The sequence below is a fragment of the Lysobacter sp. 1R34A genome, from assembly GCF_051217035.1.
Classification (GTDB): domain Bacteria; phylum Pseudomonadota; class Gammaproteobacteria; order Xanthomonadales; family Xanthomonadaceae; genus Lysobacter.
In genome coordinates this window covers 228,975-320,292 of sequence record NZ_JBPKJP010000001.1, presented here as the reverse complement: position 1 = coordinate 320,292, position 91,318 = coordinate 228,975, and the positions used below count along the sequence as shown (strand labels likewise).

Annotated in this window: 92 protein-coding genes and 1 pseudogene (1 of these 93 running past the window's edge); 52 read left to right on the top strand and 41 right to left on the bottom strand. The window is 68.0% G+C overall.

Going from position 1 to position 91,318, the window contains the following annotated elements; translation table 11 throughout:
• The 5 genes from ACSAMQ_RS01185 to asnS all read right to left on the bottom strand — a co-directional run.
• Positions 1 to 152, bottom strand: a 152-nt coding sequence (locus ACSAMQ_RS01185) for an SDR family NAD(P)-dependent oxidoreductase (protein WP_435393891.1), incomplete at its 3' end; no start/stop codon positions are given.
• A gap of 1 nt (position 153) precedes the next feature.
• A complete protein-coding gene (locus ACSAMQ_RS01180; protein ID WP_435393877.1) occupies positions 154 to 789 on the bottom strand; it encodes an FMN-binding negative transcriptional regulator in 636 nt (211 codons plus the stop codon).
• Between the two features lie 10 nt (positions 790 to 799).
• On the bottom strand, positions 800 to 1,108 hold the full coding sequence (locus tag ACSAMQ_RS01175; protein ID WP_435393890.1) for a hypothetical protein: 309 nt from the start codon (positions 1,106 to 1,108) through the stop codon (positions 800 to 802).
• 29 nt (positions 1,109 to 1,137) lie between these two features.
• Positions 1,138 to 1,443: a hypothetical protein gene (locus ACSAMQ_RS01170; protein ID WP_435393876.1), complete on the bottom strand. Its 306-nt coding sequence runs from the start codon at positions 1,441 to 1,443 to the stop codon at positions 1,138 to 1,140.
• Between the two features lie 182 nt (positions 1,444 to 1,625).
• Positions 1,626 to 3,026 (bottom strand): asparagine--tRNA ligase, encoded by a 1,401-nt coding sequence (gene asnS, locus ACSAMQ_RS01165; RefSeq protein ID WP_435393875.1) that lies wholly within the window; start codon positions 3,024 to 3,026, stop codon positions 1,626 to 1,628.
• A gap of 204 nt (positions 3,027 to 3,230) precedes the next feature.
• Here asnS and ACSAMQ_RS01160 point away from each other — a divergent pair, with 204 nt between their 5' ends.
• The 7 genes from ACSAMQ_RS01160 to ACSAMQ_RS01130 all read left to right on the top strand — a co-directional run bounded on the left by ACSAMQ_RS01160 (position 3,231) and on the right by ACSAMQ_RS01130 (position 10,252).
• Entirely contained in the window at positions 3,231 to 4,352 is a 1,122-nt protein-coding gene (locus ACSAMQ_RS01160) for a DUF2891 domain-containing protein (RefSeq protein WP_435393874.1), read from the top strand.
• A gap of 178 nt (positions 4,353 to 4,530) precedes the next feature.
• Positions 4,531 to 4,869, top strand: coding sequence for a HesB/IscA family protein (locus tag ACSAMQ_RS01155; protein WP_435393873.1), 339 nt, complete (start codon positions 4,531 to 4,533; stop codon positions 4,867 to 4,869).
• Between the two features lie 164 nt (positions 4,870 to 5,033).
• Positions 5,034 to 6,863, top strand: a complete 1,830-nt coding sequence (locus tag ACSAMQ_RS01150; protein WP_435393872.1) for a DUF885 domain-containing protein — start codon at positions 5,034 to 5,036, stop codon at positions 6,861 to 6,863.
• A gap of 351 nt (positions 6,864 to 7,214) precedes the next feature.
• Complete coding sequence (gene rpsF, locus ACSAMQ_RS01145) at positions 7,215 to 7,652, top strand: 30S ribosomal protein S6 (RefSeq protein WP_435393871.1); 438 nt, start codon at positions 7,215 to 7,217, stop codon at positions 7,650 to 7,652.
• 11 nt (positions 7,653 to 7,663) lie between these two features.
• A complete protein-coding gene (gene rpsR / locus ACSAMQ_RS01140; RefSeq protein WP_031372470.1) occupies positions 7,664 to 7,894 on the top strand; it encodes a 30S ribosomal protein S18 in 231 nt (76 codons plus the stop codon).
• Between the two features lie 148 nt (positions 7,895 to 8,042).
• Positions 8,043 to 8,495 (top strand): 50S ribosomal protein L9, encoded by a 453-nt coding sequence (gene rplI / locus ACSAMQ_RS01135; protein ID WP_435393870.1) that lies wholly within the window; start codon positions 8,043 to 8,045, stop codon positions 8,493 to 8,495.
• A 344-nt stretch (positions 8,496 to 8,839) separates the two neighbouring features.
• The gene (locus ACSAMQ_RS01130; protein ID WP_031372468.1) at positions 8,840 to 10,252 is read left to right on the top strand and encodes a replicative DNA helicase; all 1,413 of its coding nucleotides are present in this window, start codon (positions 8,840 to 8,842) and stop codon (positions 10,250 to 10,252) included.
• Positions 10,253 to 10,349: 97 nt separating this feature from the next.
• On the opposite strand, the gene ACSAMQ_RS01125 is transcribed toward ACSAMQ_RS01130, so the two are convergent.
• The 3 genes from ACSAMQ_RS01125 to ACSAMQ_RS01115 all read right to left on the bottom strand — a co-directional run bounded on the left by ACSAMQ_RS01125 (position 10,350) and on the right by ACSAMQ_RS01115 (position 14,690).
• Positions 10,350 to 12,554, bottom strand: coding sequence for a TonB-dependent receptor plug domain-containing protein (locus ACSAMQ_RS01125; RefSeq protein ID WP_435393869.1), 2,205 nt, complete (start codon positions 12,552 to 12,554; stop codon positions 10,350 to 10,352).
• A gap of 223 nt (positions 12,555 to 12,777) precedes the next feature.
• Entirely contained in the window at positions 12,778 to 14,316 is a 1,539-nt protein-coding gene (locus ACSAMQ_RS01120; protein WP_435393868.1) for a M23/M56 family metallopeptidase, read from the bottom strand.
• Complete coding sequence (locus ACSAMQ_RS01115; RefSeq protein WP_435393867.1) at positions 14,313 to 14,690, bottom strand: BlaI/MecI/CopY family transcriptional regulator; 378 nt, start codon at positions 14,688 to 14,690, stop codon at positions 14,313 to 14,315. The genes ACSAMQ_RS01120 and ACSAMQ_RS01115 overlap by 4 nt, the downstream gene beginning before the upstream one ends.
• Before the next feature lie 486 nt (positions 14,691 to 15,176).
• Between ACSAMQ_RS01115 and ACSAMQ_RS01110 the strand changes: the two genes are divergently transcribed.
• From ACSAMQ_RS01110 to ACSAMQ_RS01085, 6 genes are all read left to right on the top strand, one after another.
• The gene (locus ACSAMQ_RS01110) at positions 15,177 to 15,515 is read left to right on the top strand and encodes a glycine zipper 2TM domain-containing protein (protein WP_435393866.1); all 339 of its coding nucleotides are present in this window, start codon (positions 15,177 to 15,179) and stop codon (positions 15,513 to 15,515) included.
• Between the two features lie 199 nt (positions 15,516 to 15,714).
• The gene (gene alr, locus ACSAMQ_RS01105; protein WP_435393865.1) at positions 15,715 to 16,791 is read left to right on the top strand and encodes an alanine racemase; all 1,077 of its coding nucleotides are present in this window, start codon (positions 15,715 to 15,717) and stop codon (positions 16,789 to 16,791) included.
• A gap of 382 nt (positions 16,792 to 17,173) precedes the next feature.
• Positions 17,174 to 18,808 carry a S8 family serine peptidase gene (locus ACSAMQ_RS01100; RefSeq protein ID WP_435393864.1) on the top strand — a complete coding sequence of 545 codons (1,635 nt, stop codon included), beginning with the start codon at positions 17,174 to 17,176 and terminating at the stop codon, positions 18,806 to 18,808.
• Between the two features lie 99 nt (positions 18,809 to 18,907).
• The gene (locus ACSAMQ_RS01095) at positions 18,908 to 20,338 is read left to right on the top strand and encodes a cryptochrome/photolyase family protein (RefSeq protein WP_435393863.1); all 1,431 of its coding nucleotides are present in this window, start codon (positions 18,908 to 18,910) and stop codon (positions 20,336 to 20,338) included.
• Between the two features lie 147 nt (positions 20,339 to 20,485).
• Positions 20,486 to 21,952, top strand: coding sequence for a WS/DGAT/MGAT family O-acyltransferase (locus ACSAMQ_RS01090; protein ID WP_435393862.1), 1,467 nt, complete (start codon positions 20,486 to 20,488; stop codon positions 21,950 to 21,952).
• A gap of 198 nt (positions 21,953 to 22,150) precedes the next feature.
• Entirely contained in the window at positions 22,151 to 22,870 is a 720-nt protein-coding gene (locus ACSAMQ_RS01085) for an OmpA family protein (RefSeq protein WP_435393861.1), read from the top strand.
• 106 nt (positions 22,871 to 22,976) lie between these two features.
• Here the strand turns inward: ACSAMQ_RS01085 and ACSAMQ_RS01080 are convergent, their stop codons facing one another.
• The 6 genes from ACSAMQ_RS01080 to ACSAMQ_RS01055 form a co-directional block, all read right to left on the bottom strand.
• The gene (locus ACSAMQ_RS01080; RefSeq protein WP_435393860.1) at positions 22,977 to 24,188 is read right to left on the bottom strand and encodes an NAD(P)/FAD-dependent oxidoreductase; all 1,212 of its coding nucleotides are present in this window, start codon (positions 24,186 to 24,188) and stop codon (positions 22,977 to 22,979) included.
• Between the two features lie 134 nt (positions 24,189 to 24,322).
• Complete coding sequence (locus ACSAMQ_RS01075; RefSeq protein ID WP_435393859.1) at positions 24,323 to 24,751, bottom strand: hypothetical protein; 429 nt, start codon at positions 24,749 to 24,751, stop codon at positions 24,323 to 24,325.
• Between the two features lie 230 nt (positions 24,752 to 24,981).
• A complete protein-coding gene (locus tag ACSAMQ_RS01070) occupies positions 24,982 to 26,040 on the bottom strand; it encodes a copper resistance protein B (RefSeq protein ID WP_435393889.1) in 1,059 nt (352 codons plus the stop codon).
• A gap of 14 nt (positions 26,041 to 26,054) precedes the next feature.
• A complete protein-coding gene (locus tag ACSAMQ_RS01065) occupies positions 26,055 to 27,848 on the bottom strand; it encodes a copper resistance system multicopper oxidase (RefSeq protein WP_435393858.1) in 1,794 nt (597 codons plus the stop codon).
• A 157-nt stretch (positions 27,849 to 28,005) separates the two neighbouring features.
• On the bottom strand, positions 28,006 to 28,467 hold the full coding sequence (locus ACSAMQ_RS01060; protein ID WP_435393857.1) for a CopL family metal-binding regulatory protein: 462 nt from the start codon (positions 28,465 to 28,467) through the stop codon (positions 28,006 to 28,008).
• 138 nt (positions 28,468 to 28,605) lie between these two features.
• On the bottom strand, positions 28,606 to 30,105 hold the full coding sequence (locus tag ACSAMQ_RS01055) for an MBL fold metallo-hydrolase (RefSeq protein WP_435393856.1): 1,500 nt from the start codon (positions 30,103 to 30,105) through the stop codon (positions 28,606 to 28,608).
• A gap of 351 nt (positions 30,106 to 30,456) precedes the next feature.
• Here ACSAMQ_RS01055 and ACSAMQ_RS01050 point away from each other — a divergent pair, with 351 nt between their 5' ends.
• The 9 genes from ACSAMQ_RS01050 (at position 30,457) to ACSAMQ_RS01010 (ending at position 40,432) form a co-directional block, all read left to right on the top strand.
• Complete coding sequence (locus tag ACSAMQ_RS01050) at positions 30,457 to 30,621, top strand: hypothetical protein (protein WP_435393855.1); 165 nt, start codon at positions 30,457 to 30,459, stop codon at positions 30,619 to 30,621.
• Between the two features lie 342 nt (positions 30,622 to 30,963).
• Positions 30,964 to 32,208 carry an isochorismate synthase gene (locus ACSAMQ_RS01045; RefSeq protein WP_435393854.1) on the top strand — a complete coding sequence of 415 codons (1,245 nt, stop codon included), beginning with the start codon at positions 30,964 to 30,966 and terminating at the stop codon, positions 32,206 to 32,208.
• Positions 32,205 to 33,866: a (2,3-dihydroxybenzoyl)adenylate synthase gene (locus tag ACSAMQ_RS01040; RefSeq protein WP_435393853.1), complete on the top strand. Its 1,662-nt coding sequence runs from the start codon at positions 32,205 to 32,207 to the stop codon at positions 33,864 to 33,866. Before ACSAMQ_RS01045 ends, ACSAMQ_RS01040 begins: the two co-directional genes overlap by 4 nt.
• Positions 33,863 to 34,741, top strand: coding sequence for an isochorismatase family protein (locus ACSAMQ_RS01035; RefSeq protein WP_435393852.1), 879 nt, complete (start codon positions 33,863 to 33,865; stop codon positions 34,739 to 34,741). Before ACSAMQ_RS01040 ends, ACSAMQ_RS01035 begins: the two co-directional genes overlap by 4 nt.
• Entirely contained in the window at positions 34,741 to 36,069 is a 1,329-nt protein-coding gene (locus tag ACSAMQ_RS01030; RefSeq protein ID WP_435393851.1) for a condensation domain-containing protein, read from the top strand. Before ACSAMQ_RS01035 ends, ACSAMQ_RS01030 begins: the two co-directional genes overlap by 1 nt.
• Complete coding sequence (locus tag ACSAMQ_RS01025) at positions 36,066 to 36,896, top strand: siderophore-interacting protein (RefSeq protein WP_435393850.1); 831 nt, start codon at positions 36,066 to 36,068, stop codon at positions 36,894 to 36,896. Before ACSAMQ_RS01030 ends, ACSAMQ_RS01025 begins: the two co-directional genes overlap by 4 nt.
• The gene (locus tag ACSAMQ_RS01020; protein WP_435393849.1) at positions 36,893 to 37,693 is read left to right on the top strand and encodes a 2,3-dihydro-2,3-dihydroxybenzoate dehydrogenase; all 801 of its coding nucleotides are present in this window, start codon (positions 36,893 to 36,895) and stop codon (positions 37,691 to 37,693) included. Before ACSAMQ_RS01025 ends, ACSAMQ_RS01020 begins: the two co-directional genes overlap by 4 nt.
• A gap of 139 nt (positions 37,694 to 37,832) precedes the next feature.
• The gene (locus ACSAMQ_RS01015; protein WP_435393848.1) at positions 37,833 to 38,843 is read left to right on the top strand and encodes a ligase-associated DNA damage response exonuclease; all 1,011 of its coding nucleotides are present in this window, start codon (positions 37,833 to 37,835) and stop codon (positions 38,841 to 38,843) included.
• Positions 38,840 to 40,432: an ATP-dependent DNA ligase gene (locus ACSAMQ_RS01010; protein ID WP_435393847.1), complete on the top strand. Its 1,593-nt coding sequence runs from the start codon at positions 38,840 to 38,842 to the stop codon at positions 40,430 to 40,432. The genes ACSAMQ_RS01015 and ACSAMQ_RS01010 overlap by 4 nt, the downstream gene beginning before the upstream one ends.
• On the opposite strand, the gene ACSAMQ_RS01005 is transcribed toward ACSAMQ_RS01010, so the two are convergent.
• Together ACSAMQ_RS01005 and ACSAMQ_RS01000 are read right to left on the bottom strand one after the other, a co-directional pair.
• The gene (locus ACSAMQ_RS01005) at positions 40,413 to 41,177 is read right to left on the bottom strand and encodes a DNA-formamidopyrimidine glycosylase family protein (protein ID WP_435393846.1); all 765 of its coding nucleotides are present in this window, start codon (positions 41,175 to 41,177) and stop codon (positions 40,413 to 40,415) included. The two genes, ACSAMQ_RS01010 and ACSAMQ_RS01005, sit on opposite strands and share 20 nt — an antisense overlap.
• Complete coding sequence (locus ACSAMQ_RS01000; RefSeq protein ID WP_435393845.1) at positions 41,170 to 41,928, bottom strand: DUF72 domain-containing protein; 759 nt, start codon at positions 41,926 to 41,928, stop codon at positions 41,170 to 41,172. Before ACSAMQ_RS01000 ends, ACSAMQ_RS01005 begins: the two co-directional genes overlap by 8 nt.
• Before the next feature lie 184 nt (positions 41,929 to 42,112).
• On the opposite strand from ACSAMQ_RS01000, the gene ACSAMQ_RS00995 reads away from it, so the two are divergent.
• On the top strand, positions 42,113 to 42,454 hold the full coding sequence (locus tag ACSAMQ_RS00995) for a cupin domain-containing protein (protein WP_435393888.1): 342 nt from the start codon (positions 42,113 to 42,115) through the stop codon (positions 42,452 to 42,454).
• Between the two features lie 83 nt (positions 42,455 to 42,537).
• Here ACSAMQ_RS00995 and ACSAMQ_RS00990 read toward each other — a convergent pair whose 3' ends face one another.
• The 4 genes from ACSAMQ_RS00990 to ACSAMQ_RS00975 all read right to left on the bottom strand — a co-directional run bounded on the left by ACSAMQ_RS00990 (position 42,538) and on the right by ACSAMQ_RS00975 (position 45,451).
• Positions 42,538 to 43,194 carry a hypothetical protein gene (locus tag ACSAMQ_RS00990; RefSeq protein ID WP_435393844.1) on the bottom strand — a complete coding sequence of 219 codons (657 nt, stop codon included), beginning with the start codon at positions 43,192 to 43,194 and terminating at the stop codon, positions 42,538 to 42,540.
• Positions 43,195 to 43,320: 126 nt separating this feature from the next.
• Complete coding sequence (locus tag ACSAMQ_RS00985; protein ID WP_435393843.1) at positions 43,321 to 44,109, bottom strand: alpha/beta fold hydrolase; 789 nt, start codon at positions 44,107 to 44,109, stop codon at positions 43,321 to 43,323.
• A gap of 233 nt (positions 44,110 to 44,342) precedes the next feature.
• Entirely contained in the window at positions 44,343 to 45,125 is a 783-nt protein-coding gene (locus ACSAMQ_RS00980; RefSeq protein ID WP_435393842.1) for an SDR family oxidoreductase, read from the bottom strand.
• Entirely contained in the window at positions 45,122 to 45,451 is a 330-nt protein-coding gene (locus tag ACSAMQ_RS00975) for a nuclear transport factor 2 family protein (RefSeq protein ID WP_435393841.1), read from the bottom strand. Before ACSAMQ_RS00975 ends, ACSAMQ_RS00980 begins: the two co-directional genes overlap by 4 nt.
• A 99-nt stretch (positions 45,452 to 45,550) precedes the next feature.
• Here ACSAMQ_RS00975 and ACSAMQ_RS00970 point away from each other — a divergent pair, with 99 nt between their 5' ends.
• A complete protein-coding gene (locus ACSAMQ_RS00970; protein ID WP_435393840.1) occupies positions 45,551 to 46,486 on the top strand; it encodes a LysR family transcriptional regulator in 936 nt (311 codons plus the stop codon).
• Between the two features lie 418 nt (positions 46,487 to 46,904).
• Here ACSAMQ_RS00970 and ACSAMQ_RS00965 read toward each other — a convergent pair whose 3' ends face one another.
• Positions 46,905 to 47,360 carry a DUF3693 domain-containing protein gene (locus tag ACSAMQ_RS00965; protein ID WP_435393839.1) on the bottom strand — a complete coding sequence of 152 codons (456 nt, stop codon included), beginning with the start codon at positions 47,358 to 47,360 and terminating at the stop codon, positions 46,905 to 46,907.
• A gap of 209 nt (positions 47,361 to 47,569) precedes the next feature.
• Here ACSAMQ_RS00965 and ACSAMQ_RS00960 point away from each other — a divergent pair, with 209 nt between their 5' ends.
• The 11 genes from ACSAMQ_RS00960 (at position 47,570) to ACSAMQ_RS00910 (ending at position 53,325) form a co-directional block, all read left to right on the top strand.
• Positions 47,570 to 47,761 (top strand): hypothetical protein, encoded by a 192-nt coding sequence (locus tag ACSAMQ_RS00960; protein ID WP_435393838.1) that lies wholly within the window; start codon positions 47,570 to 47,572, stop codon positions 47,759 to 47,761.
• Positions 47,761 to 48,180 carry a hypothetical protein gene (locus tag ACSAMQ_RS00955; protein WP_435393837.1) on the top strand — a complete coding sequence of 140 codons (420 nt, stop codon included), beginning with the start codon at positions 47,761 to 47,763 and terminating at the stop codon, positions 48,178 to 48,180. The genes ACSAMQ_RS00960 and ACSAMQ_RS00955 overlap by 1 nt, the downstream gene beginning before the upstream one ends.
• A gap of 109 nt (positions 48,181 to 48,289) precedes the next feature.
• On the top strand, positions 48,290 to 48,877 hold the full coding sequence (locus ACSAMQ_RS00950) for a rolling circle replication-associated protein (RefSeq protein ID WP_435393836.1): 588 nt from the start codon (positions 48,290 to 48,292) through the stop codon (positions 48,875 to 48,877).
• Positions 48,878 to 48,951: 74 nt separating this feature from the next.
• Positions 48,952 to 49,266 (top strand): hypothetical protein, encoded by a 315-nt coding sequence (locus tag ACSAMQ_RS00945; protein WP_435393835.1) that lies wholly within the window; start codon positions 48,952 to 48,954, stop codon positions 49,264 to 49,266.
• A 3-nt stretch (positions 49,267 to 49,269) separates the two neighbouring features.
• Positions 49,270 to 49,470 (top strand): hypothetical protein, encoded by a 201-nt coding sequence (locus ACSAMQ_RS00940; RefSeq protein ID WP_435393834.1) that lies wholly within the window; start codon positions 49,270 to 49,272, stop codon positions 49,468 to 49,470.
• A 9-nt stretch (positions 49,471 to 49,479) separates the two neighbouring features.
• The gene (locus tag ACSAMQ_RS00935; protein WP_435393833.1) at positions 49,480 to 49,710 is read left to right on the top strand and encodes a hypothetical protein; all 231 of its coding nucleotides are present in this window, start codon (positions 49,480 to 49,482) and stop codon (positions 49,708 to 49,710) included.
• A gap of 160 nt (positions 49,711 to 49,870) precedes the next feature.
• Positions 49,871 to 51,256 (top strand): hypothetical protein, encoded by a 1,386-nt coding sequence (locus ACSAMQ_RS00930; RefSeq protein ID WP_435393832.1) that lies wholly within the window; start codon positions 49,871 to 49,873, stop codon positions 51,254 to 51,256.
• Positions 51,257 to 51,258: 2 nt separating this feature from the next.
• Positions 51,259 to 51,555, top strand: coding sequence for a hypothetical protein (locus ACSAMQ_RS00925; RefSeq protein ID WP_435393831.1), 297 nt, complete (start codon positions 51,259 to 51,261; stop codon positions 51,553 to 51,555).
• A gap of 2 nt (positions 51,556 to 51,557) precedes the next feature.
• The gene (locus ACSAMQ_RS00920) at positions 51,558 to 52,754 is read left to right on the top strand and encodes a zonular occludens toxin domain-containing protein (RefSeq protein ID WP_435393830.1); all 1,197 of its coding nucleotides are present in this window, start codon (positions 51,558 to 51,560) and stop codon (positions 52,752 to 52,754) included.
• A gap of 79 nt (positions 52,755 to 52,833) precedes the next feature.
• Complete coding sequence (locus ACSAMQ_RS00915) at positions 52,834 to 53,127, top strand: hypothetical protein (protein ID WP_435393829.1); 294 nt, start codon at positions 52,834 to 52,836, stop codon at positions 53,125 to 53,127.
• 21 nt (positions 53,128 to 53,148) lie between these two features.
• Positions 53,149 to 53,325, top strand: coding sequence for a hypothetical protein (locus tag ACSAMQ_RS00910; RefSeq protein ID WP_435393828.1), 177 nt, complete (start codon positions 53,149 to 53,151; stop codon positions 53,323 to 53,325).
• 93 nt (positions 53,326 to 53,418) lie between these two features.
• Here ACSAMQ_RS00910 and ACSAMQ_RS00905 read toward each other — a convergent pair whose 3' ends face one another.
• Together ACSAMQ_RS00905 and ACSAMQ_RS00900 are read right to left on the bottom strand one after the other, a co-directional pair.
• Positions 53,419 to 53,700: a hypothetical protein gene (locus ACSAMQ_RS00905; RefSeq protein WP_435393827.1), complete on the bottom strand. Its 282-nt coding sequence runs from the start codon at positions 53,698 to 53,700 to the stop codon at positions 53,419 to 53,421.
• Between the two features lie 133 nt (positions 53,701 to 53,833).
• Positions 53,834 to 54,091 carry a hypothetical protein gene (locus ACSAMQ_RS00900; RefSeq protein WP_435393826.1) on the bottom strand — a complete coding sequence of 86 codons (258 nt, stop codon included), beginning with the start codon at positions 54,089 to 54,091 and terminating at the stop codon, positions 53,834 to 53,836.
• A 141-nt stretch (positions 54,092 to 54,232) separates the two neighbouring features.
• On the opposite strand from ACSAMQ_RS00900, the gene ACSAMQ_RS00895 reads away from it, so the two are divergent.
• On the top strand, positions 54,233 to 54,613 hold the full coding sequence (locus ACSAMQ_RS00895) for a DUF3653 domain-containing protein (RefSeq protein WP_435393825.1): 381 nt from the start codon (positions 54,233 to 54,235) through the stop codon (positions 54,611 to 54,613).
• 29 nt (positions 54,614 to 54,642) lie between these two features.
• Here the strand turns inward: ACSAMQ_RS00895 and ACSAMQ_RS00890 are convergent, their stop codons facing one another.
• Together ACSAMQ_RS00890 and ACSAMQ_RS00885 are read right to left on the bottom strand one after the other, a co-directional pair.
• Positions 54,643 to 55,035, bottom strand: a complete 393-nt coding sequence (locus ACSAMQ_RS00890) for a hypothetical protein (RefSeq protein ID WP_435393824.1) — start codon at positions 55,033 to 55,035, stop codon at positions 54,643 to 54,645.
• 139 nt (positions 55,036 to 55,174) lie between these two features.
• Positions 55,175 to 57,070, bottom strand: a complete 1,896-nt coding sequence (locus tag ACSAMQ_RS00885; RefSeq protein ID WP_435393823.1) for a glycoside hydrolase family 9 protein — start codon at positions 57,068 to 57,070, stop codon at positions 55,175 to 55,177.
• Positions 57,071 to 57,202: 132 nt separating this feature from the next.
• Between ACSAMQ_RS00885 and ACSAMQ_RS00880 the strand changes: the two genes are divergently transcribed.
• From ACSAMQ_RS00880 to ACSAMQ_RS00865, 4 genes are all read left to right on the top strand, one after another.
• On the top strand, positions 57,203 to 58,450 hold the full coding sequence (locus ACSAMQ_RS00880) for an ROK family transcriptional regulator (protein ID WP_435393822.1): 1,248 nt from the start codon (positions 57,203 to 57,205) through the stop codon (positions 58,448 to 58,450).
• Positions 58,451 to 58,511: 61 nt separating this feature from the next.
• Positions 58,512 to 59,687 (top strand): carbohydrate kinase family protein, encoded by a 1,176-nt coding sequence (locus tag ACSAMQ_RS00875; protein ID WP_435393821.1) that lies wholly within the window; start codon positions 58,512 to 58,514, stop codon positions 59,685 to 59,687.
• Between the two features lie 15 nt (positions 59,688 to 59,702).
• Positions 59,703 to 60,950: an MFS transporter gene (locus tag ACSAMQ_RS00870; RefSeq protein WP_435393820.1), complete on the top strand. Its 1,248-nt coding sequence runs from the start codon at positions 59,703 to 59,705 to the stop codon at positions 60,948 to 60,950.
• 69 nt (positions 60,951 to 61,019) lie between these two features.
• Complete coding sequence (locus tag ACSAMQ_RS00865; RefSeq protein WP_435393819.1) at positions 61,020 to 63,749, top strand: TonB-dependent receptor; 2,730 nt, start codon at positions 61,020 to 61,022, stop codon at positions 63,747 to 63,749.
• An 86-nt stretch (positions 63,750 to 63,835) separates the two neighbouring features.
• Here the strand turns inward: ACSAMQ_RS00865 and ACSAMQ_RS00860 are convergent, their stop codons facing one another.
• On the bottom strand, positions 63,836 to 64,288 hold the full coding sequence (locus ACSAMQ_RS00860; RefSeq protein WP_435393818.1) for a VOC family protein: 453 nt from the start codon (positions 64,286 to 64,288) through the stop codon (positions 63,836 to 63,838).
• Between the two features lie 221 nt (positions 64,289 to 64,509).
• On the opposite strand from ACSAMQ_RS00860, the gene ACSAMQ_RS00855 reads away from it, so the two are divergent.
• Together ACSAMQ_RS00855 and ACSAMQ_RS00850 are read left to right on the top strand one after the other, a co-directional pair.
• On the top strand, positions 64,510 to 65,163 hold the full coding sequence (locus tag ACSAMQ_RS00855) for a glutathione S-transferase family protein (RefSeq protein ID WP_435393817.1): 654 nt from the start codon (positions 64,510 to 64,512) through the stop codon (positions 65,161 to 65,163).
• Positions 65,164 to 65,467: 304 nt separating this feature from the next.
• The gene (locus ACSAMQ_RS00850) at positions 65,468 to 66,028 is read left to right on the top strand and encodes a flavin reductase family protein (protein ID WP_435393816.1); all 561 of its coding nucleotides are present in this window, start codon (positions 65,468 to 65,470) and stop codon (positions 66,026 to 66,028) included.
• Positions 66,029 to 66,144: 116 nt separating this feature from the next.
• On the opposite strand, the gene ACSAMQ_RS00845 is transcribed toward ACSAMQ_RS00850, so the two are convergent.
• On the bottom strand, positions 66,145 to 66,984 hold the full coding sequence (locus ACSAMQ_RS00845; RefSeq protein ID WP_435393815.1) for a type 1 glutamine amidotransferase domain-containing protein: 840 nt from the start codon (positions 66,982 to 66,984) through the stop codon (positions 66,145 to 66,147).
• A gap of 55 nt (positions 66,985 to 67,039) precedes the next feature.
• The gene (locus ACSAMQ_RS00840; RefSeq protein ID WP_435393814.1) at positions 67,040 to 67,741 is read right to left on the bottom strand and encodes a type 1 glutamine amidotransferase domain-containing protein; all 702 of its coding nucleotides are present in this window, start codon (positions 67,739 to 67,741) and stop codon (positions 67,040 to 67,042) included.
• A gap of 98 nt (positions 67,742 to 67,839) precedes the next feature.
• Here ACSAMQ_RS00840 and ACSAMQ_RS00835 point away from each other — a divergent pair, with 98 nt between their 5' ends.
• A complete protein-coding gene (locus ACSAMQ_RS00835) occupies positions 67,840 to 68,760 on the top strand; it encodes a LysR family transcriptional regulator (RefSeq protein WP_435393813.1) in 921 nt (306 codons plus the stop codon).
• Positions 68,761 to 68,909: 149 nt separating this feature from the next.
• Complete coding sequence (locus ACSAMQ_RS00830; RefSeq protein ID WP_435393812.1) at positions 68,910 to 69,836, top strand: alpha/beta fold hydrolase; 927 nt, start codon at positions 68,910 to 68,912, stop codon at positions 69,834 to 69,836.
• A 280-nt stretch (positions 69,837 to 70,116) separates the two neighbouring features.
• Here the strand turns inward: ACSAMQ_RS00830 and ACSAMQ_RS00825 are convergent, their stop codons facing one another.
• The 9 genes from ACSAMQ_RS00825 to ACSAMQ_RS00785 form a co-directional block, all read right to left on the bottom strand.
• Positions 70,117 to 71,076, bottom strand: coding sequence for an alpha/beta fold hydrolase (locus tag ACSAMQ_RS00825; RefSeq protein ID WP_435393811.1), 960 nt, complete (start codon positions 71,074 to 71,076; stop codon positions 70,117 to 70,119).
• 173 nt (positions 71,077 to 71,249) lie between these two features.
• Positions 71,250 to 73,664 carry a penicillin acylase family protein gene (locus ACSAMQ_RS00820; protein ID WP_435393810.1) on the bottom strand — a complete coding sequence of 805 codons (2,415 nt, stop codon included), beginning with the start codon at positions 73,662 to 73,664 and terminating at the stop codon, positions 71,250 to 71,252.
• Between the two features lie 138 nt (positions 73,665 to 73,802).
• On the bottom strand, positions 73,803 to 74,687 hold the full coding sequence (locus tag ACSAMQ_RS00815) for a helix-turn-helix domain-containing protein (protein ID WP_435393809.1): 885 nt from the start codon (positions 74,685 to 74,687) through the stop codon (positions 73,803 to 73,805).
• Between the two features lie 314 nt (positions 74,688 to 75,001).
• The gene (locus ACSAMQ_RS00810) at positions 75,002 to 75,214 is read right to left on the bottom strand and encodes a DUF6289 family protein (RefSeq protein ID WP_435393808.1); all 213 of its coding nucleotides are present in this window, start codon (positions 75,212 to 75,214) and stop codon (positions 75,002 to 75,004) included.
• Positions 75,215 to 75,502: 288 nt separating this feature from the next.
• On the bottom strand, positions 75,503 to 75,805 hold the full coding sequence (locus ACSAMQ_RS00805; protein WP_435393807.1) for a DUF6958 family protein: 303 nt from the start codon (positions 75,803 to 75,805) through the stop codon (positions 75,503 to 75,505).
• Positions 75,798 to 76,349, bottom strand: coding sequence for a GFA family protein (locus ACSAMQ_RS00800; protein ID WP_435393806.1), 552 nt, complete (start codon positions 76,347 to 76,349; stop codon positions 75,798 to 75,800). The genes ACSAMQ_RS00805 and ACSAMQ_RS00800 overlap by 8 nt, the downstream gene beginning before the upstream one ends.
• The gene (locus ACSAMQ_RS00795; protein WP_435393805.1) at positions 76,346 to 76,981 is read right to left on the bottom strand and encodes a TetR/AcrR family transcriptional regulator; all 636 of its coding nucleotides are present in this window, start codon (positions 76,979 to 76,981) and stop codon (positions 76,346 to 76,348) included. Before ACSAMQ_RS00795 ends, ACSAMQ_RS00800 begins: the two co-directional genes overlap by 4 nt.
• 63 nt (positions 76,982 to 77,044) lie before the next feature.
• On the bottom strand, positions 77,045 to 77,959 hold the full coding sequence (locus tag ACSAMQ_RS00790) for a mechanosensitive ion channel family protein (protein ID WP_435393804.1): 915 nt from the start codon (positions 77,957 to 77,959) through the stop codon (positions 77,045 to 77,047).
• Positions 77,960 to 78,050: 91 nt separating this feature from the next.
• On the bottom strand, positions 78,051 to 78,506 hold the full coding sequence (locus tag ACSAMQ_RS00785) for a hypothetical protein (protein ID WP_435393803.1): 456 nt from the start codon (positions 78,504 to 78,506) through the stop codon (positions 78,051 to 78,053).
• 323 nt (positions 78,507 to 78,829) lie between these two features.
• Between ACSAMQ_RS00785 and ACSAMQ_RS00780 the strand changes: the two genes are divergently transcribed.
• Genes ACSAMQ_RS00780 through ACSAMQ_RS00770 form a run of 3 tightly spaced genes read left to right on the top strand, consistent with a single transcriptional unit; the run spans position 78,830 to position 82,912 of the window.
• A complete protein-coding gene (locus ACSAMQ_RS00780; RefSeq protein ID WP_435393802.1) occupies positions 78,830 to 80,191 on the top strand; it encodes a sigma-54-dependent transcriptional regulator in 1,362 nt (453 codons plus the stop codon).
• 2 nt (positions 80,192 to 80,193) lie between these two features.
• Positions 80,194 to 80,556, top strand: coding sequence for a hypothetical protein (locus ACSAMQ_RS00775; protein ID WP_435393801.1), 363 nt, complete (start codon positions 80,194 to 80,196; stop codon positions 80,554 to 80,556).
• 55 nt (positions 80,557 to 80,611) lie between these two features.
• Entirely contained in the window at positions 80,612 to 82,912 is a 2,301-nt protein-coding gene (locus tag ACSAMQ_RS00770) for a PAS domain S-box protein (RefSeq protein WP_435393800.1), read from the top strand.
• 30 nt (positions 82,913 to 82,942) lie between these two features.
• Here ACSAMQ_RS00770 and ACSAMQ_RS00765 read toward each other — a convergent pair whose 3' ends face one another.
• Together ACSAMQ_RS00765 and ACSAMQ_RS00760 are read right to left on the bottom strand one after the other, a co-directional pair.
• Positions 82,943 to 84,169: a BON domain-containing protein gene (locus tag ACSAMQ_RS00765; RefSeq protein ID WP_435393799.1), complete on the bottom strand. Its 1,227-nt coding sequence runs from the start codon at positions 84,167 to 84,169 to the stop codon at positions 82,943 to 82,945.
• A gap of 142 nt (positions 84,170 to 84,311) precedes the next feature.
• Positions 84,312 to 85,172, bottom strand: a complete 861-nt coding sequence (locus tag ACSAMQ_RS00760) for an SDR family oxidoreductase (protein WP_435393798.1) — start codon at positions 85,170 to 85,172, stop codon at positions 84,312 to 84,314.
• On the opposite strand from ACSAMQ_RS00760, the gene ACSAMQ_RS00755 reads away from it, so the two are divergent.
• On the top strand, positions 85,171 to 86,100 hold the full coding sequence (locus tag ACSAMQ_RS00755) for an RES domain-containing protein (RefSeq protein ID WP_435393797.1): 930 nt from the start codon (positions 85,171 to 85,173) through the stop codon (positions 86,098 to 86,100). The genes ACSAMQ_RS00760 and ACSAMQ_RS00755 overlap by 2 nt on opposite strands.
• On the opposite strand, the gene ACSAMQ_RS00750 is transcribed toward ACSAMQ_RS00755, so the two are convergent.
• Entirely contained in the window at positions 86,061 to 86,882 is an 822-nt protein-coding gene (locus ACSAMQ_RS00750) for a UdgX family uracil-DNA binding protein (protein WP_435393796.1), read from the bottom strand. The genes ACSAMQ_RS00755 and ACSAMQ_RS00750 overlap by 40 nt on opposite strands.
• On the bottom strand, positions 86,873 to 87,253 hold the full coding sequence (locus tag ACSAMQ_RS00745; protein ID WP_435393795.1) for a VOC family protein: 381 nt from the start codon (positions 87,251 to 87,253) through the stop codon (positions 86,873 to 86,875). The genes ACSAMQ_RS00750 and ACSAMQ_RS00745 overlap by 10 nt, the downstream gene beginning before the upstream one ends.
• Before the next feature lie 241 nt (positions 87,254 to 87,494).
• Here ACSAMQ_RS00745 and otsB point away from each other — a divergent pair, with 241 nt between their 5' ends.
• From otsB to ACSAMQ_RS00725, 4 genes and pseudogenes are all read left to right on the top strand, one after another.
• The gene (gene otsB / locus ACSAMQ_RS00740) at positions 87,495 to 88,250 is read left to right on the top strand and encodes a trehalose-phosphatase (protein ID WP_435393794.1); all 756 of its coding nucleotides are present in this window, start codon (positions 87,495 to 87,497) and stop codon (positions 88,248 to 88,250) included.
• A 1-nt stretch (position 88,251) separates the two neighbouring features.
• Positions 88,252 to 89,607, top strand: a pseudogene (locus tag ACSAMQ_RS00735) (alpha,alpha-trehalose-phosphate synthase (UDP-forming)); the annotation flags it as partial.
• A gap of 125 nt (positions 89,608 to 89,732) precedes the next feature.
• A complete protein-coding gene (locus tag ACSAMQ_RS00730; RefSeq protein ID WP_435393793.1) occupies positions 89,733 to 90,791 on the top strand; it encodes a glycosyltransferase family 4 protein in 1,059 nt (352 codons plus the stop codon).
• A 1-nt stretch (position 90,792) separates the two neighbouring features.
• On the top strand, positions 90,793 to 91,318 hold the 5' end (the start) of the coding sequence (locus ACSAMQ_RS00725) for an amylo-alpha-1,6-glucosidase (RefSeq protein ID WP_435393792.1). It continues 1,595 nt past the right edge of the window; 526 of the gene's 2,121 nt are visible here — the first part of the coding sequence; the start codon lies at positions 90,793 to 90,795; its stop codon lies beyond the right edge, outside the window.

Below are 91,318 nucleotides of genomic sequence, written 5' to 3'. Positions count from 1 at the left end.
AAGGCCTGTGCGACCGCGGCCAGGGCATCGGCGCGGCGCGCCAGCACGGTCACGTCGCAGCCGAGCAGGGCCAGCTCGTGCGCGGCGGCGCGGCCGATGCCTTCGGAGGCGCCGCAGACCAGGGCGTGCTTGCCGTTGAGATTCAGATCCATGTCAGTCTCCGCTGCCCGGCAGGGCCATGCGCTCGCGCATCAGCGCCGCGACCGCGCGGCTGTCGTCGCGGTCCTGCGCCTGCAATTGGGTCGCGACGTTTTCGCGATTGGCCAGGGGATGGTTCTGGCTGAGTTTGAACTTCAGGGTGATGCGCTCGACCCGGAAGCGGAAGCCGACGATGCCGCGCAGTTGCCGGCGCAGTTCCTCGCGTTCGGCTTCGAAGCGCCAGTCGCTGCCGATGCGGCGTTCGTGGCGGACGCTGAGGTCGTCGACGAGTTGGGCCAGGCCGGCCTCGTCCTCGAAGGTCTGCAGTTCGCCGTGCAGATGGGCGATCGCGTAGTTCCAGGTCGGCACCCGCGCCGCGCTTTCCTTGTCGCTGTACCAGCCCGGAGACACGTAGGCATGCGGGCCTTGCAGGATCGCCAAGGCCGGGCCGGCGTGGCGCGCCTGCGGATTCGGGCGCGCCCAATGGCCGCGCAGTTCGACCTGCTCCCCGTCGCGCCGGTACAGCAGCGGCAGGTGGCTGACGGTCGGCGCGTCGTCGCGCACGGTGATCAGGGTGGCGAAGTCGTAGGCGTCGGCCAGGCGGTCGAGCGCGCCCAGGTCGGTTTCGGCGAAGGCGCGGGGCAGGTACATGACGTCGGGCTCAGTGGCGCTGCGGCAGTTTCTGGATCATCAGGGTGCCCAGGGTTTCGTCGTCCTGGGCCTGCGGCGGCACCAGTTCGTCGAGGGCGAAGCCGCGCGCTTGCGCGTCGTCCTCGTCCAGGCCTTCGAGCTCGACGAATTCGGCGTCCATCAGCGCGGCGCGGGCGGTGTCTTCGCTGTCGTAGGACAAGGTGTTGGCGTCGCTGTCGAAGACTTCGGCGGTGCCGGCCTCGCGCACGCGCAGGCGCGCCCAGATCACGGTGCGGCCGAGCGTGGCCAGCCACCACCGGCCGTCGCCGGAGGCCGGCATGGAAGAGGTCTCGTATTCGTTTTCGGTCATCAGGACACCATCATGGAAAGCAGCCAGAGCAGGCCCGAGCAGGCCAGCGAGGCGAACACGATCAGCAAAGAGACCCGCGCCGGCGTGGCCAGGCCGTCGAGATTGCGGTCGCCGGCGACGCGATAGCGCTGGCGCAGCAGCCAGCGCCAGGCGGAGGGATCGACGAAGGCGGCCTCGCCGAGTTCGCCGCGCAGGGCGGGGTGGCGGTCGCGCAGGTGGACCAGGGCCAGCGGCCAGAAGATCGCGAACGCGCACAACGCGGAGATCGCGATACCGACGAAGGTCAGGGCCAGGAACAGGATCACGTAGGTCTTACCTCTGCGGCCCGGAGGCCTGAATCGACGCCGGCCGCCATCATGTGCCGCGACCGTGGCGGGGTAAAGCGGCGCGAGGTCGCGGCGGTTGCGCCTGTTTAGCCACTTTCATCCCCTCATCCCCGCCTGCGCGGGGACGAGGGGCAAAGCAAAGCCGCAGCATTCGATGCGGATCAGAACTCGGCGCTGCCCGGCGCGCGCGGGTAGGCGATCGCGTCGCGGATGTTGCTCAGGCCGCAGACGTAGACCACCAGGCGCTCGAAGCCGAGCCCGAAACCGGCGTGCGGCACGGTGCCGTAGCGGCGGAAATCGCGGTACCAGTCGTAGTGCGCCGGATCCAGGCCGAACTGGGCCATGCGCGTGTCGAGCACGTCGAGGCGCTCTTCGCGCTGGCTGCCGCCGATGATCTCGCCGATGCCGGGCGCCAGCACGTCCATCGCCGCGACGGTCTTGCCGTCGTCGTTGAGGCGCATGTAGAAGGCCTTGAAATGCTCGGGGTAATTCAGCACCACCACCGGGCGGCCGACGTGCTGCTCGGTCAGCCAGCGCTCGTGCTCGGTCTGCAGGTCCAGGCCCCATTCGACCGGGAACTCGAACTTCTGCCCGGACTTCTGCAACAGCGAGATCGCATCGGTGTAGTCGATGCGCTCGAACGGCGAGTTGACGAAGGTCTCCAGGCGGGTGATCGCATCGGGCTGGACGCGCTCTGCGATGAAGGCCATGTCGTCGCCGCGCTCGTCGAGCACGGCGCGGAACAGGTACTTGAGGAAATCCTCGGCGACCCGCGCGTTCTCCATCAGGTCGGCGAAGGCGATTTCCGGCTCGATCATCCAGAACTCGGCCAGATGGCGCGTGGTGTTGCTGTTCTCGGCGCGGAAGGTCGGGCCGAAGGTGTAGACCTTGCTCAGTGCCAGGCAGTAGGCCTCGACGTTGAGCTGGCCGGACACGGTCAGGAAAGTTTCCTTGCCGAAGAAGTCGCGCGAGAAATCGATCGCGCCGTCCTTCTCGCGCGGCAGGTTGGCCAGGTCCAGGGTCGAGACCCGGAACATCTGGCCGGCGCCTTCTGCGTCGGAGGTGGTGATGATCGGCGTGCTGATCCAGTAGTAGCCGTTCTCGTGGAAATACCGGTGCACGGCCTGCGACAGGCAGTGGCGGATGCGGGTCACCGCGCCGAACAGGTTGGTGCGCGGGCGCAGGTGGGCGAACTCGCGCAGGTACTCCAGGGTGTGCGCCTTGGGCTGCATCGGGTAGGTCAGCGGGTTCTCGACCCAGCCGACGACCTGCAGGCTGGAGGCCTGGATCTCGAAGTTCTGGCCCTGGCCCTGCGAGGCGACCAGGGTGCCGGTGGCGATCACCGAGCAACCGGCGGTGAGGTGCTTGACCTCCTCGTCGTAGTTGCCCAGCGTATTCGGCGCCACGACCTGGATCGGTGCGAAGCAGGAGCCGTCGCTGACGTTGACGAAGCTCAGTCCGGCCTTGGAATCGCGACGGGTACGCACCCAGCCGCGTACCGTGACTTCGCCGCCCGCCGGAATCTTGCCCGCGAGTGCCTGTTCGACGCTAACCACCGTCATGTGATGCCGCCCCAGCGCGTTGAAAAGTAAAGGACGGCGATGATAACGGATGCCGCCGGCACAGGGCGTGCCGGTCGCCGCGGCCTTAGACTGCGCTTCGGGATCACGGGGCGGGGCGCGGGAATGAATCGGGTAAGACGTTGGGTCGGGCTATCGGGACGCGGCTGGGCCGGCGGGATGCTCGCCCTGGCGGCGGCGACAGGCGTGCAGACGGCTGAGGCCGCTGCGGCGACGGCCCCCGAGCCGTTGCCGGTGGTGGCGCTCGACGAGGCCCGCGCCGGCCATTTCGCCGGGCTCGCGTTGAGCTGCGTCGGCCGCGAATACCCGAACAAGATCAGCCATCGTCTCGACGGCGCCAAGGACGTGGCCGCGCCGAGCACGCTCTACCCGGCGTTCTACGGCTGCTACGACTGGCATTCGTCGGTGCATGGGCATTGGTTGCTGGCGCGCCTGATCGAGCGTTTCCCGCAGGCGCCGTTCGCCGCGCCGGCGCGGGCCGCATTGGCGCGCAACCTGACCACGCAGAACATCGCCGGCGAACTGGCCTATCTGCGCCGCAGCAGCGACGAGACCTTCGAACGCCCCTACGGCCTGGCTTGGCTGCTGCAACTGGGTTCGCAATTGCGCGGCTGGGACGACCCGCAGGCGCGCCAGTGGGCGGCCGCGCTGGAACCGCTGGAACGCGAGGCCGCGGCGCGTTTGCTGCGTTGGTTGCCGAAGCTGACCCGGCCGATCCGCGTCGGCGAACACAGCCAGACCGCGTTCGCCTTCGGCCTGGCCCTGGACTGGACCCGCCGCAGCGGCGACCAGGCGCTGCGCGATGCCCTGATCGCCCGTTCGCGTTTCTTCTACCAGGGCGACCGCGACTGCCCGCTGGCCTACGAACCGTCCGGGCAAGACTTCCTGTCGCCGTGCCTGGCCGAGGCCGACCTGATGCGGCGGGTGCTGGCGCAGGACGAATACGCCCGCTGGCTGCGCGGGTTCCTGCCGCAGGTGCCGCGCCGCGCCCGCGCCGATTGGCTGGCGCCGGCGCTGGTGCTCGACCCGGAGGACGGCAAGCTCGCCCATCTCGACGGTCTCAATCTGAGCCGGGCCTGGATGCTGGAGGGCATCGCCGCCGGGTTGCCGCCGCGCGATCGCCGGATCGGCGCTTTGCGCGCGGCCGCGGCGGTGCATCGCGAACTGGGCCTGATCGCGGTCGGCGACAGCCATTACGCCGGCGCCCACTGGCTCGGCAGCTTCGCCACCTATCTGATGGCGCCGCCAGAGCCAGCGCCGGCAGCCGCAGCCGCAGGGGCAGGGGCTGGGGCAGGGCGCAGCGACTGAGGCCCCCGCGCCGACGCCGCGGCCGCTCGCGAAGGGCTGAACGGCCGCGGCGGCGCGCTTGAACACGGCCGCAATGCCGCCATATCGGGTACAGCCCGCCGATGCCGGGCTGCTACCATTCCTGGGCGTCCGTCCCGGGCGCAGCCGGCATCGAGTCAACATTCCTACGAGTACCGCCATGTCCGTGACCCTCGCCCCCGCCGCTCTCGCCCGTGTCCAGCATTTCCTGACCGAAACGCCGACCGCCCTGGGCCTGCGCTTCGGCGTGACCCGCACCGGGTGCTCGGGCTGGCAGCACACCGCCGACCTGGCCCGCGACGAACGCGAAGGCGATACCGTGTTCGAGCAGGACGGCGTGCGCATCTACGTCGACCCGATCAGCCTGCCGCTGGTCGATGGCACCCGCATCGACTTCCTCAAGCAGGGCCTGGGCGAGATGTTCGTGTTCCAGAACCCGAACGCGGCCGCCGAATGCGGTTGCGGCGAAAGCTTCACCACCCAGGCCGACGCGGCCTGAGGATCGCGGGGCAGGGCGGGACCTGCGCGCGGGGTCTCGCGACGACCCCGCGGCGAGGCATCGCCCGACGCCGAGCGCACGGCGCCAGCCGCCAACTTTCGACATGCGGCAGGACCCCGGACCCGGGCTAGACTCGGCCGCTGGTCTCCTGGGGAATCCGCACCATGCTCCGTCCCGTTCTGCTCGCCGCGGCCATCGCCGTGGGCCTGGCCGCGCCGCTCGCGGTCGCCGCGCCCGGCAGCGCCGCGTCCGCCACGCGCAATGCCAATGCCGCCACCGAGGCGCTGCACCGCTTGTTCGACGAGGAGTGGGAGCGCGGTCTGCGCGAGAACCCCGAAGGCGCCAGCTTCAACGGCGACAAGCGCTATAACGACCGTTGGACCGACGCCAGCCTGAGCGCCATCCAGGCGCGCCAGGAAAGCGACCGCCAGGCCCTGGCCCGGCTCAGGGCGATCGACCGCAGCCAGCTGTCGGAAGCCGACCAGCTCAACTACGACGTGTTCGGCTGGAACCTCGAAAAGAGCATCCAGCGGCAGAAATACCGCGAATACCTGGCGCCGGTCGGCCAAAGCGGCGGCGTGCAGACCGCCGACGGCCTGGTCGAGGCCTTGTCGTTCGAGCAGGTCAAGGATTACCGCGACTGGCTCGCGCGCATGCGCGCCCTGCCGAAGCTGATCGAACAGAACCAGATCCTGCTGCGCGAGGGCGCCAAGGCCGGGATCACCCCGCCGCGCGTGCTGATGCAGCGCGTGCCGGGCCAGATCGCCAAGCAGATCGTCGACGACCCGGCCAAGAGCCCGTTCTACAAGCCGTTCAACCGTTTCCCCGACAGCATCCCGGCGGCCGAGCGCAAGGCGCTGCAGGCCGAGGCGAAAAAGGTCATCGCCGAGACCGTCGTGCCGGCTTACCGCGAGTTCGGCAGCTTCTTCGAGAAGGAATACCTGGCCGCGGCGCGCACCAGCATCGCCGCCAGCGACCTGCCCGACGGCAAGGCTTATTACGATTTCCTCGCCGCCGATTTCACCACCACCGATCTCGGCGCCGACGCGATCCACAAGATCGGCCTCAAGGAAGTCGCGCGCATCCGCGCCGAGATGGAGAAGGTCAAGGCCGAGGTCGGCTTCAAGGGCACGCTGGCGGAGTTCTTCGCTTACCTGCGCAGCGACCCGAAGTTCTTCCACAAGACTCCGGCCGCGCTGCTCGAGGCCTACCAGGCGATCTCCAAGCGGATCGACCCGGAGCTGGTCAAGATTTCCAAGCTGATCCCGCGCCAGCCTTACGGCGTGCGCCCGATCCCCGACAACGTCGCTCCCGACACGACCACCGCCTACTACCTGCCGGGCGCGGTCGACGGCACCCGCGCCGGCTATTACTACGTCAACCTGTACAAGCCCGAGGTCCGCCCGACCTGGGAAATGATGCCGCTGTCGCTGCACGAGGCCGTGCCCGGCCATCATTTCCAGTTCGCCCGCGGCCTGGAACTGCCGGATGCGCCGATGTTCCGCCGCACCGGTTACTTCGTCGCCTACGGCGAGGGCTGGGGCCTGTACGCCGAGCGCCTGGGCTACGACATGGGCCTGTACGACGACCCTTACGACCGCATGGGCCAACTGTCCTACGACATGTGGCGCGCGGTCCGGCTGGTGGTCGACACCGGCATGCACAGCAAGGGCTGGAGCCGCGACAAGGCGATCAAGTTCTTCATGGACAACGCGCCCAAGACCGAGCAGGACGTGGTCAACGAGATCGACCGCTACATCGGCTGGCCGGGGCAGGCCCTGGCCTACAAGATCGGCCAGCTGAAGATCTCCGAGCTGCGCGAGCGCTCGCGCAAGGCGCTGGGCAAGGACTTCGACCTGCGCGACTTCAACGACGAGGTGCTGTCGACCGGCTCGGTGCCGCTGCAGGTACTGGAGAAACACATCGACGCCTGGATCGCAGCCAAAAAGCCGGCCGCGGCGGCGAAACCGGCGGGCAAGCCGAAGAAGCGCTGATCTCCCGAAGTGATGAGATAAGCCCGGCGCTGGACGGTCCGGCGCCGGGCCACACCCCGAGTAGTCGATCCAAAGGGTAGGAGCGGCCCGCGACCGCGCCAACCCGGGCGGCGGCGAAACGCCACGGTGGCCGAGGTACCGCCCCGACCCTCGGGGCCGACGCGGCCTGGGCGGCCGGTTTGCCGGTCCATGGGTCTCGATTTGCACCTAAGCCCTTGTCCCTGCCATACTTTCCGGCTCCCGACTGGCCTGGTGCCGGCCGGGACCTTGCTCCACCGCGTCCGCATCCGGACCCCGGGGGGCTGAACCGGGTCGCCCTCGGCGATCCATCATCCACAAGGAAACAGACCCATGCGTCATTACGAAGTCGTGTTCCTGGTCCATCCGGACCAGAGCGAGCAGGTGCCCGCCATGATCGAGCGCTACAAGTCGCTGATCGAAGCCGGCGAAGGCAAGATCCACCGTCTCGAAGATTGGGGCCGCCGTCAGCTGGCCTATCCGATCGAGAACCTGGTCAAGGCCCACTACGTCCTGCTGAACATCGAAGTCACCCAGACCGTGCTCAACGAGCTCGTCGACGGTTTCCGTTTCAACGACGCCGTGCTGCGTCACCTGGTCATGAAGCGCGACGAAGCCGACACCGAGCAGTCGCTGATCATGAAGTTCAAGGACGAGAAGGGCGACAAGCCCGAGCGCGGCGAGCGCGGTGAGCGTCGTCGTCGTGACGACGATAGCGATACCGCCGTCGGCACCGCCGACAACGCCGACGACAACGCCGAAGCCGCCTGAGGATTGCCCCCATGTCCAAGTTTTTCCGCCGCCGCAAGTTCTGCAAGTTCACCGCCGAAGGCGTCAAAGAGATCGACTACAAGGATCTCAACACCCTGCGCCAGTACCTGACCGAGACCGGCAAGATCGTGCCGAGCCGCGTCACCGGCACCAAGTCGAAGTACCAGCGCCAGCTGGCCACGGCGGTCAAGCGCGCTCGTTTCCTCGCGCTGATCCCGTACACCGACAATCACAACGCCTAAGAGCCGGGAACGAGTGGGCGACCCGGTCGCCGAGGAACGAGAAGCGAGGTCACTCGTTACCCGTTCCTCTTCGCTCGTTTCTTGTTTCATTCGGACAGCGAATCCCGCTGCGGACCTACAGGCCCGCTAACGAACACGGAGCAAGACCATGCAACTGATCCTCCTGCAGAAAGTCACCAACCTCGGCAACCTCGGCGACAAGGTCAACGTCAAGCCGGGCTACGGCCGCAACTTCCTCGTGCCGCAGGGCAAGGCCGTTCCGGCCACCGCCAGCAACCTGGCCGACTTCGAAACCCGCCGTGCGGAGTACGAAGCCAAGGCCAAGTCGCTGCTGGAAGGCGCCGAAGGCCGCAAGGCCCGCCTGGAAGGCGCTTCGGTGACCGTCCACGCCAATGCCGCGACCGAAGGCAAGCTGTACGGCTCGGTGACCCCGCGCGACATCGCCGAGGCGCTGACCAAGGCCGGCTTCGAAGTCGGCAAGTCGGAAGTGATCATGGGCGAAGGCCCGATCCGCCGCACCGGCGAGTACGACGTGCTGATCCACCTGCACGCCGACGTCGAAGTGACGGTCAAGGTCATCGTCGCGGGCGAAGCTGCTTAATCGCGAGCGCCCGAGCGTAAGACTTGCGAAGGGCGCCGAAAGGCGCCCTTCGTTTTTGCAACGAGCGGCTGCGGGTTCTGCTTGGGACCGTCGCGGTCTCAGGCCTTGAGACCTTGCGCTGGCATACCGGTGCTGACTTATCCAGGCTTATCCACAGCTTGATAACAGATCTGTATGCAACTGCTTGCCGCCCGTCCCGAGTACGATGTGCGCCCGACTCGATTGCAGTCCGACCGTGACGCAGCGGTTCGGCTTTCGGTCGGCATGCCACCACCCCAGCCCCTGAGCCTAGACCGGCTCGATTGGCCGCAGCTGTGGCCGAACGACGAGGATCGTCTTCTCCGATGAGCGCACGTGGCGGATTCCGTAGCGAAAAACGTTTCGAGACCCGCGCCGAACAGCGCGTGGACCAGCTCCGGGTGCCGCCGCAATCGATCGAGGCCGAACAGGCCGTGCTCGGCGGTCTCATGCTCGCGCCCGACGCCTACGACCGGGTCGCCGACCAGATCGTCGAGGAAGACTTCTATCGCCGCGACCACCAGCTGATCTACCGCGCGATCCGCGACCTGGCCGAGAAGAGCCGGCCGTTCGACGCGGTGACACTGGGCGAATGGTTCGACTCGCAAGGCCTGTCCGAACAGGTCGCCGGCGGCGCCTACCTGATCGAACTGGCCAGCACCACGCCGTCGGCCGCCAACATCACCGCCTACGCCGAGATCGTTCGCGACAAGGCGGTGATGCGCAAGCTGATCGAGGTCGGCACCGAGATCGTCAACGACGGCTTCCAGCCCGACGGCCGCGACAGCGGCGAGATCCTGGCCAAGGCCGAGCAGCAGGTGTTCGCGATCGCCGAAGCCGGCGCTCGCGGGCGCACCGACTTCACCCCGGTCACCAAGGCCCTGTCGGAAGCCTTCGACGTGCTGCAGACCCGCTACGCCAGCGGCGGCGCGGTCACCGGCCTGGCGACGGGCTACACCGAATTCGACGAGATGACCGCCGGTCTGCAACCGACCGATCTGTTGATCCTCGCCGCGCGTCCGGCGATGGGCAAGACCACGCTGGCGCTGAACATGGCCGAGTACGCCGCGTTCCGCAGCAAGAAGGCGGTGGCGATCTTCTCGATGGAAATGTCGGCGAGCCAGCTCGCCCTGCGCCTGATCTCCTCGGTCGGCCGGGTCAACGCGCAGCGCCTGCGCTCGGGCCAGCTCGAGGACGAGGACTGGAGCCGGGTGACCAGCGCCATTCGCCAGCTGCGCGAAGCCAAGATCTTCATCGACGACACCCCGGGCCTGTCGCCGGAGGTGCTGCGCGCCAAGTCGCGCCGCCTCAAGCGCGAACACGACCTGGGCCTGATCGTGATCGACTACCTGCAGCTGATGTCGGTGCCGGGCAACAGCGAAAACCGCGCGACCGAAATCTCCGAGATCTCGCGTTCGCTCAAGCACCTGGCCAAGGAGCTCAACTTGCCGGTGATCGCGTTGTCGCAGCTCAACCGCTCGCTGGAACAGCGCGCCGACAAGCGCCCGGTGATGGCCGACCTGCGCGAATCCGGCGCTATCGAGCAGGACGCGGACGTGATCATCTTCATTTACCGCGACGACTACTACAACAAAGAGACCTCGCCGGACAAAGGCCTGGCCGAGGTCATCATCGGCAAGCAGCGTAGCGGCCCGACCGGTTCGCTGAAGCTGAAGTTCTTCGGCGAATACACCCGCTTCGACAATCTCGCCCACGACAGTATCGGCTCGTTCGAGTAATCCTCGCCGCGGCGGCCTGGCCGGGTCCAGGCGAGACACCACGACGGCACCGACAGGGTGCCGTCGTCGTTTCGCCACCGACTCTCCCACGATCCGGCTACAGCGGAATCTCGAGCTGAGCCCGCAGCGAAAGCGAGGTGGCACGGCGCCGCTGCGTGCCTTGCCAGCCTTCCTCGTCGAAATACTCCGCCGCACTGACGAGGTCGCGTTCGAGCAGATTGCCCAGGCTCAGGCGCAGCTTGCCGCGCGGGCCCAACTTGACCGAGGCATAGGCGTCGAGTTCGCGTCGCGGCGATTCGCTTTCGATCTCGTGCGCGCCGGTGCGCACCGGTCCGCCGCTGCGGTAGCTGTAGCTCGCGCCGAACGTCCAGGCCGGGCCGAGCGCATAGTCGGCGGCCAGGGTCGAGGTCAGGCGCGGTTGGCTGTCGATGCGGTTGTCGGGGCCGGGCAGGGCGTCCACCCGCGACTCGTTGCGGGCAAGGTTGAAGCGCAGGTCGACCGGCATCGCAGGGAACCAGCGCGACAACGACAACTTGCCGTCGATTTCCAGGCCCCAACTGCGGGCGCGGCCGCCGTTGTCCGGCACGGCCACCCAACGCCCCTCGATCAGCCGCGTCTCGGTCCGGATCAGATCGTCGATCTCGCGCAGGTAGGCGCCGAGGCTGAGCATCGCGCCGCGATCCCAGTATTTCTCGTAGGCCAGGTCGAGGCCGGTCGCGAGTTCCGGCCGCAACGCCGGGTTGCCTTGCTGGTCGGGGTTGAGCGCGCGGTTGTTGGTCGAGGTGTAAGGGCGCGGGATCAGCGAGCGCAGTTCCGGCGCGCGGTAGCTGCGGCTCAGGCCCAGGCGCACCTGGTCGTTGCGGGTCGGCGAGAGTTTCCACAACGACTGCAACACCGGCGACAGCACGCTCGCGCCGTTGCGCACGGCGGCGAAGCGGTTGCCTTCGCTGCGGGTGTCCATGCGCTCCCAGCGGGCGCCGAGATACAGCGACCAGCGCGGGCTCAGCCTCCATTCGTCCTGCGCGTACAGCGCCAGCCGGCGCAGGGTGGCGTCGAAGGCGAGGTCGCTGAGCGTTTCCGGCCGGCCGGCGATGGCGCGCAGTCGCTGCCGGCGCGATTCGCTTCGACGCTCCAGGCTGGTTTCCCAGCCGAGTTCGAGCGCGTGGCGGCCGCCGTCGCCGGCGCCGGACTGCGACAGGGGCAGGGCGTATTTGCCGCTGAAACTGAGCCCGTGCCCGCGCAAGCGACCGTCGGTGACATCGTCGAGGTTCTGGCTCGTATCGATCGCATAACCTTGCTCGCGAAAACGCGAACGCTCGCGATGGCCGCTGAGGCCGAACTTGCTGCTGAGCGTGCCGGCCTCGGCGAACTCATGGCGCCAGTGCAGGTCGTTGCGCAGTTGCACGACGTCGATGCCGGTGAATTGCCGATAGCGGACATGCTCGAGCTCCGGGCCGAACGAGGTCGCCCAGGCGATGTCGGCGTACTTGCCGGCGTGGCTGGCGTCGAGCCAGGCCTGCAGAGCCAGGGTGTCGCCGTTTTCCAGGCGCAGCTCGGCACGCGGGGCGATCGAAAGCGCATCGCGGTAGCCGTCGACGCGCAGGCGGGTGCTGCGTTGTGCGCGCAAAGAGCCATCGCGGCTGCGCGCGGTTTCGCCGCCGGTTTCCTCGACCAGGTATTCGCGCCGCAGCAGGGAGGCCTCGAGCGAATGGCTGCGATGACCGTCGCGGCGCGAATGGCTCCAGTGCAGGTTCGGCAGACGGCGGCCGTTCGACGCGCCGAGAGCCAGCTTGAGCTCGTCGCTGTCGCGGCGCGCCTGCCGCGCGAGCACGAGGTTGATGGTCCCGGCGATCGCAGCGCTGCGCAGATCGGCGGTGGTGGTGCGCAGGATCTCGATTCGTTCGATCATCTCCGGCGACAGCGCGCCGAGGTCGAAACCGGGCGGCGCGGCCTGCCCGTCGATCAATAGTTGGGTGTAGCCGTTGCCCATGCCGCGCAGGGAAATCGTGCCGGTGCCGCCCGGCGCCGCGCTGCCGATGCTGACGCCGGGCAGGCGCTTGATCGCGTCGGCGAGGCTGCCGTCGCCGAATGCCAGCAGCTCGGCGCGGGTCACCACGGTGCGCGAGGCGGTGTCCTCGCGGCGTGCGTCGTAGCGCGGGCCTTCGACGATCACGGTGTCGAGTTCGGCGACGGGCGTCGCGGGCACCGCCGGCGAGGACGTGGCCTGGGCCGGCACAGCACCGGCCTGCAGGCAGGCCAGCATCGCCTGGGCGAGCACGGCGAGGCGGCCTGCGTTGTGCAAGTGTTTGTACCGTGGCGTCGGGATATGTAAGGGCATCGATTTCATAGGGGCCGAGGGAGAGGCGCGCTCGCGCAGCCGCCGTGCCTTGCGGCGGCGGAGCGGCGAAGATCGCGGGCAAAGGCCGGCCCTGCCCGCAAGCGGGGCATCGGTGCGAACAGGCCGGGTGGGGTGGCGGCGCGGTTCGCGCGCCGCCGGGACGACTCAGCGGCTCATGGCCGCGAACTCAGCGCAGCAGCGGCTCGGGGTCGACCCGTCGGCCGTCGCGCAGCAGCTCGACGTGGACGTGCGCACCGGTGACCTTGCCGGTGGTGCCGACGCGGCCGATGCGTTCGCCGCTGGCGACCTGCTGGCCGATCTGGACTTCGTAGCGATCGAGATGGGCGTACAGCGATTGCCAGCCGCCGCCGTGATCGAGCACGACCACGGTGCCGTAGTTCGGCGCGTTGTCGTAGCTTTCGGTGGCGGCGACCACCACGCCGGCGGCCGGCGCATGCACTGGCGTGCCGCGCGGCGCGGCGAAGTCGAGGCCGCGGTGCGGATTGCTGCGCGGCGGGCCGACCTCGCCGAAGTGGCCGCTGATCCTCGGCTTGCGCATCGGCGAGGCGAACGCGATCTCGGCGCTGGCCGCGGCGGCGACCGCGCTCGGTGCAGCCTGGGCCGGCGCACTCGCCGGAATGCCCGACGAAATGCCCGCCGGAATGCCCGCAGCGGGGTGCGGGGCGTTTCCGGGCGCAGCGATTTGCACCGAGGCGATCGCCGCTCCGGCGGCCAGCGCGGTCGCCGCCAGTACCCAGCGCAAGGCCGGAGGCGCTCGGCGACGCCGGTCGCCTTCGATCATGTGGGCGATGCGCAGACGGTGATGGCCGGGGTCCTGGCGCGAGAACGCCGCGGCCGGCGCCGGCAGCGGCGCGCCGGCGGACAGACGCAGGGTCTGCAGATAGGCCTGGGCATAGCTGCGGCGGCGATCGGCGCGATCGGCGATGGCCTCGGCATCGCAACGCAATTCGGCGGCCACCTGCACGCGTTGCGCGATCAGGCGCAGGAAGGGATCGAACCACAGCAGGACCTGGACCAAGCGCATCGCGGCGGCGCGTTGCGGGTCGCGCCGGGCGAGGTGGGCGGCTTCGTGACGCAATACCATGCGCAGTTGCTCGCCGCTCATCCGCGCGACCAACGCGACCGGGACCAGGATGGTCGGCCGCGGCAGGCAGACCGCGAACGGGCTGGTCGCGACGTCGATGCTGCGCAGCTCGATGCCGGCCTCGCGCAGGCGCCGCCACTCGGCGGCGACCGACGGGTCGTCGAACCTGCCATCGAATTGGTCCTCGAAAGGACGCGAAGCCGCGACGATGCGGCGCACCGCGCGCAGGCCCGACCACCAGCGCAGCGCGGCGACGAACGCGCCGCTGAGATACACGGCGGCCAGCAAGGGTTCGAGCCAATCGCGCAACGCGGTTGCCGCGGTAGGCGTCGCCGGCGATGCGGCGCCCAGGCCCGGCCAGGCGCCGGCATCGTCGAGCACCGGCAGCGGCAGCGACGGCGCGATCGGCCAGGCCGAGGCCTCCGGTCCGAGCCAACGCAGGATGAGCGCCGCGACGGTCGGCAGGGCCGCCAAGGTCCAGACGCCGAGCCAGTAGGCGCGCGAGGCGTGCGACAGGCGCAGGGCGCGATGCAGGCCTAGGCCGAGGGCCCAGGCCAGCAGCCCGGTGACCAGACAGGCGCCCAGGTGCAGCGACCAGAATTCCAGGCTCGGCAAGCTCATGCCCGCGACTCCGGCTCACCGTCGCGCAGCAACGCTTCGAGCTGATCGATCTCGTCTTCGTTGAGCAGCCGGCTGTCGGCGAAGGCCTGGGTCGGCAGCGGCCCGTCGATCTCGAGCACGCGCTTGGCGAAGTCGCTGCTCAGCGCGGCGAGCACCGCGACCTTGCCGACCGCGGCGCGGTAGACGTTGAGTCCGTGTTCGCCAACCTCCTCGACCAGGCCTTTGTCGACCATGCGTTCGAGGGTCTTGCGCGTGGACGAGTACGACCAGTCCAGCAGCGGCGCGACGCGCTCGTGCAACTCGCGTGCGCTGCAGGCGTTCTCGCGCCACAGGCACTTCAGCAATTCCAGTTCGGCGTTCGACGGGCGGATCATCGCGAAGGGGTTCCAGCGTCAGGTGTCGCAAACATGCGACAAGTGTCGCATGGTGTCAAGGCGCGTGTGCCGGCGCTCGAGCCGAGCCTCTGCGCTTACCGCTGTGCGCGTACGCCAAGCCCGCACGCTGCCGCGATGCTCGGACGGCGGGCCGAACGAAGGCATCGGTCGAATCGGTGAGCCGTAGCTGCACGGTCGCGGCCCGCGAGCTTGACCGCGCGTTTCGAATCGAGGTCGCGCGTGCCGTACTCGCGAGCGTCGATGCGCGCCGGCAACGCAGGGTCGGCAAAGCGGCCACCGGGCATACGCGCAAGCCGTCGCAGATTCACCACGCGACCGCGTCGATACGCATCGGCGCCTGCGCGCGTTCAGCATCGCGCCGTTAGCCTTGCGGCATGCGCGCCAACGGCGTCGCGACTGGGTTGACGCAGTCGTGACGGATGCGGGCGCATCGTGCATCCCGTCCATACTCTTATCGGTGAGTCCATGAACTCCAAGCTCAAATCCACGATCGCCGTCGCCCTGATGTCCTGCGTCATGGCGACCGGCGCGGCCTCCGCGCAGACCAAATCCAAGTCCAGGGCGCAGCCGCGTTGCTACGACGTCGAAGTGCAGCGTCCGAAGCAGGTCAAGGATCAGCACAAGATCGCCGGCACCGCGATCGGTGCGGTCGCGGGCGGCCTGCTGGGCAACCAGGTCGGCGGCGGCAGCGGCAAGAAGCTTGCGACCGCGGCCGGTGCGGTCGGCGGCGCGTTCGCCGGGCGCAAGATCCAGGAAAACCAGCAGAACAAGACCGAGACCGTGATCGAGCGTCGCTGCGACTAAGCCAGGCCGGTTGCGACCGGCCGACCGGTCTCGACCCGGACGTCCAGATCCAAAACGTCTCGACCCAAAGCCGCGCGGGTTCGCCCGCGCGGTTTTTTCATGGGCGAGTCTTTTGCCGGGCGCGTGGTTTGCGCGCGTTCGCCGTGGCGACTCGCCCGCGAGCGCGCTGGCGCGCACCGGCGCCCGTTAGAATGCGCGCATGGCACGACCGACCTCCGCAAGCATCCACACCGACGCGCTGCGTCATAACCTCGCCCAGGCGCGCAGCATGGCGCCGCACAGCCGCGTCATGGCGGTGGTCAAGGCCGACGGCTACGGACACGGCCTGGAACGGGTGGCGCGCGCGCTCGAAGGCGCCGACGCGTTCGGCGTGGCCGCCTTGTCCGACGCCGACCGCCTGCGCGCGGCCGGATTGTCGCAGCCGATCGTGTTGCTGTCGGGTTTCGACGAGGCCGACGACCTGCCGCAGCTGCGCCGGCTCGGCGTGGAGACCGTGGTCCACCACGTCAGCCAGGTCGAGATGCTCGAACAGGCCGGGCCCGGCGAGCCGATCCGCTGCTGGCTCAAGGTCGACAGCGGCATGCACCGGCTCGGCTTCGCGCCGCAGGACGTGCGCGAAGCGCATGCGCGCTTGAGCGCGGCGGCGAGCGTGGCCGACGGCATCGTGCTGATGAATCACTTCGCCAGTTCGGACGAATTCGACAAGCCGCAGACCCGCCAGCAACTGCAGGCTTTCGCCGCGGCCACCGCCGGCCTGGCGGGCTCGCGTTCGCTGGCCAATTCCGCCGCCGTGCTCGGCTGGCCGGACGCGCACGCCGACTGGATCCGTCCGGGCGGCCTGCTGTACGGCATCAGCGCGGTCGAAGGGCGCACCGGCGCCGATTTCGGCCTGCGTCCGGCGATGACCTTGTCGACCCGCCTGATCGCGGTCAACCGGGTCGGCAAGGGCGAACGCATCGGTTATGCCGCGACCTGGGAATGCCCCGAGGACATGCTGGTCGGGGTCGCCGCGATCGGTTACGGCGACGGCTACCCGCGCGCGGCGCCCTCGGGCACGCCGGTGCGCGTGGCCGGCCACGACACCCAGGTCATCGGCCGGGTCTCGATGGACCTGATGACGATCGACCTGCGGGGCATCCCCGAGGCGCAGGTCGGCGACCCGGTGCTGTTGTGGGGCCCGGAACTGCCGGTCGAGCGCATCGCCGAAGCCAGCGGCACCATCGGCTACGAGCTGACCTGCTCGATCACCCGGCGGGTGCGCTTCGTCGAAGCCTGAGCGCTGCGGCGGTCCGCAGCGGTCGCAGGGGAGGGCGGTTCCGGACGGTTCGGCGCTGACCTCGCGTCGGCTGGCGAGACCCTGTCTCGCCCAGTGCCTGGCGATTTCGCAGGCCGCACACCGGTGCGCGGGCCCGTCTCGCACCAGTTCGCGACAGTCGCAACGCATGGACGGGATCTCCTCCCTACCAGCGGTCAAAACCGCTATTCATTAATTTAAATTTGTGACTTACATCACAAATTAACGATTGCAGTGGGTGGTTCCGCCCATTCCCGGCCCGTCCCCGGGCGCGCTAGCGTCGCTGGAGCGTCGCGGCCAAGACCGCACGCGTCCAACCGGCCCGGACCGCGTCCGGGCCGCAATCTATCTCGGGGAGTCACGAATGAAGCAACGCAATTTGGTGAGCGCACTGGGCCTGGGCCTGGCGATGATGGTCGCTTCGAGCATGGCCAACGCCGAAGGCCCGAACCCGAACCGGGTCTGGGTGAAGTTCAAGCCCGGTGCCGGCGCGGGCGCCGCCAACCGCGGCCTGGCCCAGGCCAACCTGCAACAGAAGGTGCAAGCCTTGCGCACCAAGCTGGCCACGCTCCACGGCGGCGACGCCACGGTCAATTTCCAGTTCGACCAGCTCAACGCCGCCGTGCTGACCCTGCCGTCGGCCGCCGCAGTCAGGGCCCTGCGCGATAACCCCGAGGTCGAATCGGTCGAGATCGACCAGCCGCGCTATCCGATGGCGCAGAGCGTTCCCTACGGCATCGACCAGGTCCAGGCCCGCAACGTATGGGACGCCAATCGCGACGGCGTCATCGACGCCGGCGCGGCCACCGGCGAAGGCATCAAGGTCTGCGTGATCGACTCGGGCATCAACTCGACCCACGAGGATTTCGCCGGCATCGCCCTGACCGGCTATCCGACCGGCTGGAACACCGACACCTGCGGCCACGGCACCCACGTCGCCGGCACCATCGCCGCGGCCAACAACGCCACCGGCGTGGTCGGCGTCAGCCCGGGCAAGGTCTCGTTGCACATCGTCAAGATCTTCGGCAGCAACGGCTACAACGGCAGCAGCCACGGCCAGTGCTCGTGGACCTACAGTTCGACCCTGGTCGATGCCGCCAACCGCTGCGCCGCGGCCGGCGCCAAGGTCATCAACATGAGCCTCGGCGGCGGCGGCAGCTCGGCCACCGAGAGCAATGCCTTCCAGACCCTGGCCAACAACGGCGTGCTGAGCATCGCCGCGGCCGGCAACGACGGCAACGCCACCCTGAGCTACCCGGCGTCGTACCCGAGCGTGGTGTCGGTGGCCGCGATCGACCAGAACAACGCCAAGGCCGACTTCTCCCAGTTCAACAGCGAAGTCGAACTCGCCGCGCCGGGCGTGGACACCTACAGCACCACGCCGCTGGCCAACGATCCGCTGGTGGTCGGCAACAGCCAGTTCGCCGCCAACCCGATCAGCGGCTCCAGGCAGACCACCGCCAGCGCCGGCTGGGTCAACGGCGGCCAGTGCACCGCCTCGTCGAACACCTGGCGCAACAAGGTCGTGCTGTGCCAGCGCGGCACCAACACCTTCACCGACAAGGCGAGCAAGGTGAAGACCGGTCGCGGCCTGGCGATGGTGGTCTACAACAACGTCGACGGCCCGCTGCAGGCCGGTCTGTACAGCTCGGCGACGCCGCCGCAGCCGGTGACCAGCACGCTGCCGGCGGTGGGCATCAGCAAGGCCGACGGCGAAACCATCATCGCCACGCTGGCCGGGCAGACCGCCACGGTCGATGCGACCCCGTCGGTCAGCAACGTCGCCTACGAGAACAAGAGCGGCACCTCGATGGCGACCCCGCACGTCTCCGGCGTGGCGGCGGTGGTATGGAGCGCCAAGCCGACGGCGACCGCGCAGCAGGTCCGCGACGCCCTGGCGACCACCGCGGTCGACCTGGACGCGCCCGGCCGCGACAACAACACCGGCTGGGGCCTGGTCCAGACCCAGGCGGCGATCACGGAACTGCAGTCCCAGTAAGCGCCGGTCGCACGGACGGGGTTCGAGCATGAACCCCGTCCGTTCCGGACGGCGGAGGACGCGGCATACTGCCGCCTCCTCGACCTCGCGGCTGCCGCAATGCCCGAAGCCAACGCGACCGCGCTGATCTGGTTCCGCAACGATTTGCGCCTGGCCGATCATCCCGCGTTGCGCGCCGCGCTGGAAGCCGGCTACACCCCGATCCCGATCTACATCCACGCCCCCGACGAGCACGCCAGCTGGCGTCCCGGTGCGGCCTCGGATGCCTGGCGCCACCGCTCGCTTGCCGCGCTCGACCGCGACCTGCGCCAACGCGGCTCGCACCTGCGCCATTTCTTCGGCCCGAGCTTGGCCACCCTGCAATCGCTGATCCTCGCCACCGACGCCCAGGCGGTGTTCTGGAACCGCCGCTACGAGCCGCACATCGAACGCCGCGACACCAAGATCAAGCAGACCCTGCGCGGCATGGGCCTGGAGGTCGAAAGCTTCAACAGTGCGCTGATGTTCGAGCCGTGGACCCTGCGCACCAAGCAAGGCGGGCCGTTCAAGGTGTTCACGCCTTACTGGCGTTCGGCCCTGGCGAACTGGAGGGACGAGCCGCTGTGGCAGCCGCCGGCCTCGCTGCCGAGCACCCGCGAAGGGCCGGACGGCGTGCCCCTGGCCGCGCTCAGGCTGGCGCCGGAGCGCGACTGGGCCGAACCGTTCTGGCACCACTGGACGCCGGGCGAAGCCGGCGCGCACGCGGCCTTGGAGACTTTCGCCGACGGCGCCTTGCGCGGGTACACCGAGCAACGCGACCGCCCCGACCGGGTCGGCACTTCGCGGCTGTCGCCGCACCTGCATTTCGGCGAGATCGCGCCGTGGCGCGTGGCGCAGGCGCTGCGCGAGCAGCGCAACGCCAGCAACGCCCGCGACGTCGACTCGGCGGTGCGCGAGCTGGGCTGGCGCGAGTTCGCTCACCACCTGCTGCATCACTTTCCGGACACGCCGGAGCAGAACTTCAATCCGCGCTTCGCGGATTTCGACTGGGCGCGCGTGTCGCAGCCGCGCCTGGACGCCTGGCAGCAGGGCCGCACCGGGGTTCCGATCGTCGACGCCGGCATGCGCGAGCTGTGGGCCACCGGCTGGATGCACAACCGCGTGCGCATGATCGTGGCGAGCTATCTGACCAAGCACCTGCGCTATCACTGGCGCCACGGCGCGCGCTGGTTCTGGGACACCCTGGTCGACGCCGACCTGGCCAACAACAGCCTGGGCTGGCAATGGGTCGCCGGCACCGGCGCCGACGCCGCACCGTATTTCCGCGTGTTCAATCCGGTGACCCAATCGGAGAAGTTCGATCCCGACGGCGACTACATCGCGCGCTGGGTGCCCGAGCTCGCCGGCCTGCCGGTGCCGCTGCGCTTCGCGCCGTGGCGCGATGCGGCGCTGTTGCGCCGGCATGCGCCCGACTACCCGCCGCAGCCGCTGGTCGACCTGGCGGCCGGGCGCGACGACGCGCTCGAGGCCTATCGCAAGCTGCGCGACTGAGGGCAGGGCGCGGCCGCGTGCGTGGCGTCGCGGGTCACGCATCACGGATGCGCTCTCCGGGCGCGCGCGGCGCCCGCTTCGGCGCGGCTCGCGTTGACGCCGCTCGCGGCAGCGTGATTCACTCGACGCTGACGCTTGGGAGGGCGCATGGCCAAAGCAGAAGCGGGGGCAACATCGCGCAAGCGTGCGCGTCGCGAGCCGATGTCGCGGGTCGATACGGCCTGGCTGCGAATGGAACGCTCGACCAATCCGATGATGATCACCGGCGTGCTGATGTTCGCCGAGCCGATGTCGCTGGACGCACTCAAGCGCGTGGTCGAGCAGCGTTTCCTGGCCTATACGCGTTTCAGCCAGAAAGCGGTCGACACCGCCGCGGGCGCGTATTGGCAGACCGACGAAGACTTCGACCTCGACTGGCACGTCCAGCACACGGCCTTGCCCGGGCGCGGCGGCAAGCGCGGGCTGGAGCGGTTCGTCAGCCAGCTCGCGTCGAGTCCGCTCGACGGCAGCCGGCCGCTCTGGCAGTTCCACCTGGTCGAACGCTACAACGGCGGCTCGGCGCTGATCGCGCGCATCCACCACAGCTATGCCGACGGCATCGCCCTGGTCCAGGTGCTGCTGTCGCTGACCGACACCACCGCCGAACCGGCCAAGGGCAGCGACCTGGCCCATGCCTGGCTCAAGCAGGACGGCGCCGAAGTCGCGCGCCGCGTCGGTGCGGTCGACCGCTACATGAAGCTCGGCAGCAAGGTGGTCGAGAAGAGCATGGAGATGTACCGCGACCCGACCCTCGCCGCGATGCTGGCGAAGGAGGGCGGCGAGATCGCCCGCGAACTGCTGCATGCCCTGTCGCTGCCGGACGACCCGCCGTCGCTGCTGCGCGGCAAGCTCGGCGTCAGCAAGCGGGTGGCCTGGGCCGAGCCCTTGGACCTGGAAGAGGTCAAGGCAGTCGGCCGCGCCTGCGACTGCACCGTCAACGACGTTTTGATGGCGACCGCGGCCGGCGCGCTGCGCAGCTACATGATCGAGCGCGGCGACAACGTCGACGGCCTGACCTTGCGCGCGACGGTGCCGGTGAACCTGCGCCCGCTCGAACACGCGCGCAAGCTCGGCAATCACTTCGGCTTGGTCTTCCTCGACCTGCCGGTCGGCGAGGACAATCCGATCCGCCGGGTGGAACGCGTCGCGGAGTGCATGAATAATCTAAAGAATTCGCGCCAAGCCATTGTTGCCTTTGGGCTTTTGGCTGCGCTCGGCATGGCCCCAGCGCAGGTGCAGGGCTTGGCGCTGGAACTGTTCAGCCGCAAGGCCACGGCGGTCGCGACCAATGTGCCGGGGCCGCAGCAACCGCTGTACCTGGCCGGCTGCCGGCTCGACGGGATGATGTTCTGGGTGCCGCAGACCGGCTCGATCGGGATCGGCATTTCGATCCTGAGCTACAACGGGCGCGTGCATTTCGGCCTGATCGCCGACGGCAAGCTGATCCCCGATCCGGACGCGGTGATCCAGCGCTTCGGCAGCGAGTTCGACAAGCTGCTGTATCTGTCGCTGATGGGCAATTGGGACGTCGCCCTCAATGCCGAGGCCGCCGACGCCTTGATGCCCGCGCTGTGATACCTGGCTGAGCGCCCCCGGTCCGCCGGTGCGGACCGCTATCCGACCGACTCCGCGGATGCGGACCGCTATCGGGCCACGGTCCGTGGATGTAGACCTTGGCCGACTGCGGCCTGAATGTGGCCGGTTCTCGTCACTCGTCCGCGACGGCGGCGTGATTAGCGTGTTCGGGCACCGCAACACAGACGAGGATTCCCCATGAACACCCAGATCAAGCTCGCCCTGGCCGCCGCCAGCATGACCGTGTTGCTAGCCGGTTGCGCCACCGGCGGTGGCGGCTACTACGGCGGCCAGCAGCAACCGTATCCGGGCCAGAACCCGCCGCCGGAACAGCAGGGCGGCATGAACCGCACCCAGAAGGGCGCCCTGATCGGCGCGCTCGCCGGCGTCGCGGCCGGCCTGCTCAGCGGCGACGACGCCACCGAACGCCGCCAGCGCGCTCTGATCGGCGCCGGTGTCGGCGGCCTCGCCGGCGGCGCCATCGGCAACTACCAGGATCGGCAGGAACGCGCGCTGCGCGACCGCATGGCCGGCACCGGCGTCGACGTGGTCCGCCAGGGCGACAACATCACCCTGAACATGCCGAGCAACATCACCTTCGCCTTCAACAGCGCCAACCTCGATCCGCAGTTCTATTCGGTGCTCGACAACGTCGCCAGCACCCTGACCGAGTACAACCAGACCATCGTCGAGGTCGCCGGCCACACCGACAGCATCGGCACCGATGCGGTCAATCAGCGACTGTCCGAGCAGCGCGCCGCCAGCGTCGGCAATTACCTGATGTCCAAGGGCCTGGTGCGCGACCGTTTCATCCTGACCGGTGCGGGCAAGACCCGTCCGATCGCCAGCAACGAGACCGAAGCCGGACGCGCCCAGAACCGCCGCGTCGAGATCACTCTGGTGCCGGTGCGCTCGTGACCGTCCAGGCCGGGCGCCGCCGCCGAGGCGGTCGCTTCAGCCTTGCCGCATAAACGAAACGGGCCGCATCGCGGCCCGTTTCTTTGTTTGCGGCCCGGTGTTCGCCTCAGCCGGCACGTTCGAACGAGAACAACCTTGCGAGCGGATGCGGCCGGCGCTCGATCGCCGCGCGCAGCAGGCCGGCGCCGATCATGCTGTAGGTGATGCCGTTGCCGCCGTACGCCATCGCGAACTGCACGCGCGGGCCGTATTGCGGATGCGCGCCGAACCAGGGCAGCCCGTCGGCGGTTTCGGCGAAGGTGCCGGCCCAGGCGAAGGCCGGTTGCAGCTGCAGGCCGGGAAAACGCCGGCCGACCTGGCGCACCAGTTTGCTCGCGCGCGACTCGACCCGGCGGTCGCGCCGCGCCGGCAGGTCGATCGCATCGTCGCAACCGCCGACCACGAGGCGGCCGTCGCCGGTGCCGCGCAGATACAGATACGGCCGCGCCGATTCCCAGACCAGGGTCTTGCCGAGCCGTCCCAATTGCTCGGGTTCGAGCGGATCGGTGACGAAGGCATAGCTGCTGCGATTGCGCGCCAGGCGTTGCTTGAGCCAGTGCTGGCCCGCGTAGCCGGCCGCGATCACGAGATGGTCGGCGCGCACGCGCAAGCCTTCCTCGGTGCGCAGTTCGATCGAACGCGAGGTCGCACGCAGTCGCTCGATGCGGGTGCGGTCGTACACGCCGACCCCGCGCCGCTGCAGGCGCGCCAACAAACGCAAGGTCAATCGATACGGATCGACCGACGCGGCGCAGGCGCTGAGGATCGCGCCCGGCGCCTGCAGCCCGTAGTCGCCGGCCAGTTGTCGCCGGTCGAGCCAACGCAGCTGCAGGCCGTGCGCTTGACGCAATGCGGCCTCTTTGCGCAGCAGCGGCAGGTGGCCCGGCTTGCTGGCGAAATACAGGCTGGAGCAGCGACGGAAGTCGACATCGCGCAAGCCGCGTGCGACCGCCTGCAGCGCCGGGATGGCCTCGGCGCAGGCGCGATAGGCGAGGGCGGCCTGGTCCTCGCCGTATTGCCGGCACAGGTCGACCAGATGCGTGTCGATTTCGTATTGCAGCAGGGCGGTGCTCGCGGCGGTGCTGCCCCAACCGGCATCGCGCTGTTCGAACACGGCGACGTCGTGGCCGTGCGCAGCGAGTTCGTCGGCGATCAGCGCGCCGCTGATGCCGCCGCCGATCACCGCGACCTCGCAGCGCAGGTCTTCGCCCAAGCGTGGAAACGCATGCATGAGACCGTTGCGGATCGCCCAGAACGGGTAGCCGCTTTTCAGGTCCATGGGGAGGCGAGCCGGGGCGACATGCGCCTAGCAGAACCGTTGCGGCGTCGTCGCCGGGTGATCGTGAGATTCACAGCAGGCAATGCAAACCGGCGCCGCGGGGCAGCGCGCCGCAGGGCAGGCCGCGCGGAAACTCAGTGACGGACTTCGCTGGCCTCGTGCAGGCCGCCGAATCCCGGCTGCGGCTCGACCGCGAGTTCCTTTTCCAGCTCGACCCGGAACTCCTCGAAGCTCAGGCCGCGTTCGGCCACTTCGGTCTGCGCCGCAGTGCGCAGCGCGGCGGAACAGCCCAGGCTGACTTCGCGGCCTTCGCCGCGGTGCAGCGATGCGGCGCGTTCGAGCAGGGCGAGGACCCGCGCCGCGCTTTCCGAACCGCCGACGATGCGGCCGCCGAGACCGAGCGTCCATTCGCCTTCGCGACGCACGATGCCGCCGAGCAGCCGACCCTGCGCGTCGCGCAATTCGGCGTGCGGCTCGATGCTCGGGCCGGGCGGGGGCGCGTTGCGGGCCTTGGCGATCTTGCGTTTCTTGGCGTCGCGGCGGGCCTTGGAATTGATCGACATATGCTCCTCGCTCAGCCGGTTCGTCCTGGAAAGATCATAGCCTGTCGACGCGATCGGGCCATAGCGCCGGGGCGGGCGCGGCCCGCCGGAGCTTCAGGCCGCAGCCAGCCTGTTGGGCGGGCTTGAACGGTGGGCCCGCAGCCCGGGCCGCGCCGGCCCGCTGCGACGGCGCGCCCGGCGCGGATGGCCGGACGCGCTGGCACGCAGGGACCCTCACGATCGCTGCGCGCTCAGAACCACAGCCGCAGGCCGGCGACCAGGCGGGTGTCTTCGACCTGCTCGCCGGCATCGCGGCGATAATCGGCGGTGCCGCCGAAGGCGCGTTCCCAACCGACCCCGACATAGGGCGCGAATCGACGGGTGATCTCGTAGCGCAGGCGCAGCCCGGCCTCGACGCTGCTGAGGCCGGAACCGATGCCGCGTTGCGGATCGTCGCGGCCGGACAGCTCGACTTCGATCAGCGGCTGCAGGATCAGCCGATTGGTCAACAGCAATTCGTATTCGGCTTCGAGGTTCAGGGCGGTGCGTCCCGACTCGCCGACGTAGGCGGTCGCGGCCACTTCGAACTTGTACGGCGACAGTCCTTGCACGCCGATCGCCGCCCAGCTCTGCGAATCCGCCGGCGCGAAGTCGTGCTTGAGGCCGGCGACCAGATCCCACCATGGCGATATCGCGCGGCCGTACAGGACTTCCAGGTCGGCCGACTCGGTCCGGCCGTGTTCGCGTTCGCCTTCGCTGCGCAGCCACAGGCGATCGGTATCGGTGCCGATCCAGGCCTGGCCCTCCCAGGCTTGGGCGCTGCCGTGTTCGGCCTCGACCGCCTCCAGGCGGTTGAGCACGAAGTAGCTGTTGACCGCCGGGGCGTGGCGCATGTGGTGCGACACGGGCGGAAACGCCGCGGCGCGGTCGGCGTCGGTGGGCGGAGGGATCGGCTCGCGCGGCTCGCTTGCGGGCGGCGTACCGATCGCGTGGGGCCTGCCCGAGTGACCCGTCTTCGAATGGTCCATCTGCGAGTGATCCATCGCCGAGTGATCCATCCGGGAATGATCCGCGGGCTGAGACGCGACGGGGGCCTGCGTCGGCGGCCGGTCCTGCGCCGTCGCATGACCCATCTGCGAGTGATCCATTGACGAATGCGCCGGCACCTTCGTATCGGCCGCGGCGGGCGCGACCGCGGGCCGGCCGCGGATGGGCTGCGCGGCATGCGCGCGGTGATCGGTGTGATCCATCGTCTGGGCGCCGACGCCGCCGGCCCACAGCAAGGACAGCGTCAGCGCGGAGCGGCGCAAAGCGGTCGAGGTTTTCATTCTTCGACCCTCACTTCGCGCATCATCCCGGCTTCCATGTGATACAGCAGGTGGCAGTGATAGGCCCAGCGCCCGAGCGCATCGGCGCGCACCCGGTAGCTGCGCCGGGTGCCCGGCGGCATGTCGATGGTGTGCTTGCGTACCTGGAACTCGCCTTGCTCGTTCTCCAGGTCGCTCCACAGGCCGTGCAGGTGGATCGGGTGGGTCATCATGGTGTCGTTGATCAGCACGATGCGCAGGCGTTCGCCGTAGGTCATGCGGATCGGTTCGGCGCCTTCGAATTTCTGGCCGTCGAAGGACCAGGCGAATTTCTCCATGTGGCCCGTGAGGTGCAGCTCGATTTCGCGGCCGGGCTCGCGACCGTCGGGGTCGTCGAACAGGCTGCGCAGGTCGGCATAGGTCAGCACCTTGCGGCCGTTGTCGCGCAGGCCGATGCCGGGGTCGTCGAGCTTCGCCGAAGTCGCCATCGCGCGCATGTCGATCAGGCGTTCGTCGCCCGTCGCCGGCTTGCCCGCCGGGCTGCCGTGCGCCGAATGATCCATGCCGGCCATGCCCATGTTCGCGCCGCAGCCGCCTTCCATGCCCTTCATCTGCGACATGTCGTGGCCGCTGCCGTGCATGCCGCCATGCTGCATGCCGCCGTGGCCCATGTCGTCCATGGTCAGCAGCGGACGCGGTTCGTTGCGCGGCACCTCGGCCTGCAGGCCGTCGCGCAGCGCCAGGGTGCCGCGCGCGTGTCCGGTGCGGGCGTTGTCCTGGGCGAATATGGTGTAGGCGTCCTGGCCCGAGGGCTCGACCAATACATCGAAGGTCTCGGCGACGGCGATGCGGAACTCGTCGACCGTGACCGGGTGGATGTACTGCCCGTCGGCGGCGACCACGGTCATCTTCAGGCCGGGGATGCGCACGTCGAAGTAGGTCATCGCCGAGCCGTTGACGAAGCGCAGCAGCACTTTCTCTCCGGGACGGAACAGGCCGGTCCAGTTGCCCGCGGGCGCGACGCCGTTGAGCAGATAGGTATAGGTGTGGCCGTTGACGTCGGACAGGTCGGTCGGGGTCATGCGCATGCGGCCCCACTCGCCGCGGTCGCGCAGGGTCGCGGCGAGGCCGCGCTCGCGCGCATCGCGCATGAAGTCGCCGACCGTGCGCTTGTAGTAGTTGTCGTAGCTCGACATCTTCTTCAAGCGCCGGAACAGCGCGCCCGGGTCGAGGTCGGTCCAGTCAGACAACAGCACCACGTGCTCGCGGTCGAAATGGAAGGGCGCGGCCTCGCGCGGGTCGATCACGATCGCGCCGTACAGGCCGGCCTGTTCCTGGAACAGCGAGTGGCTGTGGTACCAGTAAGTGCCCGACTGGCCGACCCGGAAGCGATAGGTATAGGTCTCGCCGGGATGGATGCCGTCGAAGCTGAAACCCGGCACGCCGTCCATGTTGGACGGCAGGATCAGGCCGTGCCAGTGGATCGAGGACATGCCGTCGGCGAGGCGGTTGGCGACGCGCAAGGTGACGGTATCGCCCTCGCGCCAGCGCAGGATCGGCGCCGGCAGCGTGCCGTTGACGGTGATCGCCGGGCGGGTGCGGCCAGTGAAATTGACCGGGGCGGCGCCGATCGAAAGATCGAACTCGGTGCCGCGCAGGGTCTGAGCGGTACCGGCCAGGCCGGTCGAGGCGAATGCGGAATGCCACAGGCCGCTGCCTGCGGCGAGGCCGCCCGCGGCCAGGCCGGTGACGAAGCGGCGACGGCCGGCATCGATCGGCGCGGCGCCGTCGAAGCGGTTGTATCGGTTCATGGTGTTCTGCCTGTTGGCGAAAAGTCGCAACGGTGTTGCGAAGCGCGCAATCCGTGCCGGCCGGTCGAACCGGCCAGGAAGAGGCTTGCGCGGTCGGGTGGCGAGCGCGCTCGACGAGCGTCGGGCCACGGGCCGGGCACAGCCCCGGCCGAGCGATTCAGGCGATCGGAGGCCGGATCGGCAGGCTCGACACGCCCTTGGGCGCGGCGGCTTCGACCGGCAAGGCCAGCAAGCTGTCGGACAGCTGCGGCGCTATCGGCAAGGCGATGCGGACGATCGCGACCGCCTGCAGGCAGTCGCACTGGCAGCGGTACTTGCCGCAGCAATCCTCGTCGGGTGCCGGGTCCGGCGCGGCCGGCGCTTGCGGCTGCGCGGCGAGGGCAGGGGCCTCGTCCATTTCCCCGTCCACCTCATGGCAATCGCCATTCATGGCCATGCCAGGCTCGACGTCCGCCAGCGTATCCGGCTGAGCGTTCATCGCCATCGTCGGCCCGGCCATGCTCGTCATACCGGCATGCATGGCATGGGCACCGCCCACCGACATCGCGGCCGCGGCATAGCCGTTGAGGCTGATCGCGACGATCAGCAGCAGGCGCAGCAGGAGCGGGAAATAGGCCATGGAGCGTCGGACCGGAGACGGTACAGGATGGGGCAGGAGACGCGTCAGTTTCAACGGTTTTCGGTATCGCCGCGTTAACCGTTCGTGAGAGCCGCGGCCGACACGATGGGAAGGTTGCCGCGCGGCGAACGCACCACCTCAGCGGGCGAGGTCGCCGTACTCGGTATACAGCACGCGCTCGACCGTCGCGCCGCCGATGCGGTCGCCGGCCCTGAGCTCGCCGCTGCTCGCCGCGGCGCGGGGTTCGGCGATCACGCGCTCGCCTTCGCCGTGCGGTGTCGCCACCTGCACGACCTGGTCCATGTCGGGCGCGCCTTCGATCCGATGAGCGACGAAGTGCTCGCGGCCACGGCCGAAAGCGATCCATTGCCGCGGCTGCGGCTTGCGTCCGGGCTCGAAACGGCGGAAGTGCACGATCCGGCCGACCTCGACCTCGATGCCGGTGAGGATCCGCGTCCCGCCGCGTTCGAAATGGCCGCGGTACAGATCCGCCTTGAAACGGCCGTCGGGACGGATGGTATCGGGCAGGACCCATCGTTCGCTCGGCGCCAGGGTGTAGTACTCGCCCGGATGCGAGTTGGCATCGGCGCGGTATCGCTGCAGCGCTGCATCGGGCAGGCCGCCCTCGAAGATCAACTGGTAATCGTGCGGGCGATGGAACATCGGCAGGTGCGAGAGATAGACCACATCGGTGCCGACGACCAGCATGCCGTGGGTGTTCGGCCGGTCGGCGAACTCGCCGGGTTGAGCGATGCGCGCCAGGACGAACTCGTCGTCCACTTCTTGATGGAGGAAATCGCCGAGCCCGGCGCAGACCCGCTGCCATCGCGCCAGGCTCGATGCATCGAGGGCGAGCGCGCGTTCGTCGGGCTGATAGGCGCTGCCGAGCGGGTACAACCGGCCGGGTCGGGCGCTCATCTCGATGTGCGCGCCGAGCACGCGCTCGACGCGGTGGCGTTGCGCGAAGGACGCCAGGCGCGCCGCGCTGGCGCGATAGGCCGGCCAGTCGCGCACGGTCAGCAGACCCGGATACAGGCTGTCGCCGCTGAACAGGCTCGCGGTTTGCGCATCGTAGATCGCGATGTGCGCGGGCTCATGGCCCGGCAAAGGCAACACGGTGAGCGCGCGGCCGCCGAGGGCGAAGCCGGCCTCGCCCTCGGGCCAGCGGTCGAGGCCGAAGAACGCTGCGACCTGCTGCGGCTGGGTGCCGACCACCTGGGTGTCGGGCCGGTCGCGGAACTGGGCATCGCCATGGACGTGGTCGCGATGAGCGTGGCTGTGCGCCACCACCAGCGGCAGGGTGTCGAGCCGGTGCCGGCGCTGCCACTCGCCGAGCAAGCGATCGACGGTCGCGCGCAGGGGCAGCTCGCTGCCCGCACCGGGTTCCGCGCCGGAGTCGAGCAGCAAGGCCCGTCGATCGCCCGCCAACAGGTACAGGAACGGCGCTTCGAAATTGCTGGTCTTGGACTGGCGCAGGATCCACAACCCGGGCGCGGCCTCGTGCACCTGCAGGCTGGGTTCGCCGGGCGCGCCATGAACCCAGCGCTCCGGCAGGGTGACCTCGTGCACGGCCGCGTAGCCGGCCGGACCGGCGGTGGCCAGGGCGAAAAACAGCAGCAGACGGTGCAAGGCAGGCATAGGCAGGCGACGGAACGGCGAACCGGCGGGGATTATCCGGTATCGCCGGTTTTCCTGCCGCGGCATGTCTGCCGTCGCCCGTGTGCAGATGGGAGGACACAGGCTGGTGAGCGTTGCCGCGGTGTGGCCTTGGAGCCCGCCAGCGCGGGACGACGGGCAGAAGCGAGCAGCCTCGATGCGTGTGAACCGCATCATTCGGACGGCCGACGTTGCTCCTATCGTCACCCCCGCGAAGGCGGGGATCCAGAGACTTCAGAGTCATATCGCGGCCGGAGCCGATCAAGAATCTCGCACGTGTGCCGGCGTTGCGTTCAGCGCCTTCCACGACCTCGACTGCACGCGGTCAAACAGATGTACGCGCTGATGCCGGGTCCGCCGGCGGCGAACGTCGACGTGCTGATCGACAACATCCATGACCGGGATCGTCGACGGAGATCATCGAGGCGCACCGGTTGTGATGCGCGTCGCAGGGCGGCATTGCCGCCGTGCGACGCGCAGCTGCGCCGGATCGTGTGAAAGCGTGCGCAGGATGCCGTTTTCATATGCGGCGACGCCGAAAGTGAACGATGCGATCGCAAAACGATCTTGCCAACGCAGGTGGCCCGGCGTACTTTAATCCGCGGCCGGCGACTCGCCGGCGCACGACGATTCCATGACGGGCGCGACGCCCTTCATCACTCAGCCAGCCGGCGTTCCTGCCCGCAAGCTCGATCCCATCCAGAGCCTGCAGGTAATCACAGTGAACGCATACCGAGGCGCGGCTTGCGCGTCCCCCCGTGTCCGATCGTCTGCCGCGTCGTCGCGGCGGTTCGTTTTCGTCCCTTGCCATGCCATATCGATGCGGGCGGGAGGCAAGCGATGAGCGGCGAAACGCATGCCCTGGCGGCGGTGGAACCGCCCAGCCACGGCGCCCGCTCGCCGGCGACGCCGGCCTTGTTGTCGAGCTTTCTGGCGCACGATTCGCTGTTCTCTTCGGCGGCTCATCAACTGCATGCGCGCGGTGTGCTGGAAACCCTGGTGCATTCGATCGACGCCGACCTGGCCGGCGAATCCGAGCGCTTGCTGGCGCGGGTGGCCTGCGACAGCGGGCGCTTGCCGTTGATGGGCGCGGTGCCGTTCAGCGCCTCGGAAGCATCCTGCCTGTGGGTGCCGTCGCAGGCCGCGTTCGCCGCGGGACGCGCGCGTCATCGCGGCGCCGCCTTGAGTTCGCTGCCGTCGGATCAGAAGTCCGCGCCGCGGGTCGAGTCGGTGCCGGCGCCCGCGCAGTTCAAGCGCAACGTCGAGCGCTCGCTCGACCGCATCCACGACGGCGGCATCAGCAAGGTGGTGATGTCGCGCAGCCTGCGCATCGCTGCACGGGTCGACGTGCCGCAGTTGCTCGCGCAATTGCTGACGCGGGCGCCCGGCGCCTACACCTTCGCGATGGATCTGGCCGGCGCGGCCGGGCCGAAGGCCTGTCTGATCGGCTCCAGCCCGGAGCTGCTGCTGTCCAAGCGCGGCACCCGAGTGGTGTCGAACCCGTTGGCCGGTTCGATCCCGCGCGTTGCCGATGCCGAGGAAGATCAGCGCCGTGCGCGCGGCCTGCTCGAATCGGCCAAGGACCGCTACGAGCATGCCCTGGTCGTCGATGCGGTCGCCGCCGCCCTGCGTCCGTACTGCCGGGTTCTGCGCGTACCGAAGACGCCGTCGCTGGCGGCGACGCCGACCATGTGGCATCTGTCGAGCGTGGTCGACGGCGAGCTGATCGATCCGAACACCAGCTCGCTGCGCCTGGCGCTGGCCTTGCACCCGACCCCGGCGGTCTGCGGCTATCCGACCGAGCCGGCGCGCGGCGTGATCAGCGAACTGGAAGGCTACGACCGCGGCCTGTTTACCGGCCTGGTCGGCTGGTGCGACGCCGAAGGCGACGGCGAGTGGGCGGTGACGATCCGCTGCGCCATGGTCGAGGAAGACCGTGCGACGGTGTTCGCCGGCGCTGGCATCGTCGCCGGCTCAGAACCCGATGCCGAACTGGCCGAAACCACCGCCAAGCTCGGCACGATGCTCAATGCGATGGGGCTGGCGCAGGCGGTGGAGGCGAGCGGCGCGGAGGGCAGGGCATGAGCAGCGTGGATTTGCTCGAGGGCTGCACGCCGTGGCCGCAGGAGTTCGCCGAGCGTTACCGCACGCTGGGCTACTGGGCCGGGATCGGCCTGTATCAACGCCTGGCCCAGGTCGTCGCCGAGCACGGCGAGCGCATCGCGGTGGTCTGCGGCCAGCGGCGTTGGAGCTATGCGCAATTCGACGACAAAATCCGCCGCTTCGCCGCCGGCTTGACCCGCCTGGGTATCGGCCCGCGCGACCGGGTCGTGCTGCAACTGCCGAACCTCGGTGAGTACTACGTCGCCTGCTACGCCTTGTTCCGCATCGGCGCGATACCGGTGTTCGCCTTGCCGGCGCATCGCCGCTCGGAGATCGCTTATTTCGTCGGGCACACCCAGGCCCGGGCCTGCGTGATCGCCGACCGCGAAGCCGGTTTCGACTACCGCGAACTGATGCGCGAGGTGCGTGCCTCGCAATGCCTGGACGAGGTGATCGTGGTCGGCGAGGCGCAGGAATTCCACGCCTTCGACTCCTTGTACGACACGCCCATCGAGCAGCCCGGACCGGCCGCGAGCGAGATCGCATTCCTGCAGCTCTCCGGCGGCAGCACCGGGGTACCGAAGCTGATTCCGCGCAGCCACGACGATTATCTGTACAGCGTCCGCGCCAGCGCCGAGATCTGCGGCCTGGGCCGGGACTGCGTGTATCTGTGCGTGCTGCCGTGCGCGCACAATTTTCCGATGAGTTCGCCCGGTGCGCTCGGCGTGTTCGAGGTCGGCGGCCGGGTCGTGCTCGCACGCCGGGCCGAGCCGGATTTCTGTTTCGGCCTGATCGCCGCCGAACGGGTGACCCTGACTTCGCTGGTGCCCTCGCTGGCCCTGGCCTGGCTGGAGTCGCGCTCGCGCGAACGCCACGACCTGTCCAGCCTGCGCAGCATCCAGATCGGCGGTGCGCATTTGGCCGACGAGGTCGCACGACGGGTGCCGGGCGCGTTCGCCTGCCGCCTGCAACAGGTGTTCGGCATGGCCGAAGGCCTGGTCAACTACACCCGCGACGACGATGCCGAGGAATTGGTGCTGAGCACTCAGGGCCGCCCGATCAGCGCCGACGACGAAATCCGCATCGTCGACGACGACGATCGGCCGGTGGCCGAGGGCGAAACCGGGCATCTGCTGACCCGCGGACCGTACACGATCCGCGGCTACTACCGCGCCGAGGCGCATAACGCCCGCGCTTTCACCGAGGACGGTTTCTACCGCACCGGCGACCGTGTGCGGCGCCTGGCCTCGGGGCATCTGATCGTCGAAGGCCGAGCCAAGGATCAGGTCAACCGCGGCGGCGAGAAGATCGCCGCCGAGGAAGTCGAGAGCCATCTGCTCGCGCATCCGGCGGTGTTCGACGCTGCGCTGGTGGCGATGCCGGACCGCTGGCTCGGCGAAAAGTCCTGCGCCTTCGTGGTGCTGCGCGAGCCGGCGCCGAGCCCGCGCGAGCTGCAGCGCTTCCTGCGCGAACGCGGCATCGCCGCGTTCAAGATTCCCGACCGCATCGAGCCGATCGAATGCCTGCCGCGCACCGCGGTCGGCAAGATCGACAAGAAACTCCTGCGCGCACGCTTCGTCGCTCCGCCGGCCGACGCCTCGGTTCCCACCCAATCACTTCTCGCCGAAACGCTGTCATGACGATTCCGACCATCGCCTCCTATCCCATGCCGGGCGCCGCCCGGTTGCCCGCCAACCGCGTCGACTGGCGCCCGGACGCGTCCCGCGCGGTGCTGCTGATCCACGACATGCAGGAGTACTTCCTCGCCTTCTACGACCGCGCCCAGGCGCCGGTGCCGGAGCTGCTGGCGAACATCCGCGCCTTGCGCGACGCTTGCGACGATGCCGGCGTGCCGGTGGTCTATACCGCGCAGCCGACCGAGCAGAGCGCGCTGCAACGCGGCCTGCTGCAGCCCTGGTGGGGCCCGGGCATCACCTCCAGGCCCGAGCTGGCGTCGGTCGCGCCGGAAATCGCGCCGCGCCCGCAGGACGTGGTGCTGACCAAATGGCGCTACAGCGCCTTCGTTTCCAGCGACCTGCGCGAGCGCATGCGCGAGCAGGGCCGCGACCAGCTGATCGTCTGCGGCGTCTACGCCCACATCGGCTGCATGATGACCGTCGCCGACGCCTTCATGCACGACGTCCAGCCGTTCCTGGTCGCCGATGCGGTCGCCGACTTCTCGGCCGAGGAACATGCGCTGGCGCTGGATTATGTGTCGCGCCGTTGCGGCGTGGTGCTCGACCGCGCCGCCTGCATCGACGCGCTCGGCACCGGCCTGGGCCTGCCGCGCAGCCTGATCGCCTTGCGCACCGAACTGGCGCAGATCATCGAAGTGCCGCTGGCCGAAATCGCCGACTCCGATAATCCATTCGAGGCCGGCCTGGACTCGATCCGGCTGATGACCTTGCTCGAACGCTGGTCGAGCCGCGGCGAGCGCATCGGCCTGGTCGAACTGGCCGAACGCGGCAGCGTCTCGGAATGGTGGCAGTTGATCGAATCGCGACGGGCGGCCTGATGGAACCGAACCGCGATGCCTTGCCGTTGACCGGCCCGCAGTACGGCATGTGGGCCGGGCAACGACTCGACCCCGACAGCCCCTCGTTCTGGACCGCCGAAGCGATCGAACTGCGCGGCCCGCTGGACCTCGCCGCGCTGGAAACCGCGGTGCGCGAGACCTTGTCGGCCTGCGATGCCCTGCACATGCGTTACCTTGTGCAGGACGGCGAGGTCGTGCAGCGCCTGGATCCATCGCGGCCGGTGGCGATCGCGCGGCTGGATTACTCGCGCTGCGAGGAGCCCTGGCGCCAAGCCCGCGCCTGGATGCACGAGGACCTGCAGCGCAACGCCGACCTGGCCCAGCGGCCGTTGTTCGCGACCGCGCTGATCGCGCTCGGCGAAGATCGCCACCTGTGGTATCTGCGCGCCCATCACATCGCCCTGGACGGCTTCGCCTATCTGCTGTTGATCCACCGCGTCGCCGAGCTGTATTCGGCGCGGGTCGGCGGACGCGCGGCAGAACCGGCGCGCGACTGGTCCCTGGCCGCGACCGTTGCCGAGGAGGCCGGCTATCGCGCCTCGCCGCGATACCTCGCCGACCGCGATTACTGGAGCCAGCGCTTCGGCGACGTCGGCGAGCCGGTCACCCTGGGCCCGAAGTGCGCGCCCGGCGACAGCTCGTGTTCGCAACGCAGCCTGTTGGCGCCGGCCGAGTACGCGCGTTGGCAGGCGGCGGCGCGCGGGCACGGCGTCGATTGGGCGGCCTGGCTGATCGCTTCGATCTTCGCCTGGCTGCATGCGCGCAGCGGCGCCCGCGACCTCAGCCTGGGCCTGTTGGTGATGAACCGGCTCGGCACGCCGGCGCTCGCGGTGCCGTGCATGGCGATGAACGTGGTGCCGCTGCGCCTGCGCATCGACCCGCAGCAGGGTTTCGACGGCCTGGTCCGCGCAGTGGCCGCCGAACTGCGCGCACTGCGCCGCCACCAGCGCTACAACTACGAGTGGATGCGCCGCGACCTCGGCCTGGCCGACGGCCACGCGCAACTCTACGGCCCGGTCGTCAACCTGATGCCGTTCGACCGCGGCTTCGTGTTCGAGGGCTTGCACAGTCGCGCCCATCCGATCTCGGTCGGCTCGGTCGAAGATCTCGACATCACCGTCTCGCCGATGGCCGACGGCATCCGCTTCGACATCGAGGCCAATCCGCAGGCCTACGATGCGGCGACCCTGCAGGCGCATCACGCCGCGCTGCGCGAGCTGCTCGATGCGGTGATCGCCGAACCCGCGACCGCGATCGCGACACTCGCCGGACGGTTCGCCCTATCGCCCACGGCGGAGGCGGCATGAGCGCCGCACGACCGCGCCCGCGCTTGCTGCGGGTGCTGCGGATAGCCGAGCGGACCCCGCAGATGCGCCGCTTCACCCTCGGCGGCGACGACCTGGCCGGGTTTCCGCGCGGCAGCGAAGGCGCGCACATCAAGCTGTGGTTTCCCGATGCGGCCGGAGAGACGCCGCTGCTGCCGGGCTTCGGCGAACGCGGCCCGGCCTGGCCCGAGCACGCGCCGCGTCCGCACGTGCGCACCTATACGGTGGCGCGCATCGACCCGGACGCGAACGAAATCGACGTCGACATCGTCCTGCACGGCGACGAGGGCCCGGCCTCGCGCTGGGCCTTGCGCGCCAGCCTCGGCGACCCGTTGGGCCTGGCCGGTCCGGGCGGCCCCAATCTGTTTCAGGGCGATGCGCAGCGTTTCGTGTTGATCGGCGACCCGAGCAGTTATCCCTTGCTGTATGCGGTGATCGCCAAATTGCCGGCCACGGCGCAGGTCGATGTGCTGATAGAAGTGCCGGATGCGAGCGAAGTGCAGCCGCTGCCGCCGCACCCGCGCTTGAACGCGCAATGGCTGTCGCGCCACGGCGCCGCCGCCGGTGCGAGCCGCCGGTTGCTGGAGGCGGTGCGCCGCTTGCCCTGGAACGGGGCCGAGAGCGTATCGGTGACCCTGGCCGGCGAAAGCGCCCAGGTGGTGGCGATCCGCGATTTTCTCGCCGCCGAGCGCGGCGTGCCGCGGCGGATGATGTACGCGGTGCCGTACTGGAAAGACCGCTGGGACGAAGACCGTTACCACGACGAACGCCATCGGATCATGGACGCCTTCGACGAGGCCGCGGTTTGAGCGCTGTCGTATCGACACCCGGCGAATTCGCCGGCCGCACCGTGCTGGTGACCGGCGCCGCCCAAGGCATCGGCGCGGCGACCGCGCAACGCCTGGCGGGGCAGGGCGCGCGGCTGGCCCTGATCGATCGCGACGCCGATTCGCTGCAGGCCCTGGCCGCACGGTTGCGCGGCGAGGGCGCGCAAGTCCACGCCATCGTTCTCGACCTGGCCGATGTCGCCGCGGTCGACATGGCGGTGGCCGAGGTCGAAGCCGGTTTCGGCGCGATCGAACACTTGGCCCACGTCGCCGGCATCCTGCGGGTCGGCGAATCGCTCGAGCTCGACCTCGACGACTGGGAAGCCTGCATGGCGGTCAACGCCCGCGGCGTGTTCGCGACCACCCGGGCGGTCGCGCGGCGAATGGTCGCACGCGGCCGCGGCAGCATCGTCCTGGTCGGCTCGAACGCGGCCTCGGCGCCGCGCTGCGGCATGTCCGCGTATGCCGCGTCGAAGGCCGCGGCGAGCCAGTATCTGCGCTGCCTGGCGCTGGAGCTGGCGCCGAAGGGCGTGCGTTGCAACATCGTCTCGCCGGGCTCGACCGACACCGCGATGCAGCGCGCCTACGTCCGCGACGACGCGGCGCGCCACGAGATCCTGCATGGCGCCGCCGATCGTTTCCGCCTTGGGATTCCGCTCGGCCGCATCGCCGACCCCGACGATGTCGCCGAAGCGGTCTGTTTCCTGCTTTCGGACCGGGCGCGGCACATCACCCTGCACGACTTGCGTGTGGACGGCGGCGCCACCCTGGATGCTTGAGCTGCGGCGGATGCCTGGGCTGCGGCTGGAGGACTGAGCTGCAGCGTTAGCGGCCGCCGCGAACGGCCGCCGGGGCCTTCACGCCGGGCGCATGCGCTCTTGTCGTGGCGATGACGTCGGCCCGAATAGGCTGCTCCGCATGTCCGACGATCTGATCGTGGTGCGCCCGGAAGGCCTGTACTGCCCGCAGGGCGATTTCCATATCGACCCCTGGCGGTCGGTGGCGCGGGCGGTGGTGACCCATGGCCACGGCGATCATGCGCGCGTCGGCATGGGCGAATACCACAGCACCGTCGAGGGCCTGCCGATCCTGCACTGGCGGCTCGGCGAACAGCATTATCGGGCCCACGCCTATGGCGAGGTGTTCGAGCTGGGTGCTGCGCGGGTCAGCCTGCATCCGGCCGGGCATGTGCTCGGATCGGCCCAGGTCAGGATCGAGGCGGGCGGGCAGGTCTGGGTGGTGTCGGGCGACTACAAACGCGAACCCGATCCTACCTGCGCGCCGTTCGAGGTCGTGCCGTGCGACGCGTTCGTCACCGAATCGACCTTCGCCCTGCCGATTTATCGTTGGCCGGATACGGTCGGCGTGGTGCGCGACATCCTCGAATGGCGCCAGCGATGCGCCGACCGCGGCGAGGCCGCGGTGTTGTTCTGCTACGCGCTCGGCAAGGCGCAGCGCCTGCTGGCCGAACTCGGGGCACTGGATTCGCGCGTGGTCGCCTTGCACGGCGCCATCGCGAGCGGGGTCGAGGTGTATCGCCAGGCCGGCATCGCGATGGCGCCGACCCGGCTGGTGAGCGAGGACGCGCCACGCCACGATTACGCCGGCGAGCTGATCCTGGCGCCGCCTTCGGCGATGGGCTCGGCCTGGATGCGCCGGTTCCGCCGGGTACAGACCGGTTTCGCCTCGGGCTGGATGCGGATCCGCGGCAATCGCCGCCGTCGCAACGTCGATCGCGGCTTCGTCGTTTCCGATCACGCCGACTGGCCGGCTTTGCTGGCGACGATCCGCGCGACCGGCGCCGGCCGCGTTATCGCCCACCACGGCCGTTCCGAGGCCTTGCTGCGCACCCTCGCCGAACAAGGCCTGCAGGTCGACGCGTTCCGCGGCGCCGCGTTCCCCGGCGAGCACGAGGAGGCCGGCGCATGAAGGGCTTCGCCGCGCTGTATCGCGAACTCGACCGCAGCACCGCGACGACCGACAAGCGCGCCGCGCTGGCCGCGTATTTCGCCGCCGCCGCGCCGCGCGATCTGGCCTGGGCCCTGTGGTTGCTGTCGGGCAACAAGCTCGGCCGGATCGCCAATACACGCGAGCTGCGCGAATGGGTCGCGGCCGAGGCGGCGCTGCCGGCGTGGCTGGTCGACGAGAGCTACGACCAGGTCGGCGACCTTGCCGAAACCCTGACGCTGCTGCTCGACGACCCGCCGAGCCGCGTCGACGACACCCCCTTGCACGAATGGATCGAGCAACGGCTCGCGCCGGTCGCCGGCGCCGATCCCGAGTCGCGGCGCGAAGCGGTGGTCGCCGGCTGGCGGGTGCTGCCGGCCGACGAGCGTTTTGTCTTCAACAAGCTGATCACCGGGGCCTTGCGGGTCGGCGTTTCGCAGCGCCTGGTGCAGCAGGCCCTGGCCGAATGGTCGGGAGTCGACATCGCCCTGATCGCCCAGCGCATGCTCGGCGCGTGGCAGCCGTCGCCGGGTTTCGTCGAACAGCTGCTGTCGAAGCAGGCACGTGCGGAAGACCGCCTGCAGCCGTATCCGTTTTTCCTGGCATCGCCGCTGGAACAACCGGTTGAAGCCCTTGGCGCGCTTGCGGATTGGTTACTGGAATGGAAATGGGACGGCATCCGTCTGCAGTTGCTGCGCCGCCGCGGCGAGACGGTGCTGTGGTCGCGCGGCGAAGAACGGCTCGACGGCCGGTTTCCCGAGATCGAAGCCTCAGCGCGGCGGCTTGCGCGCGACTGCGTCGTCGACGGCGAGCTGCTCGGCTGGAACGAGAGCGAGGACAGTCCCTTGCCGTTCACCGCGCTGCAGACCCGCATCCAGCGGCGCAAGCCCGGGCCCAAGGTGCTGGCGTCCACGCCGGTGCGGGTCCTGGCCTACGACCTGCTGGAACTGGACGGCGAGGATTGGCGCCCGCGGCCGTTGGCCGAGCGCCGCGCGGCGCTGGCCGAGCTCCTGGATGCCCTTGGCGACCCTGCGATCGCGCTGTCGACCGAACTCGCCGCCGCGGACTGGAGCGAGGCCGCAGCGGTGCGCGAACGCGCACGCGGGCTCGGGGTCGAGGGACTGATGCTGAAGCGGCGCGGTTCCCCCTACCAGAGCGGCCGTCGCCGCGGCGATTGGTGGAAGTGGAAGATCGATCCGCTGACCATCGACGCGGTGTTGATCTATGCGCAGTCCGGGCATGGCCGGCGCAGCACCTTGTACACCGACTACACCTTCGCGTTGTGGGACCAGGGCGCGCTGGTGCCGGTGGCGAAGGCCTATTCCGGCCTCGACGACCAGGAAATCCTGGCCCTGGACCGTTGGATCCGCGCGCATACCCTCGAGCGCTTCGGGCCGGTGCGTTCGGTGCCGCCGCAGCACGTGTTCGAACTCGGGTTCGAGGCGGTCAACCGCTCGACCCGGCACAAGTCCGGCATCGCCGTGCGCTTTCCGCGGATCCTGCGCTGGCGCCACGACAAGACGCCGGCGCAGGCCGACGATCTCGCCGCGCTCAAGGCTTTGGCGCGTTGAGGGGCAATTCGCCGGAGCGGTACAGCACTTGGCAGCGCTCGCAGTAGAAGCTGCGCCGGCGGCTGCGCCCGAGGTCGCGCAACTGCAGGGCGCCGCCGCAACCGGGACAGCGTTCGCGCGTGTGCACCTGCCAGCTGCGCGACAAAGTGCCCTCGCGCTTGCGTTCGAGGAACTCGAAACTGTAATCGCGGGTTTCCGCGACCAGGGCGGCCAGCTTGCGCGAGGGCAGGGCGCCGACGCGCGACAGCGGATGCACGCGAACCCGGTACAGGACCTCATTCTTGATGATGTTGCCGGCCCCGGAAAACACGGTCTGATCGAGCAGCGCGTCGCAGGCGTAACGATCGGGGTCGGCGCGCAGCTTGCGGCGCGCCGCGGCGGCGTCCCAGGCTTCGCTCATGACGTCGGCGGCCCAGTCGTAGGCTGCGTCGAGCTCGCCCTCGACGTACTTCACCGAGCAGGCGTAGAAATGCAGTTCGTCGCGGGCGAAATACAGGGATAGACGCGGCTTCTGCGACTTGGGCCGGCCGATCGAATAGCTGCCGAACAGCAGCAAATGCACGCGCAGGCTGAAGCCGGAAAACTCGATCAACAGGTGCTTGCCCCAACTGCGGATATCGAGGATCCGGCGACCGCCCATGCGCTCGATGTCGATCGGCGCGTCTCCGGCGACCTTGCGCACGGTCTTGTGCACATAGGGCGCCAGCAGCTCGCGCAGGATGACGATCGACGGTCCTTCAGGCATCGGCGGCGCTGCTGCACAAGGTCTGGAAATCCAGGGCGTCGCCGACGGCGTGACCGGCGGCGGTGTTGTCGAAGATGCACCAGGTCTCGGCACTGCGGCGACGGTTACCGCAAGCCGCCTCGGCCATGCCGCGCAGCCGCGGTTCGTCGTAGGCGCTGTAGTAGATGCGCGGCGAGCCGTGCCAGCGCCAATAGCGGACATCGCCGACCTCGCTGGGCGTGGCTGCCTCGGCGCGCGGTTGCGGCGGGTCGACGCCGGCGCGGGCCACCTCGTGCCGCTGCAGCAATTCGCTCGCGGCCGGCTCGAACCAACTGCGGTGGCGCGGCTCGCACACCACCGACGCCGCGGTGCGACGTTCGAGCATGGCGAAGAAACGCGCCGCGACTGCCGCGTCGAATGCCAGGCTCGGCGGCATTTGCACCAGCAATACGCCGAGCTTGTCGCGCAGGCCGGAAACTTCGTCGATGAAAGCGCTGAGCGGCTCGGCGACGCCACGCAGGCCGGCGTCGTGGGTGATGCTGCGCGGCAGCTTGGCGCTGAAGCGGAAATCATCGGGAACGGTGTCGCCCCAGCGCTCATAGGTGCTGCGCCGGTGCGGACGGTAGAACGAGGAATTGATCTCGACCGCGTTGAAGCGCGTCGCATACATCGCCAGCACGCTGTCGCCACCGCCAAAGCGGGGTTTCACCGCCGCCGACAGCGCCCAGCCGGCGCAACCGACGCGCACGCGGGAAGCGCCGGAGTCGGTCATGACGGGAGGATCATGTCGGAACAGGTCAGGTCGAGAATGGTCATGTCGCTCGTGTCGCCGGGTTGCCAGATCCTGATCCTCCCGGGGGCGGCGTAGCATGCACGTGAATGCCGAGTTCTTCACGCCGCGTCGCTGCGCGCTTAACGGCGGGCCGGCGAGGCTGGAAGAAACTGCGGAGACGCGCATGAAGCACAAGCGATTTCGATTCGGCGAAGGCTTCCGTGTGGCCTTCGGCCTGCGCGGGGTGCAGGCTGCGGAAATGGTGATCGCGCCAGGCGACGCCGAAGGCGATGCCGAAAATCGCCATGGCGGCGCGGACCAATGGCTGTATGTGGTGTCCGGGCGAGGCTTGGCGATCGTCGAAGGGCGACGTCAACCGCTGGCCGCGGGCAGTCTGTTGTTGATCGAGCGCGGCGAGCGCCACGAGATCCGCAATGTCGGCCGGACCCTGCTGAAGACGGTCAACTTCTACAGTCCGCCGGCTTACCACCAGGACGAGGAGCCCCTGCCGGCCGGCGAGCCCTGAGCGCCATCCGTCAGGCGCGCCGGCTCGCGAGAACCGGCGCGCGGTACTGCATCCGGCGGCAGGCAGTCCGCCGGCCACAGCGATCAGGGCACGATGATGCCGCGATCGTCGTCCTCGCCGACCACGCCGCTGTCGGTGGCGCCGTTGTTGCTCCAGACGATGTAGAGGTACTTGCGCTCGCCCGGCGCCGGGTCGCCGTAGTCGCCGTAGTCGCCGTTGTCGGCAATGGCGCGGGCGGCTTCGCGTCCGCCGTTCCAGCCCACGACGATGCGACTGCCGATGCGCTCATCGGACCAGTCGTCGGGCACCAGCAGGCAGGGGCGTCCCGAAGCGAAGATCGAATCCTCGGCGAGGCTGAGCATGGTGGCCGGCCTGGTCTGGCGCGACGGCGGGCCCAGGACCGCGAGGCTGGCGTGGCGCGCATGCAGCATCAGGCCTTCGCAGGTTTCGTCCTGGGACACCCGCCATTCGCTGGTGAAGCTGCGCCGGGCCGTCAGGCTGTCGAATTCGGCGCGCGCCTGCGCCGATGCGGCGGATGCCGCGGCCAGGTAATCGTCCAGCACGGCCGATATCGCCCGGCCGACGGCAAACGACGCGTGCGGATTCAGCGCCAGCGGTTGCGTCACGAACGTCGCGATCAAGTGCGCCTGCCAACGCTTGGCCAAGGCCGCGGCGAAGGCGAGGCGTTGGCTGCGCCCCGGATACTGCTCGAGGAAGACCACGAGATCCTTGGGGTTCATGGTGGGTCGTGCGGTGCGCCAGACGAAGAACGGCCATGGGCAGCCGAGCACGGCCGCCCACCGAGGCAGAAGATGGAGGAGGGCCGCCGGACGCGATGTACAGGCATGGGCCTGTTGCGGTGGCGCTTACTTGGTCGAGCGTCTCGCTTCCTTTGCCGCACGGTCGATCGTGTCGGCGACCACTTTGGGCTGGGTCATGAAAACCGCATGGCTGGCGGCGACCTTGGTGATGCGCGCTTCGATACGCTCGGCCATATGGACGAGCATGGCCTGGTCGAACGCCTTGTCCTCGGTGGCGATCACGGCCCAGCTGGGCTTCGTGCGCCAAGCGGCCTGCGTCAGTCTGGTCCCGAACACCGACATGTTGATCGGCACCTGGGAGTCGCGCAGGAACGCTGCGTCGGCATCGCTGGTGTCGTGGGCGAAGCCTGCCTTGAACTTGGCGGGGCTGATGAAGCCGTAGCCGTCGCTGCCCGTTTCGATGACGAACTCGGGCGTGGGCGCGAAACCGGCGTATTGCTGGGCGGTGGTTTCGCCGGCATCCGGCGCGAGCGCGGAGACATAGACCAAGCCTGCCACCTTGTGATGGACGCCGGCTTCGGTGATGACCGTGCCGCCCCAGGAGTGTCCGACGAGAATGGCGGGGCCGTCCTGGCGGTCGAGCACGCGCTGTGTGGCCTTCACGTCATCGGCGAGCGAGGTCAACGGGTTCTGCACGATCGATACGCGATAGCCGCGTGCGGTCAGCTCGTCGTAGACGGGGCGCCAGCCTGAGCCGTCGGCGAAGGCGCCGTGCACCAGAACGACATTCTTCACCTGCGCGCTATCGCGGGCTGCGGCATCATGGGCCTGGGCGAAAGGAGAGATGCTGGCCGCCAGAGCGGCTGCGAGCACTGCGGGAATGAGCTTGAGCATGGACGTGTCCTCGGGCGGTGGGCGGTGGCAGTTCGATGTGCGGCGTTGGCCGGCAGGGCTACTTTGCGGGGCGAGCCCGCACCATCGGCGACCCAAAGTCCTGATAACTTGACCGAACGTATTTTTCAGGCGCGAACGGGAACTTGCGCGGATCGAGGGACGAGTCGGCGGGAAGGCGTGCTCTCGCGAAACACCCGGGAACCGGGATACACCGATGCGGCCGGCCAGCGTGGTCACACCGTCGGCACGGTTCCGCCGTCGATGGTGTATTCCGTCCCCGAGATCGACGCGGCCCGGGGAGAGACCAGGAAGGCGATAAGGTCGGCCACTTCACCCGGCTTGGCCGGGCGTCCCAACGGAATCCCGCCCAGCTCCTTCATGACCAACTGCTTGCCGCCTTCGTAGTCCGTCCCCGCATGGGCCGCGACGCGTTCGACTAACGCGACGGACGCCTCCGTCTCGATCCAGCCCGGCGAGACACGAACCACGCGCACGCCCTTCGGCGTGACTTCCTTGGACAGCGCCTTGCTGTAGGTCGACAACGCCGCCTTGGCAGCGGCATACGCGATCGTGGCGTCCGGCAGCGGCAGCGTGCGCTGGATCGAGGTGACATGCAGGATCACACCCGAGCCTTGCGCGATCATCGCGGGCAGCAAGGCGCGATCCAGTCGCACGGCCGACATCAGATTCAGATCGAGCGCCTTCGCCCACTCCGCATCGTCCAGGGCGGCGAACCCGCCCGCCGGCGCCGACGATCCCCCTACCACGTTGATCAGGGCATCCACGCCGCCGAGATGGCGCAGCGCCGCCTCCGCCGCTTGGCGAGCGCCTTCGGCCGTGGCCAGGTCGGCCGCCATATAGTGCCCATCGTCGATGGGCCGCTCCGGCTGCGAGCGCGCAGTAGCCACGACATGCGCGCCGAGCTGGGACAACCGTTCGACGACGGCAGCGCCCACACCGCGCGAGCCGCCTGTCACCAGGACGCGCTTGCCGGCCAACTGGAGGTCGAAGCTCACGGCGCGATCTCCAGCGTGGCGATCTTGCCGCGCTCCAGGGTGAAGCCATAGCGCAGGTCCACCGGACTGCCGGGGAAGTTGCCGGCGACGCGCGCCGTCACGATGTAGGTGCGCTCCTGCTTCTCCAGCGTGTGGGGCTTGGCGGTGTAGGTGTACTTGGCGGACGAGTCGGTCTTCCAGGCTGCGATCGCAGCGAGGCCCGAGTGGGTCTTGCCCTCGTCCAGCACCAGCCCGTCTGTGGTGAAGCAGCGGGCCACCGCTTGCGCGTCCTGGGTGTCGGCATCGAAGTAGGCCGCGATGGGCTCGGGCAGGTTCAGATCGTTCATTGCAATGCTCCGGTTGGGTCCACGGAGCAAGGTTGAGCCGTTCTCATAGATAAGAGAATCACCTACTATCTGATCAGGCTATGTAGAGATCGGTGCACAATGCGCGGCTCTGAATTCGCGGAACTCAAGGCCTTCGTGGCCGTCGTCGACCGGGGCAGCTTCGCGCGGGCCGCCGATCACTTGGGGCTGTCACGATCCGCCCTCAGCCAGATCGTCCGTCAGTTGGAATCGCGCTTGGGGGTTCGCCTGCTGAATCGGACGACGCGCAGCGTCTCGCCGACCGAGCCGGGCCGCCGATTGCATGAGCGCATCGCCCCGATGCTCCGCGACATGGACGAGGCCGTTGCGCAGGCCGTGGGTACGAGTGCGCGTGCCGCGGGGACCCTGCGGATCAACACCCTCAGCATGGCAGCGAAGAAGGTGATCGCGCCGCGACTGGGTCGTTTCGCCAAGGCGCATCCCGATGTAGCGCTCGACATCGTGATCGACGATGGCTTGAGCGATATCGCGGGCGAAGGATTCGATGCAGGCATCCGCGTGGGCGGCCGCCTGCAGAAGGACATGATCGCGGTCCGACTTACCCCGGACATCGAACTGCTGGCCGTAGCCTCGCCCGACTATCTCGCCAGACACGGCGAACCCGGGACACCTGCCGACCTGAGTCGTCACGCCTGCATCAACTGGCGTTTTCCGGGCAGCGGAAAGGTCGCAGGGTGGGCGTTCAAGAAGAAAGGAAAAGAGGTCGAATTCTTTGGCGATGGCGCGGTGACGTCCAACCATCAGGACATCGTCGTGCCCGCCGCGCTCCAGGGCCTGGGCATCTTCTATGCCTACAACGACGATGGCATTGCGGAGGCGTTGCAGGACGGACGCTTGAAGCGCGTCCTCAGTGACTGGTCGCCGACGGTTCCGGGCTTGTATCTCTACTACTCCAGCAGACGCTACCTGCTTCCCGCACTTCGCGCGTTCATAGACTGTCTGCTCGATCGCGATCTCGGCAGCGAGAGCCCGTCGAAGTCAGGCACCGGTCCCTGACGATCCGGTGGCAGTGCCGATCTGTTCAATGTCTGCATTCGACCCGAAACGGGCATGCGAGGGTCGCCAGGCGGCGAGGGGCGGGGATTAGGGATGTTTATCGGGGGGAGGGCAGTCCTCGATCCATTGGGGGCGTCCGAAAGCTGGTCGGCACCGCTTAGCAGCGGCACTATGCGATGGAGAACGGCATGCGTTCAGGTGAACCGGCGCTGCGTGTGATCGGTTTCCTCATCAGTCTCCGACCCATGACAGGAGCATCGGCCTCCATGCCGGCATCCGCACGCCACGCGTGGAACCACAGCCGCCGTGGCGCCTTCTGGATCGCCGCCGCAGCGAATCCTCATCACACGTCCCGTCGCCTATGTCGCGGTCTGCCGGTCCCAGTGGGTCTGCAGCTGGTGGCCCGTGATCCGGTGGTCTACGGACCCATCCCAGATGCATTTCGATCTGCCGCGCATCCGTAGGTCGATAGGCAGGCGGCGCCGCATCTGGTTATAACATAATAGGCATTGCCCCCCTGTTCATAATTCAGGGCGGTCTGCAAGTGCTTGAAAGTAGAGGCAGGGGCGGGCAGCGACACTACGCATAACACGGCTATCGCCGCCGCCGCCGCCCCGAGCCTGCGCGCCAACGCGCCCCAGACGTATCGGCTCGCTGGCGTCGTTGCCTGCTCCTCCATGACAAGGATCGCCACTTCGGGCTTTTCACCGGCTAAATCGACAAGTGCGGTCAGATGTTCGAGCCCGATAGCGCCGTCGTGGCGCCACCTGCTCACCGACGCTCGGGTCAATCCCATGCGCTTGGCTAGCGCTGAATCATTCTGCGGCAAGCACTTTGCGACAGCTTTGTCAAGCAAAGAATTCAGGGTGCTCATTGTTACTTTCGCCTTGACAGACAGTTACTTCTGACTTTACATCTGCGCCGTCACTTTGGAAGTGACAAAGCACCTCCGGGCAAGCGCAACTGGGTCTAGCAGCCCACGCCTCTACCCGACTAGGTCAAAGGGCACCGCCGGGGAGCGGGGTCCCGGCGCTCCCCCCTAGGGCCGGCGCCGCCGCTCCCCGGCAACTACGGGGGTAGGGGATGGACATCAGCACACAGCAACAGATTGGCGAGCAACTCGCCCGCGTTTTCGCCGTCGCGATGCTCGCCAGCTGCCTTGCAGGCCTGTGCACCCGAGCGTTCGCCGAATTCCTCCGCGACACCCTCTATCAGTGGCGCGCCTGGCGCCGCCGCCGCGCTTTGCAGCGCCGTCGGCAGGGGAGGGTTCTGTGATGGGTCACGTAATCGCCCTTTACGCCGCGTTCCTCGTCGCCGGCGTCGGCCTCCTCGTCCTAGTGGTAGAGCTACCTGGCGTGTTCCGGGAGCTGACCGGCCAAAGAGGACGCGAGATCGCGTATCTGGCCCAGTGGTCGATGCACGACGCCGGCGACACCCTCATTCGTGACGCATCACGAAACAACGTCCCCGACGACCAGGTCGACGACCCGGACGTGGACTACACCCACGACCTGCCGTTCGTGAACTTCACCGGCACCATCGACGAGTTCAAAGCGGCAGAGATAGCCCGCATGGACGATGCGCTGCGCCTGCACAGCATGGTCGGACCCGATGGATACCTCGACCTGCAGAACGCTTCTCCGTGCGATCTGGCGTGGTTCTACGGCCACGACGATTTGAGCCCGCAGGCGTGATGTGGGGCCCGGCCATGCAGACCTCAAAGAACAACCGGAGCTATACGGTCACGCGGATACGCGCTTGCGCGACGCATGGTCTGAGCTTCTGCGGCCCCGTCCCGCACACGTGTTCGCAACTCTCACTTTTCGAGCCGTCAAGCACTACACCGACCGCCACACCGGCAAGGTCGTCGCGGTCAACCGCACCGGCGCGAACGGTTCTATGCATCCAGAAGCGGCCGACAAGGCGTTTCGATACTTCGTCAGCTGTGTCAACCGCGAGGTTTACGGACCGAAGTGGAACACGCGATGGCATCGCGGCATCCAGTGGGCGCGCGGAAGCGAGTTCCACAAGGACGGACGGCTGCACTTCCATGCGCTGCTCTCCGCGCCGACTGCTGACCTTAACCACCTCATCTCCCGGTACGCCTGGCACGAATGGTGGTACCGCGAGTTCGGGCGAAATCAGCTCGAACAGCCGCGATCGCAGCACCAGGTCGCGGACTACGTCAGCAAGTACGTCGTCAAAGACGGCCAAGTAGACCTGTCACCGAATTTCGGAGCGTGGCAACCCGCACGTCCCGACTACGCAGTAGCACCGCAGCAAAGAGACCTGGTCGGGGTCTCGCACGACGAACCGACCACTGGCGGACTGATGCAAGCATCGCGCTGGGAGGGCACCAAGAAAGGACGGCCGAGCGGCCACGGTCCTTAGCTTGACCCTACCAGTCCGCCTGAAATTCGCAGCAAGCAACTAACCAACGACCACGCCAACAACGAGACCACGCCATGAACGCCAACGCACAGATTGCCGCTCCGATCATCACCATCACCGGCCCCGCCCAGGTTCGCACCATGACCGACAGCAAGGGTTTCGCTAAGCAAATCCACTACCAAGAGGCCTCGCTCGAAGCCGATCACATGCGCGTCAAGATCGACCACGAGTTCGACACTCCCGAACTCGCGCTCAAGGTCGGCGACAAGTACTCCTGGGACGTAACCGCCGACCTGGTGCCCGGCAAGTTCGGTCGCCTGGAACTGGCCCGTCGCCGCACCCTGCGCCCGCTCTCCGAAATCAAGCCTGTCGCCGTGGCGAAGGCCTAACCCATGCCGCGCGTACTGACCTGCATCGATCCCGCGCCCGCTGCCGATGGCACGTGCCAGCAAACGGCCTGGATCGATCAGGGCGGTATCGCCGACATGCTCCCCACGCATGAACAAGCGAATGCAGTGGGGTTCGCGTTCTTCTCGACGCTTGTAGTAGTCGCCTTCGTAGCACGCACCTTCAAACCACCTCGCAACTTCTGAGGATCAACCATGTTCAAGTCCACCACGATCACCCGTTTCAACCGCGCCCGCGTCTCGATGCTGACCGCGCTGACCCTCGCCATCCTGCCGGGCCTGGCGATGGCCCAGACCACCGCCCCGGACACCACCGAGACGGTGAACCTGTTCAAGACCTACGGCCCCGCCGCCGTCGTCCTGATCATCGCGTTCAGTGCCGTGCTGTGGAGCATCCGCGCTGCCGGCCTGTTCAAGCCGCGCTGATCGGACGCCGTTCCGTTACGCGTCACACAACGGGCGGCTTCGGCCGCCCTCTTTTTTCAGGGGAACAGACATGAGCTTTGCAACCCACTTGCTGCCGTTGATTGAACTGGTGTGGTGGATGTGCCTCGGTGTCGTCGCCTCGACGAACTGGGACTGAGCCATGTGCAACGTCACGACGTCGCGATTCATTTTCGTCCTTGTGCTGCTGTTTCTGCCGGCGTTGGCTTACGCCGAGAACTATCACGGCACCACCGAAGGGGATGCCAAAGCCAAATGCGAGGCGAGCAAAGCGAAGATCGCCAGCAAGTTCCCGGCCGAGTGTGTGCATTATCCGAACCACAGCCCTAAGGAATGGTCGTGTGAGGGCAGGGGAAACGGAGCTGGTTACGGCTGCGATGGCTTGTTGCAGTTTTTCCTGGAGCCGAGGCCCAGCGGCGTTTACGGCCACCACTACTATCAAACGGCTTGCGCAAGCCTGACTCCAACCCAGACACGCGCGAACATGTCGCGTCATCCGAACCTTTCGGTTTTCTGCGATGGCGGCTGCGAGCGGAAGTTCCAGCACGGAACCGACCCCGAGGACAAGTTCACAGTCACCGATGGTCCTTATGCCGGGTATTGGATATGGGGCACTGGTACGGCCACCGGCAAGACGTGCGATCCGAACGATCCAGACGGCGACAAGCCCCCGAAGGAACCCCCGCCGCCGGAGTGCACCAAGACGCAGAAGCGCTTGCCGGACGGTAAGTGCGTCGACAACAACGACGAGTGCCCCGTAGGGCAGCACATGGCCGCCGGGAAGTGCACGCCCGATGGCGCTTGCCCCACCGGCCAGGTCAAAGGGCCGGACGGATCCTGCGTCGATGAGGGCTGTCCGGCAGGCCAGGCCAAGGGCAAAGACGGCACCTGCAAGAAGGATGCTGACGGTGATGGCAAGCCCGACGACGGCGAGGGCGACGATGGTCGGTTCTCTGGCGGTGACACCTGCGATGAGCCACCCAAGTGCAGCGGCGATGCGATTCTCTGCGGCCAGGCGCGCATCCAGTGGCGCATCGACTGCAACACGCGTCGGAAGTTTACGGTTACCGATAGCTCTGGCTGCTCGGCGCCACCGGTGTGCGTCGGCAAGAACTGCGATGCGCTGGAGTATTCCCAGCTGCTCCAGCAGTGGCGCACCACGTGTGCCATTAACGCCCTGATAGCGGCTCAGCAGCCCGGCACGCCTGGCGGCGGCGATGGCGTCGTGGAGTACATGACCAACGCACGTGCGACCGAGGCCGGCGCGTTGAACGCGATCGCCAGCGGCACGGATGGCACCGAAGGGCTCAGCGTCGACCAAGCTTGGGCCGCACCCAGCAGCGGCAACATCGATGAAGGCTTGTTTGGCGGCGGCAGTCCCGGTAGCTGCGGCGTCATGGTCTCAACGACCTTCTTCGGCCATCAGATATTCGACATGCCGCCGGAGTTCTGGCGCCTCGGCCAGATGATCGGCTGGCTGCTCGTCGCACTCGCGTACCTCTGGGTCGCGTTCAAGCTTGGAGATTGACCATGCCCGCCATCCTCGCAGGCCTACTCGCTGCGCTCGGTCCCTGGATCGCGCGTTACTTCCTCGCCAAAGGCGTCCTGCTCGTCGTCGGACTGCTGGCCCGCTTCGGCCTGGTGCTGGCCACCGACAAGTACGTCATGGAGCCGCTGATTCAGCACGTCATCGCCGCGTGGAATCAGATTCCGGCCGATTGGCAGTGCTGGTTCGCGCTGCTCGGCATCACGAAGGCCGCAAGCATTGTGGTCTCGGGCCTGACGCTGATTTCCATGAAGAAAGTGTTCTTCGCCAAGAAGGATTGACCGTGAGCGCTATAGCAGCCAACGCATCCATTTCGCTACTCACCGCGCCGCCAGGCAGCGGCAAGAGCTTGCGCGCCGTGTGGTATCTCAAGAATGCCGTTGAAGCCGGTGAGCAGGTGTTCGCCTGCAACATCAACGGGCTCAACATCGACGGCGTGACCGATTTTCCGGACCCGACGCAGTGGGAACAGCTTCCGCCGAAATCCGTCCTGGTGGTCGACGAGGCGCAGAACTTCTTCCGCGCCGGCGCCGGCGCCGTGCCCGACTACATCAAGGCGATGGAGACCATCCGACACGGCGGCATCCGTTTGATTCTGATGACGCAACACCCGGCTTTGATTCACACGAACATCCGGGCCTTGGTCGGCTATCACGAGCACCTGGTGCGCGAGAACGGCAAGGAAAGCGCGATCATCTACAGCCGTTCGCGCGTGATCGATAACGTGCGATCGGACAAGGCGCTGGCGGTCGAGGATCACCACACCTGGGCATACCCGAAAGAGTGCTACGCGCTGTACAAGAGTGCCGAGGTGCACACGGTCAAGCGCACCATTCCGCACAAGTACAAGCGCGCTGCGGTGATGGCCCTGGTCGCGGTTGCGCTATTCGCTTTTGTCGGCTACACGGTCTACGGCAGCTTTAAGACGGAAGGCGATGGCAAGGACGCGCTGACCGCGCCGGCAACGGCGCGGGCAAGCGGCTTTGACCAGCGCCCCGACGAGAACAAACCCAAGTGGAACAGTGCGGCTGACTATGCGACGGCGCACCTGCCGCGCTTCGGCACCATGCCCTGGACGGCGCCGGTCTTCGATCATAGATCGGCGAGCGCCGACCCCCAGCTCCTGTGCATGTCGACCGACGCCGGCGTCGACGCCAACGGCGATCGCCAGGACGCGAGCTGCACCTGTCTCACCGAGCAAGGCACCAAATACGACCTGGGCGACGGAGAGTGCCGGCGCATTGCCAGGGACGGCCCCGTCTACAACCCCTACAAGGATCGCCGGAGCGGCTCCTACGCGTCGACTGGCGCCCAGGGCGAGGGTAGGGAGCCCGACCGCCGTTCGGCCTACCAGGCCCCGCCTAGCGCACCAGGCCAGGCCGGCCAGGCCGCACCTGGTCCGGTCCTGTCCGCCCCCCAGGTCGCCCGGTATGGGCAGATCGGGGTCGGTGGATCTGCCGCGGCGACCCCGCCCGAATAAGTGACTCGTCACTTATGATGAATCGTAATTGCACATTCGTGACGCGTCACGATAATATGCACCTAACGGAGGATCTCTCATGAAGCACGCCAAAGACCCCGGCACCATCGAGCTACCGCTACCCAAGAAGAAGGGCAGGCCGCCGATCTATTCGAGCGCGCTGAGCCCGGCCGAGCGGGCACGTCGCTACCGTCGCAACAAGGTCGAGCGGTTCGGCCAGGCCTTCGAGCAACCGGCCTCGGCTGAGACGCCGGTCTTGTGCCAGGCGCTGGCCTGGCTCGACTCCAATGCGGACGCGGTAAGCTCGGTAACCCGAGAAATCCTCATGTCGGATATTGCCGCTGAGCTGGCGACTCGGTACCACAAACCGTAACGCGTCACTAAAGGACTAGCCATGACCGATGCTGAGGTAACTGCAGCCGCCGCTCCGATCCTGTGCGGCGTCATCTTCTTCCTGCTCCCGGTGTTGCAATCCATCGTTCGCGATCTTCGCCAGGCGTTTAGCCCTGACGAAGGGGATTTCCAGCCAAACGCCTCACCCGCGCCCGCGCCTGGTCCGAACGAGGGGTAGGGTAGGACTCCGGGCAGGGGTCAACCGGCCGGGACCCCCCCTCCCCGCAAACCCGCTTTTGAGACGCGTAACGAAAAGGCCCCTTCGGGGGTCTTATCTTTTGAGGGTGAGGTTGGAGAACAGGATGCAGTGCGCGCACTGGTGGTGTATCGCCGCGAAGTTCGCGCTGGCCCAGCGCTCGACCCACATGCGCCCCTGTGCAAGCGACCCTGCACGCGCCTGGCGTCGTATCTTCGGCCGGTGTTCGTTTACGGTGGTCATCCAACGCCCGTCGACCAGGTAGACCGCGGCAACGATGTTCATTTCGTTCCACACAAGGGCGTGTTCGCCGGTGCCTAGCTGTTGCCACTGGAGCTTTGAGGGTAGATCGGACATGCGCGCATCCTACCGCCGCCCGTCGCACTCGCTGAGACGAAAAGGCCCCCGATCGGGGGCCTCGTTTTGCGCGCTCGGATCTGAGCGAGCAACTTTGATTGGCGGCGATCGACAGATCTGCCAGCTCGATTAGCTAGCCGACAGCCAGGCCGTTTTGCCGATACTCGGCTAGGTCGACGATGACGACCTTGACCTTAAAGCCGCGGCTCTTTGACCGCCGGTTCGCCTCGGCCTTCCGACGCGATTCGAAGCCCGCCAGGCGCAGCTCACCGGCGTCGCGGAACAGCAGGCCGCGCAGCCGTTCGACGGGGATGCGCTGTCCGTCATCGGAGACCAGGTAACGGCCGCGTACACGCCACCCGTACCACTCGCCAGTTAGGTCAATATCCATGCTGGTACCCACCTTGCAGTTGCCTGGGTTGCCAACCATAGACAGGAAAATATCGACGCAACGCGAAGAGCCAGCGCCGCACTCGGCGTAGAACATAATAGGCATTATGCGAAGTAATGAATTAGCCTGTGGCTAGGCCTGGTGCAGCCTTCCTGCGTGCTCTCCTGGCAATGCCCACTACCACCGGAGGTCTCCGTGAACACTCGCCCGCCATGCTGGCCCGCTAATACTCCGTGTCCCAACGACTGCGCCGCCGCCCTGCACGAACGCGAGGTCCACAACCACGTCGACTTGATCGGACCCTGGACCGGTTGGCGACTCCGAGGCCGCGACTTGGTCACACCTGACGGCATACGCTTCACCCCCGAACGCCTGCGTGGCTTGGCCTGGCGCCAGGATTACGAGCGACGCCGGGATTTGGCCCGCAGCAAGAACGCGGCACGGAAATCCAGGCAGCAACTCGGCAAGGTCGTTGTGGTCGACCTCGCCGAATATCGGGTAAACGGCTCGGCCGTCGGGTAGCGCGGCCCACGGCCCCACGACCGGGGCCTTCATTTGCAGGCGTCGTAGACGCGATCGTTCCAGGCTCTGCGCCCGTCGTAGCCGGTATGCCGGCCATGTTCGCTATCGAGGTATGCATCGCGTTGACGCTTCATTTGCTCGCAGGCGTTGAAGCTGGGCGCTCTAGGTCCAATGACCGTGCCCGGTCCCGTGCCATTCCTGGCGCGATGGGCTTGCCGCGCAAGATAGTCCGGATCGACGGCAGGCCGACGTGCGGGGCGAATCTTGCCGTAAGCGTCGCTGCTCGTTATCTCGGTGCCCCAGGTCTTGACGTAAGCTTGGCCTGGCGCACACGGCTCCGATTGGTAGCTGACTTCCTTGCCGCTGACGCATTTGTGTATGTCCTGCGCGACAACCGAACGCGCCGACAGCAACAGCAACACTGCAATCCATGCTCGCATAGCGCCCCCTGCGCTCTCCATTGCCCACAGCCTACATCAAAGGCGAGTCCCGGGCCGGTCGTTGAACTACTTCAAATGCGGCCTTTAGCGGGCGGCGGATGACGCGAACGCTGCAATCCGCTCAGCGTGCTTCGGAAGTCGTCTCGCCAGTCGTCATCGCCATGGCCGCAAACAGCATCCACGTCGTGTGCGGGATCCACTGCTCGACCCAGCGCCACTGCTCGGAATCCGGGCCCGGCGCGAAGCTGATGCCGGCGCCGGTGTCGCTGCCCGGTGCGCCGGTAATGCCGTTGGAGATGCCGCCGACGAACATTTCGCCGGCGCTTTCCAGCACGGTCGGCGGGTTCTTCTTGCCGAATCCGTAGAGCATCGAGATGCCGTAGGGATTGCGGCCCAGGGTCCAGTCGAGCTGGCTTTGCGCGTAAGCGGCTTGGTCGACAGGCAGGCCATAGCCGGCGGCGCCGTGCCCGGCCAGCTTGCGTCCGCCGATGACCATCGCTGCGCTGAGCGAGGCCAGGCGGGCGCTTTCGCCCTGCCACCAATAACCGGTTTCGTTGCGATGCGGAATGAAAAACCCTTCCAGCACGTCGCCGGCGGCCTTGCCGTCCTGCGCGAGTTGGAAGCGCTGGCGGGCGTAGCCGTACGGGTTGGCGACGGCGTTGGTGATGGCCAGCTCGTATTTCAGCGCCGACGCGATCGCATCGAGTACGCGTTGGCGACGTCCCTGCTCCGGTTCGATATCGAGATAAGCCGCCAGGCTGATCACCGGCAGGCCCGCTTCGGCGGCGTGGTAATAAGGACGGCGGCCGCCGTCGCTGACGAAGCCGCCGTCGGCTTGCTGCCGAGCGATCAGGTTGGCGGCGCGCTCGCGCGCATCATCGAGATAGCGCGACTGGCCGGTGGCGTTGTGCAGTTCCACCAGCGCCATCAACGCGGTGTAGTCGTCGATGATGTTTTCTTTGCCGTCGGCGCAGTACTGCGGGTTGAACCGGCGCAGGTGCGCATAGGCACGCTCCGCATCGGCCAGATACCGGGCCCCGTCGAATACGCCATGGCGGCCGGTTTGCTCGGCCAGCATCGAGGCGCGCGCGAGCGCCGCGATGGCCATGCCCCCGCCGGCGCGAAACGCCGAGCGGTACAGCGTGGTGAAGGTGCCGGCCGCACCTTCGTAGCCGGTGACCATGCGTTCGACGCCCGGCGTGCCCCACTGGTCGAACACCGTGGTGTAGAAATAACCTTCCGCATCGAGGATGCGGTGCAGATAGTCCGCGCCCCAGAACGCCTCGTCCTCGACCTGGGCCTGCAGGCCATGGGCGGCGAACAGATCCTTGCGCGCATGCGCGCCGTAGGCCAGCACCCAGGCCGCCATCGAAGCCTGCTGCGGATTGAAATGGTTGGCGTAACCCAGGTGGGACAGGTATTTGCCCTTGTCGCCGCCGGCGTCCTGCCACCCGCCCCACACGTCCACCTTGCGCGAGGTCTGGAAGATGCGCAGCTTGCGATCGGTCTCGTCCGTGTGACGGCTGCGCTTGAAGTACGCCAGCAGCTGCGCGCCGGTCGTGGCGAAGACCGCGTCGTCGCGCACGGGCACCGGTGACGACAGCGCACGCTGCTCGCCGATACGCACTTCCACTTGGTACTTGCCGGGTTCCTGGACCTCGGAAAAATCGACATCGAAATAGCGCTTGCCCGGGGTCCACTCGGTAAACGGCTGCAGCGGCCGCAGTTCGCCGCGCTTGATCGGCTTGCCGTCGCGCAGCACGGTGTAACCGCCCTCCCCGGCCTTGCCTGCGTATTCGACGACGGCCCGCTTCGGCCCCCGCCGCTCCAGCGCCACTTGATTGATCTGTACCAGCAACGGCTCCGTGGGCAGGCTCACCGACACCGAGGTCTTCGGCGTCGCCGCCGATTCCGGGTCGGAGGCGGCGCCGGCCGTGTGCAGCCAACTGGACAGCGCCAGGGCGAGCGCGGCCGTCACTCGAACTCCGGTCTTGCGGGACTGCGGCAAACAGGTCATCGGCACGGTTCCGGATAGACTAGGGCCAGCGCAACTTAGCTACCCCAGCGGTGGCCGTCAATAAATACTTCACATGGATGTATGAATAATGCCGAGACCTCCCCTCCCCATGCCCAACCGGTTTCGAACCCCATGAATAGTGGTCGCGGCGCCACCCAGCAATCCAGCGCCCCCTACAACCGCCGGCTGGTGCTGGATTTCATTCGCCAGCATGGTGCGGCCTCGCGCAAGGACATCCAGGAAAAGGTCTCGCTCAGCCCGCAAACGGTCGCGAACATCACCAACGAGCTGGAATCGATCGGCCTGATCGTCTCGCGCCGGCAGAAGGACCTGAAGACCCGCGGCCAGCCGCCGATCGCCTTCGAGATCAATCCCGACGCCGGCCAATCGATCGGCATCAGCCTGGAACCGGGCCGCGCCTCGGGCGCGCTGGTGAATCTGCTGGGCCAGATCGATGCGCGCTGCGAGGTGCAGTTGCAGGGCTGCGATCGCCCGCAGTTGCTGGCCGGCCTGCTCGAGCTGGTGGCCAAGCTGCGCCGCCAGGCCAATGGCCGGCTATGGGGCATCGGCGTCGCCCTGCCCGGCCCGCTCGGCGACACCGAACTGAGTTTCGTCGGCCCCACTGCGCTCGAAGGCTGGAAGGACTTGTCGATCCTCGACCAGTTGCAGGAAGCCACCGGCCTGCCCCTGTTCCACAGCGTCGACAGCGTGGCCGGCGCACTCGGCGAGACCCTGTACGGGGTCGCCAGGCATCTGGACAATTTCTTCTACCTGCACCTCAGCATGGGCCTGGGCGGTTCCTTGATCGTCGGCCGCAACACCTATCGCGGCGCCGACGGCAACGCCACCGAGATCGGCCACGTGCCGGTCGTCCCGGGCGGCACGCCCTGCTATTGCGGGAATCGGGGCTGCCTGGAGCGCTATCTGTCGCTGCATTCGCTGGCCGAGGCGCTGGGCCTGGACGACGGCCAGATCCGCACCCCGGATCTGCTCAACCGCCTGGACGACGCCGACGATCAGCCTCTGCAGCGATGGTGCCTGCAGGCCTCGCAGCGGCTGCGCGACGCCATCTGCATGATCGAGAACATGCTCGACCCGCAGACCATCGTCATCGGCGGATCGGCGCCGCAAAAGCTGGTGCAACGCCTGGTCGACCTCGCCCAACCGCTGCATCGCTCGGTACGCGGCCGCCCCGCTCCGGAACTGCCGCGGCTGATGATTTCCCAGCGCGAGGAAGATTGTTCGCTGCTCGGCGCCGCGGTGCTGCCCATCCACGAGTTGCTGTCGCCGCGCCTGGAGGGTCTCCAGAAGGACGAGTTCGGGGAGCAGGCGGCCGAACTGCTCGGCCATCGCTCAGTCGCTGGCGGGCGCCGGATTTAATTATACTTCCACTGGATATTTTTATTGACAGGGTGAAATCGGGCTGCCTATAGTCGGCCCCATGAAGCTCGATCAGCCCCAGTCCGGCCCACCACAATCGGGCTCGCCTCAATCAGGCTTGTCTCAGTCCGGCTCGTCCCAGTCGAGGCCGGCGCAGGCCGCTCCGCCCGAGCTCGTCCAGCCTGGATACGACCCGCCCCGACTCGTCATCGTCGGCGACGTCAGCGTGGACCTCGTCCTCGGCACCTTGGACGGCTGGCCTAAGATCGGTACCGAGCAACTGCTGCCGCGCAGCGAACTGCGTGCCGGCGGCTCGGCGGCCAACGCCGCCCTCGCCGCGCGCCACCTCGGCCTCAGCCCGCATCTGATCGGCGCCATCGGCGACGACGACCTGGCCCAATGGCTGCGGCTGCAACTGGCAGGCATCCGGGTGGACCTGCAGACCTGCGCCAGCGACACCACCGTGTCGGTCGGGCTGCTGCACGCGCATGGCGAACGCACTTTCTTCACCAGCTGCGGGCATCTGCAGCACTTGACCCAGGCCTTCGTACTGAAACACCTGCCGCCGGCATCGCCCGGCAGCGTCGCCTTGTTCACCGCCCCGTTCCTGCTGCCGGCGCTGCGCGAGGACTTCAGCCGCCTGCTGGCCGAGGCCTCGGCCAAGGGCTATCGGGTCGCGCTCGATACCGGCTGGCCGCCGGAAGGCTGGACGCCCCAGGTGCACCGGGAAGTCGAAGGCTGGCTGGCCCACTGCGACCATCTGCTGATCAACGAGCTGGAAGCGACGAGCATCGCCGACCGTCGGGATGGCGATCGGGATCCGGACGGCAGCCCGAGCGTGGAAGACCACCGTGATCTGGAGTTGGCTGTCCAGCGCGTCGCCGGCCTGCTCAAGCCCGGTGCCCATCTGATCGTCAAGCTCGGCGCCGCCGGCGCCCTGGGCCACGTCGATGGACACAGCATTCGCTACGCCGGCGAAGCGGCCCTCGACATCTTCGATACCGTCGGCGCCGGCGACGGCTTCAACACCGGCTATCTGGCGGCGCGCATGACTCAAACCGGCCCCAATCAAGCCGGCGCCAACCAGGCCAGCGCGCATCAATCCGGCGCGAACCAGACCGGCCTGAGCGATGCGCTCGCCGCCGGTTGCCGCACCGCCAGCGCGATCCTGCCCCGCTTCCCGCGCAAGAGCATCGCCCCCGGCGAACTCTCGCATTGCCTGCTGCCGCAATCCTGACCCGAAGGCGCGACCATGACGCACCGGCCGATGATCGTCAGTTACATCCTCCTGATCTGGTTCGCGATCTCCTTCATCACCAACCTGATCGGTCCGCTGATGCCGATCGCCATCCAGGATTTCGAGCTGAGCCTGACCATGGCCGGCTTCATGCCGTTCTCGTTCTTCCTGGCCTACGGCCTGATCTCGATTCCGGGCGGCGTGCTGATCGAAGCCCGGGGCGCGCGCTTCACCCTGTTCGCCGCCTTCGCGCTGAACTGCATCGGCGCGCTGGCGATCGCGGTGATGCCCGGGTACGTTTCGGTCGTGGCCGGGTTATTCGTCATCGGCCTGGGCATGGCGCTACTGCAGGTGGTGATCAACCCGCTGATGCGCACGGCCGCCGGCGAGGAGCACTTCGCTTTCTTCTCGGTGATGGCGCAGCTCGTGTTCGGCCTGGCCTCGTTCCTCAGTCCGCTGGTATTCAAGTACTACATGCAGCGCCCGGGCGTGGACGGGCAGCCGCTGGCTTGGCTGACGTTCTACTGGTACTTCAGCGCCGCCTTCGTGCTGCTGGCCCTGCTCAACTACAGGTTGCCGCTGCCGGCGGTCGCATTGAAGGAGGACGAGCGCACCGGCAGCCGCGAGGCCTACCGCAGCCTGTTGCGACGCCGCGACGTGCGGCTGTTCTTCCTCGCGATCGTCGCCTACGTCGGCACCGAGCAGTCCCTGGCCAACTGGATGTCGCAGTTCCTGCACAGCTATCACGGCATGTCGGCCACCGACCAGGGCGCCGTCGCGGTCAGCCGCTTCTGGGGCCTGATGTCGCTGGGTTGCCTCGCCGGCCTGGGCTTGCTGAAGCTGATGGATTCGAAGTGGGTGCTGGCGCTCTTCTCGAGCCTGGCCATCGCCTGCCTGGCGCTCGCGCTGTACGGTCCTGCGGATCTGTCCGCGCTGGCTTTTCCCGCCGCGGGTTTTTTTCTGTCGGTGATGTTCTCGGTGATCTTTTCGCTCGGCTTGAACTCGGTCACCCAACACCACGGCGCGTTCTCGGGAATCTTGTGCAGCGGCATCCTCGGCGGCGCGATCGTGCCGCTGCTGATCGGCTTCATCGCCGATCACTGGAGCCTGCGCGCGGGCCTGTCGCTGGTCTTCATACCGCTGCTCTACATCCTCAGCGTCGGCGCCTGGGCCAGGCCGCTGGTACGCAACCGCACCGTGTACTCGGCGAAAGACACATCCGCTTCGAACAGGCCCGCTTCGAACACGCCTGCCTCGCCTTGAGCGGGCGACGCCATCAGCCACTGCGCGCGGGGCCGCCGGCCCGAGCCGCCGTACAACCAGGAGCCCATGATGAAAAAGCATCCCAGCGATGTTCGACCGACCGGCATCGCCGTCGCAGTGGCCGCGGTATTGATCGGCTGCGCGACCGCACCGGCCATGGCCCAGTCCAGTGCGGCCGGCGAGAGCCAACCGGCCAGCGCCGGACAGGTCGGGGCCGGGCTGGCGGGAGCTGAGCCTGCCGGGGCCAAGCCTGCCGAGCCCGGCGAGGCCCGCACCACGCTCGAGACCGTGCACGTGTCCGCGACCCGCATCGAATCGGACCTGCTGAAGACACCGGTGACCGTCACCGCCGTCACTCAGGAAGCATTGACCCGAGAAGGCATCCGCGACGTGCGTGGTCTGTCCGGCAGCATGCCCAATCTGCAGATCGCCGCCGGCCCGGATTCCGGCGTGCAGGTCAGCATCCGCGGCATCGGCGCCAACAACTTCACCGAGATCGGCGACCCGGCCGTGGGCCTGCATGTGGCCGGCCTGTACTCGCCGCGCCCGCAAGGCGCGTTGGCGCTGATGTTCGACGTCGACCAGGTCGAAGTGCTGCGCGGCCCGCAGGGCACGCTGTTCGGCCGCAACTCCACCGGCGGCAGCATCAATATCATTCCGGCCAAGCCGCGTTTCGACTCTAGCTTCGGCAGCGCCGAACTCGAGGTGGGCAGCTATAACCTGCGTCAGCTCAATCTGATCCAGAACATCGCGGTCAACGACCGCTTCGCCCTGCGCCTGTCCGCGACCAAGGTCGAGCGCGACGGCTGGGTCGACCAGCAACAGGACTTCACCGACGTCGATATTCCCGAGCGCGGGTTCGTCGCCGACGGCATCCCCGACGTCGATCAGCGCCGCAACGTCAAGGTCGGGCGCGACGAGTATTACTACAACCGCGACGAATGGGCGGTGCGCCTCGCCGCCCGCTTCGCCGTCACCGATAACGTCGAGTGGCTGCTGGCGTACGAAAAATTCCAGAACTCGGGCGCCGGCCAGGTGGGGCTGAAGGATTGCAAGCAGGCCGCCGGCACCCGTTTCGCCTGCCAGGGCGGCAAGTGGGACGTCAAGATCAACGTGCCCGGCAAGACCGACATGTCGATCGATACGGTGCGCTCCAACCTCAATTGGTTCCTCAGCGACACCAACAGCATCGAATACAGCGTGGCCTTCGCCACCCAGAAGCGCTCGCAGATCGCCGACGACGACGGCGGCTACCACGAGATTCCCTCGCAGGTCACCGCGACCTTGCCGGTACCGCCGGAAGGCGACTGGGGCGTGTGGCCGGTGCGCGACAACACCTCGATCACTCTGGACTCGAAGTACAAGTCGTTCGTGCACGAGCTGCAGTTCAAGCATCAGGGCGAACGCCTGAAACTGGTGTCCGGCCTGTTCTGGATGCACGAAAAGAATCAGATCAACTACGCCCAGGAAATGCTGGTCAACGCGCCGTTCGGTTACCCGATCAGCCAGTTCTATCATCAGCCCAACCGTCAGATCGACGCCAAGGCGATCTTCTCCCAGGCGGACTGGCGTTTCGCTCCCACCTGGACCGCGACCGTCGGCGCACGCTACAGCCGCGACGAGAAGACCGACCGCGGCGGCCAGGTCTACGGCGGCTGGGACGCCGAATCCACCGCCTACTACAACGGCCTGTACCACCCGGGCACGCCGGGCGAGCCGGGCTTCCGCCCCCACAACGGCCGCGACCTCACCGAACGCATGGGACCGTTCGGCGGCATCGACGCCTACAAGCTGTGGGGACCGCCGGCCGAGAACGAACACTCCGAGTCCTGGCGCAAGGTTACCTGGCGCCTCGGCTTGACCAAGGACTTGTCCGACGACGAAATCCTGTTCACCTCACTGTCCACCGGCTACAAGGCCGGCGGCTTCGGCGACAAGGACGATGCCTGCGGCGGCAAGGTCTGCGTGGACGGTCCGCCCGGCCCGCAGTACACCTTTTTCCCGTACCAGCCGGAAACCGTCACCAATTTCGAAATCGGCTACAAGGGCCTGTTGCTGGACAAGCGCCTGAGCCTGTCGGTTACCGCCTTCTACAGCCGCTACAAGGACATGCAGGTGACCGGCGACTTCTATGCCGCCAAGGTGCACGTCAACGAGCCCTGCCCGGACTGGGACCCGACCTGCGACGTGATCAAGAAGTGGCAGACGGTCAACGTCGGTACGGTCAACATCCCCGGGCTGGAACTGGAAGTCGACTACCTGCCCACGCCGAACACGCGCATCGGCGGCTTCTTCTCCTACATCGACAGCAAGATCAAGGACTACCCCACTTTCAGCGACGAATGGAATTGCGGCGTGCGCGAAGAGTTCGGCGCAGTGCCCTGCCCGGAACCCTACAGCGGCCCCGACCCCACCCTGGCCGGCCGCCAGATCTACGACATCACCGGCCATCATCTGCCGATGACGCCGAAGTTCACCGCCGGCGTCAACGTTTCCCACACCTTCAAGTTCGGCAACGGCTATGAGCTGGTACCCTGGCTCAGCGTGAAGTGGCAGGACAAGATGTACTTCACCCTGCGCAATCTCGACAACGCGCACATCTCCGACGCGCAAGAGGCCTATACGACGGTGGATGCCAGCCTGAGCCTGAAGTCGCCCTCGTTCTGGCGCGCCGAGCTGTACGTGCTCAACGCCACCGACAAGATGACCAAGAACTGGGCCGACGACGCCGGCGGCTTCATCCGCGGCTACTGGAACGACCCGCGCACGGTCGGCCTGCGGGTCCGCCTCGATTATTGATGCGGGCCAGGCCGCAGACCGTCGTGATCCCCCTGTGGCGGCCGTAGCGAAGCGGAGCCGCCACAGGGTGTTACGCCGGCGATCGCTTATCGCGGCGCCTGCTGCCCGAGCTCCTGGGCCAGCCCGACAAGGATCCCCTCCGGACCGCGGAGGTAGCAGAGCCGATAGATGTCGAGGTAGTCGACCACTTTGCCGACGAGCTTCGCGCCGCGTTTGCCGAGGCGGGCGATCGTGTCGTCGAGGTCCTCGACGGTGAACATGACCCTCAGGTAGCCGAGGGCATTCACCGGCGCGTCGCGGTGATCGGCGACCACGGGCGGCGCGAGGAATCGCGAGAGCTCGAGCCGGCCGTGACCGTCCGGCGTGCGCATCATGGCGATCTCGACGCGCATGTCGCGCAAGCCGGTGACGCCGTCGGCCCAGTCCCCTTCAATCGGGGCGCGTCCTTCCAGCGCCAGGCCGAGTTCGGCGAAAAATTCGATGGCGGCGTCGAGGTCTTCCACCACGATGCCGATATTGTCCATGCGCTTGATGGTCATGACGCCTCCGGAAGTTCGGCCCGACGCGGTCGGGCCAAGTCGATCAACCGGGCGAGCATAAGTGTTTCGGTCGCGATGGCGCCCTCCCCCGTCTCGGGCCCGGGACCGCCGAGTCGCCATCGCGCCTGCGATCGCCCGATATTGTCGAACCTGGGTTCGCTCGTTCGTCGTACTGCTGAAGCGAGCAAAACCGAACCGGTGTCTACCAGGAGAGCATCACGATGAGCGTCGTCATTACCGCCTTTGAACGGTCGCCCGACGGCGGCAAGGGCCTGGCGCGTGACACGCGCGTGCGCTGGGCGCTGGAAGAGGTGGGCCAGCCGTACGAGGTGCGCCTGATCTCGTTCCGCGCGATGAAGGAGCCCGCCCATCTTCGCCTGCAGCCGTTCGGCCAGATTCCGACCTACGAGGACGGCGATCTCGCCTTGTTCGAGACCGGCGCTATCGTGCTGCATCTCGCGCAAAGCCACTCTGGTCTGTTGCCGGAGGAGGCCAATGCGCGGGCGCGGGCCATCGGCTGGATGTTCGCCGCGCTCAATACCGTGGAGCCGCCGATCCTCGACCTCGTCGTCGCCAAGTTCGATGAAGGCGACCGGCCCTGGGCCAAGGAACGCCTGCCCCTGGTCGAAGATCGCATTCGCCATCGGCTGGTCCAGCTGTCCGCCCGCCTGGGAGATGCCGACTGGCTCGACGGTGCATTCAGTGGCGGCGACCTGATGATGGTGTCCGTGCTGCTCAGGCTGCGGCCGTCGGGCATCCTCGACGAATTTCCCGGACTGGCCGCGTATGTCGTGCGCGGCGAAGCACGCCCCGCCTATCGGCGTGCATTCGCCGCGCAATGGGCGATCAACGCTGCTGCGCCGCAGGCCAGCTGAGCCTGGGTTTATCGATCCACGCAATGCCGCTCTAACGGTTGAGATCCGACATCGTTCCGGACAACGCTGCATGACGCCGCAGCCAGGCCGGCATCCGTTACGCGATGCCGCAGCGGCGCTCACGCACGGGTAACGCCCGCGGCCTTTAGATGTCGTCCAGGCTTGCGGCGCGCAGCGAAGGCGAGCGTGGCGCCACTCGATACGCGAGGCGAGCCGGGTCGCCGCGACGCGTCGCCGCTGGCTCGTCGGCGGCAACCCGCCCCTGTGTTGCATACCGGCGCCGCCGTTTCCCCGGAGAATCGCGATGCCCAATCGCAAGAAGCAGGACTTCCCGCTGAGCGAGATCCGTCGCTATCTGGAGCCGGGTCCGGTGGTTCTGGTGTCCTCGCGATGGGAAGACCGCACCAACATCATGACGATGGGCTGGCACATGATGCTCGGGTTTTCGCCGGCTCTGTTCGCCTGCTACATCTGGGGAGAGAACTACAGTTTCGACCTGATCCGGCGCAGCCGCGAATGCGCGATCAACCTGCCGACCTCGGACCTGGTCGATACCGTCGCCGCGATCGGCAACTGCAGCGGCGCCGACGGCATCGACAAGTTCGAGAAGTTCGGCCTGACCGCGCAGCCGGCCGAGAAAATACGGGCACCGCTGATCGCGCAGTGCCACGCCAACTTCGAATGCAAGCTGGTCGACGACCGCCAGATCGATCGGTACGGGCTGTTTATCTGGGAGGTCGTGAAGGCCCACGTGGCGGCCTCTCCGAAACGCCCGAAGACCCTTCACTATCGGGGCGACGCCGAGTTCATGGTGTCCGGCCCCAACCTCAGCCGGCTCAACAGGTTCAAGCCTGAAAATCTGTAGTTCGCGCGCATTGCGACGCAGCATTGCCGCGCCGGCCATCGTTTAGCTGGCCACCGTTTAGCTGGCGAATACCGCAGGAAGCGAATGCGGCGCCGTCGCCGGACGGCATGCCGGCGCTATTGCAAACGCTTGAGCAGTTCCCGCGCCACGCCGAGCGCCGAGGCCGGGTTCTGGCCGGTGATCAGCTCGCGATCGATCACGATGTTGGCGGCCCACGGCGCGGAGTTGCTGCGGTACTGGACCCCGGCCCGCTGCAAGGCGGCCTGCGGATAGAACTGCATCTCGCCGCCGCCCAGTTGCGGCTTGGCCTGCTCTTCTTCCTGATTGCTGATCACGGTGACCTGGTAGCCGCTGTAGATCCATTGCGGCGGGCGCTGGGCCCCGCCGGCGGCCATCGCGGCCGCATAGCCGGCGGCATCGGGCAAGGTCGACAGCAAGGCGATCGGCCCATGGCAGACCAGGGCGGTGGTCTTGTTGCGCGCGTGGAAGTCGGCCAGCAAACGGCCCAGCGCGGGGCTCTTGAGCAGGTCCTGCATCGGCGCGTGGCCGCCGGGGATATAGACCGCATCGAACCGGCCGTAGCCCAGTTGTTCGATGCGCGCCAGGCTCAGCACCGGCGAGTTCTCCCTGGAGGTCAACTTCAACCGCTCGAGCAGGTTCTGATGCGCCTGCAGGTCGGCCGCGTCGTTGCCGAAGTACATGGGGTCGACGGATTTCGCGTCGACGGTCGGGGCCTGCCCGGTCGGCGTGGCGAAGGTGATCCGGTGGCCGGCATCCAGCAGCAACTTGACCGGCTGCATCAGTTCGTTGAGGTAGAAGCCGGTCGGAAAGACCTTGCCGTCTTTCAGCTCGAGGCGATCGGCATCGGACAACACGACCAGCACGTCGCCGGCCTGGGCCGAGCCGGCCCCGAGAAACAAGGCGGTCGCGATGGCGAGGCTGCGCAGGGATTTCATGATGAGTTCCTGGTGGATTCGGTCTGGTGGATTTCGCTTCGGACGAGGATCGGGTTCATTGCGCCAGCAGAGCATCGCGCAGGGCCGCCCCTACCCCGCTGGCCGACTGCGGGTTCTGGCCGGTGATCAGGCGCCCGTCGACCACCACCTTGGCGGTCCAGTCCGGCGCGGGGTGATGGCGCGCGCCGCGCTGCTCCAGGGTGGAGGCCAGCAGGAACGGCACGACCCGGTCGAGCTGCACGGCGCGTTCTTCGCTGTCGGTGAAGGCGCTGACGTTCTTGCCGGCCACCAGATAGGCGCCGTCGCCGAGCGTAACGTCGACCAACGCGGCCGGGCCGTGGCAGACCGCGGCGACCGGGCCGCCGGCCTCGAAGATCTCGCGGACGACGCGTTGCACATCGGCGTTGCCGGGAAAGTCCCACATCGCGCCGTGACCGCCGGCGAAGAAGATGCCGGCATAGCGCGAGGCGTCGACCTCGCGCAGGCGCCGGGTGTGGCGCACCGCCTCGCGGAACTCGGGTTGCGCCCAGTAACGCGCGTTGATGGGGTCGTCCAGGTTGAGGCCGTCGACCGGCGGCTCGCCGCCCTGGATCGAGGCGAACTCGACCGCTATGCCGGCCGCCTGCAGTTCCGCCAGCGGGTGGGTGACCTCGCCGAGGTAATAGCCGGTCGGTTGCCCGGTGTTGCCCTTGGTGCCGTGGCTGGTCAGTACGAACAACACCGGTTTCAGCGAGGGGATGGAGACGGTCTGGCTCATGGCGGTGACCCTGCGGGAAGGAAGGAGGTCACTGTATTGCGCACTTCCAGGGCGATAAACTGGCTATCCAGAAAATCTTTTGTTCTTTTGAAGACAAGATGAGCCGGAAATTCGACTACCTCGGGGACGTGGAAGCCTTCATTGCCGTGGTCGAGCACGGCTCCTTCACCGCGGGGGCAGTGGCGCTGTCTACCACACCCTCGGTGTTGAGCCGTGCCCTCGCCCGCCTGGAGGCGCGCCTGGGGCGGCAACTGCTGCAGCGGACCACGCGCCGGCTCGGCCTGACCGAGGCCGGCCGCGTCTACCTGGACCAGGCGCGCTCGGCGTTCGCCCTGCTCGACGAGGCCGAGCGCGAGGTGCAGGGCCAGGAAGGCGAATTGGCCGGGCGGGTGCGGATCAGCGTTCCGACCACCTATGGGCACTATCGGTTGCCGCCGTTGCTGGCGCGGTTCGCCCGGCAATACCCGCAGATCCAGGTGGAACTGAACATCACCAACCGCAATGTCGACCTGGTCGCGGAGGGCTTCGATCTCGCGATCCGCCTGGGCCAGCTGCCCGACAGCGGCCTGGTGGCGCGCAAACTCGAAGACGCGGCCTTGCTGCTGGTGGCAGCGCCGGACTATCTGCAGCGGATGGGACGGCCGCAGACCTTGGAGGATCTGCAGGCGCACCTGTGCCTGCCCTTCGTCATGCCGCGCACCGGCCGCATCGCGCCGTGGGCGTTCCGCGATGGCGAGCGCGACATCGACTGGCTGCCGGGCTCGTCGATCGAAATCTCCGACGATGTATTGGGCGTGGTGTCCATGGCCGAGCACGGCATCGGGATTTGCCAGAGCTACGACTTCATCGTGCGCGATCGGATCGACCGCGGACGCCTGGTCGAAGTGCTGCCGCAGTTGCGCGGCCGCTCGCGGCCGTTCTCGGTGGTGTATGCGCCGCACCGGCGTCAATCGGCGGCGGCGCGCGCCATGATCGAGTTGCTGACTTCGAACGCGGTTCAAGATCGGCCGGCGGCCTGAAGAGAGCCGCCCGGCCGGACGCGTCAGGCGCCTCCATAGCGATGCCCGCGTTAACCCGGGGTTGCGCGATCGGGCGTCGGCGCTCACGCACGTACAACGTCCCAGCCTCTTAGATGTCGCCAGGCTTGCAGCGCTGCAGCGACGACGACATGAGCACAACGCCCTCCATTCGCACCGAACCCGCGCAATCGGACGCCGACCGGACTGCCGCCGTCAGGCACGGCCGCACGGTCGTCGACGGCCATGAGATCTTCTACCGCGAAGCGGGCGCCGCCGATGCACCGGTGCTGCTGTTGCCGCATGGTTACCCCTGCTCGTCCTACGAGTTCCGCAACTTCATGCCGGCGCTGGCCGACCGGTGGCGCCTGATCGCGCCGGATTTCCCCGGCTTCGGCTACAGCGGCACGCCCGAGGGCTTCGATTACAGCTTCAACGGCTATGCCCGCTTCCTGGCCGCGTTCGCCGACCGGCTGGGCCTGCAGCGCTACGTGCTGTATCTGCACGATTACGGCTCGCAGATCGGCCTGCGCCTGGCGATCCAGGCGCCGGAAAAGATCGCCGGCTTGATCGTGCAGAACGGCGACATCTACGCCGACACGCTCGGCCCCCAGTACGAAGGCCTGCTGCGCCACTTCGAGCATCCCAGCGACGAAACCCGGCAGAAACTCGTCGATGCGGTGAGCGAGGACGGTTATCGCGACGAGTTCCTCAACGGCATCGGCCCCGGCCTCGCGCCGCTCGTGTCCCCGGACTTGTGGAACCTGCATTGGGCCTTGACCACGCCCCGGCGTGCCGAGATCGCGCTGGCGCTGATGGAGGGGCTGAAGGAAAATCTGGACTGGTTTCCGAAATACCAGGCCTATCTGCGCGAACACGCGCCGCCGACCTTGATCCTGTGGGGCCCGCGCGACGGTTACATGCCCGAAGCGTCGGCGCGCGCCTATCTACGCGATCTGCCCGACGCCGAACTGCATCTGTTCGACGACGGCGGCCATTGGCTGCTGGAGACGCATCTGGACCGCGTGGTCGCGTTGACCCGCGGCTTCCTGGAGCGCCTGCCGCACTGCCAACGCTGACGCAACGCTGAGCGCCTGCCCGCCTCCACAGAACTGCCTTTCGCGCTGGCCATCGAGATCCACGCAAGCGCCGATCGACGATGCGCGCCTCATTCGCTGGTACGATGCGGCGCACCGCAACAGCAAAGGCAACGCCGCTCTCGGGTAGGAGCGACGCAAATCGCGACCGCGTTGCCACGGCCTTGCCTCGATGGCCTGATCTCCTTGTAGGAGCGACGTGAGTCGCGACCACGCCGAACGTCTCGCAGCGCCTCCTTCCCGCAAGATCGACATCGCGCCGTCAGAAGAACCCCGCCGGCATCGGCGGGGTGGCGTCGTCCAGGAAGGGGACGGTCGCGGCCACGATGGTTTCGGCTTCGGCCATGATGCCGATATGGGAGGTGCCGGGCAGGATCAGCAGCCGGGCCGGCGGCGGGGCCGACAGGAAGCCTTGCGCGGCCAACGCGGGCGCGCCGCCGCCGCGCATGCGGAACATCTCCACGCCATGCTCGGGGCCCATGATGTCGTAGTCGCCCATGACGATCATGGTCTTGTGCTTCAGCGCCTTCATGTCGTCGCTCCAATCGAACGGCGTGGCGTCCAGCACTTTCAGCTTCTCGACCAGCCGCGGAAAATCCTCGCGCCGCGGCGCGAGCCGGTCGTACTCCTTCCGGATCGGGCTGTTGTCGAACACCGCCGGCGTGATCTGCTCGATGCCCGCCAGGACTTCCTTGTAGAGCGCATCCAGCCGGGTACCCGCCGATGCGGTGACCAGTTTCGCGACCTTGGCCGGGTGCCGGACGGCGAGCTGGATCGCCGCGCCCCCGCCCATCGAATAGCCGAATACGTCGGCCTGCTTCACCCCGGCTGCGTCGAGCACGGCGGCGGCGTCGTCGGCCATGGCTTCGTAGGTGATCGGACCCGGGCCGTCGCCGGTGCGGCCATGTCCGCGCTGGTCGAGCACGATCACCGGGCGCGTGCGGGCGAACCGGTCGACCATGGCGGCCATCGCATCGGCCGACATGTAGGCGCCGTGCAGCACCAGTAACGGAGTCTTGGGCGATTTCAGGTCGCCGACGATGTCGTAATGAATGGCGAGGTCGCCGCGTTTGGCGATGGCCGCGCGTTTGGCCGAGGACACCGCGGCGGTGGCCGCGGCCGGTTCCGCCGCCATTGCGCTTGCGGCCGGCGCGGCCGACAGGGCCAGGCCGGTCAGCACCGCAGCGGCGACCAGGCATAGGCCGGAATGAGACAGGGACATGAGGGGCTCCTTTGTCGGTACGGTTGAATACACGTCGTTCGAGATCGGATCGTCGGCCCGTTTCATCAGCGGGTCGTGGCTGGCCGAACCGGCGATCTATGGACAAGACGAACCAGGCGGCTGCAATTCGACAAGCTCGCGCGGGACGGGCGCCGCGGCCGGACGGCAGCCCGTCAAGGCCCAGGTCGGGGCCGCAATTCGAGGGAATAGACCGCGGCGCCGGGCAGGAACGGCGAGCGACGCCCATGCACCCAGTCGCCGTGCCCGCGTCCCCAGAAAGGCGACAGCAGATGACCGCTCTGCCCTCCGGGCATGTGGGCGATGCCGAAGCGCTCGTGGCCGGGCGACACCACCATGCGTTCGGTCGCACCGAAGGACGGGCCCTGCACGCGCGGCATGCCGCTGTCGCCGGGCAAGCGATCGCGCGGCATGCACAGCAGGCGCTTGCCGAGCAGCGGCACGGCCGAGGCCAGCGGATGACAGATCGAGGCGGTGTTGCGCTCGCCCCAGGAACCCTGCGCGAGCGCGCCCTGCCCGGAGAGCTCCTGGCGTACCTCCAGCGCCGCGTCCTCGAACAAGGCGTCCCAGGACCGATAGCGCTTCGACAGCAGATGCTCGGGCCGTGTGGTCGCCATGGGCCAGGCCACGCCTTCGAACTGCGGCAGTTGCGGCATCACGAAACGCTGCCGCATCGCCGCCTGGGCCGGTGCGGTCAGGCCGTCGAGGATGCGGGCATGCACGGCCAGCCGCCAACCCCGCACCAGTCGGTAGCTCACCGAGCCGGTGCTCGCGCGCCCGTCCCAGCGAGCGGCCGCCTGGGCGACCGCGGCCAGCGCGGAGTCGCTGCGACTGTATCGCGCCTGAGCCTGCATCAACTTCCACCAGGGCGTCAGCAGCAGCGCGCGATCGTCGAGCTGGATGGCCAGCAGATCGGTTTCCTCGAACGCCTGCCGTTGCCGCAAGGCATCGCGTATCTGAGTTGCGCGTGCGCCGTGCGAATAGCCGCCGTCGCCGACCCGGTTCAGCGCGGCGCCGTCCAGGATGCGGTTGTTCGCGGTCCACAAGCGATGTTCCGGCGGATCGGCGATGACGGGCGGCATGCCGGATTCGGCGGCGGCGCACTGCCGGTGCATCGACGCGTCCGAATCCGCATCCGGCCCGGCAGCGGCTTGCGCACCGGCGGCATTCGCCGCGGGCGACCCGGGCCAGCAGTCGCTGGAGGCCTGCGCGGCGATGGTGGGGCCGATCAAGGTCCAGGCGATCCGGCCCTGGCGATCGGCCAGGAGCAGATTCGCCGTGGGCAGGCCGACCGAGCGGGCCTGCGCCAGGCCCTCGCCCACATCGCGCGCGTGGTGCAGCGCAGCCAGGTTGAGGTTGAGGCCTTCGGGGCGATACGCGGTCCAATGCAGTTGCATCGGCGGTTGGCCGATCGCGTCGACGACCAGGGGGCCGCGTTCGTCGCCGCGCACCGGCAGCGACTCCGGGTCGCGCCCTTTGATCCGGATGAGTTCCACTGCGGGCTGGCGCCGCAGCAGCGCCGCACAGCCGCTCGCGTCATGGCCGCCGCAATGCGGGTCCCAATCGAGCGTATCGGCGTAGCCGTTGGTGAACCCCCAGGCGAGCCGGCCGTTGCTGCCTGCGACGACGACAGGCAAGCCCGGCAGGGTGAACCCGGACACGTCCACCGGCCCACTCGGGTGGCGATAACGCAGGCGCGCCCGGAACCACACGTTCGGCACGCTCAACCGGGAATGCATGTCGTCGGCGAGGATCGCACGCCCATCGCCGGTCAATGCCCCGGCGACCGCGAAGCTGTTGCTGCCGGGCGTGCCGCTGGTGTCGAGTGCGGCCGGACGTTCGCGGATCGGCCCCGGCAGTTCGCGCAGGTCCACGCGCTCGGCTCCCGGCAGGACCGCGTCGCCGCGGGCCGGCCCTTGCATCGGCGCGTCCCAGCGCGTGCCGTCGCGCACCAGCAGATCGAACAAGGCCGCAGGCAGGTGCGGCCGCATCGATCGCAACGCCGCTTCGCGCGTGTTGGAGGCGTCCTGCAGATTGACGTACATCGCGTAGCCGGTCAGCGCCGAGTCTTCCGCACGCCACCGCTGCGGCGCCTGGCCGAGCAACAGATACGGCCAGGGCCGCACCTTCAACTGCGACAGGCCGGCGTTCACGCCTTCGGTATAGGCCAGCAACACGTCCGCGTGCGCGCCGGCGAAGGCATCGGCCTGGAGCCGGGCGCGGTGGCGGAAGCGGTGGATCCGGCGCTTGCGGTCGGCATCGAGCATCGACGGGCCCAGCAGTTCGGCCAGTTCGCCGGCGGCGGTGCGGCGCATCAGGTCCATTTCGAAATAGCGCTCCTGCGCATGGACATATCCCAAGGCCCGCGCGGCGTCGCGCTCGTCGGCGGCGTCGACGGTGACGACGCCGTCGCGGTCGCGCGTCACCTCGACGGAGCTGCCGAGCCCGGCCAGCGCGGACTGGCCATCGAGCAGCGGCAGGCTGCCGCGCAACGACAGCCAGGCCGCGAACGCGAGCAAGGCCGACAGCGATGCCGTCCACCGGAGTATCGACCGCAACCGCTTCGCCATTTCGCCCCGCCGAAGAATGTCGCCGCGTCGTCGCGGCGAGCGATAGGTGATTTTGCCTACGCACCGCTGCCCCGAACATGGCCGGGACCTCGCCGCCCTGCCCGGCTCGCGGATGCCGCGCTGTGCTGCAATGCCGTTCTAACCCGAATCTCGATCAGGCTCCGAATCCGACTTCGAATTCGGCTCCGGTTGTGGACATGGAGGCGGCTCGGGCTGCCATCGAGGCTGCGGCCCGCGCCGGGACAGCCACGCCGACCGCAGCGACTGCGCCGTCGCTCGGTCGGCCGGCAGCAAGGTCTCGATCGCCAGTTCGCACAGCGCCAAGTCCACCGGCGCCTTGAACAGGGTCGTGACGCTGACGAAGGACAGTACGCCGCAGGGCGCGCGCAATCGCATCGGCATGGCGAAGCCGGTCGATGCGACCGTGTCCGATGCCGGTCCGGGATAATCGCTCAGTTCCGCATGCAAGGCATCGAGGACGGGGTCGGCGGCGAAGTCGGCCTGCCGGCGCAGGCGCTGCAGCAACTGCGCACGCCACGGCCCCAGATTGAGGATGCGCGGCGCCAGACCTTGCGGGTGCAGGCTCAGGCGCAGCAGGTTGATGGGCGGCCGCAGCAGGAACGCAGCGATGCCGTCGTCGTACAGAGCGCCGGATGCGCCGTTGCGCGCCAACAGGTTCCAATGGCGGTCCATCGCGAGCGCGGGATACGGCTCGTGCCCACGCAGCACCAGACCTACCGCTTCACGCGCCTGCGCGAGCGCGGGATCGTCGCGCAGGCATCGCTCGGGATGGAGCGCCGACCACCCGGCCGCGCGCATCAGCGCATTGCGTTCGCGCGGCGGCACCTCCAGGCGATCGGCCAGGCGTATCAACATCGCCCGGCTCGGCTGCGAACGCCCGGTCTCGATGAAACTCATGTGTCGCGCGGAGGTAGCCGCGAGCTCGGCCAGATTCGACTGGCTGAGACCGCGGCGTTCGCGCCAGTCGCGCAAGAGTTCGCCCAGAGGTCGGATCGCGTTCATCCGGCCACGATAGCCAGGACGCACGGTTTGGCCATTACCTGTCGGGTAAACCGCGCGGCCGGCCCGGCGCGGCGTCCGTCGCCGCGCCGAAACCGCGTTGCCTGCAAGGCGCAGGCCGCGCGCCGTCCACGCCATGCCGAGCGCAGGGAGCGCGCTTGCGTACAGTCTGACGAATCTCGACAGCCCCCTGTGCCGCGGCTACGCCGGCAGCGGCGAGATCTGCACGGTTGCGCGGTAGCGCATCGCGAGGGAGTCGCCCATGCGGATCGGGCGACGCCGGCTCGCAGCCGGCGTTCGCGGAGCAGGTACTGCCGTTACATCACGCAGCCGGCATACACCTTGGACCGGTTGGTGACCACGCCCCAGCCTGGATCGCCGCAAGCGGCGGGTTGGCGGATGCCGACGACCGTGCCGGCCTCGTCGTAGTACACGACCGAGCAGAAACAACCGGCGGAATCGGTGGCCGCGCCGGCGCCGGCGGACAGGGCCAACAGGGCGCCCAATACGATCAACTTGAAGCGATGCATCGCACTCCTCCCTTGGCGTTCTCGCGGCAGGATGCCGCGTCGGGAAGATAACAACGGCGCCGGCGCGCGGCGCGCATGAGCCGAAGCGAGGCGCGATTACGCGATTGCCGGCCCAACTGAATTGTGCGGGCGATCATGATGCCGCACGATGCGCCGCAGCAATCGCCCTCGATGCGCTCGTTTATGGGCGCGGACGCGCGCGCAGGCAGACCCGAGGGGTCGCGCACGACCGTCTTCGCGCCCGAGCCGGCGCAGTCGAATGCACTGCCCCATGCCGTCGCGCGGCGATCAGCGCTTGCGCTGCAGATACAACTGGACCGGCTTGTCCGGTGCCCGCCGGATGACGCCCTTGGCTTCCAGATCGAGTTGCACCGCCTTCAACCACCAGCCCGCGGTCTCGCCCTGCGGAAACAACTCGTCCGGCAGATGCGGCAGCAACGCCTGTTTCGCGTCCGCGACCTTCAGCCCGGGCGGCCGGTCCGGCAATACCGCCAATAAGGCCTTGCGCATCGCCAGGTATTTCGTCCGGTCGACCCGGGTGGTGCGGCCGGGGCTGGCGACGTTTTCGATTTCGATCTTGTCCTCAGGCATCGAGCTTCTCCTTCACTTCGATCCGCGGATTGCGCAACCCCATCGCGATCCAGGCCGCGAGCAGCTTGGCGTAGAACCACAGCGACTGGCTTTTCAGATTCGGCAGGTCGTCCGGCAGTCGCGAGGCATCGTCCAGGTCGCCGACCATGGTCCGTAGCTGCGCTGTCGGCCGGGTGTGCGGCGGCCACAGATGCAGGTACACGCTGAGCCAGTGCGCGCCCTTGAGTTCGAGGAACACCGGGGTGTTGCAGCAAGTGGCCACGACCCGGCGGGTGCCGGCATCGGCGGACAAGCGGAACTCGGCGAGGTGCTCGGCGCCGGACACGATGCGGATTCGGTCCTTGCGATATTCGGCGCAAGGCGTGGCGCCATAGGCGGTCAGCCTATCGACCGCGCCCGGCAACGCGGCCAGGCGCGCAGCGGCCGCCCTGCAGCTGTCGCACAGGCATTCGGACACCAGGATCGGCGCCCCGCTCGCCTCCATCCGGGTGCGTCCGCAGGCGCATCCGATCATCGCGGTCGCCGCTGTGGCGGAGGCGCTCATGCGGGCTGTTCCTCGTTGAAATGAAACAGGTGCCGGATGTACCGATCGAGATGATCGAGGCTTTCGCGGGCGAGCGCGGGATCGTTGCCCGCCTTGGCCAGGACGAAGCCGCCCTGGATCACGGTCTGGGTGTGGCGCGCGAGGCTCGCCGCGGTCCAGTCGCCGGCGATGCCGCGCTCGCGCCGCGCGGTTTCGATGTCGGCCTCGAGCGTGGCCGCATGGCCGAAGATGCTGCGGCCGCAGGCATCGCGGATCTCCGGCGAGGTCGCGTGGATTTCCTGGGCCATGGTGCCGACCAGGCAGCTGAATTCGTCGACTTCGCCGACGATGATCGCTTTGCGGAACGCCACGTAGGCCAGCACGCGCTGCAAGGCGTCCGCCGGCCGATGGTAGGGTGCGGCGGCGAAGAATTCGGTGGTCGTCTCGGCCCAGAACTCGGCCGCGGCGACGCCGAGTGCGTCCTTGCTGGCGAAGTGATGGAAGAACGCGCCCTTGGTCACGTCGGCGGCGCGGCATAGCTCGTCGACCGTGGTGGCGGCGTAGCCCTTGGCCCGGATCAGGTCGCGTGCCGCCTCCAGGAGCCGGGTGCGGGCGTTGCCACGTTCGGGCGATTGCTTGGTCGGTCTGGCCATGGCACGAACATACCATCTGGTCGGTATGTGTCAAGCCTGCCCGGGACGGTCCGCCTTCCCGGCCTACTCGGCCGGCGCCGACGGGTCCAGCAGATCGTCCGGCCGCACCATCGCGTTGCCCGCGCGTACGAGGTGCAGATGGCCGTCCGCGCGCTTCGGCGCGCCGTCGTTGCGCCGCGGCAGCGGCGTGGCCCGCCTGGCCGCGGCCGAAGGCGCTTTCTCGAACGGTATCGCCTCGCGCAAGGCCGCACCGCGTACCTCGTCGATATCGTCGTGGCGCTGATCGACCCAGGCGCGCACGCGCACCGTCGCCTTGCCGTCGGCACTGCTCACGACGAAGGCCGCCGCCGCGGGCTCGCTCAATACACCGTCGACCGCCGCCACGCGTTGCCTGATTCTTGCCAGTTCGCCGCTCGCCAGTTCGCCGGCGGCTACGTCCCCGGCCGGCAGGCTCAGGTCGAACTCGAAGCGCCGGCTCGGGTTCTGGCTGTAGTTGAGGATCACGCTCTTGAACACGATCGAGTTGGGCACGCGCAGATTGTTGCCGTCGAGGGTCATCAGCACCGTCGCCCGCGCAGTCATGGCGGCGACCAGCCCTTCGTGCTCGGCGATCCTGACGTGATCGTGCGGGCGGAACGGCTGGCGCAGGCTCAACAGCACGCCGGCGATGTAGTTCTCGATGATGTCCTTGAACGCGAAGCCCAGGGCGATGCCGACCACGCCGGCGGTGCCGAGTAGCGCGCCGACCACGGCGGTGGCGTTCATCAGTTGCAGCCCGGCGCTCAGGCCGAGCAGGACGACGCCGCCCTTGATCGTGCTGGCCAGCAGATCCTTGAGAAACGGGTTGTGGCGCGCCACTCGAGCCACCACCGTCCGCCGCGACAGCCAGCCGCCGAACCACCACGCCGCCACGGTCAGCAGCAAGGCCACCAGCAGCAGGGGACTCGCGGCGAGGAAGCGATACGACTCGGCCAACATCCGCTCCTGCACCGACGACCAATCGAAGGCAGGCAGAGCCGTAACCTCGGGTTTAGCGGCCGGCATTCCGCTCACCGCGGCCTCGTTCGGATCATTCGACCGAACCCCGGTTGCGCAGATGATCCCAGGCCAGCAGGATCACCCGGCGGGCCTGGTCCCACTCCATGCGACTGTCGCCGCGCACTCGGCGATAACAGGTCGCCAACTCGTCTTCGAGCTCCGGCAGTTCGCGTCCGTGGCTGCGCATGTAGGCGTCGAGCCCCAGCTTGATCGCCGGCTCGTAGTCGCGGTAACGCAGGCCGTTGCTGTTCGGCAGGCTGCGGTAGTGCCTGCGCCAGTAGCCGAGTTCGGACTCCAGGTCCACGACGTCAGGCGACATCTCGCTGGTCGGCGCCTGGCTGCCGCAATAGCCCATGAAACTACCGCTCAGGGTGGTGGAATGCGGCCCGCGCGAACTCAACGCCAGCGGCGGTACGGGCGCGCCCGCCACGGTCGATTCGGACGACGGAAAGCCGAATGCAACGCGGTCTCTCAACAGTCTGCTCATGATCTGCGCCTCTCGATGGTGGGCGGCACCGCTCGGCATCGCTCCTGCTCAAGACCAAGCAACTCCCGTGCCACCGATGCGATGACGAACCGGCATCGGCGGGCCGCTCGAAGAACGCACGGCGACTCCGCATCGATTCGCACTCCTCGCTGAGGCGTCGTCGTCTGTTGCGGCGACGGCTCTCGATGCGCGCCCAGTAATCTTTTCATCACGCAGGAATTATTTTCCGCCAACGCACGCTTAACAAACGGCGGCTTACTGTGGCCAGACCGACAGCGCCATGCCCTCCCCCGTATGTTTTTCCCCAGACAGGAACGCAAAACGTGCATTCCGAGCCCGTGCATCCCCGCGCCGCCGACGCCTGCCCCACTCTGTTGATCGTCGACGACGACCACGATTTCGCGCGCTCCGCGGCCGACTTCGCCCGCTCTCACGGCTATAAGACCTACCTGGCTCACTCGCTGGCGCAGTCGCGCGGCTTCAGCGAACTTCCGGTCGTGGACCTGTTGATGCTCGATCTGGATCTGCCGGACGGCAACGGATTCGACCTGCTCGATGAACAGGACATGCCCGAACTCGGGCACGTGGCGATCGTCACCGGTCACCCCTCAGTGGAAACCGCCGCCCGTGCGGTGGCCGGGCCGGTCGTGGACTATCTGGTCAAGCCCTTGTCGCCCGAGCAATTCAGCGGTCTGCTCGAACGCGCTGCCGAGACGGCGCGTGCGCAGGTCGGCGACCCCGGTTCGGCGGGAATGATCGGCGAGTCGCTGGCGATGCAACGGTTGATCGCGGAAATCCGGCAACTAGCGCCGTCGAGCGCATCGGTGTTGCTGAGCGGCGAAAGCGGCACCGGCAAAGAGCTGGCGGCCCGCGCCGTGCATCGGTTGAGCGGACGCAAGGGGCCGTTCGTGGCGGTGAACTGCGGCGCGATCGCTCCAGACCTGCTGGCCAGTCATCTGTTCGGCCATGAACGAGGCAGTTTCACCGGCGCGGCGAGCCGCCATTGCGGCTACTTCGAGCAGGCCAGCGCAGGCACCTTGTTTCTCGACGAAATCACCGAGATGCCCGCGGCGCTGCAGGTCTATCTGCTGCGGGTGCTCGAAGCCGGCTCCCTGACCCGGGTCGGCGGCACCGAGGAAGTGCCGACCGACGTGCGGGTGGTCGCCGCGACCAATCGCGATCCGTTGCGCGCGGTCGAAGAAGGCGCGCTGCGCGAGGACCTGTACTACCGGCTGGCCGATTTCCATCTCGAGCTGCCGCCGCTGCGCAGCCGCGGCAACGACGCGATCCTGATCGCCCGTGCGACCCTGCAGGAATTGAACGCACGTTATGGCACTCACAAGCGATTCGTCGCCGGCACCGAGCGCGTGCTCGCCGCGCATCCCTGGCCCGGCAACGTACGCGAACTGCGCAGCGCGGTTCACCGGGCGTTCCTGACCACGGTGAACAGCGAGATCCGCGTCGCGCCCGGCGGACGCAGGCTGGCGCCGGCATCCGCAGGCCCGACCGAAGTCAGCTTCAGCGTCGGCATGACCTACGCCGAGATCGAGCGTGAAATGTTGCTCAAGACCCTGGCCCATTTCGAGTACGACCGCACCCGCACCGCCCGCGCCCTGGGCGTGAGCGTGCGCACCATACACAATCAGATCGCGCGGCTGCGCGACAGCGGACATCAGGTGGATTGAACGTGGCCGCTCGTGAACCGCCGCACTCGCCCGATGCCATCGCCCCGGCGGAAGCCGGCGACGACGGGGCTCGTGCCGATGACATCCGTCCCGACGAAGTCCGTGCCCTTGCAGCCTGCGCCGATGGAGGCCGTCCTGACGACATCGGCGCCGACAAGATCGACGACGAAGCCGCCCACGGCGACCATGCTCGCTGGCTGCACCGGCTGCGCAACGAACTCAACACCGCCAACATGGCCTGCGCTGCGGCCCAGGCCTTGCTCGCCAATGGCGCGATCGAGCTCGCCCAGGAAAACCTGCGGCGCGCCGCGAACGCCGGCGCGCGCATGGCGAAGGTCCTGGACGAGGCGCCGACGCGCCGCTGATTGTGCGCAGACGGCCGCCTTCCTCCTCCTCGTAGCCCCCCGCCGGACCGACCCAGTGGATACCGTGGACATGGGCGATCGCCATCGCAACGACCCCGAGCTGCGTTCGCAACGCGCCTTGATGCTCGCCTTGATCGAGCGGATCCCGGCGCTGGTCGCCTACGTCGACAACGAACGCCGGTATCGTCTCTACAACCGCGACTTCCGCCGTTGGTTCGGCAATCGCCGGCTGCAGGGCGTACGCCTGGAAGACGCGCATCCGCAAGCCGAACTGACGCCCTACCTGCCGCTGCTGGAACGGGCTTTCGCCGGGCATCCGGTGCGTTTTCCGCTGGAGGTGGCCCGCCATGGCGAGCGGCGCCATTTCGACGTCCAGTTCGTTCCGCATCGCTCGGACCAGGGCGAGCCGGAGGGCGTGGTCATCCACGCGCTGGACGTCAGCGAACGCATCGAGGCGGCGCGCCGGGTCGAGGCCAGCGAACGCCGGTTCCGCAGCCTGGCGATGGCCTGGGCCGGCATCGTCTGGTCGGCCGACAGCCGCGGCTGCATGCTGGACGCTCCGGGATGGGAAGAGTTGACCGGCCAGGACCGGCGCGAAGCGCAGGACGACGGCTGGATCGAAATGATCAGCCCCTACGATCGCGAGCACGTCCGTGCGACGTGGGACGAGGTGCGTCGGTCGCCCGAGCCGTCGATCATGGACCTCGAGTTCCGCGTGCTCACGCCGCTGGGCGAGGCGCGCTACGTCGCCCTGCGCGCGGTACCGGTGATCGGCCCACAGGGCACGGTGCTTGAGTGGATCGGCGGCATCCGCGACGTGCACGAGAAGCGCCTGTTCGAACAGCAGCTGCGCCATGCCGAAGCCGAGCAGCACGCTTTGTTGGACAACCTGCCGAAGATGGTCTGGATCGCCGAGCCCGACGGTTCGATCCGCTACCAGAACCGCCTCTGGCACGAGTACAGCGGGCTCAGCGGCCGCGAGGACTGGCGCGACATCTGCCATCCGCAAGACCTCGACAACGGCCTGCGCTCTTGGGACCAGGCCATCCGCAACGGCGAGCCGCTCAACGTCGAGTTGCGTTTCCGTCGCGCCACTGACGGCGAATACCGCTGGCACGTCGTCCACGGCCAACCCTTGTTCGACGAACTCGGCCATCTGCGTTGCTGGTACGGCGCCAGCACCGACATCGAGGACCAAAAACGCGCGATGGCGCTGTTGGCGGCGGCCAACCAGCGGGTCAGCCATTTCCTGGCGGTGCTCAGCCATGAACTGCGCAATCCCCTGTCCGGCGTGGCGGCGGCCAGCGAACTGCTGCAGCGTCCCGACCTATCGCCCCGGCAGCATGCGCGGGCGCTGGAGATGCTGGTTCGCCAGAATCGCCATGTCCAGCGCATGGTCGAAGATTTGCTCGACGTCTCGCGGGTCACCCAGGGCGGCCTGGAGCTGCGCCGCGAAGCCGTCGAGATCGCCAGCCTGTTGGCGGAGGTGCGCGAAGACAATCTGCCGGCCGCCGAGGCCGCGGGCGTGCGCATCGCCGCGCCGGGCGAGGCGCCGGCATGCCGTGTCGAAGGCGATCGGGCGCGTTTGCGCCAAGTGTTCGACAACTTGGTGTCCAATGCGATCAAGGCCAGCGCGCCTGGGCAATGGATCCGCATCGAGTCGGCACACGCGACGATGCCCGACGGTACGCCGGGCGTCGAAGTCGAGGTCGTCGATCAGGGCCAGGGCCTGGACCTGGAGATGTCGGCCAAGCTGTTCGAACCGTTTGTGCAGACGCCGGGGTGGCGCTCGCGTGGACTCGGCCTGGGCCTGAACATCGTCAAGACCCTGGTCGAACGGCACGGCGGCCGGATCGCGGTGAGCAGCCAGGGCCTGGGCCATGGCAGCCGCTTCAGGGTCTTGTTGCCGGTCGGTCGTCCCATCGACCCGGTGGTCGCATCTGCATCCGCGCTTGCCGCCGAATCGGCGGACGAGCGGCGCGGCCGGGTCCTGATCGTGGACGACGAAAGCGATACCGCCGAGGCCCTGGCCACTTTGCTGGGCCTGGCGGGGCATCGCGTGCGGACCTGTGCCGATGCCGAACACGCCCTGGCCGCGTGGCACGAGGAGCCGGTGGACGTGGTGTTGTGCGACCTGGAGCTGCCTGGGCCGCTGAGCGGCTACGACGTCGCGCGCGCATTGCGCTTGCTGCCGGGTGCGCCGTATTTGATCGCCTACAGCGGCTACGGCCAGAGCGGCGACCGCGAACGCACCGTCGACGCCGGGTTCGACGAACACCTGATCAAGCCGGCCGCCATCGAGCGCATCCATGCCGCGGTGCAACGAGGCTTGAGCAATGTATCGAAGCCGCCGTAGCGGCGGCTTCGATACCGGATCGAACGGCGATCAATGCGGCTGGTTGCCGCCGGCGTTCTGCGAAGCGGTGCCGGTGCTGCCGGTAGCGCCCGCCGTGCCGGTAGTGCCGGTGCTGGTAGCGCCGGTCGTGCCGGTGGTGGTCGTGCCGGTGGCGGTGCCGCTGCGTCCGGCGCCGCTCGCGCCGGAGCGTTGCTCCGCTTGCTGGCGCTCGGAGCCCGGCTGGCGTCCGCCGGTCTCGGAGCTCATCCCCGCCTGGCCGCCGCCGCGCACGCGGATGCGGTTCTCCACGTCCTTGACCCCGCTGCAGGCGTCGGCGATGTCTTCGGCGCGATGCTTCATCCAGCGGGCGCTGACCTCGCCCTCGAGCACGATCTTGCCTTCGCTGCAACGCACCTCGATGTCGCTGGCATCGATCAGCTCGTCCTCGGTCAGGCGTTCGTTGAGGTCTTCGGTGATGCGTTCGTCCGAGCGGGTGTAGCGGCGCGGCCCCTGGCCGCGATAGCTGCGCATGCCCTGCTCGCGATACGAAGACGGGTTGGCGGCCTCGCGGGTGCGCGATTGGTCGCTGCGCGAATAGTCGTCGTACCCGCGGCCACGCGAGTAGTCGTCGTTCGCCTCGAAGCCGGCGCCATAGGCCGACTCGCCGAAACCGCTGCGGCCGGCGTAACCCGAAGAGCGGCCGTAGCCTTCGCCCATCGCGCGGCGCCCCGAGCGCTCGGCTTGGCCGCGCGGGTCGTACTCGTCGTAGTCGTAGAGGCCCTGACGACCGCCGCTGCCTGCGCTTTCGCCGCCGTAGGCCTGGTGGCTCTGGCGCGCATCGTTCTGGGCCGGGAACCGGCCGCTGCCGCGGTAGCTGGAGGTCGAGGCCCACGGCGCGTCGCCGCGGTCGTCTTCGCCCGCGCTCTGCCAACGCTCGTCGAAACCGCGAGCGCGCCAACCGCTGTCGTAGTGCTGGTCTTCCTGATAGCCCCGCGCCTCGATGTCGGGGCCGTGCGCGCCGTACATCGAGCGTTCGCCGGATGGATAATTCGAGTACCCCTGCGACTGCCCGCGACCGCCCTGCGCGCCCTGGCCCCGGCGTGGCTCGTAGGCGTTGTCGGAATAGCCCGTACGGCTCGCCTGGCGCTGCTTGTCGTGCATCCACGACTCGTCCTGTTCGCCGCGGCCGCTGCGTTGATAGCGCACGTCCTCGCCGGCCTCGCCCCGGTGGCGCGAGGACTCGGCGTTGCGGCCGCCGGGATAATCATGCTGTCTCATTTCGTCTCTCCTTTCGTTCAACCAAGCGCGCCCCTTGTCGAGGACGCGCGCGCCCAGCCGCATGGCCTCTTCGGCCACGGCCTTGAGTTCTGCGGTGCCGACCGCTTCGTGCTGCTGCTTCTGGCTATGGCTCTGCCTGGTTCTACGCACTGATGTGTCCTCCGCCGTTGATGTGGATGGTCTGCCCGGTGATGAACGACGCCTCTTCGCTGGCCAGAAACACGTAGGCCGGCGCGACTTCGGCCGGCTGGCCCGGGCGCTTCATCAAGGTGTTCTGGCCGAAGCGGGCGACTTCCTCGGGCTCGAAGCTGGCCGGGATCAGCGGTGTCCAGATCGGGCCCGGCGCCACCGCATTGACCCGGATGCCGCGCTCGGCGACGGCCTGCGCCAGCGAGAACGTGAAGGCATGGATGGCGCCCTTGGTCGAGGCGTAATCGATCAGTTTTTCGTGACCGCGCACGCCGGTGACCGAACCGGTATTGATGATGCTGCCGCCCCTGGGCAGATGCGCGAGCGCTTCGGTCGCCAGGTACATGTACGCGAATATGTTGGTGCGGAAGGTGCGTTCGATCTGCTCCGGCTTCAATTGCTCCGGCTCCTCGACGGTGTGCTGCTCGGCGGCATTGTTGACCAGGATGTCGAGGCGGCCGAAGGTGGCTACGGTCTCCTCGACGACCCGTCGGCAATGCTGCGGGTCGCCGAGGTCGCCGCGGATCAGCAGACATTCGCTGCCCTCGGCGACGACGAGTTCGCGGATCTTGGCGGCGTCCTGTTCTTCGTTGAGATAGGCGATCGCGACTTTGGCGCCTTCGCGCGCGTAGTGCTGGGCCACGGCGCGGCCGATGCCGCTGTCGCCACCGGTGATCAGGGCGACTTTGTCGCGCAGGCGGCCGCTGCCGCGATAGCTGTCGCGGATGCTCAACGGCTGCGGGATCATTTCGGATTGCCGGCCGGGTTGCTCGTCTTGCGATTGTTCGGGCATACGGGTCGCGGATTCGTTCATGGAAACTCCATCGAGCGGCGACGGCGAGCGCCGTCGGGGAAAGGCGGACGACGTCGACGGCGCGTCGATGCGCATCCGTCGCGATCGAATGACTGCGGTCTGGCAACTGCGCCGCAATACATCCTGGCTACACCCGGATACGCCGCAAGACGCGTGCCAACGCACAAGCCTCGCGATACGCGTCGCCCCAGCGCGGATGCATGGCCTCGCGAAGGAACTGCTGCGCAAGCCTGCAGATTCTTCCCGGCGCCGGGGGGCGTCGGCGCCCCGGCCGGGCCGCGGCGTGGCACGAAGCTTGCTGCGCAACGAGAGTAACCCGCCGTACCGAGGACAGATCCGGACCATGAACGCTCAACCTCAGACGCAGCCGCGCGCCACGCCAACGCCGCGCGACAAACAACTCGCCGACAGCTTTCCGGCCAGCGACCCGCCGTCGACCACCGATCCGCGCGCCGCGGCGCCTGGCCCGGCCCGACCGCATGTCCTGCTGTATCGGGTGGTCCCGGCGGACCGGACCGACCGGGCCTTCTCGGCCGAAGCCACGACGAACGACGGCCGCTGGACCTCGCCCGGGCGAGACGCGGTGTATGCCTCCACCAGCCCGGCGAGCGCTGTGCTGGAATTCATCGTGCACAACCGCGACGCCGACGTGCGCGCGTTGCGCCTGGTCGTCGCGAGCGTGCCGGCCGCTTGTTGCCACGCCGCGACCCTGCTGCCCGAAGACTGGGATCAGCGTCCTTATCGCGTGCATGTGCGCCGGGTCGGCGATTGCTGGCTCGACAGCGGCCATTCGCTGGCCCTGTTGGTGCCGAGCGCGCTATCGCCGAGGGAGAAAAACGTCCTGCTGAATTTGCGCCACGCCGATTTCGGCCGCCTCTCGGTGCTGTCCTACGACGTGCTGAGCCTGGATACCCGTCTGCGCCATTGAGGCTCGCCGCTGAATCCCCGCTGCGGGGCCCGCACGGCGCTAGCGCCGGCCGCGGGCGGCCGGCAGTTCCTGCATCGCCGCCGCCAAAGCGCGCAGATCCTGCACGAGCTCGCGGTATCTCGATTGCCGCGTCGGCGAAGGCGCCCGCAGTATCGCCGAGGGATGCCAGGTCGCCATCGCCCGGGTGCGCGCCCATCGAGTTCGCGCCATTGCCCGCGCTCGCGGGTCAAGCGGAACGTCGCGCCGAACAAGGTCTGCGCCGCCATCGCGCCGAGCGCCAGTACCAGCCGCGGTCGCAGGCGCAGCCATTCGGCGGCCAGCCAGATCCGGCAGGCCTCTTGTTCGTGGGCGTTCGCGCGCTCGTGCATGCGCCGCTTGCCGCGTCGTTCGAACTTGAAGCGCTTGACGGTGTTGGTCAGATACAGGGCGCGCCGGTCCAGGCCGGCTTCGTCCAGGGCCTGATCCAACAGCCGCCCGGCCGGCCCGACGAAGGGCCGGCCGGTGCGGTCTTCCTCGTCGCCCGGTTGCTCGCCGAGCAGCATGACCTGCGCTCGCGCCGGCCCTTCGCCGAACACGGTCGCCGCGGCCTGCCGCCACAGTGGACAGGCACGGCAGCCGGCCGCCTGCGCGCGCAGTTCGCGCAAGCTGGCACGCGGCACCGGCGCGGTCACCGGCTTGGCGAACGGGAGCTCGCCGCCCGGCGCTGTCCGCTCCGGCGCGCCTCGGGGCTTCAGAACCACACGCTTAAGACCATACGATCGAGCCCATGCGGTCAGGGCCATACATTGGTATGCGCGGGAAAGTCCCCGCGCTGCGGCGGCAGCACGCAGAAACGCTGTCCGGTCGGCGCGGCCATCACCCACCAGCGTTTCACTTGCGCGATGCGCGCCGCGCCCAGTTTTTCCAGGCGCACCACTTCGGCCTCGACGTCGTCGGTCTCAATATCGAGATGGACCCGGCTGGCATGCGCGACCGCCTGCACCAACACACCGGGTTGATCGGCATGCACGGCCAGGCGCCGATACATGGCCTCGCTCGCGCTCTCGGCCGGCAGTACTCGGCAGCCGAGCGCCTGCCCCCAGAATTGCGCGGCCCAGTCGGTATCGGTCGTCTCGCAATCGATCACCACCTGCGCCAGACGGCTTCTATGCATGATCTGTCTCCGTGTCGTCGCTATCCAGAGCAAAAGCAAGCGACGTGCCAATCGCATCGCACGAGCCGGTGCCGGACGACGGAGCATGCGCGGCAATGCCGCCGCATCGAGGCCGTTGCCGAAATTGCTTCCCTTCCGCGCAATATTTGCAGGCCGAAGCGCACATAAAAGCGCTTGAATCATGCGGTTTTTTGCGGGTCCGTGGACCGTGCGCTCACATTCTTGCCGTTAGCATGCATTCATGGCTAACGCACCTAACTCATCTTTAACGCCGCCGCAGATCTCGCCGAGTTGGGCCTTGTTTCTCGACGTCGACGGCTGTCTGCTCGAACACGCGCCCTCACCGGAACTCAGTCGCGCACCGCCCGAACTCGGCCCGCGTCTGCGCGAACTGTCGCAGCGACTCGACGGCGCGCTCGCTTTGGTCAGCGGCCGTTCCCTGGCTGCGCTGGACCGTTTGTTTCCGGAGTGCGCGCAGATCTGCATGGCCGGCCTGCACGGCCTGGAATGGCGCGACCGCAGCTCGGCGCAGGCCTCGCCGCCGGCCTGCGCCGAATTCGAAGGGTTGCTGGCGCAAGCGCAGGAGTTGTTGCGCACGTATCCTTCGGCCCGGATCGAAGCGGCCGGCCCCTGCCTCAACCTGCATTGGCGCGCCGACCCGGAGGCCGCGCCGGCGATGACCGACTTCGCCGACGCCGCGGTGGCGCGTCTGTCCGGCTATCGCGCGCACCCCGGCGCGCACGGCATCGAGATCCGCCCGGCCGGCATGGACAAGGGACAGGCGATCGCCGCGCTGATGGCGCGGCCGCCGTTCGCGGGACGCCGGCCGGTATTCGCCGGCGACGATCCGGCCGACGAGTGCGGTTTCGCCGAGGTCAACGCCCGCGACGGCATCAGCGTGCTGGTCGGCGAACGCAGCGACACGCTCGCGCACTACCGACTGACCGATCCGCCGCAGGTGCGGCAGTGGCTGGGAACGATCAAGGAGATCGATTGACATGTCGCGTACGGTGATCGTTTCCAATCGCGTCGCCTTGCCGGGCACGCAACGGCCGGGCGGCCTGGCCATCGGCCTGCGCGCGGCCTTGAGCGAAGGCGAAGGACTGTGGTTCGGCTGGAGCGGCCGGGTCGGCAGCGCCACCGAGGTGCCGCAACGCCGGCGAGAAGGCGTGGTCGACTACGCCACGCTCGATCTGAGCGAAGACGACGTCCAGACCTATTACCGCGATTTCGCCAATCGCGTGCTGTGGCCGCTGCTGCACTCGCGCATCGACCTGATCGACTACGGACGCGAATGCAGCGAGGGCTATCGCAGGGTCAACAGCCGCTTCGCCCGTGCGCTGGCACGCGAGCTGCGCCCGAACGACGTGGTCTGGGTGCACGACTACCATCTGATTCCGCTGGCCTCGGAACTGCGCGCGCTGGGCGTCGGCAATCGGATCGGTTTCTTCCTGCACGTGCCGTTCCCGCCGGGCGATCTGGTCGCGGCCCTGCCGCATCACCGCGAACTGTTCGGCCGGCTGCTCGACTACGACCTGATCGGATTGCAGACCCGCGCCGACGCCGCGCATCTCGAAGGCTATCTGCGAGATCAACTGGGCCTGCGGCCCTTGGTCGGATCGCTGTGGTCGACCGGCGACGGCCGCAGCCTGCAGGTCGGCGCCTATCCGATCGGCATCGACACCGCGGCCATCGAGGCCCTGGCCGCGTCCGCCGACGGCGCCGACGATGTCCGCCGCCTGCGCGACAGCCTCGGCGAGCGTCGTCTGATCATCGGCGTGGACCGGCTGGATTATTCCAAGGGCCTGCCCGAACGCATGCGCGCCTTCGAGCGTTATCTGGCCCGCCATCCGGACCTGTGCGGGCGCCTGACGTATCTGCAGATCGCGCCGCCGTCGCGCGGCGAAGCCGTCGAATACCGCCAGCTGCGCGCCGAGCTGGAAACGCTGGCCGGCCATATCAACGGCCTCCACGCGCGTCCGGACTGGACGCCGATCCGCTACGTCAACCACGACTATCCCCACCACGTGCTGACCGGCTTTTACCGTGCGGCGGGAGTCGGCCTGGTGACGCCGCTGCGCGACGGCATGAACCTGGTCGCCAAGGAGTACGTCGCCAGCCAATCGCCGGCCGACCCCGGCGTGCTGGTGTTGTCGCGGTTCGCCGGCGCGGCCGGCGAACTCGACGCGGCGCTGCTGGTCAACCCGCACGACAGCGACGAAGTCGCCGACGCCCTCGCCCAGGCCGCGCGGATGCCGTTGCCGGAACGCAAGGAGCGTTGGCGGACGATGATGGACGTTCTGCGGCGCAACGACATCACCGTGTGGCGACGCAGCTTTCTGCAGGCGTTGAACGCGCCGCCGCCGGACGCTGCGCGCAGCGAGGCGGGCGCCGTGGTCTCGATCCCCTCTTCGCCGGCGCGGGCAGCGCGCAGCCTGGCCGCGCTGGCGCCCTTATCCAATATAGGCAAGAACGCATTATGAAGATCGCGCAGATTTCCCCTCTCTACGAGTCCGTGCCGCCGCGCCTGTACGGCGGCACCGAGCGCGTGGTCGCGCACCTCAGCGACGCGCTGGTCGAAGCCGGCCATCAGGTCACCTTGTTCGCCGCCGCCGACGCGGTCACCAAGGCCGAACTGGTGCCGGTCCGCGACCAGGCCCTGCGGCTCGACCCGAGCCCGTTGAAATCCAACGTGGCCGCGCACCTGAACATGATGCACGAGGTGCAGCAACGCGCCGGCGAATTCGACCTGCTGCATTTTCACGTCGACCTGCTGCATTTCCCGTTCTTCGAAGACCGCGCCGACCGCACCCTGACCACCTTGCACGGGCGCCTGGACCACAAGGACCTGCCCGACGCCTACAAGCGCTGGTCGCGCTACCCGCTGGTCTCGATTTCCAATCATCAACGCCGGCCGCTGCCCAGGGCGCGCTGGCTGGGTACGGTCTACCACGGCCTGCCGACCGATCTGTACCCGTTCGTGGCCCGGCCCAGCGGCGGCTACCTGGCCTTCCTCGGCCGCATCTCGCCGGAGAAACGCCTGGACCGCGCGATCGAGATCGCTCATCGCGCCGGCTACCCGCTCAAGATCGCGGCCAAGGTCGACAAGGCCGACAAGGGCTATTTCCACGAAACCATCGAACCGCTGCTCGACACGCCGGGCGTGGAGTTCGTCGGCGAGATCGGCGATGCGCAGAAGGCCGAGTTCCTCGGCCAGGCCGCGGCCTTGTTGTTCCCGATCGATTGGCCCGAACCGTTCGGCTTGGTGATGATCGAGGCGATGGCCTGCGGCACGCCGGTGATCGGCTGGAACTGCGGCTCGGTGCCCGAGGTGCTCGACGAGGGCATCAGTGGCTATATCGTCGATTCGATCGACGCCGCGGTCGCCGCGGTCGACGACGTCGCTTCGCTCGATCGCGAGCGGGTGCGTGAGGTATTCGAGCGCCGCTTCTCTGCCGCGGCCATGGCTCACGACTATGTGGACCTGTACGCAGGGCTGGTCGGGCTCGGCGACCGCGGGCTCAGACTGAGGGCGTGACGTGGACTCGGCCGCCTCCGCCGCTCTCTACACCAGCCACGTACTCAAGGACGGCGACAGTTTCCTGATCGCCAACGGTTACGGCGACATCGCCGGGCCGACCGAGGGCCTGTTCCATGACGACACGCGTTTGCTGAGCCTGTACCGCCTGGGCCTCGGCGGCGGCCGCCCGGCCTTGCTGAGCGCCTCGGTGTCCCGGGACAACGTGTTCTTCGTCGCTCATATGACCAACCGTGCGTTGTCGCCGATAGGCGAATCCGGCACGCCGCAGGGCTTGGTGCATATCGCTCGTACCCGCCTGCTGCTGCAGGAGCGGATGTACGAGCGGATCTCCTGCACCAACTACGACTCGCGCACCGCGGTGCTGCCGCTGCGGTTCGAACTCGCCGCCGATTTCCGGGACATGTTCGAAGTGCGCGGCAGCGTGCGTAAGGCCCGCGGCGAAATGCTCGCCTCGCACGACGACAGCTGCCGGCGCCGGTTCCAGTACCGCGGGCTCGACGGGGTGCTGCGCAGCTCGTTCATCG

Bases quoted from the DNA above. Each gene is read 5' to 3' on its own strand.
- ACSAMQ_RS00865 (WP_435393819.1), top strand. From the start codon at position 61,020: ATGAAAAAGCATCCCAGCGATGTTCGACCGACCGGCATCGCCGTCGCA.
- ACSAMQ_RS00905 (WP_435393827.1), bottom strand. From the start codon at position 53,700: ATGTCCGATCTACCCTCAAAGCTCCAGTGGCAACAGCTAGGCACCGGC.
- rpsR (WP_031372470.1), top strand. From the start codon at position 7,664: ATGTCCAAGTTTTTCCGCCGCCGCAAGTTCTGCAAGTTCACCGCCGAA.
- ACSAMQ_RS00885 (WP_435393823.1), bottom strand. From the start codon at position 57,070: ATGACCTGTTTGCCGCAGTCCCGCAAGACCGGAGTTCGAGTGACGGCC.
- ACSAMQ_RS01180 (WP_435393877.1), bottom strand. From the start codon at position 789: ATGTACCTGCCCCGCGCCTTCGCCGAAACCGACCTGGGCGCGCTCGAC.
- ACSAMQ_RS01100 (WP_435393864.1), top strand. From the start codon at position 17,174: ATGAAGCAACGCAATTTGGTGAGCGCACTGGGCCTGGGCCTGGCGATG.
- ACSAMQ_RS01060 (WP_435393857.1), bottom strand. From the start codon at position 28,467: ATGGCCTATTTCCCGCTCCTGCTGCGCCTGCTGCTGATCGTCGCGATC.
- ACSAMQ_RS00755 (WP_435393797.1), top strand. From the start codon at position 85,171: ATGGAAACTCCATCGAGCGGCGACGGCGAGCGCCGTCGGGGAAAGGCG.
- ACSAMQ_RS01055 (WP_435393856.1), bottom strand. From the start codon at position 30,105: ATGCCTGCCTTGCACCGTCTGCTGCTGTTTTTCGCCCTGGCCACCGCC.
- ACSAMQ_RS00970 (WP_435393840.1), top strand. From the start codon at position 45,551: ATGCGCGGCTCTGAATTCGCGGAACTCAAGGCCTTCGTGGCCGTCGTC.
- ACSAMQ_RS00815 (WP_435393809.1), bottom strand. From the start codon at position 74,687: ATGAACGCGATCCGACCTCTGGGCGAACTCTTGCGCGACTGGCGCGAA.
- ACSAMQ_RS00965 (WP_435393839.1), bottom strand. From the start codon at position 47,360: ATGAGCACCCTGAATTCTTTGCTTGACAAAGCTGTCGCAAAGTGCTTG.
- ACSAMQ_RS00855 (WP_435393817.1), top strand. From the start codon at position 64,510: ATGAGCGTCGTCATTACCGCCTTTGAACGGTCGCCCGACGGCGGCAAG.
- ACSAMQ_RS00985 (WP_435393843.1), bottom strand. From the start codon at position 44,109: ATGCTCAAGCTCATTCCCGCAGTGCTCGCAGCCGCTCTGGCGGCCAGC.
- ACSAMQ_RS01030 (WP_435393851.1), top strand. From the start codon at position 34,741: ATGGAACCGAACCGCGATGCCTTGCCGTTGACCGGCCCGCAGTACGGC.
- ACSAMQ_RS00785 (WP_435393803.1), bottom strand. From the start codon at position 78,506: ATGAGCAGACTGTTGAGAGACCGCGTTGCATTCGGCTTTCCGTCGTCC.
- ACSAMQ_RS00860 (WP_435393818.1), bottom strand. From the start codon at position 64,288: ATGACCATCAAGCGCATGGACAATATCGGCATCGTGGTGGAAGACCTC.
- ACSAMQ_RS00805 (WP_435393807.1), bottom strand. From the start codon at position 75,805: ATGCCTGAGGACAAGATCGAAATCGAAAACGTCGCCAGCCCCGGCCGC.
- ACSAMQ_RS01010 (WP_435393847.1), top strand. From the start codon at position 38,840: ATGAAGGGCTTCGCCGCGCTGTATCGCGAACTCGACCGCAGCACCGCG.
- ACSAMQ_RS01085 (WP_435393861.1), top strand. From the start codon at position 22,151: ATGAACACCCAGATCAAGCTCGCCCTGGCCGCCGCCAGCATGACCGTG.
- ACSAMQ_RS01000 (WP_435393845.1), bottom strand. From the start codon at position 41,928: ATGACCGACTCCGGCGCTTCCCGCGTGCGCGTCGGTTGCGCCGGCTGG.
- ACSAMQ_RS01095 (WP_435393863.1), top strand. From the start codon at position 18,908: ATGCCCGAAGCCAACGCGACCGCGCTGATCTGGTTCCGCAACGATTTG.
- ACSAMQ_RS01005 (WP_435393846.1), bottom strand. From the start codon at position 41,177: ATGCCTGAAGGACCGTCGATCGTCATCCTGCGCGAGCTGCTGGCGCCC.
- asnS (WP_435393875.1), bottom strand. From the start codon at position 3,026: ATGACGGTGGTTAGCGTCGAACAGGCACTCGCGGGCAAGATTCCGGCG.
- ACSAMQ_RS01015 (WP_435393848.1), top strand. From the start codon at position 37,833: ATGTCCGACGATCTGATCGTGGTGCGCCCGGAAGGCCTGTACTGCCCG.
- ACSAMQ_RS00835 (WP_435393813.1), top strand. From the start codon at position 67,840: ATGAGCCGGAAATTCGACTACCTCGGGGACGTGGAAGCCTTCATTGCC.
- ACSAMQ_RS01175 (WP_435393890.1), bottom strand. From the start codon at position 1,108: ATGCCGGCCTCCGGCGACGGCCGGTGGTGGCTGGCCACGCTCGGCCGC.
- alr (WP_435393865.1), top strand. From the start codon at position 15,715: ATGGCACGACCGACCTCCGCAAGCATCCACACCGACGCGCTGCGTCAT.
- ACSAMQ_RS00845 (WP_435393815.1), bottom strand. From the start codon at position 66,984: ATGAAATCCCTGCGCAGCCTCGCCATCGCGACCGCCTTGTTTCTCGGG.
- ACSAMQ_RS00830 (WP_435393812.1), top strand. From the start codon at position 68,910: ATGAGCACAACGCCCTCCATTCGCACCGAACCCGCGCAATCGGACGCC.
- ACSAMQ_RS00955 (WP_435393837.1), top strand. From the start codon at position 47,761: ATGGGTCACGTAATCGCCCTTTACGCCGCGTTCCTCGTCGCCGGCGTC.
- ACSAMQ_RS01080 (WP_435393860.1), bottom strand. From the start codon at position 24,188: ATGGACCTGAAAAGCGGCTACCCGTTCTGGGCGATCCGCAACGGTCTC.
- ACSAMQ_RS01075 (WP_435393859.1), bottom strand. From the start codon at position 24,751: ATGTCGATCAATTCCAAGGCCCGCCGCGACGCCAAGAAACGCAAGATC.
- ACSAMQ_RS00810 (WP_435393808.1), bottom strand. From the start codon at position 75,214: ATGCATCGCTTCAAGTTGATCGTATTGGGCGCCCTGTTGGCCCTGTCC.
- ACSAMQ_RS01090 (WP_435393862.1), top strand. From the start codon at position 20,486: ATGGCCAAAGCAGAAGCGGGGGCAACATCGCGCAAGCGTGCGCGTCGC.
- ACSAMQ_RS00960 (WP_435393838.1), top strand. From the start codon at position 47,570: ATGGACATCAGCACACAGCAACAGATTGGCGAGCAACTCGCCCGCGTT.
- ACSAMQ_RS01130 (WP_031372468.1), top strand. From the start codon at position 8,840: ATGAGCGCACGTGGCGGATTCCGTAGCGAAAAACGTTTCGAGACCCGC.
- ACSAMQ_RS00915 (WP_435393829.1), top strand. From the start codon at position 52,834: ATGAAGCACGCCAAAGACCCCGGCACCATCGAGCTACCGCTACCCAAG.
- ACSAMQ_RS01040 (WP_435393853.1), top strand. From the start codon at position 32,205: ATGAGCAGCGTGGATTTGCTCGAGGGCTGCACGCCGTGGCCGCAGGAG.
- ACSAMQ_RS01150 (WP_435393872.1), top strand. From the start codon at position 5,034: ATGCTCCGTCCCGTTCTGCTCGCCGCGGCCATCGCCGTGGGCCTGGCC.
- ACSAMQ_RS00790 (WP_435393804.1), bottom strand. From the start codon at position 77,959: ATGTTGGCCGAGTCGTATCGCTTCCTCGCCGCGAGTCCCCTGCTGCTG.
- ACSAMQ_RS00750 (WP_435393796.1), bottom strand. From the start codon at position 86,882: ATGGCCCTGACCGCATGGGCTCGATCGTATGGTCTTAAGCGTGTGGTT.
- ACSAMQ_RS01110 (WP_435393866.1), top strand. From the start codon at position 15,177: ATGAACTCCAAGCTCAAATCCACGATCGCCGTCGCCCTGATGTCCTGC.
- ACSAMQ_RS00940 (WP_435393834.1), top strand. From the start codon at position 49,270: ATGCCGCGCGTACTGACCTGCATCGATCCCGCGCCCGCTGCCGATGGC.
- ACSAMQ_RS00880 (WP_435393822.1), top strand. From the start codon at position 57,203: ATGAATAGTGGTCGCGGCGCCACCCAGCAATCCAGCGCCCCCTACAAC.
- ACSAMQ_RS00900 (WP_435393826.1), bottom strand. From the start codon at position 54,091: ATGGATATTGACCTAACTGGCGAGTGGTACGGGTGGCGTGTACGCGGC.
- ACSAMQ_RS00975 (WP_435393841.1), bottom strand. From the start codon at position 45,451: ATGAACGATCTGAACCTGCCCGAGCCCATCGCGGCCTACTTCGATGCC.
- ACSAMQ_RS00765 (WP_435393799.1), bottom strand. From the start codon at position 84,169: ATGAGACAGCATGATTATCCCGGCGGCCGCAACGCCGAGTCCTCGCGC.
- ACSAMQ_RS01050 (WP_435393855.1), top strand. From the start codon at position 30,457: ATGTACGCGCTGATGCCGGGTCCGCCGGCGGCGAACGTCGACGTGCTG.
- ACSAMQ_RS01120 (WP_435393868.1), bottom strand. From the start codon at position 14,316: ATGAGCTTGCCGAGCCTGGAATTCTGGTCGCTGCACCTGGGCGCCTGT.
- ACSAMQ_RS00990 (WP_435393844.1), bottom strand. From the start codon at position 43,194: ATGAACCCCAAGGATCTCGTGGTCTTCCTCGAGCAGTATCCGGGGCGC.
- ACSAMQ_RS00795 (WP_435393805.1), bottom strand. From the start codon at position 76,981: ATGGCCAGACCGACCAAGCAATCGCCCGAACGTGGCAACGCCCGCACC.
- ACSAMQ_RS01155 (WP_435393873.1), top strand. From the start codon at position 4,531: ATGTCCGTGACCCTCGCCCCCGCCGCTCTCGCCCGTGTCCAGCATTTC.
- otsB (WP_435393794.1), top strand. From the start codon at position 87,495: ATGGCTAACGCACCTAACTCATCTTTAACGCCGCCGCAGATCTCGCCG.
- ACSAMQ_RS00760 (WP_435393798.1), bottom strand. From the start codon at position 85,172: ATGAACGAATCCGCGACCCGTATGCCCGAACAATCGCAAGACGAGCAA.
- ACSAMQ_RS01025 (WP_435393850.1), top strand. From the start codon at position 36,066: ATGAGCGCCGCACGACCGCGCCCGCGCTTGCTGCGGGTGCTGCGGATA.
- rpsF (WP_435393871.1), top strand. From the start codon at position 7,215: ATGCGTCATTACGAAGTCGTGTTCCTGGTCCATCCGGACCAGAGCGAG.
- ACSAMQ_RS00945 (WP_435393835.1), top strand. From the start codon at position 48,952: ATGAACGCCAACGCACAGATTGCCGCTCCGATCATCACCATCACCGGC.
- ACSAMQ_RS00910 (WP_435393828.1), top strand. From the start codon at position 53,149: ATGACCGATGCTGAGGTAACTGCAGCCGCCGCTCCGATCCTGTGCGGC.
- ACSAMQ_RS00730 (WP_435393793.1), top strand. From the start codon at position 89,733: ATGAAGATCGCGCAGATTTCCCCTCTCTACGAGTCCGTGCCGCCGCGC.
- ACSAMQ_RS00800 (WP_435393806.1), bottom strand. From the start codon at position 76,349: ATGAGCGCCTCCGCCACAGCGGCGACCGCGATGATCGGATGCGCCTGC.
- ACSAMQ_RS00850 (WP_435393816.1), top strand. From the start codon at position 65,468: ATGCCCAATCGCAAGAAGCAGGACTTCCCGCTGAGCGAGATCCGTCGC.
- ACSAMQ_RS00745 (WP_435393795.1), bottom strand. From the start codon at position 87,253: ATGCATAGAAGCCGTCTGGCGCAGGTGGTGATCGATTGCGAGACGACC.
- ACSAMQ_RS01115 (WP_435393867.1), bottom strand. From the start codon at position 14,690: ATGATCCGCCCGTCGAACGCCGAACTGGAATTGCTGAAGTGCCTGTGG.
- ACSAMQ_RS00995 (WP_435393888.1), top strand. From the start codon at position 42,113: ATGAAGCACAAGCGATTTCGATTCGGCGAAGGCTTCCGTGTGGCCTTC.
- ACSAMQ_RS00825 (WP_435393811.1), bottom strand. From the start codon at position 71,076: ATGTCCCTGTCTCATTCCGGCCTATGCCTGGTCGCCGCTGCGGTGCTG.
- ACSAMQ_RS01035 (WP_435393852.1), top strand. From the start codon at position 33,863: ATGACGATTCCGACCATCGCCTCCTATCCCATGCCGGGCGCCGCCCGG.
- rplI (WP_435393870.1), top strand. From the start codon at position 8,043: ATGCAACTGATCCTCCTGCAGAAAGTCACCAACCTCGGCAACCTCGGC.
- ACSAMQ_RS00930 (WP_435393832.1), top strand. From the start codon at position 49,871: ATGTGCAACGTCACGACGTCGCGATTCATTTTCGTCCTTGTGCTGCTG.
- ACSAMQ_RS00935 (WP_435393833.1), top strand. From the start codon at position 49,480: ATGTTCAAGTCCACCACGATCACCCGTTTCAACCGCGCCCGCGTCTCG.
- ACSAMQ_RS00925 (WP_435393831.1), top strand. From the start codon at position 51,259: ATGCCCGCCATCCTCGCAGGCCTACTCGCTGCGCTCGGTCCCTGGATC.
- ACSAMQ_RS01045 (WP_435393854.1), top strand. From the start codon at position 30,964: ATGAGCGGCGAAACGCATGCCCTGGCGGCGGTGGAACCGCCCAGCCAC.
- ACSAMQ_RS00870 (WP_435393820.1), top strand. From the start codon at position 59,703: ATGACGCACCGGCCGATGATCGTCAGTTACATCCTCCTGATCTGGTTC.
- ACSAMQ_RS00840 (WP_435393814.1), bottom strand. From the start codon at position 67,741: ATGAGCCAGACCGTCTCCATCCCCTCGCTGAAACCGGTGTTGTTCGTA.
- ACSAMQ_RS00820 (WP_435393810.1), bottom strand. From the start codon at position 73,664: ATGGCGAAGCGGTTGCGGTCGATACTCCGGTGGACGGCATCGCTGTCG.
- ACSAMQ_RS01065 (WP_435393858.1), bottom strand. From the start codon at position 27,848: ATGAACCGATACAACCGCTTCGACGGCGCCGCGCCGATCGATGCCGGC.
- ACSAMQ_RS00875 (WP_435393821.1), top strand. From the start codon at position 58,512: ATGAAGCTCGATCAGCCCCAGTCCGGCCCACCACAATCGGGCTCGCCT.